Genomic DNA, 115,343 nt, shown 5'->3' on the forward strand with positions numbered 1-115,343 from the left:
TAAGAAATCAGATCTAATTTTCTAAACTCGACATCAAAGTGTCCACATTCTTCGAAGAGACTATTGATAACTTAAGTAAAACTGCCAGTTTTGTTTACGACATCAAGTGTCTAAGAGAACTTTGACATATAGTTTTACTACTACTTAAATTCTACAAGAGAATAAAAATAGTGAATTAATTATCCCGTCGGATAACTAATTCACTATTTAGCTTAGAATGTTTTGTTAGTGAAAAATGATTATTTTTCTTTATTAACTAAAATGTCATCAATTAAACCATAATCTTTTGCTTCTTCAGCAGTAAGGTAATTATCACGTTCAGTATCCTTAAGAATTTTATCTAAAGGTTGACCAGTGGTTTCATGCAAGATTTGGTTTAATTTCTTACGACTCTTTAAAATTTCTTCGGCAGCAATTTGAATATCAGTTTGTTGACCTTGAGCACCACCTAAAGGTTGGTGAATTAAAACGGTTGAATTAGGTAAAGCAAAACGTTTACCCTTAGTACCACTAGTTAAAAGAATAGAAGCCATGGATGCGGCCATACCAATTGCAATAGTAGAAACGTCTGACTTAATGAAGTTCATGGTATCCATAATTGCTAAACCAGAGGTAATAACACCACCTGGTGAATTGATGTATAAAGAAATATCTTTTGTATTATCTTGTGCATCTAAGAATAAAAGTTGAGCAATAATTGAATTTGCCATTTGGTCATTAATTTCACCACTCAACATAATAATTCTATCTTTTAAAAGTCTTGAATAAATGTCGTATGCACGTTCACCACGTGCGGTTTGTTCGACAACTGTAGGTACAAGCATTAATAAATACCTCCTAATTATATAAAAATTAGCACTCTAATATGTACTGTGCTAATTAAAGCACATAATTACTATAAGGTCAACTATTGAAACAAGAAAATAAAAATTCTTTTACTTGTTTAATCGTCTGCAACAGTAAAAGAAAAGGACCAAATTAGATATTTGGTCCTAACTAGAAATACGTTTAAACTTTATGATATTTATTTTTGCTCTTGTCTTTTTTTAATAATAGGAAGAATTAAGCCTAAAGCAAGTAAGATGATTGGGGTTAAAATATTTAAGAATAAAGTAAAGGGATCGGGAGAATAGATACCCACTAAACAACATGCTGCTGTTAAAGCAAAGCACCAATAACCACTTAATTTTGCTAACCATTGGTGTTTTGTCATTTGATATACAGAATTAAATTGCTTGTGATGATTACGTAAAGCAATATAAGCTGCAAAAACCCATAGATATCTTAGTGGCATGGTGGTTGAGTTCAATTTAACTAATTGTTCCATTACTTGCGTAGCATTTGGCACAACGGCTTGAATCAATGTTAATCCGCCTGAAAGAACAACTACCATCCAAATACCATTAATATAAGCACCATGACGATTTTGTTTTAACAATCCTGCGGGAATAAAATCATGTGCTTCTTTACTACCTAAAAGCATTCGTAAAGGTGCATCAATAGAAATAACTAGAGTGGCAAATTGACCAATTACATTACACCAAGCATAAAGGTAAAGAAAAAGGTTGCCAGCATGGTAATAGTTACCTAAATTTTGAAAGGCCCAGTAAGGTCCATTTGAAATATAATTTGCTAAGGCTTGACTATTACCGGATACTTTTTGGGGATCAAACATCATGGCTAAGGCAAAAGTTCCCAAAATTGCGGAAATTATAACCATAACAGCTAATAAAATCATTGATTTAGGAAAATTTTTGGCAGGATTTTTGACTTTAAATACATAAGGAGAAATTTTTTCACAGCCACCAACAGAAAATATCAAAATAGATAGTGAAGTGAAATAACTAACATTGAAGTTAGGTAAAAAATTTTTCCAATTCCAAGAAATTGTTTGAAAATTACTGTGAGGATTTATCGCAGGTGCTGCAAACATCATGAGAATAAATAAAATGGACATAATGAACATTGAGGTACCAGCAACTGTAGCTAAGGTCTTTAAAAAGGAAATACCTCGGCTAGCAAACCAACAAAAGAAAAGAAAAATTAGTAAAGTGGCTAATTGAATCCAAAGAGTAGGTGTAGAGTCAAATTTCTCAATTGACCCCCAGATGCCCCACGCCATAGCTCTTAAACCACCAGTACCTTTACTGGAAATATAAACAACGTGAACGGCCCAATAAGTCCAACCAGCATAATAAGCCCAGCGAGGTCCCATAGTTGCGTTTACCCATGAAGAAACACCACCTTCGGCATTTTTAAATGTCGACCCTAGTTCACCAACCATTAACGCGTAAGGTACAAAATAAAGAGCAAACATGATGATCCAGCTAAATATGACATGAGTACCATCAAAGTAGCCATAACCATTAATAATATTTCCAAAACCCCAGACAGTCGAAAATGCCATCATAGCTAATGTCGGCCATAGCATCTTTTTAGTCTGGTTTTGCTTTAATTCATTTTCCATTAAAATTACCTCTCTAAAATAGAATGACTTACCCAGCTAATTATACTCAACTTAAGCTTATAATTGGAGAAGAAAAAAAGAATAAGTATATGGTTAGTAAAAAGGCCTTATACTTATTCTTTCTAGAAATATGAATATGGTGTTCCCCCTCAGAATCGAACTGAGATCTTAAGAACCGGAATCTTACGTGCGATCCATTACACTAAGGGAACAAATGAAACTATCAGTATTGTATCAGAAAAAATAATTTTAGAACATAAAAGAATAAATTTGAAATCGTTTTATTTTTGCTTGAAATATAATTTTTATATTGCTATACTATTGGTGTCGAAAGAGAAATGAGAAAACTAAGTATTTTCGAGTTTCTCTAATATTTTTAAAGTTGGTGGGTCATGAATCGTCACATGTTGGGAACGATTATGACCCGGAAGGAGCAAAAATGGACACGGATTTAACCTTGTTACAAGATTTAGCTCCAGATATTTTTAAAATAGTTCGACAGCGATTCTTAGTTTTAGAGCAAATTTCTTTGCTTGCACCAGTTGGTCGAAGAGTAGTTGCAAAAAAATTGGGCTTAAGTGAACGTAATATTCGAACAGAAACTGATTATTTACGAACTTTAGGCTTAATTGAAATTAAAAACTATGGGATGACTCTAACTGAAAAGGGTAATCATGTTTTGAAAGAGGCAGCCCCTCTTATTGACAGGATCTTTAATGCAAGTAATTTTGAAAAGGATCTTGCTAAAAAGTTGGGAATTGAGCGTGCAATAATAGTTCCAGGAAATAGTGATCGTCAAGAGCGTGTGTTTGAGCATGTTAGTGAACAACTTGAGTCAGCTCTCGATTTATTACTTCCGTTAGGAAAAAATATTATTACAGTTTTGGGAGGATCAACGGTTGCTAAGGCAGCTGAACATTTTTCTCCAAAATTGAATCGTTATCGTGAGTTGCTCTTTGTTGCAGGACGAGGAGCCTTGGGTGAAAGTGTTGAAATACAGAGTAATACAATTGCGCAGGTCATGGCCGCCAAAACTGGTGGCAAGCACCAGGGATTGTATTTACCAGAAAATGTTTCTTCAGAAGCATTGGATATTTTAATTAAGGATCCTAACATTGCGAATGCGATTTCAAACATATATAATAGTGATGCAGTCGTTCATGGAATTGGCTTAGCTGATGAAATGGCTAAGCGGCGTGATTTAGACGTAATTACGCGTTCTAAGCTTCGTGAAAAGGGAGCGGTGGCCGAAAGTTTTGGGTATTTCTTCGATCACCAAGGACGATTGATTGACCGAGTTCCTAGAATAGGGTTACAGCTTGAGGACTTAGGTAAAATACCTCATGTATTTGCCATTGCAACAGGTGCTGAAAAAGCACCGGCAATTGAAGCATACATGCATCATGCTCCTAAACAAACGTGGCTTATCACGGATGAAGGAGCCTCAAATATGGTTTTAAAGGGGAAGTAATTCCTGTTTAAAATAAATTGTTACATAGATTCCTAAGGAGGAATATTGGATATGACAGTTAAAATTGGTATTAACGGTTTCGGCCGTATCGGACGTTTAGCATTCCGTCGTATTATGGATTTAGGCGAAAAGTCTAAGGATATCGAAGTTGTTGCAATTAACGACTTAACTACTCCTTCACTTTTAGCACACTTACTTAAGTACGACTCAACTCATGGTACTTTTGACCACGAAGTTTCATCAACTGATGATTCAATCGTTGTTGATGGTAAGAAATACCGTGTTTACGCAGAACCACAAGCAGAAAACATTCCATGGGTTAAGAACGATGGTGTTGACTTCGTTCTTGAATGTACTGGTTTCTACACTAGCAAGGCTAAGTCAGAAGCTCACCTTAAAGCTGGTGCAAAGAGAGTTTTAATTTCTGCTCCTGCAGGTAACGATCTTAAGACTATTGTTTACGGTGTTAACCAAGACACTTTAACTCCAGATGACAAGATCGTTTCAGCTGGTTCATGTACTACTAACTCATTAGCTCCAATGGTTAATGCTTTACAAAACGAATTTGGTATTGAAGTTGGTACTATGACTACTATCCATGCATACACTTCAACTCAAATGCTTTTGGATGGTCCTGTACGTGGTGGTAACTTACGTTCTGCACGTGCTGCTGCAATCAACATTATTCCTCACTCAACTGGTGCTGCTAAGGCCATTGGTCTTGTTATCCCAGAATTGAACGGTAAGTTGAATGGTCACGCACAACGTGTTCCAGTTCCAGATGGCTCAGTTACTGAATTAGTTACTATTTTAGGCAAGAGCGTAACTGCTGACGAAGTTAACGAAGCTATGAAGAAGTACGAAAGTCCTTCATTTGCATACAATGACCACAACATCGTTTCAACTGATGTTTTAGGTATGACTGCTGGTTCAATCTTTGACCCAACTCAAACTATGGTTACTACTGCAGGTGACAAGCAATTAGTTAAGACTGTTGCTTGGTACGACAACGAATACTCATTCACTTGCCAAATGGTTCGTACTTTATTGAAGTTTGCTACTCTTTAATCTGTAATATTTAATTATTATTTAACGATTAGATAAGCAAAGAGAAGGCGGAGGGAGAGTTCTTCCTCCGCCTTTTTTAGAAAATGAAAACATGGAGGCTAATTAAATGGCTAAATTAATTGTTTCAGATCTTAAAAATGAACTTAAAGGCAAAAAAGTTCTTGTTCGTGTAGACTTTAATGTTCCAATTAAAGATGGTGTAATTGGTGATGATAATCGTATCGTTGCTGCTTTACCAACTATTAAGTACATCATTGACAACGGTGGTAAAGCTATCTTATTAAGTCACCTAGGTCGTGTTAAGAGTGATGCAGATAAGAAAGAATTATCATTAAAGCCAGTTGCAGAACGTTTAAGTGAATTATTAAAGAAACCTGTAACTTTTGTTCCTGAAAATGAAGGTAAAGAAGTAGAAGAAACTATCGATAACATGAAAGATGGAGATGTAGTTGTTCTTGAAAACACTAGATTCCAAGATATCGATAATGACTTTGGTAAACGTGAATCTAAGAATGATCCAAAACTTGGTGAATACTGGGCAAGTTTAGGTGACATCTTTGTCAACGATGCCTTTGGTACTGCACACAGAAGTCACGCATCTAACGTTGGTATTGCTGAAGCTATGAAGAAAGCTGGTAAACCAGCAGCAGCAGGTTACTTACTTGAAAAGGAAATCCAATTCTTAGGTGATGCGGTTGAAAATCCTGTACACCCATTTGTAACTATTTTAGGTGGTGCAAAAGTTTCAGATAAGATTGGTGTTATCGAAAACTTGATTCCTAAGTCAGATCACATCTTAATTGGTGGTGGTATGGCTTACACTTTCTTGGCAGCTCAAGGACACAAGATCGGTAAATCATTATTTGAAGAAGATAAACTTGATCTTGCAAAAGAATTACTTGAAAAGGCTGGCGACAAGATTGTCTTACCTGTCGATAACGTTGCAGCTACTGAATTCTCAAATGATGCACCTCATGAAGTAGTTGGCGATGATATTCCTGATAACATGATGGGCTTAGATATTGGTCCTAAGACTGTTGCAAAATTTAAGGATATTCTTAAAGATGCGAAGACTGTTGTTTGGAATGGACCTATGGGTGCATTTGAAATGCCTAACTATGCTGAAGGTACTTTAGAAGTTGGTCGTGCTTTAGCTGAATTAAAGGATGCTGTAACTATTATTGGTGGTGGTGACTCAACTGCAGCTGCTAAGCAATTGGGTATTGCTCCTAAGATTAGCCACATTTCTACTGGTGGTGGTGCTTCACTTAACTATCTTGAAGGTAAGGAATTACCTGGTATCGCTTGCGTTTCAGATAAGTAATTCATAGGAGGAATATTTTAATTATGCGTACACCAATTATTGCTGGTAACTGGAAATTACATATGAATCCAGAACAAACTGCTGAATTTGTTAAGGCAGTTAAGGGTAAATTGCCAGATCCATCTAAAGTTGAATCTGTTATTGCTGCACCTGCAGTAGACCTTTATGTTCTAGCAGAAAATGCTAAAGGTACTAATTTACATACTGGTGCTGAAAATGCATACTTTGAAGTTGAAGGTGCATTTACTGGAGAAACTTCACCTAAAGTTTTAAACGAAATGGGTATTGACTATTGTATTATTGGTCACTCAGAAAGAAGAGGTTATTTCCACGAAACTGATGAAGACATTAACAAGAAAGCTAAGGCTTTATTTGCTAATGGCGTAACCCCAATTATTTGTTGTGGTGAATCTCTTGAAACTCGTGAAGCTAATAAGCAAGAAGAATGGGTAGTTGGCCAAATTAAGGCTGCTCTTGATGGTTTAACTGCAGAACAAGTATCTAAGGTTGTTATTGCATATGAACCAATTTGGGCAATTGGAACTGGTAAAACTGCTTCAGCAGATCAAGCTGAAGAAATGTGTAAGACTATTCGTGAAACTGTTAAGGATCTTTACAATGAAGAAACTGCTGAAAATGTTCGTATCCAATATGGTGGTTCTGTAAAACCTGCTAACATTAAAGAATTAATGGCTAAGCCAGATATTGATGGTGGTTTAGTTGGTGGAGCTTCATTAGATCCAGAATCTTACCTTGCATTAGTTAACTACCAAGATTAATTTATAAACAATTTATTTAAACAGAAATAAAAGGAGAATTTTAATGTCTGTAATTACTGATATTCACGCACGTGAAGTTCTTGACTCACGTGGTAACCCAACTGTTGAAGCTGAAGTTTACACTGAATTAGGTGGCTTTGGTCGTGCTATTGTTCCATCTGGTGCTTCTACTGGTGAACACGAAGCTGTTGAATTACGTGATGGGGACAAATCACGTTTTAATGGTAATGGTGTTTTAACTGCGGTTGAAAATGTTAATGGTGAAATTGCAAAAGCTGTTATTGGTTTAGACGTTACTGATCAACGTCTTATTGACCAAACTATGATTGACTTAGATGGTACTCCAAACAAGGGACGTCTTGGTGCTAATGCAATTTTATCTGTTTCTTTAGCTGCTGCACGTGCTGCTTCAGATGAATTAGGTCTTCCTTTATATGAATACTTAGGTGGACCAAATGGTCACGTTTTACCAACACCTATGATGAATGTTCTTAATGGTGGTAAACACGCTGATAACAATGTTGATATTCAAGAATTTATGATTATGCCAGTTGGTGCTAAATCACTTCATGAAGCAGTTCGTATGGGTTCAGAAACTTTCCATACTTTAAAGAGTATTCTTAAAGAACGTGGCGAATCAACTGCTGTTGGTGATGAAGGTGGATTTGCACCTAACCTTGAAAACAACGAAGAACCATTTGAATTATTAGTAGAAGCCATCCAACGTGCTGGTTACAAGCCTGGTGAAGATATTGCCATTGCATTTGACTGTGCTGCTTCAGAATTCTACAACAAGGATACTAAGAAGTATGTAACTATTGCTGATGGCCGTGATTACTCAGCTGAAGAATGGACTTCATTAATTGAAGACTGGGTTGATAAATACCCAATTATTTCTGTGGAAGATCCATTGGATGAAAATGATTGGGAAGGTTGGAAGACCTTTACTGATCGTTTAGGCAAGAAGATTCAAATTGTTGGTGATGACCTCTTTGTAACTAACACTAACTACTTGAAGAAGGGTATTCAAATGGGCGTTGCTAACGCTATCTTAATTAAAGTTAACCAAATTGGTACTTTAACTGAAACATTTGATGCTATCGAAATGGCCAAGCAAGCTAGTTACACTGCAATTGTTTCTCACCGTTCTGGTGAAAGTGAAGATACTTCAATTGCTGACTTAGTTGTTGGTACTAATGCTGGTCAAATTAAGACTGGTTCAATGTCAAGAACTGATAGAATGGCTAAGTACAACCAATTAATGCGTATTGAAGAAGCTTTAGGTTCAACTGGTCAATACCTTGGTATTCACAGTTTCTACAACTTACATAAACAATTCTAATAAAGATTAGAAATTTACAAAAAGAGAGACTATTTTTAGTCTCTCTTTTTGTTTCGCAATTATGAGTGATTTATGGTAAACTTCTAATAGTAGTTAATTTAGGCAATGGAGGCAGCGCTTTGTATAACGTAACCATGACGTTAATAATTATCGTTAGTATTTTAATAATTATTGCAACGTTAATGCAACCACAAAAACAGCAAGATGCCTTGAATGCTTTATCTGGTGGTGCCGTATTTAGTGGCCAATCCAAAAAGCGAGGTTTTGAGGCTTTAATGGAAAGAATTACTGGTGTTTTACTAGTTATTTTCTTTGTATTAGCGATTATTTTAGCGACATTATCATCTAAGTAAAAGAATCGGCCTCCACCCTTGGTGGAGGTCTTTTTATTAGGCCTAGAAATATAATATTATGAGGTGTTTATATGGCACAAAATGAAAGATTATTAGCGGAAGTTTTTGAAACATTTCGTCATAATCCACAAGAACAATTTGATGTAGATCACTTAGAAAAAGACTTAAGTAAACATAATAAATTTGAATTTTCCGACCTTGTAAAGACTTTGACATTTTTGGAACATGAAAAGAAGATTATAACTAATGGTCAAGGAAAGTATCAATTGAATCAAGAAAACATCATCGTCGAAGGTTTATTCAAAGCTAATGATAAAGGATTTGGTTTTGTAAGATTAGATGATGAAAAGGCTGAAGATGTATTTGTGGATAAGCACAATACAATGTTTGCAATTGATGGCGATAGAGTTCAAGTAACTATTATTGCAGGATCAAATCCATGGAATGGTAAGGGACCAGAGGGTAAGGTTAATGAAATTTTAGCTCACGGGGTTGAAAACCTGGTAGGAGAATTTCATCCGTATAGTGATGATTTAGTTAAAAAATATGGTTACATCGGATATGTAACTAGTGAAAACCGTAAATTAAAACGTTTTAAAATCAATCTCGAAGACACTGGTTTAAAGCCTCAAATGGGGGATATGGTACAAGTTTCATTAAAGGAGTATCCTACTGAAGATCATCCTGATGAAATGACAGCAGTAGCTATTAAAACGCTTGGAAATAAAAATGATCCCGGTGTGGATATTATGTCAATTGTTGTTGATAATGAAATTCGGACTGAATGGCCAACCGACGCAATGGAACAGGCTAATAGCATTCCGGATCATGTTACACCTGAGGATAAAAAAGGTCGTATAGATATAACTGAACAACCAGCGGTAACGATTGATGGCGATGATTCAAAAGACTTTGATGATGCAGTTGTTTTATGGAAACTACCAAATGGAAACTATCATTTAGGTGTACATATTGCTGATGTTTCGCATTATGTAACAGAAAATTCACCACTGGATCAAGAGGCATTTAAACGTGGGAATAGTACTTATTTGGTGGATCGAGTTATCCCGATGTTACCGTTTAGATTATCAAACGGTATTTGCTCTTTAAATGAAGGTGTAGAACGTCTTGTCTTGTCATGTGATATGGAAATTACACCTGATGGACAACGTGTAAAATATGATATTCACCCTTCTGTAATGAAATCTCATGGCCGTTTAACTTATAACAAGGTAAATCAGACTTTAGATCCAAAACAAGAGGATCCAAAAGAAGAAAAATACCGCAAGTTAAAACCAATGCTTGAAGAAATGGCTAAATTACATGAAGCGCTATATAAGCAACGTCATCTACGTGGGGCCATTGATTTTGAAGAACCAGAGGCAAAAATTAAAGTAGATAAAGATGGTAAACCCGTCGATATTATTTTACGTGAACGTGGTACAGCGGAAAAAATGATCGAATCATTTATGCTGATTGCTAATGAGACAGTTGCCCAAGATTATTATAAAAAGAACGTGCCTTTCTTGTATCGTGTCCACGAAACACCCGATGAAGAAAAGATGAAGAGTTTCTTTGAATTTATTAGTGCATTTGGTTTACATATCACGGCGGATCCAGCTCATGTTAATCCAAAGGAATTACAAAAGGTTGTTGCTAAAACTGAAGGTACTCCCGAAGAGATGGTTGTACAAATGATGATGTTGCGTAGTCTAAAGCAAGCGCACTATTCTCCTGATCCTTTGGGTCACTTTGGTTTGGCTGCAAAAGATTATACTCACTTTACTTCACCAATTAGACGTTATTCAGATTTAATGGTTCATCGCATGATTCATACATACGCTGATCAAGGAAAGGGAGAAAAGGTTCAAGATCACTTTAAGTCTCAATTACCAGAAGTTGCTGAACAAACTTCTAGTCAAGAACGTCGCTCAATTGATGCAGAACGTGGTGTTAATGATCTAAAGATGACAGAATACATGGCTGATAAAGTTGGTCAAGTCTTTGATGCAATAGTATCATCAGTTACAAGTTTTGGAATGTTTATTCAGTTGCCTAATACCGTAGAAGGCCTAATTCATATTTCTAACTTAAATGATGATTATTATAACTTTAACGAAAAATCAATGACTCTAACTGGACGTAATTCTCATAAGGAATTTAAAGTTGGAATGCCGATTAAAGTAAAACTAATTCGAGCTGATGTTGAACAACATCAATTGGATTTTGAAATTTATGATCCGAATGCACCAAAAAATAATAATCGTGATCGTAATCAGCACGGACGTAATTTTGAACGAAGTTATTCAAGAAATAGAAATAACCGCAATTCCCGTGGTAAAAATAATAGATTTACCATTCGTAAGCGAAATCAAGCTCAAAAATCTTCAAAGAATAGATAATTAAATAGGATTCATAATGAAGCAAAAAAAAGAAGAAAATTTAATTGCTCAAAATAAAAAGGCTGGTCATGATTATTTTATTAAGGAAACGTTAGAAGCTGGAATTGCATTAACAGGTACAGAAATAAAGTCGGTTCGTGCCCGTAGAATTAACTTACGCGATGGATATGTTCAAATTATTAATGGTTCTGCCTATTTAGAAAATGTACATATAAGTGAGTACAAACAAGGTAACATTTATAATCATGATCCATTACGTCAAAGAAGGCTCTTACTTCACAAAAAACAAATTGCACGTTTAGCTGGGATTCAAAGTCAGCAAGGGATGGCCATTATTCCTTTAAAAGTTTATCTTAAGCATGGCTTTGCTAAAGTATTAATTGGTGTTGGCCAAGGTAAAAAACAGTTTGATAAGCGTGAAACCATCAAAAAGCGTGATCAAGAGCGCGAATTAAGAAGAAAGTATCGTGTATAATAATTTCTATGATTAGACAAGCCACCAAAAATGATTTTCCGTATATTTTTCCAATTCTAAACCAAATTTTTGATGAAATGGAACTTGAGCCCATAAAGAAAATGGCAGCAACTACTTTTTATCAATTAATGGCCTTGGGATTTGAAGACCCAAAGTTTACTTTTAGTTATACTCATATGTGGGTAGCAACTGATGAGAAAGATCATCCTATTGGAGTTTTAGATATGTATAGTTATGATGATCAACAACAAGGGAGTCATAATGTAATTAAGAAGTATCAACCAAAGGTGGGCTTACCTACTACATTAACTATATTTGCTGATGATGAGGCTTTACCACATGAATGGTATATTGATTCTTTAGCAGTTGCTCCGAAATACTGGGGAAATGGAATTGGACAAGCACTTTTAAAAATTGTTCCAGAGATAGCTCATAAAAATGGTTATGAGTTAATTAGTTTAAATGTAGATAAAGATAATCCTAGAGCAAAAAGATTATATGATTACATGGGATTTAAAGTGATTTCCGAAATGAAAATTGGTGATCGATCTTATTATCATATGATATTAAATTAAAAAACTAGAGAGTGATTATTACTCTCTAGTTTTTTTATTATAAAAAAATTTTTTGTTATTTTATGATACCTTAACTTCATGGGCTATTTAAAGTCGATAAAATATAGAAATGTTCTGCTTTCATAAAGTGCTTGTTTCTAACTAAGAGCTTTGGTAAGCTGAATTTTAAATGAATCGCATTAGCGAAAAAATATAGAAAGGCCCAAGTGTTATGCAAATTAAATTTACATATGCACAAAAGACTGTTTATGAAATGTTAGCTACTAGAGAGGTAAATGATATCTCAGTTGTTCATCTGTGTAGAACTTTAAAATGTAGTAGACATGCTTTTTACAAGCGATTTGATAATAAAAATAATTTTTTAACTTTATGTTTAATTCAGAACATTCACGATGAAATGAAAAAACATAAAAAACGTGGAGTAAATGAATCAGTTTATTATTTACTCCGACATTTGCAAAATGACAGAATGTACTATGAAAATATGGGACGTCTTTTAAAAAGAACTTGTATATGCACATTACTTAAGGATAAACTTCATGAAATGATCTGGAATAAGATGAAACTTGATGATGAAGTAGCGCGAGTTTTAGTTAAAGAAATGACAGATATAATATATGTCCATTTATTTTTCTGGTTAAAGCATCATTGTGATAAAGATATGCGAAAAGTTTATCATCAAGTAGAGTCTGTCTTGAATCGTCTTAATCATATGAGCACAAATGCAGCTTTTATCGAAAAGTTAAGATTAGAAAATTATCATTATTTATGGGGCCATAAGGAGTTTGAAGATTAATTATACTTCATTAGTCTAAATTTTTGAGGAAAAATAGGAAAAACAGGTAGGTGCAAGGGGGTTGAATGCCATTGCGTAAAAAGAATGCTGCTAAGTAAAATAAATGGAATATCTTCTGGTTTTTTGATTTTACAACTTAAAGTATATCCGTTTTCAGTAATTATGGTCTTAATAGCAGCCATTTCATGAATGTTCTTATAAAATGCATAATTTCCCTTTTTTATACTTCCTTTGACCCAATAATTTAATTGGGTAATATAAAATACATTAGTAAAAGAGCTATTTAGTTTTTTAACTTTTACGAGTGAATGACCGATAACGTCAATTGTATAAGAATTAATAAGTTTAGAACTATCTAAATATAATCGCCCAATTTCTTTGCGAAATTTATTAGTCAAGATAATAGTATGATTAACATTATCAAGATTACCTGAAATAAAAAATATTATTTCTCCTTTTTCATCTATAACAGGAATCTGTCCTAAAATAGGACTTTTATTAAGTAAAACAGAGTACTTCATTTTTCCCTCCTTTACCTCATAGTAACTAAATATTTATGTCTATGATATCATGAAGCAAGATAGAGATTGAAGGTAGGTAAATTTTTGATGAAAAATTTAATTGGAAATGATTGGGACGAAATTTTAGCACCAGTATTTCAAAGTGAAAATTATCAAGAGTTACATAATTTTTTAAAGGAAGAATATCAAACTAAAACTATTTATCCAGATATGTATCATATATTTACGGCCTTTAAACTAACTCCATTTGCAAAAACAAAAGTAGTAATTTTAGGACAGGATCCTTATCATAATCCTGGTCAGGCAACCGGAATGAGTTTTAGTGTAAATCCAGGTATTGCTCTTCCACCCTCACTAAAAAATATATATAAAGAACTATATGATGATGTAGGTGCGGTACCAGTGGACCATGGCTACTTAAAAAAATGGGCTGATCAAGGAGTATTACTTTTAAATGCTGTTTTAACTGTCCCTTATGGTAAAGCTAATGGCCATCAGGGAAAAGGATGGGAATTCGTAACTGATCAAGCTATCAAGCGTCTTAGTGAAAGAGGAAACGTAGTTTTTATTCTTTGGGGCAGATTTGCACAAAATAAAATTCCTTTAATTGATCAGAATAAAAATTTTATTATAAAATCTTCTCATCCAAGCCCTTTTTCGGCTGATCGTGGTTTTTTTGGCTCTCGACCTTTTTCACGCTGTAATGATGCTTTAAAGCAATTCAATGAAGCACCAATTGATTGGCAATTACCTGCCAAAGTGAATCGAACCGAAATTGTTTAACACTAAGGACTTTGATTTAATATCGTAAGTAGGTAAAATAGAAAAAAGAAATTTTATTTATGAGGCTTAAATATGAAAGTATTTGAAAAATTAAAAGAAGTTGCTTTAGAAAAGAAAAGAACAATAATTTTGCCAGAAGGTAAAGATAAAAGAGTTTTACAAGCTGCGGCCCGACTGCAAGCCGATGGTTATGCTAATGTCCAAATTGCAGGTAAAACTAAGGAAATTCTTACTTCGGCTCAAGAAAATGAAATTGATTTAGGAAAGGTGACTATCATTGATATGGAAACTTTTCCTCAACTTGATCAAATGGCAAATGATTTAGTGAAATTAAGACATGGAAAAGTCAATATAGATGAAGCTTATGAGCTTTTAAAAACACCTCCATACTTTGGAACCATGATGGTATATGAAGGTTGGTCAGACGGTATGGTATCAGGCGCAACTCATTCTACTGCTGATACAGTACGTCCAGCCTTACAAATAATTAAAACAAAGCCAGGCATGACCAGAGTTTCTGGCGCCATGATTATGGAACGGGATGAAGAAAAATATATTTTTGCTGATTGTGCCATAAATATAGATCCTGATAGTGAAACTTTGGCAGAAATTGCGTTTCAAAGTGCTCAAACTGCCAGAATGGTAAATCTAGATCCTAAAATTGCAATGTTAAGCTTTTCTACTAAGGGATCAGCCAAAGGCCCCATGGTTGAAAAAGTACAAAAGGCAGTAAAAATTATGCATGCTGAACATCCTGAAATTATGTGTGATGGGGAGTTACAATTTGATGCAGCTTTTGTTCCAAAAATAGGTAAAGCAAAAGCTCCTGATTCTAAAGTAGCGGGTCAAGCTAACGTATTTATTTTTCCTGAATTACAGTCCGGTAATATTGGATATAAAATAGCAGAAAGATTAGGTAATTTTCAGGCAATTGGTCCGGTATTACAAGGCTTGGCCGCTCCAATAAATGATTTATCAAGAGGATGTAGTACAGAAGATATTTATTTATTAAGTATCTTAACAGCAGCACAAGCTAATATGGAATAACTATGGAAAGTTTAAAAATTAATTCAGATGCAGAAATGCAACAATTAGGAAATACTTTAGGTAAATTTGCTCAAGCTCATGATCTTTTGTTATTAACTGGAGATTTAGGAGCAGGTAAAACCACTTTAACAAAGGGAATTGCTAAGACTTTGGAAATTCGTCGTCCAGTTAAAAGTCCGACTTTTACAATTGTGAGAGAATATCAAGAGGGTCTGATGCCTTTGTTCCATATGGATATGTATCGCTTAGAAGATGGCGATCTTTCCAGTATTGATTTACCGGCTTATCTAGCTAGTCCAGGATTGGTAGTAATTGAATGGCCAGAATTCATTATGAATGATTTACCTACTGAATATCTGAAACTAAAAATAAAGAGGCTCGATAATTCTTGGGATTCAACTGAACGCGAAATTGAAATTGAAGCTCAAGGACAACGTAACCAGGAATGGTGGCAAGAAGTTAGTCAGAATCTAAAATAAAAAAATCTCGTTAGGCATTAAATTTGCTTAACGAGATTTTTTATTTGTTCATCACCAAATTCCTTGTTTTGATGAATTAAAATTTCTGCACAGGCTTCACTGTCACTTAATGCATTATGATGATGCCATAAGTTAATATTTAAAGCTTCAGAAACTGTATCAAGCTTGTGGTTTTTTAGATCTGGCTCAAAGCGCCTGCTGGTAGCCAGAGTATCTACCACTAGATAGTGAGGTGTAGGAATATCATAACGGGCTAATGATTTTGCCATAACGTTACAATCAAAACGTGCGTTGTGTGCTGTTACTAACATTCCTGGTTGATATAATTCTTTTATTTTTGGCCAAACTTCTGCCATTGTCGGTGCATTTTTGACATCTGCGGCTGTTATACCATGAATTTTAATATTTTGAGCATCAAAAGGCATTTGAGGGTTGATAACAGTGTAAAAGCGATCAATTATTTTATTATTTCTTACTAAAACTAATGCTAAAGAACATGCACTTTCTGGAAAATGATTAGCTGTTTCAAAATCCATTGCAGTAAAATTCATTTTAACCTCTTCATTATAATTAATTTTAGATAAAGTATATCATATCAGATGCTAATTGAGGTACAATACCATAAGACCATAAAGAAAAGGGAGGGAAAGTTATGCAGTTAATGGATCTAAAAAATGAAGGAATTGATATTAAAAAGAATATTCCGTTAAGTCGATTTACTTTTACTGAAACGGGTGGTCCAGCTGAGTTTTTGGCTTTTCCTAAAAATATTAATGAATTAAAAAAATTGGTAGAAGTTACGACTGACCAAACTATTCCCTTAACAGTAATTGGAAATGCTTCTAATCTTATAATTCGAGATGGTGGAATTGAAGGTTTAGTAGTAATTTTAACTCAAATGAAGGAAATAACTGCCGATATTAAAAATCATTATATTATTGCTGATGCAGGTGCTAGAATTATTGATACTTCAGAAGCAGCCTGTCAAGCCGGACTTACTGGACTCGAATTTGCTGCCGGAATCCCTGGAAGTGTGGGAGGCGCTGTTTTTATGAATGCAGGTGCTTATGGTGGTGAAACACAAACGACAGTGCATTCAGTTGATGTTATTACTCGCAATGGAGATATTAAGACATATACTCACGATGAAATGAAATTCAGTTATCGCCATTCTTTAGTTCAAGAAAATGGGGATATTGTTATAAGAGCTACTTTTGCTTTAAAACCGGGAGATAAACTAGCCATCAAAAATAAGATGGAATATTTTAATGGTCTTCGTCGCGCAAAACAGCCTTTAGAATATCCTTCTTGTGGAAGTGTCTTCAAAAGACCACAAGGCCATTATGTTGGACCAATGATCATAAAAGCAGGTCTTCAAGGTAAGAGAATTGGTGGAGCAGAAGATTCTAAAAAACATGCTGGCTTTATTGTAAATGTAGGTGGAGCAACAGCGACCGATTATCTCAATTTGATTCATTTGATTCAAAACGAAATTAAAGCACAATTTGATGTTGATCTTGAAACAGAAGTAAGAATCATTGGAAAAGAAAAAGATTAAAGTCATGGCGTGAGTTCCATGACCTTTTTATTTATCAATTATTAAATTAAATAGTCAGTATATGAGTGATTCGATATAATTAAATTATTAAGAAAAGGAGAATTTATGAATTTGAATATTGCGAGTCTATTTACTTGGCAAAATTTAATGAATTTGATAGATATTCTAATTGTCTGGTATATCATCTATCGTCTAATTTTATTAGCACGTGGAACAAAGGCTGTTCAATTACTTAAAGGAATTTCTTTAATTATAATTATTCGAATTATAGCAGGCTTTTTGAATTTACATACCTTAACTTATTTTGTCGATCAAATTTTATCTTGGTCCGTTATCGGAATTATTGTGATTTTTCAACCAGAGATTCGGAGAGGTCTTGAACACCTTGGACGTTCATCAATTTTTGGTGGCAATACCATGAGTGCACATGACAGTTCTGAAAAAATGGTTGAAGAATTAGATAAAGCAATTCAATATATGTCTAAAAGACGAATCGGAGCTCTGATTACGATTCAACAAAATACCGGATTAGAGGATTATATTGAAACTGGAATCCCATTAGATGCAGATATATCAGGAGCTTTATTGATTAATATCTTTATTCCTAATACTCCACTTCATGATGGAGCAGTAATTATTAGAGATAATAAAATTGCTGTAGCTGCGGCGTACTTACCGTTATCAGATAACCGCGCTATTCCCAAAAATTTGGGAACTAGACACCGGGCTGCTGTTGGTATTTCAGAAGTTACAGATGCAATAACCATTGTTGTTTCTGAAGAAACTGGTGGTGTTACCATTACGCGTAATAGTCAATTTATGGTGGATTTAACTAGAGAAGAATACTTGAAGTATTTACGGGCTCAATTAGTACCAGTTGAAGATAAAGGTCCAAACTGGTTTCAAAAAATTATTAATAAAGTATGGAATTGGGGGTCAAATAAAAAATGAAAAAATTTTTTGATCGCCTCTGGTTTTATAAAATTGTAGCCTTATTTTTAGCAATTTTATTGGCAATATATGTTAATTATAATCAGCAAGGTTTTGTACCTGAAGGACAACGTAATGCGACTGTCAAGACTGCTACCAAGAAAGAAAATTTAAAAGTACCGCTTCAAGTTTCGGTTGATACCGATAAATACTACGTTACTGGATATCCAGATAAAGTATCTTTAAGCTTATCCGGTTCTACCGCATTAGTAACATCTACTGTAAATACTCAGAATTTTAGGGCATTTATTGATTTAAGCAGATTAAAACCAGGAAAACATACTGTTCCAGTTAAAATTAATGGTCTAAGCAATCAATTATCATATTCATTAAATCCTAAAAAAATTACTGTTAATATTCAGAAGCGAAAATCTAAATCATTTCCAGTTCAAATAGAGTATAATAAAGATGCTGTGCCATCTCCTTATAAGATAGGTACTGCTAAAAGTGATCCGTCAGTGGTTACTGTTACGGGTGCAAAAAGTGAAGTAAATCAAATTGATAAGATTGTTGCTCGTGTGGTTATACCTAAAGATGAAATTAAAACTTATATGCGAGAGGTAATTCTTGTCGCTGAAGACAAGGCAGGTAGGCAATTAAACGTTGTCATTGATCCTGCCACCACTAATGTAACAATTCCAATTAGTTTGCCGAAGAAGACAGTTAAACTTAATTTAACTTCACATGGTGGCAGCCAAAATAAGGTCTTTTCAGTATCAAGTGATATCGAAAGTGTTAAGATCTATGGTAAAAGTGATATATTGAAGAAGCTAGATGAACTATCAGTGGATGTAGATCTTTCACATGTAACTTCTGATACCGAAAAAAATGTAACGTTAAAATTGCCAAAGGGAATTTATCAGGCTAATCCCGCAGAAATTCCAGTAAAAATTAAAGTTTCAGACAGTAATAGTAAAAAGAATTAAGAGAGGTTATTAATATGCTTAAGTACTTTGGTACCGACGGTGTTCGGGGTGTTGCGAATGCAGGTTTAACACCTGAAATGGCATTTAAATTAGGACGTGATGGTGGTTATGTTTTAACTAAAGATAAAAAAGATGGAGAAAAGGCTAAGGTATTAGTTTCTCGTGATACGCGTATTTCAGGACAAATGCTGGAATATGCTTTAATTGCTGGTCTTTTATCTGTTGGTATTGAAGTCTTAGAATTGGGAGTAATTACAACTCCTGGACTTTCATACTTAGTACGTGCACAAGGTGCCGATGCAGGTGTACAAATTTCTGCATCGCATAATCCAGTTCAAGATAATGGAATTAAGTTTTTTGGTAGTGATGGTTTAAAACTTTCAGATGCTAAAGAAGAAGAAATTGAAGCATTGATTGATGCTCCTGAAGACAAGTTACCACGTCCTTCTGCAGAAGGATTAGGAACTGTTACAAACTATCATGAAGGTTCAGCCAAGTATTTACAATTTATTGAAAATACTTTGCCTGAAGATTTAAGTGGGATCAAGGTTGTTGTTGATGGTGCCAATGGTGCTTCAAGCGCTTTAATTTCACGTTTATTTGCTGATTTAGGTGTTGATTTCACTACTATCGCAACTCATCCTGATGGTTTGAATATTAATGATAATGTTGGTGCAACTCATACTGAAAAATTACAAGAAGAAGTTGTTAAGCAAGGTGCTCAACTTGGTTTAGCATTTGATGGGGATGCTGATCGTTGTATTGCTGTAGATGAAAACGGTAATGAAGTAGACGGTGACCATATTATGTACGTGATTGGTAGTTATTTGGCTGATCATGGACGCTTAAAAAAAGATACGATTGTTACTACTGTTATGAGTAATCTGGGTTTCACTAAAGCGCTAGAAAAGAAGGGTCTCAAAAATGTTCGTACTCAAGTTGGAGACCGTTATGTATCTGAAGAAATGCGTGCTAATGGTTATAACTTGGGTGGTGAACAGTCTGGCCACGTAATTATTAGTGATTACCATAATACCGGTGACGGAATGCTTACTGGTTTGCATTTACTTAACGTAATGAAAGAAACAGGAAAATCATTAAGCGAATTACTTGTTGATTTTAAAGAATATCCTCAAACATTGATCAATGTGCCTGTTAAGGATAAAAAGACGTGGAAAGATCACCAAGCAATTTTAGATGCAATTGATACTGTAGAAAAAGAACTTGGAGATGACGGACGAATTTTTGTAAGACCATCTGGAACCCAAGATCTTTTACGTGTAATGACAGAAGCACCTACACAAGAATTAGCCGATAAATATAGTAAACAAGTTGCTAATATTGTTAAGCAAGAAATGGGTAGTGAAAATTAATTTGATCTTATAGAAGAGCTTGTAGTCATGATTCTACAAGCTTTTTTTATTTGTCTATTTTATTTTTATACCAATTTTCTAATAAATCACTTGACCAATTCTAAAAATACTAATATTATAGCTGTTATAGAGCTATAGCAAAAGAATTTAATAGTATAGACCAATTTTAAAAATTGAATATACCAAAGGAGAAAAATTATGTGTGGAATTGTTGGTGTAGTTGGTAAACCAGCTCGCGAAGTAGTGTTAAATGGTTTGAAGAACCTGGAATATCGTGGTTATGATTCTGCTGGTATCTACTTAAATGATTTACAAGGAAATGAATACTTAACTAAAGCAGTTGGTAGAATAAGTAATTTAGAAGAAAAGTTAACTCCAGATGAAGAGGGATTAGTTGGTATTGGACATACACGTTGGGCTACTCATGGAAAGCCAACTGTTGATAATGCTCACCCACATGTTTCAGAAGATGGACGTTTCTATTTAGTACATAATGGGGTAATTGAAAATTACGCTGAATTAAAAGAAAAATATCTTCAAGATGTTGATTTTAAGTCCACTACTGATACAGAAGTTGTAGTGCAATTAGTAGATAAAATTGCTAGAGAAAAGAACTTAGATGCTTTTTCAGCATTTAAAGAAGCGCTTAAGTTAGTTCGTGGTTCATACGCTTTCTTGTTAGTTGATAATACACAACCTGACCACATTTTTATTGCTAAGAATAAGAGTCCAATGATGTTAGGAATCGGTGATGGTTTTAACATTATTGCTTCAGATGCAATTTCTGTTTTAGATCAAACTAAGACTTTTATTGATTTGCAAGATGGTGATGTAGCAGACGTTACTAAGGATAATGTAGTTATTGAAACTATTGATGGAGAAAAAGTAGAACGTAAACCTCATACTTTAGATATTGATCCAAACGCTGCTTCAAAGGGTACTTATGAATTTTACATGTTAAAGGAAATCGATGAACAACCTGCAGTAATGAGACGTTTATCACAAGATTACTTTGATGGTGATGATGTAAAAGTAGATCCTGCAATTGTTGATGCAATGGCCCAAAGTGATCGAATTTATATCTTAGCAGCCGGAACTAGTTATCATGCTGGCTTAGTTGGTAAAAATATCATTGAAGAATACGCTGATATTCCAGTTGAAGTCGGACTTGCTTCTGAATTTGGTTACCACTTCCCTAAACTTTCTAAGAAGCCTTTCTTTATCTTCTTATCTCAATCTGGAGAAACAGCTGATTCACGAGTAGTGCTTAAACAAGTGAATGAAAGAAACTTACCAAGCTTAACGATGACCAATGTGGAAGGATCTACTCTTTCTCGTGAAGCTACTTATACAATGCTTCTTGAAGCTGGTCCAGAAATTGCCGTAGCATCTACAAAGGCATATACAGCTCAAATTGCAGTTCAAGCAATTTTAGCTAAAGCAGTTGGTGAAAAGAAGAATCTTGAAAAAGCAAAGAATTTTGACTTAAAGAATCAATTTGCTCTTGCTGCTGAAGGAATGCAAGAATTAGTTGATGGTAAAGAAAAGATCGATGAATTAGCTAAGAAATACTTATCAACTACTCGTAACGCCTTTTACTTAGGTCGTGGTGTTGATTATGCTGTTGCTTTAGAAGGTGCATTGAAGCTTAAAGAAGTTTCATATATTGAAACAGAAGGATTTGCTGCTGCTGAATTAAAACATGGTACGATTGCTCTAATTGAAAAGGGTACACCAGTGATTACCTTAATTAATGACCCTGCAACAGCAGACTTAACTCGTGGTAATATTCAAGAAGTAGAATCACGTGGTGCAAATGTTATGACATTTGTAGCAAAAGATTTTGCGCGTGAAGGAGACGATGTGGTTCTTCCCCAAATTGATTACTACTTATCCCCATTAGTAACTGCCATTCCTGCACAGTTAATTGCATATTACGCTTCTAAGAATAAGGGACTAGATGTTGATAAGCCACGTAACTTAGCAAAATCTGTTACAGTTGAATAAACAATTTAAAAATGAGCTTTTAAGTAAAGCTCATTTTTTGTATAATCATTGTGAAAGAATTATTTTACTAAAAGAAGAGTAGATCTAATGTCAGAAAAAGTAAAAAACTATTTTAGTATTGGAATTTTTGCCTTTTTAGGTGGCGCATTACGGTGCTATTTTAATTTACTTTGGTCGTTTTATGGTACATTTATTGCAAATATTTTAGGCTGCTTTTTATTAGCATTATTTACATATTTTTTTATTGAATATAAACTAGTCCCACAATGGTTAAAAACTGGGTTGACGACTGGATTAGTGGGTGCCTTTACAACCTTTTCAACTTTTCAATTAGATACGTTAAAATTACTACAAACAAAGTATTGGTATAATGGAATTTTATATTTTGGTTTATCTTTACTTTTAGGTTTGACTTTTGCCTGGTTAGGGATGAAAGTAGGGAAAAGTTTAGGAAAGAAAGTTGTTGAATAATAATGATTGTAATAATTGCTTGTGCAGGAATTGGTGCTATTTTTGGTGCCTTAATTAGATATATTATTACCGATTATGGTAAAAAGCATTGGGGAGATAATTTTCCTTGGGCAACCTTAATGATCAATTTAAGTGGTGCCTTTTTATTAGGAGTATTTTTTTCATTACACTTCTCATCACTTTCTTATACCCTTTTAGGAACAGGAGTAATGGGTGGCTATACTACATTTTCAACTTTAAACGTAGAATTATTAAATGAATTAAAGCAAAAGGCCAGAAAAAAATTTTGGATTTATGGGATATGTTCATATTTGGGCGGCTTTGGCTTAGTATTTTTAGGTTTCTTGATAGGAAGAAAATAAAACAGACTAGCTGATAAACTAGTCTGTTTTATTTTGTTCTGTTGTCTTTAATTCAATTGATCCCTGATTACTTTCTAAAAGTAAAAATGGTAATGCCTCTTCATCATTAAGATAGCCGTTAATTGATTTATAATCATCACTATCGTAAATAATTGCATCTAACGGCAGATTGATAGTCGACAGATTACCTTTAGCCTGAAATTTAATTGGTAAATGTTCATCAATTTTAATTTTAATAGAACTAAGTCGTGTTTTAGTTCTAAGTTCTTTATCAAATTTTTTATCAAGAGAAATTCTGATCTTTCCAGAAGAACTATTAATTCTTCCATTACTGTTATAGTTATTCAGTTTAATATTACCCGAAACAGTTGAAATATCTGCTTCATCCTCATTCAAATTCTTAGTTGTTATATTTCCACTTTTAGTATTAAGAATAAGACGATTGCTTAAACTAGAAATTAATTTGATATTGCCACTAGTTGAAGTGAAAAGAGTATCGGCATCAGGGTTCATGACTATTAAATAAGAGCCGGTAATATTTCCAGAGCGAGTATTAACATGTATATCTTCAGCTTGACAATGATTTAAAATAATATTTCCAGAATTCAAATCAGCTTGAAGACGTTTTACATGAAGATTGGTTAATAAAGTATTACCTGAAATTGAAGTTAAATCAACCATACAATCACTATTTAGATTGGTTAAGTAAACTCGTCCACTTTGATTTCTAATGGTAATAAAACCAGAATAATCCAGTGGGAGAAACAGAATAACTTTATTTTTGAAAAAACCTATATGTTTTCGCGGTCCTTGAGTAATTTTTATTACATTACCAACTTTTTCAATTGCCGAATGTAATTTTTGAATATCTCGTGACATCCAATCACTTAAGAAAGCAGTTTTAGCCTTGGTAGGAAGAATTAATAAATCTCCAATACGATAATTCAAATGAATTTCAGTAATCCCTTGAAGGTTAAGGTTTAAGGATTGAGTAAGTTTTAAATTTATAAGTTGGTGGATAATCTTTTTAAGTCTTTTTTGACTGATTTGAGCATATTTATCGGTATAGGGAGACGATAAAATCCGATCTACTTCTTCTAAGTTTTCTTTGATTGCAAGGGTAGTATCTGCTGAATCTAAACTATCACTAGTTCTTTTATTAATATTTTTTTCTATTTGTTGAACAAGCGACTTATTTGAAGTGGTTAAATCTTTCGTATCTGAAAGTTTATTTAAAATTGAAGTAATTTGTTTTTCGAACATGGTTACCTCCTTTAAATGTTTATTGTAGCATAATCAAAAAGATTAAATAAAAAAAGCGTTGTAACTAACCTCAAAGTTAGTCACAACGCTTTTAGGAATTCTTAATTAATCATTTGAACGGTAGCCGAAGTAAAATTGGATACATGCAACAACGATGTTAATCCAGTTCATTGCGATGAACCAACCAGCTATACCAGGGTTATGTGAAGCTCCGACACCGTAGTATACCCAGAAACCAATAATGATGGCTGCAACGTTAATCCATGCAAAGGTCTTTTGTAAAGTCTTGTTATTAAGTTGGAACCACATCCAAATAACATTAATAACAAACCAAATAGCTAAAATCCAAAAAATTGTAGTAAACATAAATATTATCTCCTTTTGTTAATAAATATATTTGGGAAACTAATTAGATTTCTCTTTTCACTTTCCATTATGGACTAAGATTTTATTAAATCAAAAATAAAGTCTTGAAAAATAAAAAATAATTTGTTTTATTATGCTGTAAGAATTAATGAGGAGAAATAATGAAAAAGCAACTACATTATATTTTTATCGTTTTAATGGTCTTAGTGTTAATTGGACTTTTTATTTCAAGTTCAATGACCTACCACCAACAAGAAATGAAACCAGGATTTATTCATAAATATTTTCCCTTGCTAGAAAATTGGGTAGGTCATTGGAACATCTACTATGGTGGTCGATGGCATAATGCTCATCTTGATCAGGGTGTAGCCGGAATGACTCAATTTGTAATGCGAAAAATGGCACACTTTGGAAGCTTTTTCTTATTAGGCTTATTTGGTTCTTTAGGTCTAAAAAAGATCTTTCAAAGTTGGGGAGGACCTTTGTTAATTTGGTTAGGAACAATCCTTGTTGCATTTTGTGATGAGTTTCATCAAATGCTAACTGGGGACCGAACTCCTAGCGTACATGATGTAATGTTGGATTCTTCAGGAGCCCTCTTGGCAATTTTAATCTGCATGATTGTGTATGGAATAAAGAATTTTAAAAATAGCAAAAATGACGCTTAAATCGAATTGAATTTGAGCGCTTACTGCGTTAAGATTAACAAGGTTATACAATATTTATGAAAAGAAAGAAGGATTATAATGTCAGGACATTCAAAATGGCACAATATTCAAGGCCGCAAGAATGCGCAAGACGCTAAGAGAGGTAAAGTATTCCAAAAATTATCTCGTGAAATTTATATGGCTGCAAAGAGTGGTGGTCCTGACCCTTCCGGAAACCCTGCTTTACGTTTGGTAATGGATAAGGCTCGTGCAGCTAACATGCCAAAGAGTAATATTGAACGTGCGATTAAGAAGGCCGAAGGTGGCTCAGACGAACACTACGACGAAATTACTTATGAAGGCTATGCACCAGGTGGTGTAGCAATTTTAGTTGAAGCATTAACTGATAACAAGAACCGTACTGCTTCTGATGTTCGTGTTGCTTTCACTCGTAATGGTGGTTCTCTTGGTGCTACCGGATCTGTTGCCTACATGTTTGATAGAAAAGGTTACATCGTAATTGATCGTTCAACTACTGATGCTGATGAAGATCAAATGTTACTTGATGTAATGGATGCAGGTGCCGATGATTTACAAACCAGTGATGATGCATACGAAATTTATACTGATGCTAAGCAATTTACAGATGTTAGAGATAGCTTAGAAAAGGCTGGTTACAAGCTTGCTAATGCAGAATTGACTATGATTCCTCAAAACACTACCCCAGTTCCTGAAGATAAGAAGGATCAATTCAATAATCTTATCGATGCTTTGGAAGATAGTGATGATGTTTCTAACGTTTATACTGCAGCTGCAGATGACGATGAATAATAGTAATTAAGAATTAAAAAAAGGATTCAAAGGTGATAAACTTTTGAATCCTTTTTTATTTTAAAAACAAATATTTAATTTTTGCGTAATTTAAAATGGATCCAAATTTATAGAAAGAAAAAGAAAAGAGATGGAAATAAAAGAATTAGCAAATAAAATATTGAAGACTGCTGTTAGCTGCCATAGTAGTGATATTTTTATTTTTCCTAAATCGGATAATTTTGAGTTAAAGATACGAACAGACAAAGGAATTAATAAGTTAGAAAACATTACTTTAAGCACAGGAACGGAATTAATTAACTATTTCAAATTTATTGGTGAGATGGATATTGCTGAACATCGTAGACCACAAGTAGGTTCGTTAGCTAGACAAATTCAAGATGAAAGAATTTATTTACGTTTTTCTAGTACGGGAGATTTTTTAAATCATGAAGCGCTAGTAATTCGTCTTATTTATGGCAACAGACATAATAATTATTTCTTTCCTGAACAATTTACTGAACTGGAAAAATTATGTCAAAAACGTGGCTTAGTAATTACTAGTGGGCCAACTGGATCTGGTAAAACATCAACAATGTATCAATTAGCTAAGAATATTGGTGAAGACAAGATAGTAATGACGATTGAAGATCCAGTAGAAATTCTTGAAAAAAGCTTCCTACAAACACAAATTAATCTACCGGCTAATATTACATATCTAGCATTATTAAAAGCAGCACTGCGTAATCGCCCCGATATATTGATTATAGGAGAAATTAGAGATCGTGAAACTGCCAAAGTCGCAATAAATGCTGCTTTAAGTGGTCATCTAGTTTTAGCTACGGTACATGCAAAAAGTTCCTTACAAACGATTAGTCGTTTAGAAGGCTTGGGAATATCTAAAAGTGAATTATTAAATAGTTTAACTGGTGTATCTTATCAGAGGTTAATTTGGAATCAAAAATTACAACAACCTGCTTGTTTATTTGATATTGCCAGTGGAGAAATTTTGAAAGATGAAATTCAAAATGAAAAAAGAAAAGAGTTTATAACTTGGAATAAGAATATTTCCACACTTAAAGAGAAGGAAATAATTAGCGATGAACAATATTCAATATTTTCACAGGGATAAGTGTAAATTAACAAATACTGAACAATTAATGTTTTTAGATTACTTAGGTCAATGTTTAAAAAATGGTTTTTCTTTAAATCTTAGTCTTAAACTAATTCCAACTTTGTGGAAAGAAAAAGAAAATATCCTTCAAAATTTAAACTTACAAATTGAAAATGGGGTGTCTTTGGGAGCAATTCTAGTTAAATTAGGCTTTTCTAAACAAGTTGCGGCCCAATTAAATATGTCTTTTATAGAAGGAAGTTTACCAGAGTGCTTGACCCAATTAACAGAACTTTTAAGGTTAAAAAATAAACAAATAAAAAAATTACAATCTGAATTAACTTATCCCATTTTATTAGTAGGGATGATGATCTTTTTACTAATTGGGATGCAAACGTTTTTGAAGACAGAGATAAATAATAGTGATTTAGGAGAAAATATAATTTTTATTGGACTTTTAACTATTATTTTTCTTGGGTGTGGTATTGGAAGTAGGATTATCTATTTACTACATCGACAAGATTATGCGTCGTTTAATAAATTAAAAAAATTACCCTTTTTAGGTTCGACTTTAGTCCTATATATTCAATATCTTTTAGTCTATGATATTGGAATTTTAATTGCCGATGGCTTTTCATTACAACAGATTTGTAAATTTACCCAAAAACAAGAAGAAGGTTCTGTACAAAAATGTATTGGCTTAAAGGTTCAAAATCAGTTAAGTCAAGGAAAAAGTTTAGAAAATATTATTAAAGAAGAAGCGTTCTTGCCCAATAGTCTTTTGATGTTAATTACTAGTGGAGGTAAACGTGATGAAATGAGTCGTAAGGCAGTTTTGTTAAGTAAAACCCTGTTTTATGAATTAAATCTCAAACTTACGAAATTAGTTGTTAATATACAACCAATCTGTTTTATTTTCATTGGGATTTGTATTTTGGGAATGTATCTAAAAATCTTAATGCCAATGTATTCAGTACTGCAAACAATTTAAGGAGAAAAAATGCGTCAAAAATTAACTAATACTTTAAAAAAATCACAAAAATTAAAAGGTTTTACCTTGATTGAAATGGTTATTGTAATTGCAATTATTGCTATTCTAATTCTTTTGGTTGTTCCTAATTTGACTAAACAAAAAGATCGTGCAGAAAGTAGAACTGATGAAGCCTTTAGATCAACATTACAAACTCAGGTCGAACTAGCCGATGATAAAAATATTAGTTTGGAAGAATTGAATAAAGAAGGATTTATCTCTGATAAACAATTAAAAAAGGCAAATGAAAAAGGAATTACAATTACAAATGGAAAGGTTACAGAAAGTAAAAAATAAGGGATTTACTTTAGTTGAAGCAATTATTATTTTATTTGTCTTTTGCTTAATTTTTACGATACCAACCTTGAAATTAACTCAATTTAAATCAGATTTAGAATTAAGTAATACAACGCGATTAGTCAAAAGTATTATCGAAAGTTCTACTAGAAAGTCTCTTTTAAAGAAAAATGCAATTTTTATTCATTATTCGGAAGAAAATAATAGAATTTCAGTAAAACAAGGTAAAAGTATGCAATACTTTCCAATTAATCATCAAATTAAAATTGATAATTTAAATCATGTTTTTGTAAATCCAAAAGGATCAATTTCACCACGTACCATTATGATAAAAAATAAAAACAAGAAAAGGATTATAAAAATTCAAATGAAATGGGGGCGTATGATTGAAAGTTAAAGGATTTTTACTTCTAGAAGCAACCATGGGATTAGTTATTGCATGTCTGAGTATAAGTTTATTAAGTTCAACAGTTGGTCAGGAAAAAAAGATAGAGCAAAAAATAGAATTAAAGGTAGATCATAAATTAGCAACTCAAATAAAAAAATCAACTGGAGTAAAAAGTATAAAAATACATGATAAATGTTATTAAAATGAAAACCATTTTTAAAGTTAGAGCTTTTTCAATTGCAGAAGCAATTTTAGCTTTATTTATTACAGCTTTATGTGTTGAAATGTTGATTGGAATTTTAGGAATTGTGAAAAAAGCCGATAAACAAGTAGCACCAATTAATGAAGTTGCATTTTCCTATATTCAACTTAAAGAATTTCTTCATGATGAAGGACATGTGGAAATTGATGCCATTCATTCTAATAGCCATCAGATTATTTTAAAGAAACAAATTGGTGAAAAAGACAAACATCCAATTTTTCGAAATTATTGTATTGAAGAATATCGAAATATGATACGGCTAACTGGTGCTGATGGTGGTCATATGCCATTGATTATGAATTTGAGAAAATCGAGCTTTAAATATGATAAAGAATATTTTGAAATTTATCTTCAAGAAAGTGATCGACGAAATAGTGTTTTAAGGTTTAAAACAGACAAGCCGATTGAGCTAAAGGATAAAACAAAAAATGATAAAGATACTTTACAACCAAATAAAAAAGGAAATGCAAAGACCAAAAGTTAGGGGAAGTGCAATGTTATCAGCAATTTTACTTTTATTTGCATGCATACTTTTCGTTACTTTTTATCAAGAAGTGTTTATGAAAAATTTGGAAAATAACTTATTATTATTGAAATACTTAAATAATTAAAACGATCTTCTTGCTCCTTTACTTATTAATTAATAAAATAAGAAGTGAAGAAAGGGGCAATTATAAATGGAAAAAATTACTGATTTATATCCAAAATTTCAAGAAGTAGTAGAACTACTACAAAAGGCTTTAAATGTCTCATTTGCTTCAGCTGTAACAGAGACATTTGATAATTTAGAAAATGAAAAAATCAAAGTTGAAGAAGGTGCTCCTGACAAGGAAACAGTGGCAGAATTAACTGACAAATATCGTGAATTAAAATATGAAAGTATTCCTAAAGATTTAAAAGTACAGATTTTTACTCTTTTGGCCTTAAAATCAGTTAATGAAGATGGAAGAAATTATACTCAGCTTCCTACCCCTTCAATTATTGCTACAATTATTGCTCTTTTATGGCAAAAATTGGTACCAAATGATAAAAAAATAGAAGTCGTTGATCCGGCTATTGGTACTGGAAATTTACTTTATTCAGTAATTCGTCAGTTAGTTCAAGATAATCATTCACAAAATAATTATCAATTAATTGGGATTGACAATGATGAAACCCTACTTGATTTGGCTGATGTAGGTGCACATTTAGATGGATTTAAGATTGACTTGTTTAATCAAGATGCTTTAGATCCCTGGATGATTCCACCAGCAAATGTAATTGTTAGTGATCTACCAGTAGGATATTATCCCTTAGATAATAATGCCAAAAATTTTGAAAATCAGGCAAAGGAAGGACACTCGTTAGCTCATCTTTTATTTATTGAACAAATTGTTAAAAATTTAGCTAAAAATGGTTTTGCCTTTTTAGTAGTACCAAAGGGATTATTTACTAATTTAATTCAAAGCGACTTTATTAGTTGGTTAGGCAAAAAAGTTAATATTCAGGCTATCATTGATTTACCAACTGATATGTTTGCAAGTGATACTCAACAAAAATCTATCTTAGTCTTTCAAAATCATGGGGACAAAGCAATTAAAAGAAATGTTTTAGTTGCCCAATTACCTTCATTAAAGGATAATAAAGCCCTAGTAGAATTTAACGTTAAGTTAAATGAATGGTACAAAAATAGTAGTAAATAAGGGAGGAACTTAAAATGAAGAAAGTCTTAGCAATCAATTCTGGTAGTTCATCATTTAAGTTTAAATTATTTTCACTTCCTAGTAATGAAGTTATTGCTGAAGGAATGGCAGATCGCGTTGGTTTGCCTGATTCTACTTTCACAATTAAATTATCAGATGGTGAAAAACATGAAATCAGAGAAGATATTCCTACTCAAGAAGATGCAGTGCAAAAGTTACTAGACTTGTTGCAAGAATATCATGTTGTAGAAAGTATCAATGAAATTGCTGGAGTAGGACACCGTATTGTTGCGGGTGGAGAATATTTTAAAGAATCTACTATTATTACAAAAGACAATCTACAGAAAATCTTTGATTTAAAAGACTATGCTCCTTTGCATAATCCAGCTGAAGGAAAAGGTATTGAAGCGTTTATGAAAATTTTACCTGGAGTTCCTCAGGTTGGTGTTTTTGATTCTGCATTTCACCAAAGTCTTGACCCAGTTCATTATCTCTATCCCGTTCCTTATAAATATTATGAAAAATATAAGGCACGTAAATATGGTGCTCATGGTACTTCTGTAAGATATGTTTCAAATGAAGCTGCAAAGATGCTTGGAAAAGATCTTAAAAACTTAAAATTGATTGTATGTCATTTAGGCTCAGGTGCTTCAATTACAGCTGTTAAAGATGGAAAATCATATGATACTTCTATGGGCTTTAGTCCACTTGATGGTATAGAAATGGCTACGCGATCCGGTAGTGTTGATCCATCATTATTGCAGTATGTAATGCACAAAGAAAATTTAGATATTGATCAAATGATTGACATTTTAAATAATAAATCAGGTCTTGATGGAGTTTCTGGAATTTCTCCAGACATGCGTGATTTAAGAAAATCAGATTCAGAACGTGCTAAAATTGCTCGTGATATTTATATAAATAGAGTAGTTCGTACTGTAGGGGCATATATGGCAGAAATGAAAGGAATGGATGCTCTTATTTTCACTGCAGGTGTTGGAGAACATGATAATGATCTACGTAAACGAGTAATGGAATATTTTGAATTTGTTGGTTTAAAACCTGACCTGCAGGCTAATGAAACTAATGGTCAGAAATTTATTTCTCAATCTGATTCTAAAATAAAGGCAATGATTATTCCTACTAATGAAGAATTAATGATTGAAGAAGATGTTGTTCGTTTAGCAGGTTTAGAATAACTCAATAATATTGAGGATAACCGTATTTCAAGGTATAATATGGTTGTCTTCATTACGGGGCTGTTTTGGGATTCGACAGGCGTAGATTTGCATTGACTGCGGTTCGTAGGTCACGTCTACGTAAAAACGTCACAGTTTAAATATAACTGCAAAAAATAATAATTCTTACGCAGTAGCTGCTTAGTCAGCCTGTGTGATCTAATGATGGTTTGCTTGTGATGATCATTAGGTTTTACCATTTAGCAAGCTACGTTTAACTACCTCACCTGAATAGTTAAAAATAAGATTGACTAGGTTAGCCATAACTTTTTTGCCCTGTTATATGGCGTGAAGTTACGGTGAACTCAAGTAATATAACTATAATCGTAGAGGTTAATGACAAAATGCGTTTGGACAGGGGTTCAATTCCCCTCAGCTCCACTATATTAATAAAAAATGTCGTTATATTTTTCGACAAAATTAAAACACCTTTTAATCAATAGAAGGTGTTTTTTTGTATCAAAATTTAATTGACTTGGAGTGAACTTCAAGGAGTATGCTTATTTACGTGTACAAGTGAGAAATAAAAAATTCTTACTATTAAGAACCTAATATTAGTAGATAGTATTAAATAGTTTTAAAATAATGATGTAAGAAAGAAGATCAGAAAAGAATGACAGAAGTAATTAAAGATAAATATTTTGAAGGTGAAAGAATATTGTATGGCTTAAAAGATGCTAAATTAATTGATGTTACTTTTGGTCACGGGGAATCACCTTTGAAGGAAGCAAAAAATATTGAAATTAAAGATTCAATTTTTAAGTGGAAATACCCCTTATGGTATGACGAGAACGTTAAAGTTGAAAAATCCACCTTTGAAACTATGTCGCGCAGTGGTATTTGGTATACAAATCATATTGCCATAAAAAATTCATCCTTACAAGCTCCAAAATTATTTAGAAGATGTGATGATATAGTGCTTGATCAGATTCACTTTTCTGATGCGCAAGAAACAATGTGGACTTGTAAGAATATTAAAATCACCAATACTGATATTAATGGGGACTATTTTGGAAAAGATTCTGAGAACATTTATTTAGAAAATGTAAATATTATTGGAAATTATGCCTTTGATGGTGCGAAGAATATTGAAGTTCATAATTGTCAGTTTGTTTCGAAAGATGCTTTTTGGAATTGTGAAAATGTAACTATTTATGATTCCGTAATTGATGGCGAATATTTAGCGTGGAATACTAAGCATATTAAATTTGTAAACTGTAAAATTGAAAGCAATCAAGGATTAAATTACATTGATGATTTGGTTCTAGATAACTGTAAATTAAATCATACTGATTTGGCCTTTGAAAATGTATCAAACATTGATGCACAACTAACTGCTCCGATTTTAAGTATTAAAAATCCGATTTCGGGCAAAATAATTGTTCCGGCAATCGGAAAATTAATTATGGATCCGAATAAAATTGATCCTGAAAAAACAGAAATAATTTGTGATGAGATTGGGGAAGAGATTGATCGTTCTGATACAAATCAATCTCCCAAGGAGATATAAAAATGACAAATTTTGATTTTACTAATGCACCTGACCGCAGAGCCAGTGATTCAATTAAATGGGATGTAGAACCTGGACAGCTTCCTATGTGGATCGCAGATATGGATTTTAAGACAGTTCCAGCAATTGTGAAGGCTATGAAAAAGAAAATTGATCTAGAAGCTTTTGGTTATGAATGGCCAGGTAAAGATTATTTTGATGCAGTAAAAAAATGGTATAAGGAAGAACATAATGCTGAAATTAAAAATGACTGGATGATTTTTTCAACCGGAGTAATTCCAGCTTTATCTTCTATTGTTAGACGAGTCTCTCATATCGGTGATAATGTAGTAGTCCAAGCACCTGTATATAATATTTTTTATAATTCTATTGAAAATAATGGACGTCACGTTTTATCTAATGATTTAATTGCAAAAACGGATCGTTATGAAATTAATTGGCCAGATTTAGAAGCAAAACTCGCAGATCCATTAACTACAATGATGATTTTTTGTAATCCCCATAATCCTATTGGCCAGGTATGGACAAAAGATGAAGTGCAACAAATTGCTGATCTTTGTCATAAGCATCATGTTACGTTAGTTTCTGATGAAATTCATGGTGATCTTGTTCGATATGGAGAAGATTATACTCCGGCTTTTTCAGTTAAAGGTCATGCAAAGGATAGTGTCATTTCCTTAGTATCACCAAGTAAAACATTTAATGTTGCTGCTTTACACGCAGCAACAGTGATCATTCCTGATAAAAACTTACGTCATATTGTAGAACGTGGTTTAAATTCAGATGAAGTCGCAGAACCTAATTTATTAGCAATTCCAGGAACAATTGCTGCTTATACACAAGGTCATGAATGGTTACAAGCATTAAAAGTTCAATTAAATGAGAACTTTAATTATGCGATTGATACGATAAGTGAAAAATTACCAAATTTAAAAGTAGTTAGTGGCCCAGCCACCTATTTGATGTGGATTAATATCAGCAATTTAACTACTGATAGTGAAGAATTTACTACATTCTTAAAAGAAAAAACTGGGTTAATTGTGTCTTCTGGTGCACTTTATCGTGGTAATGGACATAACTTTATTCGGATTAATTTAGCTTGCCCTCTAGCAATGGTTAAGGAGGGGCTAAAGCGCTTACAAAAAGGTGTTGCTTTATACTCTAAAAATAACTAGAATTGAGATATAGGTTAAGGAAGTTTTTTTGGAGGTATAGCTTAATGGAGCCATTATTTTTAACCCCATATTTTCGTCCTAAAATTTGGGGTGGACGTAAATTAAATACAGAATTACATTATCAGATTCCTGATGGAAAAGTAGGAGAAGCATGGGTCATTTCTGGATACAAGGATGATGCTTCAACTGTTACTGATGGTCCTTATAAAGGAAAAACATTACGTGAAGTTTATCTTGATCATCCAGAATTATTTGGCAATCCTAAAGCAAAAGAATTTCCTTTACTAGTTAAATTTTTAGATGCAAATGATAATTTATCGGTTCAAGTTCATCCTGATGATGAATATGCCCGCGTTCATGAAAATGATTCTGGTAAAACAGAAAGTTGGTATGTACTTCATGCCGAACCAGGTGCAAAATTAATCTATGGCCATAATGCAAAAACAAAAGAAGAACTTGAAGATTTAATCAAGCAAGGAAAATGGCAAGAGTTATTTCGCTATGTCCCTGTAAAGACAGGTGATTTCTTGTATGTTCCAGCAGGAACGGTTCATGCATTAACTAAAGGCATTATGGTAATCGAAACTCAACAATCTAGTGATGTAACTTACCGACTTTACGATTGGGATCGTGTTGATCAAAAAACAGGTAAAAAAAGAGACCTGCATATTAAACAATCTCTTGATACAATAAAAGTACCACATCGTGATCCTAAATTAGATATTAAGCGCGAAAAAGTTCCCGGTGCTGAAATTACTACTTTAGCGCAACCTCCTATGTCGCCACATTTTTACTTGTGGCAAATTGATGTCACGGGAAGGTTTGATTGGAAGTTTGGCAAGCATCCCTATTTATTGGTCTCCGTTATTAAGGGAGAAGGAGAATTTATTTGCCAGGGTAAAAGTTATTCGATCAAGTTAGGAACCAATTTTATTATTCCTAATGAATTGAAGGATTTTAGTTTTTCAGGAAAGAATTTACGCTTGATTATCTCAGCACCTGGTAGAGAAGATTAAGTAATTGAATAGAAAGAGGAAGTCAAATGATCTATCTAGCTTGTGGAGCCATTATGTTCGCGGTCGGGGTCACTTGGCTTTTTTTTCCAGCCAAAAGACCAAATCGTATGTATGGCTATCTTTCGTATCTAGCAGTTACTAATCAAGAAAGTTTTAAATTAGCACAAAAGTTAGCTACAAAATATTTTATAATATTTGGAGTAATTCAGATGATTTTGGGATATGGAATCTATCGGTTAGGTTGGGACAATTATTTTATAATTTGGTTATTAACCTTTTATTTCTTTATAATTTTTCCATTAATAATTGTCGAAACTAAACTGCAAAATTATCTCAAAGCAAAACATGAATTGCCACATGATTATGTTAAACTTGATAAAATTAAAAAAAAGAAAGTTAAAGGCTTTAAAGATAAATAATGAATATTTTAATGATTGAAGATGATAATTCTGTAGCAGAAATGATGAAGTTGTATTTTGCTAAAGAAAAATGGAATGTTGATGTAGCAACTGATGGTGAAGAAGCAGTTGAAAAGTTTATGACAAACAAAGATAAATATGACATCATTACTTTGGATTTAAATCTTCCCAAAAAAGATGGTATGGAAGTTGCTAGAGAAATTCGTGAAAGTTCACAACAAATTCCGATTATTATGCTCACAGCTCGAGATACTGAATCAGATGAGATTTTAGGTCTGGAAATTGGTGCAGATGAATATGTCACTAAACCATTTAGCCCATTGGCTTTAATTGCGCGAATTAAAGCTTTATACCGCCGAACAAATTTAGGTGCATCATCAGATAAACTAAATCCTAATGATAAAGATTTTGATGTTACTACCAAGCATTTAAGTATTTCAAAAGATCGTCGAGAAGTTTTATTTGATGGAAAAACAATTAATGATTTAACACCAAAAGAATTTGATCTTTTACTTACAATGGCGCAAAAACCAAAACAAGTATTTTCTCGAGAAAAATTATTAGAATTAGTCTGGGGTTACGAGTATTTTGGTGAAGAAAGAACTGTTGATGCCCACATTAAAAAGTTACGTCAGAAATTAGAAACCGCAGGACCTCAAGTGATTCAAACGGTTTGGGGTGTTGGTTATAAGTTTGATGATACTGAGGTATAATTTTGAAACTCTTTTATCAATTAATGCTAGGATTTTTGTTAATTATATTTTCTAGTATTACTATTATTGGTTATTCTTCAACAAGTTTTTACACTGAACAGGCTTATAATCAGAGTTATAACAGGTTAGAGGGCTATGCTGAATCACTAGAACAAATCGTTTTATCACACAAAAATAATGATGGTGAATTAGACGTCGGATTTTTAGATAAATTACAAATTGTCATGCAAGGGGAAGATACCACGCTAAGAATTTTTAATAAATCTAATCATTTAGTGTATCCTCATTCCCCAATGCAATGGAAATTGCCCAAAGAATATTTTAATAAATTAAAAAAGGGAAAAGTCATTCGAATTAAGAATGATCATCAGAATGCCCAATTGACTTTTTCTGATCATGAAGCTTACACGAGTGTATTAGTCCCTTGGTTCGAAAAAGGAAAAATGATTGGTGTAATTTGGATTGGTTCGCGGGTTCAAAATGTTGAAGATGTAATTGTACATGAAAGACATAATCTTCTTACAGCTTTAATAATTACAGCTGTAATTGCGATAATGCTAAGTTTTGGGATTTCCTACTTTATTTCGCAACGAATTAGAAAACTTTCTCGTGCAACGAAGAAAGTTGCCCAAGGTAACTATGATATTCAAATTTCTCATCATGAGCTTGATGAATTAGATGAGCTTGCCCGCAATTTTAATTTTATGGTGCGTTCGTTAAAAAGAACCGCCGAAGAAATTACGGCTCAAGAAAAACGCCGAGACCAGTTTATGGCTGATGCAGCTCATGAAATGAGAACGCCATTAACAACAATTAATGGTTTACTTGAAGGATTAAAGTATCGCGCTATTCCTCAAGAATCAGTGCCACAATCAATTGATCTGATGCAAAGTGAAACAAAAAGATTAATTCGTTTAGTAAATGAAAATCTAGACTATGAAAGAATTAGAAGTAATAAGGTAGCATTAGTAAAAACAGAGTTTAATGCTTATCCGGTTCTGCATAATCTCTTAACTCAAATGAGTCAAAAAGCAAAAGCTAAAAATGATAAACTTAAACTTATTGCTCCGAAAAAATTACCTACTTATGGTGATAAAGATCGGGTTACTCAAATTTTGGTGAACTTGGTTCAAAATGCGCTACAATTTACTCAAGATGGACAGATCACAATTACCGGTAAGAGAATTGAACATGCTACTCAAATTAGTATTAAAGATACTGGAATTGGTATGAGTAAAGAACAAAGTAAATTTATTTTTGAAAGATTTTACAAAGCTGATCCTTCGCGTGTGAAATTGGGTTCAGGAGAATCAGGCTTAGGTTTGGCAATTGTGATGTCTTTGATTAAGCAACATGGAGGAAATATTGAAGTTGAGAGTGAATTAGGAGAAGGATCTACCTTTACTGTTACTTTGTATGATAAAAACTATGAGAATAAAAAAGAATCCTAAAAAAGAAGCTCGGTTAGCCGAGCTTCTTTTTTAGTTCTTAGTGGTAGAAGATTTTGAATCAGTCTTAGTAGATTTATCATTAAAACCATTAGCCACATCTTTTGGAACAGTTGTAATTTCTTCTTTATTGCTTTCTACTGCATCTGTTGTATAAAGATTAGTAGTAGACCCCTTATGTAGTGAATATAGGGAAGTTGAATTGCTTCCTAATTGATTAGCTATTTGGAGCATCTGAGTGTAATTAGTTTTATAGTTAAATTGACTAGGATCGTCAGGAATAAAACCGTTAGGAGTGTAAAAACGTAAAAGGTTATGATTATTTAATAAGTCAGAGTTATGAAGTAGATTTTTAGCATAAGTGGCTAATTTATCGATTTCAGATTTTTGTTTTTTAGTTAATCTGGTAATTCTTTTACCGGTATGGTGATCGTAAATTACACTTTTACTTCCCTTATTACCAATAATAATATATTTTGGTGTAACGATCGTACCATTACGGAAAACAACAACTTGCTTATGTTGTGAAGATAATAAATCTGTTCCAAATTGGACATAATTCTTAGTATTCACACCTAGTAAGTGAAGAATCGTTGGTAAGGCATCAATTTCTCCACCAATTTCGGAATTAATACCACCCTTAATGCCGGGCATATGAATCATAAATGGTACTTTTTGAAGTTCAGTTTGATCATAATCGGTCCAATTTGAATTATTTTTGCCCAAGAGAGGAGCCAAAGCATTGGTTTCACTAGTTGAACTTCCTACTCCATAATGGTCACCATAAAGAATAACCATAGTATTCTTTTCTAGTCCGCTCTTTTTTAGATAATCAAAGAATTCTTGTAATGACTGATCAAGGTAATGAGCAGTTTCAAAATAATTATTAATGGTAGAATTTGTTGTATTTGTAGTGGTAAAAGTTTTATCACGATCCATTTGATCCATATCAAAAGGAATATGATTAGTAACAGTTAAATATTTAACATAAAATGGCTGTTGCATTTGTTCTAGATATTTAATACTTTGGGAGAAAAGTAGTTTATCTTTTAAACCATATCCAATTGAATCATTTTTATTGTGTGAAAAATATTGTGCATCGAAGAAATAATTATAGCCTAGATTGCGATAAACCTCGTTTCGATTCCAAAAAGTTCCTGTATTCCCGTGGAAAACTGCCGAAGTATATCCTTGTTGACGCAAGATTTGTGGAGCAGCTTGGAAAGTATTTTCTGATCCTAATGAGGTAAAGAGAGAACCGTCAGAAATACCATAGGTACTGGTTTCCATCAAATTTTCAGCATCACTAGTTCTACCTAATCCAACTTGGTGATAAAAATTATCAAAGGCTAAGGTGTCTTTACTATGATAAAGTGAATTTAAGAAAGGCGTCACCTCTTGCCCATTAACTTTCATACCAATTAGAAATTGTTGAAAACTTTCAAGGTGAAGAATAATCACATTTTTACCTTTGGCCTGTCCAAAAGTTACTGGATTTGGTTTGGCATAATTGTTTTGAGTAAAGGAAAGAATTTGGTTAATATCATCAGAATTAGCATTATGCTTGCTTTGCTCAGATTGGGTGCTTTTGGCGATATCGTAAACCGAATAAGTATCAATACCAAGGTATTTAACTACATATGAACGATCAAAAGTATTACGCAATAAGCGTGGTCTTGAAGTTTCAGCCAACATGATATTTAGTGTTAATAAAAAGACTCCAAAAGAGGTAACTGCAAAGGGGCGCGTAAAGCCGAATTTGCGAGGATCAATTTTAATTACCTTAAAAATTAATAATAAGACAATCACAATAATATCAAGCCAAATGATAATATCTGTTGGTTGAAGTAGGGCTATGGTACTCTTACCAAGTCCTTGAGAGACCTTGCTAGTATTTTCAATAGTTTTAAAAGTCAAAAAGTCATTAAACTGACGATAATAAATAATATTGGAAAATAGTAGCACAGTATTTAATATGTCTAAGATTAACATTGCCAGATATGAAAATAGGGGTCTAGAAAGATATAATCCTAAACTTATTAAAATAATGCCACTACCTAGTGGAGTGAGCCATACAATAAACTGTTGGTAGGGATCACCCAGATTTAATTTAAAATCAAAGTAAACTGCAAACATATACTTTAGCCAAAAACAAAGTATTAAAAGAGTAAAAAAACCAATTCTTGTTTGCAAAAAATTTCTTTTCTTCACAATATTTCTCCTTTAATAAGAAATATTTTACTGGTTTATTGGATATCCGACAAATTTTCTTGAAAGATTTTAATTTTTTTAATATTTATCCAAAAAAATAAAATATAGTTTTTAGTAGCATATAATAGAAATTAAGAAGAAAAGGAACGAGATTATGCTATTTTTACAGCCTTTATATAATATTTTAACTAACTCTCCTGCTAGTAGGATTAATCATTTTGCTTTGTTAAAATTGATCTTTTATAGTCTTGATAAAACTATTTTATATTTTTTGATTTTTGCATTTTTAAGATTATGTTGGTTAATATTTGTGCGACATCGAAGATCACTTTTTTCAGAAACATGTGTCTGGATTTTTGCATTTTATCTAATACTATTGATGATGTTAACTACTTTTAGAGATACTTATTTTCCTTGGCAATGGTCGTTAAATCTTCATCGATCTTTCAGTGATATAAATCTTGTATTTTTAAAGGAAACATGGAAATTAACTCGTGGAGCCAGTTTGTTAGATTTCTTTTATAATTCACTAGGAAATATTATTTGGTTTATTCCTTTTGGTGCATTATTACCTATCGTTTTACAAAAGAAAAAATGCTTTGCTTTAACCACTTTACTGGGATTTTTATTATCAGTAACAATTGAAAGCTTTCAGTTTGTTCTAATGACGGGGGTTAGCGATATTGATGATGTCTTTTTTAATGTTTGCGGTGCCATATTAGGATACGGCATTTATGTATTAGTAAAAAACTTTCATCACAGAATTAGTAATTAGTGTAATTTTTTGCTTAATATCTGCTAAAATAAAGGTGTAAAAGTTAATATAAATCTCAAGCAAAGGAAGTATGAAAAATGACAAAAGTTGTGCATTTTGACGCTAGTAAATTAAAGCCTTTTGTTCATGAAAATGAATTAAAGGAAATGCAACCAATGGTAACTGCTGCTGATAAGGAATTACGTGAAGGCAGTGGTGCTGGTTCAGATTTCTTAGGTTGGGTTAACTTACCAGTAGATTACAATAAAGAAGAATTTGATCGTATTAAAAAGGCTGCCAAGAAGATCCAAAATGATTCAGAAGTTTTAGTTGGTATTGGTATTGGTGGTTCATATCTTGGTGCTCAAGCATCAATTGAATTTTTAAATAGTGCCTTTTATGGTAGAGAAAAAGAAAAATACCCAACAGTAGTATTCTGTGGTAATTCAATTTCTGGTTCTTACCTTTATGACTTACTTGAATGGTTAGGTGACAAAGACTTTAGTATTAATATTATTTCTAAATCTGGTACTACCACTGAACCTTCAATTGCTTTCCGTGTCTTAAAAGAAAAATTAATTAAGAAGTATGGTAAAGAAGAAGCTAATAAGAGAATTTATGCTACTACTGACCGTGCTAAGGGTGCTTTGAAGACTGAAGCTGATGCTGAAGGTTACGAAGAATTTGTTGTTCCTGATGATATTGGTGGTCGTTTCTCAGTTCTTTCAGCTGTAGGTTTACTTCCAATTGCTGTAGCTGGCGGTGATATTGATGAAATGATGAAGGGTGCTGCAGATGCACGCGCTGCATATCAAGATCCAGATGTTTTAGGCGACAATCCATATAAGTATGCCGCTCTTAGAAATATTCTTTACCGTAAGGGCTACACTACTGAAATTCTTGAAAACTATGAACCAACTTTAAGAATGTTTGGTGAATGGTGGAAGCAATTGATGGGTGAATCTGAAGGTAAGGATCAAAAGGGAATTTACCCATCAAGTGCTAACTTCACTACTGATCTTCACTCATTAGGTCAATACATCCAAGAAGGTCGTCGTAACTTAATGGAAACTGTAATTCGTGTTGAAAATCCTAAACACGATGTAACTATTCCTGATGATAAAGAAAACTTGGATCAATTAAACTTCTTATCAGGTAAGACCATGAACTATGTAAATGATCGTGCTTACGAAGGTGTAGTTTTAGCTCACACTGATGGTGGTGTACCTGTAATGACTGTTGATATTGAAAATCAATCAGCTCATACTTTAGGTTACTTGATCTACTGGTTCGAATTAGCTGTAGGTATTTCAGGTTACTTGAATGGTATTAACCCATTTAACCAACCAGGTGTTGAAAGTTACAAGAGAAATATGTTTGGTCTTTTGAACAAACCAGGTTATGAAGACTTACATGATGATTTAACTAAGCGTCTTTAATTAAATCATTTAATAGATAATAGAATAAGAGTGGAAGTTTTTCTTCTACTCTTTTTTCTTGTGAAAAGGGGAAATTAATGAATAAATCGGTAAGTCGAAAAAATATTTTTGCGGTTTTAGCAGTAGCTTGCATTTCTTTTGTAGGAATATTAACTGAAACAAGTTTAAACGTAACCTTTCCAACTTTAATGAGACAATTTCATGTTTCAATGAATACGGTGCAATGGGTAACGACTGGATACCTACTAATGATTGCGGTAATTATGTTGAGTTCTTCTTATCAAAATCGTAGATTTACAGCCAAACAAATCTTTAGTTTTGCTTGTGTGAGTTTTATGGTAGGGAGTTTATTGTCAGCTTTTGCAACTAATTTTACCTTAATGCTATTAGGAAGATTAATTTCTGCCTTTGGAGCTGGATTATCAATTCCTTTAATGTTTAATTTAATTGTGGAAGTTATGCCTCAAGCAAAATGGGGACTTTATATGGGATTAGCTGGCATGATTTTAGCTTTAGCACCTACTCTTGGTCCTTCATTTGGTGGTGCTGTTACTTATTTCATGGGTTGGAACTGGATTTTTCTGATTGTTACATTATTTGCACTAATTGTTTTTATCGTAGGAATATTTGTAATTAGTAAATATCATGAACCCAAAAAAGAAAAATTAGATTGGGTTGGATACTTAATTCTTACAATTGCATTAGTAAGTATAGTTGTTGGCTTTAATCAACTTGGACAAGGATTCTCTAATTGGAAACTTTGGGTCCTCTTATTAATATCTGTGCTGGCCTTTTGGGGTTACGCAAAATATTCACAACATTCAACTAGAAAATTATTGAATTTGAGTGTATTCAAGAATAAGGCCTTTGGTTTTGCAGCTTTGGCATATTTTTTACTACAATTCGGTAATATCGGTGCAAGTTTTGTTTTACCTAACTATGCTCAAATCGTTGAGCATCAATCTTCTTTGATTGGGGGATTAATACTTTTACCCGGAAGTATTATTGCTAGTGTATTAACTCCATGGTTTGGAAGTCTTTATGATAAATTAGGAGGTAAAAAACTATTATACACAGGGGGAATTTTATTTACAGCCGGTGGATTACTTTTTGCCATCTGGGGCTTAAACCTAAGTATGATGATGATTATGATTTTTTATGGAATTTTCTCAGCAGGACATAGGATGTCATTTGGAAATACTATGGCTGAAGCTTCAAAAATTCAGCCAAGAGAATTACAAAGTGATGGAACCGCAGTTTTCCAAACCGCACAGCAATTAGCTGGTTCTATCGGAACAACTATCTTAGCAGCAATTTTAGCCATTTATCAAAATAGAGGCGGTGCTTCTTATGCGACCTTAACTGCTCAAGGTAGTCAGGTAACTTTTTATTTGATTTTCGTAATCGGACTTTTAATTTTATTAAGTGACTATCTCTTGTTTAAATTAGAGAAAAAGACTATGAATTAAGGTGTTTAAAATGACTGAAACTAATAATGATTTTCAACAAATGGAAAGTACAATTTATTCCTTTGCTAAAGATTTATACTTTAAAAATATAGCAATGGCAAACTTAGTTAGTCTAAATGCACAAAAAGATCTTTTAACCTTAAACGAAGAACAAGCACAAAAAATGCAGGAAATTAGGGCAACTTTAATTGATTTTTGTCAGCCACAAGTTAAAGCAATTATTGAAGTTAGTGGGGATGCTAAAGACGTTAAGCCAGACTTTGATTTAGTTAAGAATCAAGTAGATCAGTTACTCCAAAATTATGATAATTTATTAAAATTAGTAAACTATGTCAAAGAAATTCGTGAAAAAAAGGGTCATAGGTTAACTCATGAATGGAAAGATATGGCAGAACGTTTAGATCAAATGAATATTGCAGAAATAAAAAATATTCAAGCTAATTTAGATAAAAAAGATTAAAATAAAGGTGAAGAGTTTAGTTATTAAATCTAAATTCAATAAATACATATTGTAATCATTAATCAATACTTTATCTAAAGGAGTTATTGAAATGCAAGATGCAAAACAAGTATCAAATTGGCGAATATTTTGGAAAAGTGTTTGGGTTGGGATTATCGCTGGACTAATTTCCGGAATGGTTAAGATAGGATGGGAAAAGATTCTCCCACCAAGAACAATAGCGCGCGACGTTGTTAACCCACCACAGCATATGTTGCAACAAATGGGAGCAAGTTACCAATTTACTCATTCCTATGTTATTTATAATACTGACCAAAAAGTTTTCTGGGTTGCATTAATTTTACATTTTTCATTTTCAATCTTTTTTGCCTGGCTTTTAATTTATATGGTGCAATATAAAAAGACTGCTTGGGCTGGATTATGGCAAGGTACGTTTTATGGCTTTTTAATTTGGGTAATTTGGCATTTGATTTTGATGCCGTTATTTGGAACCACACCTGCTCCATGGCAGATGCCGTTTGCAGAACATTTATCCGAGTTTTTAGGCCACTTAGTATGGGGCTGGTCAATTGCAGCAGTTGGTTACTATATGATTGCTAAGCAAAAAATTAAGACTTTAACTAATCAATATTGGTAAAAATTGAGATATAAAAAGAGATAAGTTTAATAGCTTATCTCTTTTTTTGTTTAGAAAACAAAAAGTCACTACTCAAATTAAATATCTATAATCAACCATTTAATACGCCTTATGACTTTAAATAAAATTAGACCAATTTAGGTAATTATGTAAAGTATCTACCTAAATGATTAATTTTCACAATATGAAGTCTAATATTGCACCTAAAATAGTTAATTTTCACAAATTCCAGATAATTTCAAAAAACAAAAATCCCTTAATACCAAGGCTTACTCTCACTCAGAATTAAGGGACTTTCACAAAATTGAGATATCCGGGCTCGAACCGGAACATCCAGGAACCAGAAACCTGTGCCTTACCAATTTGGCTATATCTCAGTAATATCACCCGTACGAGAATTGAACTCGTAACTCCACCTTGAGAGGGTGGCGTCTTAACCATTTGACCAACGGGCAAAATCAACATAAGTTAATATAATGGAATTACTCACTAATTGTCAAGAGGAAAAGTTCTTTTTTAGGGATAAAGCTTAAGGTATGATAACTATAGGTGAACAAAATGATCGAATATTTTAATACTAAACATTTAATTGAAAATATGGTTCGGGATCGCATTGTACCTGGTGTTAACTATACTTTATTAAAAGAAGATCAGGTATTTACTTCTACAGTGGGATTTGAAAGTCTTCTTCCGGATGTAACTCAGCTTAATCCTTTTGACTTATATGATTTAGCTAGTCTTACTAAAGTACTGGGAACAACAAATGTATTTTTGAAATTATATGAAGCTGGAAAAATTAACTTTAGTGAGGAAGTTGCAAGCTTTTTACCTGATTTTAAGGATAAAAGGGTACGTATATCGCATTTATTGACCCATACTAGTGGTATAAAAGGATGGATACCGAATCGTGATCAGTTAAATGCAGAAGAATTAATTAAGGCATTAGTGAGACTTCCCGTAACAGAAGAATTTGATAAAAAAATGCGGTATGCGGATACTAATTATATTTTGTTAGGGTTAATTCTCGAAACTATTTACCATAAACCAGTTCAACAAATTATTGAACAAGAAATTATTGCACCAACTGGCTTACAAAATACTACATTTAACCCGCAGCCTGGTGTAAGCGTACCTACTGCCTTATTACCAAATGGTCAAGTTTTAAAAGGAATTGTCCATGATCCTAAGGCAAGAACTTTAGGAGAGCATTGTGGATCGGCAGGTTTGTTTTCTAATATGCATGATTTAATTAAATTGAGTCAAGCTTATCTGGGTATCAATAAAGACTTATTACCTTTATCGCAAGATACTATTGCTAATTTATATGAAGTTCAAACACCTAAAGGCATTCATCCAAGAAGTTGGGGGTGGGACTTATGTTTTGATCCCAAAGATAATCATCCGATTTTATACCACACAGGATTTACTGGAACATTTATGCTACTTGACCGTTTGAACAAAACCGGTTTGATTGTTTTAACAAATCGAATTCATCCTAGTGGACATAACCTTACGTTTCTATCAATGCGTGAACATATCGTCAAAACATTTTTAAAGGAGAATATAATAGAGTACTAAAAAAAGGTTTTCAATTTTGAAAACCTTTTTTACATTCCTGCTTTAATAATTTTCTTTTCTGCCATTGTCTTGCGTAACGCTAACATCGCGGTATAGGTAGACAATATATAAACCTTTTTGGTAGGAAGGCTTGAAAGTGAATCGATTACTTCATCATTATTAGCTACTGTTGTCATCAGTCCAGGATCAAATCCTGCTACTTCTAAACGAAATCCCATATCACGCCAACGTTCTCCACCAACTAGAACCTTTTTTATTTTACTCTTATCTAGGCCTTCGTAATCTGCATCCCAAATCCAAGAAGTATCAATTCCGTCAGCATGGTTAGCGTTTAAAAGAGTGATTAAGGAGTAATCATCTTTTTCAGTATTAAGCATATGAAGTACTTCGTCTAAACCAACCGGATTTTTAACAAGAATCAAATCTATTTCTTTATTGTGGTAATTAATTAGTTCTTGTCGGCCAAAAATACGTTTGTTTTCAGCAAAAGATTCAGCCACTTCTTCATCGCTTAATCCAAATTCACGGGCAACAGAATAAGCAGCCAAGGCATTATAGATATTATAGGTACCACCAATACCAATAGTATAATCTTTCTTACCCATTTTAAATTTTAAACTATTAGGAGTTTGCTCAATAATTTGATTTACGGTATAAGACAACTCGGGACGATGATAACCACAGTTAGGACAGAAGAAATCGCCTAAGTTAGCATAAATTCTTTCATGAAAATGAAGAATATGGTTACATTTAGGACAAAGAACCCCATCTGTATTAACCGGAGCAGTAAGATCATTGTCCGGCTTATCGTCAGGTAGTTTAAAGCCGTAAAAAATTTTTTTATTTGGTAAATCAACTGATGAAAAAATACTTGCATCTCCGTTAGCAATAATAGTTGCATCAGGTGCTAACTTAATTCCTTCAACGATTTTGTCATAAGTGGTATAAATTTCACCATAACGATCCATTTGATCGCGGAAGATGTTGGTCAAAACAAATGCAGTAGGATGAAGAAGCTTTGTAACATATTTAACATTGGCTTCATCAACTTCAAGCACAGCAAGTTTTTTACCGTTACGTTGAGGATGGTGGGCTAAGAACGCCGTTACAATACCTTGCTGCATATTTGAACCAGAAGGATTGGTTAAAATCTCGCCATATTTTTTTCTTAGTGCTTCAGTAATAAGAGCGGTAGTCATGGTTTTACCATTGGTTCCAGTTACAATAATAACTTCGTAATCTTTAGCCAAAGATTGTAAAACATCTGGGTCAATCTTCATGGCTAATTTTCCAGGAAAACTTGTACCGCCCTTTAAAATATTGTGTAAAAACCAATAAGAAGATTTGCCTGCTAATTTTGCAGTTCCTGTTTTGATACTCATTGTTAATTCCTCACTTTTTAACTAGCTCTTACTATATCATAGGAAAGACTTTTAAACGATATTTATTTCCTCTATACTATTAAAACAGAAGCTGGTTGAAAAGAGGAAAAAGATGGCACAATTATTTTTTAGATATGGAGCCATGAGTTCAGGCAAAACAATCGAAATTTTGAAAGTTGCTCATAATTATGAAGCTCAAGGGCGACAGATAGTTTTATTAACTAGTGAACTTGATAATCGAAAGGGTGTTGGGATTGTAGCCTCTCGAATTGGTCTTCATCGCCAAGCACTTCCGATAAAGGAAGAAATGAACCTTTTTGACTATGTTAATGATCTTAATAAAAAAGATATCGCCAATGGGGATGGAAAAATCGCCTGTGTTTTGATTGACGAAGCGCAATTTATGAAAAAGCATCATGTTCTTGAATGTACTAGAATTGTTGATGAACTCAAAATCCCAGTAATGGCTTTTGGACTAAAAAATGACTTTCAAAATCATTTATTTGAAGGCAGTGAGAATTTATTGACTTTTGCTGATAAAATAGAAGAGATGAAAACAATCTGTCATTATTGTGGACATAAAGCAATCATGAACTTGAGAATTAATAATGGAAAACCTATTTATGAAGGAGAGCAAGTACAAATTGGTGGCGATGAAAGCTATTATCCAGTTTGTCGTTTTCATTATTTTCATCCTGGAGAAAAAAGAGATTAAGTTTATTTAAGGAAGGATTATACACTAATGGATAAAGTTATGGCACGTCTAGAAGGATTAGTTGCCCATTATGAAGAACTTCAAGAAATGATGGCTGATCCGGAAGTAATTAATGATACAAAACGTTATATGGAAATTTCAAAAGAAGAAGCTGATATGAGAGAGGTTGTTCAAGCATATCGGAAGTATACTGCTGATCAAAAAGAAATTTCTGATAATAAAGATATTATTTCTAATGAATCTGATACTGATTTGGTAGAAATGGCAAAAGAAGAAAATTCAGAATTAGAAAAAGAAGTTGAAGAACTTGAAGAAAAGATCAAGATCTTAATGCTTCCTAAGGATCCTAATGATGATAAGGATATCATTATGGAAATTAGAGGAGCTGCTGGTGGTGATGAAGCCTCATTATTTGCCGGTGATTTACTTAGAATGTATGAAAAATACGCCGAAACTCAAGGCTGGAAAGTTTCAGTCATCGATTCAGAACCTACTGAAGTGGGTGGATACAAGCACGTTGCTATTATGATTACAGGGGACAAAGTTTACTCTAAATTAAAATATGAAAATGGTGCTCACCGGGTGCAACGTATTCCAGTAACTGAATCTCAAGGTCGAGTTCACACCTCAACTGCTACAGTAGCGGTTATGCCTGAATATGAACAAGTAGATATTGATTTAGACCCTAAAGATATTAGAGTAGATGTTTATCGTTCATCTGGTGCCGGTGGTCAGCACATTAACAAAACTTCTAGTGCCGTACGTATGACTCACTTACCAACAGGTATTGTAGTTGCTATGCAAGATCAACGTAGTCAACAACAAAACCGTGAAAAAGCCATGCAAATTTTGAAATCACGTGTCTATGATTATTATGAAAGTCAAAACCGTGATCAGTATGATGCTGAAAGAAAAAGTGCTGTAGGTACTGGTGATCGTTCTGAAAGAATTAGAACATATAATTATCCACAAAACAGAGTGACTGATCACCGTATTGGTTTAACTATTAATAAGCTTGATCGAGTAATGAATGGTGAACTTGATGAAGTAATTAATGCGCTTGTTTTGTATTATCAAACTCAAGAATTGGAGAAGATGGCGGAAGAAAATGCCTAATACTTTAAATGCAATAAAAGAAACTACCTTAAAAGATAATCCAGATATTCGTGAAGCAGATCTTGATTTTGTTTTGGGCGAACGCCTTGGATATACTCCTTCTGAATATCAATTACATTTTGATGATGAATTAAATGAAGAACAGATAAAGCAAGCTAAAAAAGATATCAAAAAATTGCGTCGTGGGGTATCTCCCCAATATATTCTCGGATTTAGCTGGTTTTATGGTTATAAGATTTTGGTTCAACGTGGAGTATTAATACCAAGATTTGAAACCGAAGAATTAGTTAAGTGGGCTCTTGATAACATTAAGGATCAGGCTAAAATTTTGGACCTAGGAACAGGATCTGGAGCAATTATGGTGGCCTTAGCTCAAGAATTAGCCAAAAAAGATATCACTAATCTTCAACTATATGCGAGTGACATCACTGACAATGCTTTAAGAGAAAGCGAAGAAAACTTTTTAAAGTATGATATTGATGTGATTACGAGAAAAGCGAATGTCTTAATTGGATTAGAAAAATTTGATGTGATTATTTCTAATCCACCTTATATCAAACTGTCTGAAAAAGATCTGATGGATGAAAACGTAAAGAAGAATGAGCCAGAAGAGGCACTTTACGGTGGTGAAGATGGCTTGGATTTTTATCGTAAATTTGTTAAACAAGTCCGTGATCATTTAAATAGCCATGGTCAGTTTTTCATGGAGTTTGGTTTTAGTGAAAAGGAACAATTAGCAAAACTTTTTGCTGAAGAACTACCAGATTTTGAGATTGAATTTAAAGATGATTTAGCTGGAAAGCCAAGAATGGTTCATGGAAGGTGGCAAAAGTAATTGGAAACTAAGATTTTCAAGAAAGATGAGATTCCGGAGGCAGTAGAATTACTAAAGAATGGAGAGTTAGTTGCCTTTCCGACAGAAACTGTCTATGGTTTAGGCGCTTTAGCTACTAATGAAAAAGCTGTTAAAGGGGTTTATGCAGCTAAAGGGCGACCAAGTGATAATCCGTTGATCGTAACAGTAGCTGATGAAAAAATGATGGCGCAATATGTTGAAAATGTTCCAGAACGTGCCCAAAAATTAATTGATAAATTTTGGCCAGGGCCTTTAACCATGATCTTGCCAGCAAAAGAGGGAAGTTTATCAACTGCAGTAACTGGTGGGTTGCCAACTGCGGCTTTTAGATGCCCAAACGATGAATTAACTCATGAATTAATTAGTCAATTAGGTGCTCCGATTGTTGGTCCATCTGCTAATACTTCAACTAAACCTAGTCCTACAACTGCTGAACATGTTTATCATGATTTAAAGGGGAAAATAGCAGGAATTATTGATAATGGGCCTACAGAAATTGGGTTGGAGTCAACAATTATTGATTTATCAGTGGAAGAACCAATTGTTTTGCGTCCGGGAGAAATCACTCCTGAGGACCTGGCAAAAGTCTTAGGGGAAAAAGTTTTAATGAATAAAGGAACAACGAAAACAGCAGGTGTTCCTAAGGCTCCAGGAATGAAGTATCGTCATTATGCCCCGAGTGCCCCAGTGTATATCGTTGATAATGAAAAAGATTTTAATGACATTCCACAAAGAGATGATATTGGTGTAGTCGCTTTAGATTCTGTTTTAGACAAAATTGAAGCAGAGAATAAATTTAGTTTGGGGAAAACGATTGATGATGCTGCTCATAATTTGTTTAATGCGTTGCGTTTCTTTGATAATCAACCAGATATTAAAGAAATTTATGTTCAAGGATTTAGTACAGGAAATATTAGTGCAGCTTATATGAATCGTTTAAATAAGTCGGCAGCAGGTCATCATTTTCATAATTAATATTTTTTTATAAAGACAGAGTATTACTAATGCTTTGTCTTTTTTTATTTAGCTCAATCATTTGGTTAATTGTCTGCTAAAATGGAGGTGGGAATTATTTAATATTAGGAGGTTATTATGGGGAAGTTTACTGTTTTAAATCACCCTTTGATTCAACACAAATTAACTATTATTCGTAAGAAAGATACAGGTACCAATGAATTTCGTCAGATTGTTGGTGAAATTGGTGGTCTAATGGTTTATGAAATGACACGTGATTTACCATTAAAGGATGTTGAAATAGAAACTCCTGTGGGCAAATCAACTCAAAAAGAATTAGCAGGTAAAAAATTAGCTATTGTACCTATTTTACGCGCTGGTCTAGGAATGGTAGATGGAGTTTTGCAAATGATTCCTTCTGCAAAAGTAGGTCACATTGGCATGTATCGTGATGAAGAAACTTTGAAACCACATGAATATTTCTTTAAGATGCCACCTGATATTGAAGAACGTGAATGTATTATTGTTGATCCTATGCTTGCCACTGGTGGATCAGCTAATATGGCCATTGAGGCACTCAAGAAGCGTGGAGCAAGAAATATTCGCCTAGCTGTTTTAGTTGCAGCCCCTGAAGGAGTAAAAGCAATTCAAGATGCTAATCCAGATGTTGATATTTATGCTGCTGCTCTTGATGAAAAATTAATGGATAACGGTTATATTTACCCAGGATTAGGGGATGCAGGTGATCGTTTATTCGGTACAAAATAACACCAAAAATAACATCTAAAGTATTCAAAAGATTTGAAAAACAGGTTTTTAATTATTTTGCTTGGTGTTAAAATCAGTATTGTGTTTGAGGTATTCAGCACAAGAAGGGAGGTTACGAAGTGGGTGAGAAATCAGTCGTCGTTAATTTATTCGGCTTGAACTTTAACTTAACTAACTGTTTAGGTGGTACATTAGTTGCTGTTTGTACTTTTATACTCCTTTACTGGTTAGGGCATAGAGCAACAATAAAGCCTAGCAAAAAGCAAAATTTTATTGAGTATTTCATAGATTTTACTAACAATATTGTTAAGGATAATGTTGAAGATAAAGATGCTCAAAAGCATTTATCACTTTATGCATTTACTTTGTTCATGTTTATTTTCTTCATGAACCAATTAGGGTTATTTTTCGAGTTCTCAATTAATGACCATATCCTTGTTAAATCACCAACAGCCAACCCCATGATTACAATGACAATGGCTTTAATGACATTGCTATTGTCATATAACTATGGAGTTGCTAAGTATGGATTAAAAGGCTATTTAGGATCATATGCAAAACCTGTTGGTTTTATGTTGCCAATAAATCTTATCGAGGAATTTACTAATTTCTTGACATTATCACTACGTCTTTACGGTAATATTTATGCTGGTGAAGTTTTGTTAACTTTGATCGGTGACAGATTTGCTAAGAGTGCAGGGTGGATTACCACTATTGCTTCAATTCCATTAACCTTAGTTTGGCAAGGCTTCTCTGTCTTTATTGGCTCTATCCAGGCATATGTTTTCGTAACTTTATCAATGGTTTATATTGGTAAGAAGGTTACAAAAGAATAATTTTACGGAGGTTTTATTATGAAATATATTGGTGCCGCAATCGCTGCTGGTTTTGCTGCTTTAGCTGCTGCCTACGGTAACGGTAAGGTTATTTCAAAGACTATTGAAAGTATGGCAAGACAACCTGAATCTGCTGGCTCATTGAGATCAATGATGTTCATCGGTGTAGGTTTAATCGAAGCTGTTCCTATTTTGTCATTAGTTATTGGTTTCTTAATCCTCTTTATGTAATTTCGTTAAGGAGATCGTGATTACAGGAAAGAAGGGGAAACTATGCAATTAATGTATGCAGCCTTAAAGCTTGAGTTAGGGGATACACTATATTATCTTTTGATTTTTGCGCTTTTACTAATTCTTGTAGGACATTTTGCCTGGGGACCTGTTTCAGATATGATGGAGAAACGTCGTCAAAAAGTCATTGACGACTTGGATCATGCTGAAAGTGATCGCAAGAAGGCAGAGTTACTTGCAAATGAACGTGAAGCTGCTTTAAAAGACTCTAAGCAAGAGGCTACTCAAATCCTTTCTACTGCAAAAAGCAATGCGGAAAAGACTAAAACTCAAATTATTAGTCAAGCTGATGATGAAGCTTCCGCTATTAGAAAAAAGGCAGCTGAAGATGCAAAACAAGCAAAGGCAGATGCCTTAAACGAGGCTCGTGATCAAGTGGCAGATCTTTCCATTTCAATTGCTGAAAAATTAATTAGCAAGAATTTAGATGAAAAAGATCAAAAAGACTTGGTTGATAGTTTTATCAAGGGGCTCGATGACTAATGGCTTTAAGTAGAGAAGAAATTGCCGCTAGATACAGTAAGGCTTTATTTGAATATAGTGAAGATGCCAAGGTACTTGACGAAGTTCATGATGAAATGAATGTTCTTTTACAAGTGACTAAGGCCAATCCCAAAGTTATTCAACTTTTGGCTGATCCAATTTTGAATAAAGTAGAAAAGAAGGAATTTCTTGATACTTTGACTCAAGGGGCATCAGTTGAAACAAAAGGATTTTTAAAATTCTTAGTTGAATATGGCCGTTTTAATGACTTTATTGATATCATCGAGGCCTTCGATGTCCGCTACAATGAATCAAAGAATATAGCTGATGGGACTGCTATCACTGCTATTGCTCTTAAAGATGAAGAGTTGGACAAAATTGCTAAAGCTTATGCAAAGAAATACGGCTTAACAACTTTGAAGATAACAAATAAAGTTGATCCTAGTATCTTAGGCGGTGTCGTTCTCCAAGTTGGAGATATTAGAATAGATGGTTCAATTAAAACAAAATTGCAAGAAATTCGTGAGCAATTAATTGAAAATAAATAAAAGAGGTGAAACCATTGAGCATTAAAGCTGAAGAAATTAGTTCTTTAATTAAAAAACAGCTTGAAAACTATGATGATAAGCTCAACATAGACGAAGTAGGAACTGTAACCTATGTCGGTGACGGAATCGCCCGTGCTCACGGCCTTAATAATGCATTATCAAGTGAATTACTTGAATTTTCAAATGGTTCTTATGGTATTGCACAAAACCTTGAAGCTAATGATGTTGGTATTATCATTTTAGGTAGATTTGATGATATTCGTGAAGGGGATCAAGTTAAGAGAACCGGACGAGTTATGCAAGTACCTGTAGGTGACGCGTTAATTGGCCGTGTTGTAAATCCTCTAGGTCAAGCTGTAGATGGTTTGGGTGAAATTAAAACAGATAAAAGTCGTCCAATTGAAAGCCAGGCTCCTGGTGTTATGGACCGTCAATCTGTTGATCAACCACTACAAACTGGTATTAAATCTATCGATGCTTTAGTTCCAATTGGTCGTGGACAGCGTGAGTTAATTATCGGTGACCGTAAAACAGGTAAAACTGCATTAGCACTTGATACTATTATCAATCAAAAAGGTCAAGACGTTATCTGTATTTACGTTGCTATCGGACAAAAAGAATCTACAGTTAAAAATTCTGTAGAAACATTAAAACGCTATGGTGCTATGGACTACACTATTGTTGTAGAAGCTGGACCAAGTGAACCTGCACCAATGCTTTATATCGCTCCATATGCAGGAACTGCTATGGGTGAAGAATTTATGTACAATGGTAAGGATGTGTTAATCGTATTCGATGACTTGAGTAAACAAGCCGTTGCTTACCGTGAAATTTCCTTACTTCTTCGTCGTCCGCCTGGTCGTGAAGCTTACCCAGGTGATGTTTTCTACTTACACTCACGTTTATTGGAACGAAGTGCTAAATTGAGTGACAAACTTGGTGGTGGTTCAATGACCGCTATTCCATTTATTGAAACTCAAGCGGGTGACATTTCTGCATATATTCCAACTAACGTTATTTCCATTACTGATGGTCAAATTTTCTTGGAAGCAGATTTGTTTAATTCGGGAACACGTCCTGCTATTAACGCTGGTGAATCTGTTTCTCGTGTTGGTGGTAGTGCACAAATTAAGGCAATGAAGAAAGTTGCTGGTACCTTGCGTGTAGATTTAGCTTCCTATAGAGAACTTGAAAGTTTTGCTCAATTTGGTAGTGACTTAGATCAAGCTACTCAAGCTAAGTTAAATCGTGGTCGTCGGACCGTTGAAGTCTTAAAACAACCATTACATAAGACTTTGCCAGTAGAAGATGAAGTTCTGATTCTTTATGCATTAACACATGGATTCTTAGATAAAATTCCTGTTGATGACATTCAACGTTATGAATTAGACTTATATGATTACTTCGCAAGTAATTATGATGATTTACTTGATGTAATTCGCAAAACTAGTGATTTACCTGATGAAGAAAAGCTTAATGCTGCTTTAAAGAACTTCAATGAAGGTTTTTCAATCAGTAAAGATTAGAGGAGGTTTTTTCATTGGCAGAATCTCTCCTTGAATTAAAGAAGAAAATTTCTTCTACTCAGAAAACTGGTCAAATTACTGAAGCTATGAGAATGGTTTCAGGGGTACACTTAAATCAGACTGAAAAGCTAGATGAACATTATTCTGTTTACCATGATAAAGTGAGAGCTACAGTTTCGCATTTAATGAGTGGTAGAATATCTGAGTTTTTAGATGTTGGAAATGGTGATACTAGTAATCTGTCTAGCTTAAACTACGGAGATATTTTTGATCTTGGTAGTATGACTGATCTTATTCAACCGCGTAAAGAAATAAAATCCACTGGTTATCTTGTAATTGCTGGAGATAGAGGTTTAGTAGGATCTTATAACAGTCAAGTAATTAAAAATATGATGAATATTTTTAAAAACAATGAGGCTCAGAAAAAAGATAGCAAAATTCTTGCTGTGGGTAGCGTAGCTGCTCAATTCTTTAAAAAACAAAACTTGAATGTTGTATATGAAGATAGTGGAATAGCAAATGTACCTACTTATGCAGATGTACAAGATGTTATTCAAACAGCAATTAAAATGTATTTAAATGGTGTATATGATGAATTATATGTTTGTTACACTCACCATGTGAATAGTTTGACATCTGCTTTTAGAGTGGAAAAGATGTTACCACTTTCTGATATTGATATTAATGAAGAGGCACAAAAAACATCTACTGATTATTTAATTGAGCCAAATGTAGATGAAGTTTTGCAAACTATTTTACCTCAATATGCCCGATCAATGATATTTGGTGCTATTTTAGATGCTAAAACTGCTGAACATGCTAGTTCAATGACTGCAATGCAGAGTGCTTCTGATAATGCAAAAGATATCGTTTCTGATTTAGAGAAGAAATTAAACAGAGCTAGACAAGGACAAATCACTACCGAACTTACTGAAATTATTGGTGGTGCAAATGCTCTTGAATAAAATAGAAAGAAAAGGAGGTAGATGTTTTGAGTAAAGGCGAAATTAACCAAGTTATTGGTCCTGTGGTTGACGTTGAATTTCCAATCAATGATTCCTTACCAGATATTAATAATGCCTTGAAGGTAAAAAATAAAGATGGTAAGACCATCGTTCTTGAAGTAACGCTTGAACTTGGTGATGGTGTATTAAGAACTATCGCAATGGAGTCTACCGACGGTTTACAACGTGGAATGGAAGTAGAAGATACAGGTGCTCCAATTTCCGTTCCTGTAGGTGAAGAAACTTTAGGTCGTGTGTTTAATGTTTTGGGACAACCAATTGATGGTGGTCCTGCTATTGGTAAAGATGTTAAGCGCGAAGGCATTCACAAGGGTGCTCCTAATTATGAAGAATTAAGTACTAGTGAAGAAATCCTAGAAACCGGTATTAAAGTTATAGACTTGCTTGAACCATATATTCGTGGTGGTAAAGTTGGTTTGTTTGGTGGTGCCGGTGTTGGTAAAACAACTATCATTCAAGAATTAATTCACAATATTGCCCAAGAACATGGTGGTATTTCAGTATTTACCGGTGTTGGGGAAAGAACTCGTGAAGGTAACGATCTTTACTTTGAAATGAAAGCATCTGGCGTTTTGGCTAAGACAGCCATGGTATTTGGTCAGATGAATGAGCCACCTGGTGCGAGAATGCGTGTAGCATTAACTGGATTAACGATTGCTGAATACTTCCGTGATGTTCAAGGCCTAGATGTATTGCTCTTTATCGATAACATCTTTAGATTTACCCAGGCCGGATCAGAAATTTCAGCCTTGTTAGGACGTATGCCAAGTGCCGTTGGTTATCAACCAACTTTGGCTACTGAAATGGGACAATTGCAAGAAAGAATTACTTCTACTAAGAAGGGTTCAATTACTTCAATTCAAGCCGTATACGTTCCTGCCGATGACTATACTGATCCAGCTCCAGCAACTACATTTGCACACTTAGATGCAACTACTAACTTGGAACGTCGTTTAGTAGAACAAGGTATTTATCCAGCAGTTGATCCACTTGAATCAACTTCTAGTGCTTTAGACCCAGAAGTTGTTGGAGAAGAGCACTATCACGTTGCAGTTGAAGTTCAACATATTTTACAACGCTACCAAGAACTACAAGATATTATCTCAGTTTTAGGTATGGATGAATTATCTGATGAAGAAAAGCTTATTGTTCAACGCGCAAGAAAGATTCAATTTTTCTTGTCACAAAACTTCTTTGTTGCTGAACAATTTACTGGACTTCCAGGTTCATATGTTCCAATCAAAGAAACTATTAAAGGTTTCAAGATGATTATTGATGGTAAACTGGATGATCTTCCTGAAGATGCCTTCCGTAACGTCGGCCCAATTGAAGATGTAATCAAGAAGGCTAAAGAAATGGGTGTTACTCCTGAAGATCCAGATGCTAAAGCTATGTTGGAAGAAAAGTAGGGTGATGCAAAATGGCAGAACCAGAACATCTTTTGACAGTTAACATCGTAACTCCTGATGGTCAAATATATTCCCATCGTGCTGTTTATGTAGAAATGCGTGCTACCGATGGTGATATGACAATCATGCACGATCACATGCCAATTGTTGCTCCACTAGAAATTAGTGAAGTAAAAATACAACGTAGTCAAGAAATGAATCATAAACTTGATGAAATTGCAGTAAGTGGTGGGTATGTAGAATTTTCTAATAACGAGGCAACCATTATTGCCGGTAGTGCTGAACGTGCTGGTAATATTGATGCTGAACGAGCTTTAGCAGCTAAGGAACGTGCAGAAAAGCATATTGCTGAAGCTAAAGCAAAACATAACGATCGTGAAAGATTGGAAAATGAAATTGCTCTTCGTCGAGCTATTAACCGGCTCAACGTTCGTAAGCATTTTGGTCAATAGGATTTTTAAAGGCGGATTTAATCCGTCTTTTTTTATGGAGAAATTATGCAACAAATTGGAATTCATGCAATTGTCAGTATTTTGACATATTTAATAATGATTGGTTTAGCATTTAGAGCAGTTCAATCATTGAGATTAGATAAAATATTTAAAAAGGGACATAATTTTGAAATTCAACTTTTTCTTATTTTTATTGCAATCGCACTAGGATTTTTAGTAGGACAATTTTTTGTCACTCTTATCGATCAATCACTGTATCTTAAAGTTCTCTTTTAAAATCTAATAATTTAGTTAAAAATTGAGAAGTTATGAGTATTTCTTAAAGAAAGACACTTTTTGTGTTACAATTTTTAATGATTAAATACTGGAGGCACTATCGTGGCAAGAGATATAGGAATTGACTTAGGAACAGCAAACGTTCTTATCAACGTTTCTGGAAAAGGAATTGTATTAAATGAACCTTCTGTCGTAGCTGTAGACACAACTAATGATAAGGTTGTAGCCGTAGGAACAGAAGCATATAAAATGGTCGGTCGTACCCCTGGCAATATTAGAGTAATTAGACCGCTAAAGAATGGTGTAATAGCAGATTTCGATATTACAGGTGAAATGTTAAATTATTTCATTGAAAAACTCAATGTTAAAGGATTCATGTCTAAACCTAATATTCTTATCTGTGCACCAACAGGTGTAACTTCGATTGAACAAAAAGCGATCATCCAAGCAGCAGAAAGATCAGGCGGAGGTAATGTTTACCTTGATTTTGAGCCTAAAGTTGCTGCTGTTGGTGCAGGTCTTGATATCTTTAAACCTCAAGGTAACATGGTAATTGATATTGGAGGTGGAACAACAGATATTGCTGTTCTTTCAATGGGTGAAATTGTCACCTCACAATCAGTTCGATGGGCTGGAGATAAAATGGATCAGGCCATTATTAATTACATTAAAAATGAAAAGAATCTTTTGGTTGGTCAAAGAACAGCTGAACAAATTAAAAAACAAATTGGTACTGCCTTTGAACCTGATCCTGATACATCAATTACTGTTCGAGGAAGAGATATTGTTGATGGACTTCCAAAACAAATAACTGTTACGGCTCCTGAGATTCAGGGTGCGCTAAACGATGGCTTAATGTCAATTGTGGCAGCAACTAAAGAAGTCCTAGAAGAAACACCTCCAGAACTATCAGCAGATATAATTGATCGTGGTATCATGTTAACAGGTGGGGGAGCAATGTTATCAAATATTGATAAACTTATCACCTACTACTTACAAGTACCAGTTTTAAAAGCTGAAAATCCATTAGAGGCAGTTGCATTAGGAACTGGAACCTTACTAAAAAATATTGAAAATCAGTCAAAACGAAAGCATTAAAATGAATAATTGGTTTAATGGAGCAGCAATTCTTGCTCAACTAAAAAATATTGGAAAATATTTACTGCTACTTTTTATTGTAATGTTAATTGGAGCTTTTGTTGGATGTGGAGTTGCAAGTGGTAATCCTTTTAACCTCTTTTTCCCATCTACATGGATTCATTTCTTTCAATTTTTGAATTAGCTGATTTTATGATAAAAAAAATATTTATTAAATTAATAGTTCTCTATCAAAAAGTTATTTCACCAATTTTGCCACCATCATGTCGGTATTATCCAACATGTTCAACCTATATGATTGATGCGGTAAAAAAACATGGATTTCTTGCAGGATTTATCATGGGAAGTGCAAGAATTTTGAGATGTAATCCTTTTGTTAGAGGTGGGGTAGATCCAGTCCCGGATTTCTTTACTCTTAAAAGAAATCCTCATCCCGAAAATTATGAGGATGAAATTATTGTTCAAGCATTTCATAAAAAATAGGAGAAAGTATGTCAAGAAAATTAGAAAGTATTGATATTGAAGTTAATGAACGTAAAGGAGCCAACAATCCTACTTGGGAAGTTGTGATTCCTGGAAAACGTTCAATTGGTATTATCGAACAAGTAGAAGAAAAATATCATGCTGTTTCAAGTAAGAATAACTATAGTTTATATTCAAAAACTTTAGAGAGTGCAATTAACGAATTGCTCTCTTACTTTACATTGCATGAAAAGTAAATTTTAGTGGGTTTAATTTATGGCAAAAGTTGAAAATAGAATGAATTGGTATGACCGAATAGCATGGGGAATTGTAATTCCAGTAGTGCTACTTGCTCTTATCAGTTTGTATTCAATTTGGATTGCCGCAGCCAATGACCCAAAAATGGGAAGTCCCAAGCAAACAGTTCTTATTCAGGCTATCTGGTATTTGGTATCAATTGGCTTGATAGTGCTAGTGATGCAATTTGATGCAGAGCAGTTATACAGGTTGGCACCAATTGCATATGGTGTCGGAATAGTGCTTTTGATAGCTGTTTTGTTTCTTTACAACCGACAGGTAGCTGCTGATACGGGAGCAAAAAGTTGGTTCAAATTAGGACCATTAACTTTTCAACCTTCAGAACTGATGAAGCCGGCTTTTATTTTAATGTTAGCGCGAGTAGTGCAAAAACATAATACTGAATACAGTCATACCATAAAAAATGATTGGTTATTAATTGGTAAAATATTTGCCTGGTTGATCCCAGTAGCAGTTTTGTTAAAATTACAAAATGACTTTGGTACAATGTTAGTTTTCTTTGCAATAGTTGGAGGCGTAATTTTAGTTTCCGGTATTTCTTGGAAAATTATTATTCCTGTATATGGAACTGTATTTGTCCTTGGAGCCACGGCTATCATATTGGTTGTAACTCCTGGTGGCCAAGCAATATTAGGACATTTCTTCCGAGCTTACCAGTTTGAAAGAATTAATTCTTGGTTGGATCCGTCTGGTGATACATCCAAAGGGGCATATCAATTGTGGCAAAGTATGAAAGCAATTGGTTCAGGACAATTATTTGGACAAGGGGTTGGAAAAATCAATGTTTATGTTCCTGTAAGAACATCTGATATGATCTTTTCCGTAATTGGTGAAACATTTGGTTTTATTGGCTCTTGTGTGGTTATCTTTATTTATTTTTATTTAATTTTTCAAATGGTACAAATTACCTTTGAAACTAAAAATGCTTTTTATTCCTATATTTCAACAGGAATTATTATGATGATTTTATTTCACGTCTTTGAAAATATTGGTATGGGAATTGATTTACTTCCTTTAACTGGTATCCCATTACCTTTCGTATCTCAAGGTGGGTCAGCCCTGATCGGAAATATGATTGGCGTTGGATTAATATTATCGATGAAATGGCATCACAAAGATTACATGTTTTCTACAGCAGGTGATTTTTAAACAAAAAAAGCTTTGGATTTTTATCCAAAGTGAAGTTAACCCCCAAAGTTGGACAAAATGTTCAATTTTGGAGGTTTTTATTTTGACTAAATTTACTTATGAACAAAAACTAGCAGCCGTTAAATTATATCTTGAAGGTCAAAGTTCAGGAGAAATAATAAAAAAATTTAATATCGGAGAGCATGCTCAACTTCTTTTTTGGGTAAAACAATATAAAAGACATGGACCTAATATCCTCAATCCTAAGAAAAAGCATGAAGAATATAGTGGTGAATTTAAACTTAATGTTTTAAACTGGAAAAAACAATATCATGAAACTTATGAAGCAACTGCAGTTAAGTTTGGTATTTCAAATCCAGGCACTATCTATCAATGGCAAAAAGCTAAAGATAAAGGAGATCTTGTTGCTTCAAATAAAAAACGAGGTCGACCTCCATTGGTTAAAAATCAAAAGAAAATAAGTCCGCTGTCTAAATCAGAGCGTGAAGAATTAGAAAGATTAAGAAAAGAAAATCGTAGTCTCTTCATTGAAAATGAATACTTAAAAAAATTAGACGCCTTAATTCAAAACAGAGAACAAAACAAGAAGAACGGCAAATAATTAAAGAATTAAGGCAAGAATTTGGATTTAAGTTAACAGAGTTATTGCCATTAACCTCTTTATCTAAGAGCACATATTATTATCAGCCTCATGAACGTAAACAAAAGATTAGTGACAAAAAATTATTAACATTAATCTTAAAAATTAAGAAGCATAATCTGGGCTATGGCTATCTTAGAGTAACTGATCAGCTTCATCGTCTGGGACATAAAGTAAATCATAAACGTGTTCAACGGATTATGCATCAAAATCATATTTCGGGAAGAATTTATAATCTTAGGGCTGGTAAGTATGATTCTTCTAAGGGACCACAAGGTAAAAAGGCTAAGAATAGATTTCATCGAAAATTCAAAACAGATAGACCTTACCAAAAGATTGTCACTGACGTAAGTGAGTTCAGATATGGAAATATGAGTATGAATGAAAGAATCTATATCTCACCTTATAAGGATCTATGTGGTGGTGCAATAATTGGTTTTAGTATTAGTGATCATCCAAATACTGAATTTGTAATGGAAGGACTTAAGCAAGTAATTGATAAACGACCAAATCTAAATTATCGGATGACTATCCATAGTGATCAGGGAATTCAATATCAATCAAATAAATATAGAAATAAACTAAAACAAACAAAGATATTCCAGAGTATGTCTAGAAGAGGAAATTGTCATGACAATGCGGCTATGGAAAGCTTCTTCCATACTATGAAAGTTGAAATGTACTTTAATCAACATTATCAAACTAAAGAGAAATTGATCAAAGCAATAAAGAAATATTTAAGATATTACAACTTTGAGAGAATTCGCCATACATTAAAAGGCAAGACTCCAATGGAATATTGGAATCTTGCCTTAGAAAAATATATTTAAAACTAACGTCCAGTTTTAGGGGTTAGCTTCAAAGCTTTTTTTAATTTGTTATTAGTTATTTATTATTTTCTTTATTATTTTTGATATCTTCAGTTTGAGCAGCTGGTTCACGAATTACTAAGACGTCACAATCTGCTGTTCTAGTAACATATTCCGTAATACTCCCAATGAGGATTCTTTCTACCGCATTGAGTCCCGTAGCACCAATAATAATTAAATCAATATTATGTTCTTCAGGAAATTTATGCGCAAGGATGTTTTTTGGTGAACCATATTCAATATTATAGTTCACATTTTCAATACCAGCGTCTTTAGCTTCCTGATAATATCCTTTAATTCGTTCTTTAACATCTTTGGTAACTTGTTCAACCATTTCGGAATCAAAGCTAGAAATATCTTGGAAGGCTCTTGTATCTATTACATGAACAATCTCAAGTTCAGCTTTATTTCGTTTTGCTACTTCCACAGCCTTGGCAAAAGCTATTTTGGCTTCCTTTGAACCGTCAACAGCAACTTGAATGTGCTTATATTGTTTTAACATCATAAATCACCTCTCAAGTTCTATTTTACCAAAAGATAGAAAAAGCAATTAATAAAATGTCTATTTATTATATTTACTAAAACTAATAGAAAAAATTGAAATAGTTAGGGTAGCTAAAATAAGAGTAATAAAATTAAAATTTTTATTTAAAGTAAAAAGAATAATAATTCCAATGATACTTATAATTAAAAGGGCAATACTTGTTACTGTAAAAAGTCTATTTAATTTAGGATCATGATTAAAATTAAAAACTAAAAATTGCCCATGACGAACGCTCCAACGAAGATAGGCAGCAGTTAAAAGTAAAACCAAAATAAAAAGTATCATTACGATATAAAGAATCATGACAGTTTTAATCCTCACTAATAAAAAAAGCGGCAAGTTAAGTTGCCGCTTGGTAGATTTCAAAGAAAATCTGAGTTGCCGTTCTTGTTAATGACGCCTGTTGAACCCGTATAATGGTTAAAATCTGAGTTCACGTCGCAGTGAATATGGATCCTAGGACATAGCTAGTATTCCGATTCAGTAGTTATTCGCAAACTCTAACGTCAATTGTTTGATCGGTCAACTGTACTATTAATTTCACGATCAACTCAGACATTCATATTTTATCAGATAAACTATTTAAGTCAATCTAAACGTTTTTTACACTATTTGTTTTTTAATCCATCTTTTTGAAGTTTTGACAATGTTTCATATTGTTTTTTTAGTACCTTTTCATATTTTGAATTCCCTTTAGGTTTAAAATATGATCTCCCAACTAAATTATCTGGGAGGTATTGTTGCGCAGTCCAATCTCCTGGATAATCATGAGGATAAAGATAATTGATACCATGCCCTAACTTTTCGGCCCCTTTATAATGACTGTCTTTTAAGTGATCGGGAATAGGATCATTCTTGTTTTCACGAACATCAGCAAGAGCCGTATCAATGGCATTGATTGCACTGTTGCTCTTAGGAGAAAGACATAATTCAATTACTGCATTGGCTAAAATAATTCGTGCCTCAGGTAAACCTACCATGTTAGCAGCTTGAACTGCACTAGTCGTATGTTGACAAGCAGCAGGGTTAGCTAAACCGATATCTTCATAAGCAATGACAAGTAGTCTTCTGAAGATCGCCGGCAGGTCCCCTGATTCGCATAGTTGTGCCAAATAATACAAGGCAGCATCAGTATCAGAACCTCTAATGGATTTTTGAAAGGCAGAAACTAGGTCATAGTGTCCATCACCATTTTGATCATAGTTTTGAGATTTCATTTGAATGGAGTTTCCCATTTCTGCAGCATCAATTTTTATGTGGGAAGGCTCTTTTTTTTCTTGTTTTAACTCTTGATAAGTAGAGGTGACAGCAAGTTCTAAACCATTTAGCGTGGCGCGAAGATCACCATTCCCTTTATCAATTAACATCTGTAGAGCCGCATCAGTTAATTCTGCATGATATTTTCCCAAACCCTTTTCCTTGTCTACTAAGGATCGTTTGATTGCCTTTTCAACGTCATGGGCAGAGAGGGGATTCAATTCAAAAATTTGACACCGCGATCTGATTGCTGGCGAAATAGAGATATAAGGATTTTCGGTTGTAGCTCCAATTAGAATGATTTTCCCTGATTCTAACAGTGGTAATAAAAAATCTTGTTTAGTTTTATCAAGGCGATGAATTTCGTCAAGTAAAAGAATTACTGTTCCTGACATTTTACTTTCTTCAGCAACAATTTGAAGATCTTTTTTGGTATCAGTTGCAGCATTTAATTTGCGAAAAGCATATTTAGTTGAGCCAGCAATTGCACTGGCGATCGAGGTTTTTCCAATTCCGGGAGGTCCATATAAAATCATTGAGGACAGTAACCGTGCTTCAACCATACGACGAATAATTTTTCCTGGGCCAATTAAATGTTCTTGACCCACTACATCATCTAAAGTAGTGGGTCTCATACGATATGCGAGAGGTTGCATCTTTATTTTCCTTTTCTAAAAAGATTGCTAAAGAAACTATGCTTTTTTTGAGGTGGAGTAGGAAGCTGATCTGCGGATTTAATGGTTGGGGCATAAACTTGATTAATTGCGATTCTATATCGATTTATAGCCGTTTTTGCTACTACTAAAATTCCCGTTGCATCCGGTTCATCGATTGCAGTTTGATCATTGACTAGGGTGAATTTAATATTTCTTTTTGAGCATTCTTTCATTACGGTACTTACAAATTTTGATTGCGATATTTTACCATTAATTAAAATATTATAGGGTTGATAGTCATTTAAATGGTCTAAAAAAATCTTTTGTAAGATTGGATTTTGAGTTTGCGCTACAGTCATTCGTAAATAAGTACGTTCCCTTAATGAACCCAAAAATTTCCGCCGTTCATCAGGTTTAGTTTGGGGAGAAACTCCAGCCGCTGATTTTTCCAACCGATCATTTAAAGAGTCAGTCATTTAATAGCCTCCATTTAATATCTAATAACTACTAGTTTAACAGGGAAGATAAAATAAACAAAATAAGTAAATAAAAAAGGCCTTTTCAAAATTGAAAAGACCTTTTTGAAATGTAGACTTTGAATTAAAGTCTTTGGTTGTACCATTCAACAACAAGAGCTTCGTCGATTTCTGGGTTCATTTCGTCACGTTCTGGAAGACGAACTAAAGTACCAGTCATCTTGTTATCATCAAATGAAACATAAGATGGGCGAGATGAAGTTGCTTCAAGAGCATCCTTAACTTGTTGTAAGTTCTTTGATTTTTCTCTTAAACTAATTTCATCTCCGACGTTAACTTCGTATGAAGGGATATCAACACGTTGGCCATTAACTAAAATGTGACCATGGTTAACAAGTTGTCTAGCTTGTTCTCTAGTAGTAGCAAGACCTAAACGGAAAACAACGTTATCCAAACGTCTTTCAAGTAAAATCATGAAGTTAACACCGTGTTTACCTTCACGAATCTTACCAGCACGAACGAATAAGTTTCTAAATTGACGTTCGTTTAATCCGTACATCCAACGTAACTTTTGCTTTTCGTGTAATTGTTGACCATATTCTGAGATCTTAGCACGATTGTTAGGACCATGGTCACCAGGTGCGTAGTTACGACGGCCAATTTCTTTACCTGAACCAGAAAGTGAAATACCTAAACGTCTTGAACGTTTCCAACTTGGACCAGTATATCTTGACATAAATAATATCCTCCATTTAATTAATAAAAAATTCTGGAGTAAAATATGAGAATAAGTTCAACATTCGTGCATCTTAAGTTGTAAGTTTCACCCAGTGCAGCGGCGGGTTACTCGTTCACTCAACGTCTTAAGATGTTGACGTTCTTGTCACTTATTGCTGCAAATATTTTACACGAAGACTATTATACGAATTTTTACTATATTAATCAAGGAAAACCAGATGATTACTATGTGTATCTGTTTTATTTTGCTATAATTAAAATAATAGTAATTGGAGGAAATTATGTCATCAGCACAATCATTATTTATTATTTTGCTAATTGTAATAATTATTGCGGTGGTTGCAAGTGTAGTAATTATTAATAAGTATTTTGGCCGCCAGATTTCATTGTTAGATGAACAATGTGATCAATTAAATGATGTTGAAATTAAAGAGGACATTAAACGTCTAGAAAAAATGGGCTTGGCTGGTAAAAGTTTAGAGACTTTCCAGCAAAATCGTGAAGCTTATCAGAAAGTGATCACTGAAAAAGTTGGTGTTTTGCAACATTTACTAGAACAAGCTAATGAAGCAAATGAAAAATACTCTTTATTTAAGGCTTACAAGTATATCAAAGAAATTCAGACTGTGTATGAGGAAGCCAAAGCAACTTTAGCTAAGAGCAAAAAAACTTTAAAAGATTTATTAGAATCAAACAAAGATAATCAAAAGAAATATGCTTCATTATTAAAGGATTATCAAGAACAAAGAAAGAGCATCTTGGCAAATTCCTTTGAATTTGGAAGTGCTTTTGATGAGTTAGAAAAAGAATTGACGATTTTGGAAGAAAATTTTGAAGCAGTTAAAAATCTAACTAATCAAGGTGACCATGTTGAGGCTAAGACTGTTCTTGATCAAATTGATAATAGGCTAACTGAATTAAAAGATGAACTTCCACAAATTAAAGATTATGATGACGAATTGAAGACTGTCTTTCCGCCTCAATTAGATGAACTTACTTCTACTTATAAACAAATGCGCAAAGATAAGTTCATGATCAATGAAGTTGATGTTTTAACAACAATAAAAAATTTACGTGATCAAATTGAAACAAGCCAGAATGAGCTAGCAAAATTAGAGTTATCTAATGTAAAAAAGACTAATGATGAAATTTCTAATGAGATTGATAATCTATATGATATTTTGACTAAAGAATTTAAAGCTAAGCCTTTTGTAGTTAAAAATCAAGATAAACTTTTCCAGGTCTTAAGTCATATTAGTACTAGTTCAAATAAATTAGTTGCTAAGTTAGAACACATTGATGAAAGTTATGAATTAAATCATGGCGAATTAAAAGAGGCTAAAGAATTAGAGAGTCGGGTTAAACACTTAAATGGGGAATTCGAAGCAGATTGTCAAAAACTAGCTGATGGTGAGGGAGTTTACTCAGAGATTGAAGGTAAATGGCTAGGAATGCTGCAAGAATTAGACCAAATTGAAAGTCGAGAAAAACAAATTTCAGATGATGTTGATGGTCTATTTGATGCAGAAAAAATTGCTAATGACTCAATCAATCAATTTAAACAAAGAGTATCCTTAATTTATCGTAAAGTTGAACGCCGTCGTCTTCCTGGTAAACCTGAAGGTTTTGTTCAACTTTATACTTTGGTTATCAAGGAGATTACTCAAACTAGTGATGAACTTGATCAGGTTAGAATTAATTTAGAGAAAATTTCTCAAGAATTAATTCAAATTCAAGAAGATATTGATCGCTTACAAAAAGAAGCAGATGAAATTATTAATTCAGCTGATTTGTTTGAACTAACAATGCAATATTCAAATAAATATGCAGGGCAAAAAGAAATTGCGCGTGCACGTAAAGAAGCATATGATCTATATAAAAATAAATATGCTTATAAGGAAGCTTTGGATACTATTGCGACTGCACTTGAGAAAGCAGAACCAGGTGCATATCAAAGAATTGAAAAAGAATATTACGCTGAATTAAATGAAAATAAAGATAATGATGAAGATTAATTGATTTTTTACTAATTTTTAGTTAGTATCTTATTAGTTATATAACGGCCGCAGTTGTGGCCGTTTTTTATAGGGAGTAATAAAAGTGATATATTTTGATAATAGTGCGACAACACAAGTTAATCCTGCAGCTTTAGATACCTATAATAAAGTAAGTAAAGAAATTTGGGGAAATCCCTCTAGTCTTCATAAATTAGGTGACCGTTCTCATCAATTATTAGAAGCCTCTCGTAAACAAATTGCTGATTTACTAGGAGTAAAACCATATGAGATCTTTTTTACTTCAAGTGGAAGTGAATCAGATAATTGGGCCCTAAAAGGTACAGCATTGGCCAAGAAAGAATTTGGTAATCATATAATTACGAGTAGTGTTGAACATGCAGCTGTTTCAAATTCTGTAAGAGCATTGGAAGATCTGGGCTTTCGTGTAACAGTCTTGCCAGTAGATAAAGATGGTAGAGTAAATCCTGCTGATTTGAAAGCTGCTCTTGATCATGAAACAATCTTGGTTTCAATTATGGGCGTAAATAATGAGGTAGGTAGTATTCAACCAATTAAGGAAATAAGTGAGATTCTTGAAGATTATCCTAATGTAACTTTCCATGTCGATAATGTTCAAGCATTAGGTAAAAATATTTGGTCTGAAGTTTTTACTCCAAGAGTAGACTTCATGAGTCTTTCTTCGCATAAATTCCATGCACCACGAGGAGTTGGAATTCTTTATAAAAAGGCCGGCAAGATGATCAAGCCCTTAATTGATGGGGGAGGGCAAGAAAAGGCACTTAGATCAAGTACTGAAAACTTGCCAGCAATTGCTGCTACAGCTAAGGCAATGCGTTTATATCTTGAGGATGAAAAACAAAATGCCAAGCAAGAATCCCAAGTAAGAGAAAAGATTATGACTTATCTAAAAGATAAACCAGGTATTCATATCTTTTCTCAAGATAATGATAAGTTTGCGCCAAGTATTCTTTGTTTTGCCTTAGAAGGTATTAGAGGTGAAACTTTAGTTCATACTCTTGAAGATAAAGGAATTTTTACTTCAACTACAAGTGCCTGTTCTTCAAGAAGTGGGGTAGAAGGTTCTACCTTGAGCGCAATGAAGGTTGATGATAGTATTGCCACAGGAGCAATTCGTTTAAGTTTTGATCCAAGTAATACTGTGGAAGAAGCAGATAAATTTATAGAAATTTTTGACGATATTTATCAGCATTTTGCTGAAATTAATCATTTAAAGTAGGTGAAATTTATGCAATATACTGAAGTGATGGTTCGTTATGGTGAACTTTCTACTAAAGGAAAAAACCGAAAGGACTTTATCGGTAGATTAGCCGGTAATATAACCAAGTTATTGAATGATTTTCCACAAGTAGAAATTCATCCTAAGCATGACCGTATGCACATTGTCTTAAATGGGGCGCCATTTGAGGAAATTGATCAACGTTTAAAACGTGTTTTTGGAATTCAAACATATTCTCCAACTATAAAAGTAGAAAAGAATCTGGATGCGATTAAAAAGGCTTCGCTTGAATTAATGCAAGCAACCTTTGAAGATGGTATGACTTTTAAAGTTAATACGAGACGTAGTGATCATGACTTTGAATATGATACTAACCAATTAAATAGTATTATTGGAGATTATCTTTTTGCTAATATGGATAATCTTAAAGTACAAATGAAGAAACCTGATTTAGTTTTAAGAATTGAAGTTAGAAATGATGCTATTTACATTTCTAATCAATTACTTAAAGGCGCAGGTGGAATGCCAGTTGGAACTGCTGGTAAAGCAATAATGATGCTATCTGGTGGTATTGATTCACCAGTAGCGTCTTACCTAGCTTTAAAGCGTGGGGTAGATATTGAAATGGTCCACTTCTTTAGTCCACCATATACTACTGATAAAGCATTGGCTAAGGCAAAAGAATTAACTGGAATTTTGGCAAACTATAGTGGAAAGATTAATTTTATTGCTGTTCCTTTTGCTGAAATTCAAGAGCAAATTAAGGAAAAGTTGCCAGAAGGCTACTTAATGACTATTCAAAGAAGATTCATGTTGCAATTGGCTGATCGTATTCGTGAAATGCGTGGCGGTCTAGCAATTTTTAATGGTGAATCTGTAGGTCAAGTTGCATCACAGACTTTAGAATCAATGGTCGCAATCAATGACGTGACTTCAACGCCAGTTTTACGTCCAGTTGCTACAATGGATAAAACAGAAATTATCAAATTGGCTGAAGATATTGGTACTTTTGATCTTTCAATTGAACCATTTGAAGATTGCTGTACAATTTTTGCACCACCTCGTCCTAAGACAAAACCAAAATTGGATGAAGCAAGAAAATTAGAAGATAGACTAGATGTTGAAGGGTTAATTCAAAGAGCTATTGATGGAATTGAAATTACACCAATTTATCCAAATCAAAAGTTTATGGATGACCAAGCTCAAATAGATATGGATTTACTTTAATAATATGATTTTGGGAGAAGTATTAGGCTGTTTAATAATGGCTTGATGCTTTTTCTTTTAGTAGGATATTTTTTCTTCCAGTACGATTAGAACAATGAAAATGGTGATTTTTTCTGTGAGAGTAGTTTGACATAAAAAAATGGTCATTGTACTATTATTCACATGTGTATATGTTAAACGTTTATCAGAATTTTAATATATGGAGAGTAATTTAAACTATGAATAATAAGAATTCACTGGTTACTAAACTAGCTTTCTTATCAGTTTCCTTCATGATTACTAGTGCATATGCCATTCAAGGCTCATTGCCTCAATTAAAGGCTGCATTAGGAATTAGTCAAACGCAATCGGAGTATTTAGTTACGATTCCTTCATTTGCGGTTATGATCTTTGTCATTCTTTCACCATTACTTCAACAATGGTTTAATATTTCTGACAAAAAGATCATTATGACTGGTGTTACCATCGTCGGAATTGCTGGTTTGGTTCCAATGTTTATTAGTAACTACACCATCATCTTGATTTCCCGTCTACTTTTAGGTGCCGGATCCGGATTGTATAACTCCCAAGCTATTTCCTTAATCTCAGTTTGGTACCAGGGTGATACCCGTGCTCAAATGCTTGGCTGGCGGGCAGCTGCTGAACAAATTGGTCAAGCATGTACTCTTGCTGTAGCTGGTTTATTTCTTAACTATGCTGGCTGGCACGCATCATTTCTTGTTTATGCCTTTGCGTTCGTTATTCTGTTCTTCTTTGCAATGCGGGTTCCTGACGATAGCAAAGCTCAAGATGATAGTGTTGCTGAAGATAACCTAGCTGAAGAGTTAACCGACGAAAAAACCAAAAAAATCACAAAGATTAGTCCCGTTGTTTATCTTCTTGTCTTATTCGCTTTCCTTTTGGTTGTTGACTATGTAGGAATGGAAAACCGTTTTCCTGGTTTGTCTGTTGCTATTAATGGTAACCACTATACAGGTTCATCAATGTTTCTTTCATTAATGTTGATTGGAGCAACTCTTGGTGGAATTTTCTATGGTCCAATTAATAAACGACTTGGTTTTGGAACGGTTTACCTTGGTCTTGGTTTAATGGCTATTTCAAACTTTCTCTTTGGTTTTGCCGGCCATAATTTCGTATTGATGGTTATTGGATTACTCTTAATTGGGTTCCCACTTCAATTGGTTTCACCATTAATCTTCAACTTACTTCCTGACTTGGCTCCAGCCAAGAGGCAACCACTAGTTACCTCATTGTGTTTAATTGGGTTTAACTTTGGTTCATTCTTCTCACCAACTATTGGTCAATGGACAAACAATCTGCTTGGTCAACCATTAAATGGTCTTGGTCTTGCGGCTCCATTCCCAGTTTATGGTGTTGTCTTGATTCTAATTGGAATCATCATTTTCTTTGCAAGTCGTCACGCACAAAAGGCTTAATTAAAATTAATTAGGAGGATTTTTACTATGCCTATTCAAAACAAAGCAATGTTAATTACTTATTCTGATTCAATGGGTAAGAACATTAAAGAAACTCATGAAGTTCTGAAAAACTATATCGGAGATGCTATTGGTGGTGTTCACTTACTTCCATTTTTCCCATCAACTGGTGACCGTGGTTTTGCTCCATACCGTTACGATGTTGTTGATTCAGCATTTGGTAACTGGGATGATGTTGAAGCCTTAGGTGAAGAATACTACTTAATGTTTGACTTCATGATCAACCACATTTCCAAAAAGTCAGAAATGTACCAAGACTTCAAGAAGAATCATGATGATTCTAAATACAACGATTTCTTCATTCGTTGGGAAAAGTTCTGGGAAGCTGCTGGTAAAGATCGTCCTACTCAAAAGGATATTGATATGATTTACAAGCGCAAAGACAAGGCTCCTGAACAAGAAATTGATTTCGATGATGGTACTAAGGAACATCTTTGGAACACATTTGGTGAAGAACAGATTGATATCAATGTTAAGAGTAAGGTTGCTCAAGAATTCTTCAAGCAAACTTTAATTGACATGGTTAAGCACGGTGCTGACTTAATTCGTTTGGATGCCTTTGCTTACGCTGTAAAGAAGGTTGATACTAATGACTTCTTTGTTGAACCAGAAATCTGGGATCTCTTAAATGAAGTTCGTGATATCCTTGCTCCTTACAAGGCTGAAATTTTGCCAGAAATCCACGAACACTACACTATTCCAGAAAAGATTTCTGATCATGGTTACTTTGTTTACGACTTTGCATTACCAATGACTACCCTTTACACTCTTTACTCTGGTAAGACTAACCGTCTTGCTAAGTGGTTAAAGATGTCTCCAATGAAGCAATTTACTACTCTTGATACTCATGATGGTATCGGAGTAGTTGATGCTAAAGATATCTTAACTGACGATGAAATTGAGTATGCCTCTAACGAACTTTACAAGGTTGGGGCTAATGTTAAACGTAAGTACTCAAGTGCTGAATACCACAACCTTGATATTTACCAAATCAATTCAACTTACTACTCAGCATTGGGTGACAATGATGATGCTTACTTACTTTCACGTGCTATTCAAGTTTTTGCACCTGGTATTCCAATGATCTACTATGTTGGTTTATTGGCTGGTTCAAATGACCTTGACTTACTTGAAAAGACTAAGGAAGGAAGAAACATTAACCGTCATTACTACACTAAGGAAGAAGTTGCCAAGGAAGTTCAACGTCCAGTTGTTGCTAACCTCTTGAAGCTTCTTTCATGGAGAAATGAGTTTACCGCTTTTGACCTTGATGGTTCAATTGATGTTGAAACTCCAACTGAAACTACTATCAAGATTACTCGTAAAGATAAGGATGGTAAGAATGTTGCTGTCCTAGATGCAGACGCTGCTAACAAGACCTTTACTATCACTGCTAATGGTAAAGAAGTAATGAGTCAAAAATAATAAACTGAATAAGCTATTTATAAAATAAAAAGCTAGAAATCGCATTAGTGGTTTCTAGCTTTTTTAGTATGGTTAAAAATCAAAAGGAAAAGCTAATAAAGTTGATACATAGAGCTTATTTTTATGAAGAAAGAGGCTTTGATAAAATTAGGATAATTAAATTCAAGGAGGAGAAGAAAGGTGAAAATTTCATCTGATTCGGAGATTGTTAATAGTGTTGTTAAGAATTTTCAAGATATCGAAGTAAAGGGAAAGCAAGTTGAACTAGGAAAATCAAATTGTAGCGGAATGATTGAATGTCAGTTAGTTGATAAAGATGTAATTAAGTATACGAAACAGCTAGTTAAAGGTGTGCAAGAATTTACTGAACAATTTAAAAAGGTTGATGCTAAAAAGCATAGTGAAGATAGTCAAGATAAGGGAAAGTTTGGGATTTAATGCAACAAGAAGAACGAAGAAGGCTGGAGGAAGAGTTAATAAACCTCTATCATCAAAAAAATAAGGTCATTGAAATAATTGATAGTGCAGCTGCAGAATTGCAAAGAGATGATCGCCAGTTATTAGAGGAATTAGGTCTAATGGCACAAGCAGGTAATAAGACCATGGAATTAATTTATGAACAAATCCAAGATGACCAAAGAAAATTAAAACAAAAATGTATGGAAGAAATTGACCGGCTTGAGGAAGATTATCGTAAACAAAAACTTAAGCTGCAAGATAGGATAGATGAAAGGTAAAGTTGGAATAAGGTTATGGGATTAATTTATGTAAGTAGTGAGTCTGAACATTTAATTGAGACCACTCGTCATAATATTGGAGAAGTAAAAGAAGTAGTAAAAAAATTAAAAGTGGCTAAGGATAACTTAGTTAATAAAATTGGCACCTTGGGGATGGAGGGACTGGCCTATGAAGCCGGAGAGTTTGCCCTAGAAAATGAAGTTGTACCCCTAATCAATCAATTAGAACATGTAGCTGAACAAATGAAAAGCCAGTTAACTATCTATATTCACGCAAATAGTTTAGTTAATCATTGGGGTTATTTAGATGAGGATCGACTTGAATCTTTAATTACTAGTACCAGGTCAAAAATAAATAGAATGCATGAACTGCAATCAACATTAGATAAGGTAGGAGTAGGCGGAATTTTAAATCCTCTTTTGCAAAGTGCCGAAGCGCAGTTACATGAATATCACAAAATGTTAAGAGATTTGCGAGAATTTAATCAAAATACAGCAAATTTATTTACCAGGGTAACCAGCGACCTACGTATGCTTACTGGTAAACTAACAGGTATTTTGTTTGATAAAGTAAACTTTGAGCAAATTTTAGACCACAAAATAAAGGGGAAAGAGACTGACGAAATATATCAATTTGAAGTTGATATTGTAGTTGCCTTAATTGCAAAGGGAAGACCTAAGCAGGAAATAGAACTATTAAAACAGCAGTTGACACAGCAAGTAAAAGAAATGGCTGGTATAGGTGAATGGTGGGATCCAGCCGCAGTGAATGCGTATTTAAAACATATTATCAAGTATACAGTGAATGATGCAAAAAATTCTTATCTTTCATTGACTCAGACTATCAGTGATTACTGGAATGAACTTCATCTAGTTGGTTCTGATCTTTATACAGATGTTTTTGAAGCTTCAAAGTTAGATAAAATGCATAAACTAAAATTAATGCAGGATCAATTGGGAAGTGAAGTTGTTGAAGATGAGAATTTCTTACAATTAAATGCTAATGGGAATGCAAAATATCATTTGCAAGGATCAATTAATCCATTAAGTAAGTTTTTCCCTGTTTTTCGGCAAACAGTAATTGATGCTTATGGTGAAAAAACAAATGGCCTTGATTGTAAAGACGATTTAAAAGTAGGAGCTACGCCATTAGGCGAAGTCCTACACTTGTTCAGATCCTATCTTGATCATACTTATATTCAGTTCATTAAGGAATATGATGGTAAGCATCACAATTTACCAAAGAATGCGACCGATTATCAGAGATTCTTGCAATTCTTAAAAGATAATAACCTTGAGGCAGATTACCAAACAGGAGCAAATTACCATAACCGTACTTTGAAAGGGCAATTTAAGTATCCAGAAAATATGAAAGTGCAACTCAAAAAAGACAGTAAAAAAGAAAAAAATAATGCTGCGCGCATGATTGAGTACATTTTCAATATCAAGACTGGACAACTTGTAAGTGAGTGGAATGCTTATGATAAACACATGCATAATGGAAAGATAGACTTAAATCCAGCGGATTATAGTGAAGAAGACTTGTACCAGATAGCGAATACTGAATCATTTAATTATGGGATACCAAAAGGAAGTCATAAGAAGTTGTCGAGACAGTATAAAGAAACACATAATAAACTTGATATTAATCACCCTAAAGATCCAAAGCTGAGACAGTTAGCGACAAGTGAGAAAAAACATCAATATGTTGCCGAAGAAGATCTACAAGATGGTGGTAATTATGTAAATATTGTTGGAGCAGGCGGAGAGAAAGATGTGAAAGCCTGGAATAAGATACCTGCTAGTCAGAAACAAAAGGCATATAAGAGATATGTTAAATGGGTAAAAGGAGCAAGAGAAAAAAGACAATTCCTTGGATTTAATGATTTTATGAAAGAAAAAAGTAAATAATAAAATGAAGAAAGTAAGAATTATTTATACAATATTTTTTTGTGCTTTATTTGGAACTTTTATGGGATGTTCTAACAATCATACAACAATTAAAGAGAAAATTGATAAGGCTAGTTGTGTAACAGTAGAATTACCTCCAACATTACATATGAATTTAACTAGTAAACGCTGGTATGGTAATGGTCATGCCGTTAAAAAAAATGTGGAATATAGTTACGATGGCACATATGAGTCGAAGATTAGTGGATTTTATTATTATAGAAATATTTTTTTACTTTACCCCATACTTGCAGACCAAACAAGAGTTGATGAAGTAAAAAAGTCTAATTATGTAATAGTAAAAGATGTTAAAAACAATTCTGAACAAAGAAAAATAATTAATGTATGGCATGATGATGGCTTTAAAGGATATAAAGTAAAAGTATTTTATAATCAAGAGTGTTTGCCAGTAAAGGTTCAGTTAATAGATAGAGAAACAAATAAATGGAAAACAGGTGTGAAGTATACGTATCCTGGTATAAGTTCCCAACAGTATGAGAAGAATTGGAAAGAATATTTGAAGGAGATAAAAGCAGGGGACTTTTTAGATGAATAGATGCGGTTAAATATTTGAATTAATCTTGAAGGTGACCTATTTAGATCGCACTTATATTCAGTTCATTAGGGAATATGATGGGAAGAATCATAATCTACCAAAGGATGCGACCGATTATCAAAGACTCTTGCAATTCCTAAAAGATAACCATCTTGAGGCAGATTACCAAACAGGAGTAAATTATCATAACCGTACTTTGAAAGGGCAATTTAAGTATCCAGAAAATATGAAAGTGCAACTCAAAAAAGACAGTAAAAAAGAAAAAAATAATGATGCGCGCATGATTGAGTACATTTTCAATATCAAAACTGGACAATTGGTGAGTGAATGGAATACCTATGATAAACATATGATAAATGGAAAAATAGATTCAAATCCAGCGGATTATAGTGAAGATGACCTGTACCAGATAGCGAATACCGAATCATTTAATTATGGAGTACCAAAAGGAAACCATAAGAAGCTGTCGAGACAGTATAAAGAAACACATAATAAACTTGATATATCTCACCCTGAGGATCCAGCTCTTAGAGATGCGGCAACTGATAAGTATGTTTCTGAAAGAGATAGGAGTAAAGGAGGAGAGTATATAGATATTGTGAGTGCCGGTGGAGAAAAAGACATAAAAGCATGGAATAAGATACCGGATAGTCAAAAGGCCAAGAAGTACAAGGAATACAGTCAATGGGCATTAGTAAGAATGAATAATAATCAATCATTTGGATTTAGTGAATATATGAAAGCAGATAAAAAGTAAATGAAAAAGATTAAAATCATTTTATTATTATTTATATTAATGGAGCTCTTGAGTAGTTGTAGCAATAGTCAGACTACAGTTAAAGAAAAGATTGATCAAGCGAATTATGTGAGAGTAGAATTTCCACAATCGGGAGTTATACAATATGTAGATCTCGCTGCTAAGAGACGATATGGAAATGAGACTGGTGCGATTAGGGATACTATATATGCTTATCAAATTGTTTTTCATAATAAATTTATGGGATTTAACTACTTTAAAAGAAAAGATATGTTATATCCAATTATTACTGATAACATAAGAATTACTGAAGTAAGAAAGTCTAAATATATAATAGTTAAAGATGTAAAAAATAAAGCTAATCAAAAAAATCTAATTGATATATGGCACGGTGATGGGTTTAAGGGATATAAAGTAAGAATATTTTATAATCATGATTATTTACCAATAAAGGTTCAACTAATAAGTAAAGAAACAAGTAAGTGGACTACAATTATAAAATATTCTTATCTTCATATAAATCATACAGAGTATAAAGATAATTGGAATAAGTATGTAAAACGGGTGAAATCCGGTGAATTTGAAGATTAAAAAGTAACCTTAATAAACTTCCCCCAAAAGAAACAATAAATTATCGAAGCTTTTGAAAATTCTTGAGGCAGATTACCAAACAGGAGCAAATTACCATAATCGAACTTTGGAAGGGCAATTTAAGTATCCAGAAAATATGAAAGTGCAACTCAAAAAAGACAGTAAAAAAGAAAAAAATAATGATGCGCGCATGATTGAGTACATTTTTAATATCAAAACTGGACAATTGGTGAGTGAATGGAATGCCTATGATAAACATATGATAAATGGAAAAATAGATTCAAATCCAGCGGATTATAGTGAAGATGACCTGTACCAGATAGCGAATACTGAATCGTTTAATTATGGGATACCAAAGGGAAGTCATAAGCTATTGAAAGAGTATGAAAAAACACATAATAAACTTGATATATCTCACCCTGAGGATCCAGCTCTTAGAGATGCAGCAACTGATAAGTATGTTTCTGAAAGAGATATAGGAAATAGTAAAGATAGTGGAAACTATGTGAATATTGTTGGAGCAGGCGGAGAGAAAGATGTAAAAGCCTGGAATAAGATACCAGATAGAGAGAAGCCAAAGAAATATAAGGGATTTGTTAAATGGGTGAAAGAAAAAAATGATAAAAGACAATTTATTGGATTTAATGAATATATGAAAGAGAACAAATAATAAGATGAAAAAAAATAAGTTAATTTATGCATTACTTTTATATATTTTAATGGCTATTGTCGCAGGATGTAGTAATAATCACACAACAATTAAAGAGAAAATTGATAAGGCCAGTTATGTAACAATAGAATTACCGCCTACATTACATATGGACTTGAGTAGTAAACGCTGGTATGGTAATGGTCATGCAATAAGAGAAGATATGGACTATACATACGAAGGTACGTATTCAACAACGAACAGTGGATTTGATTATGATAAAGATATCTATTTACTATATCCAATAATTGCAGACAAAACTATGGTTGGGGAAGTAAAGAAATCAAATTATGTGATAGTGAAGGATGTCAAAAACAATTCTAAACAAAGAAAAATAATTAATATCTTACATGGTGATGGATTTAAAGGATATAAAGTGAAAATATTTTATAATCATGATTGTTTACCCATAAAAGTTCAACTAATAGATAAACAGACAAATAAGTGGAAAACGAGTGTGAAATATTCCTATCCTCGTATAACGGCTAAGCAGTATGAAAAGAATTGGAAAAATTATGTGAAAGAAGTAAAAGAAGGAAACTTTTTGGATTAGTAAAGAATAAATGAAAAAAGTAAGAATTATTCATATATTATTTTTATGCGTTTTTGTAGGAACTTTAATTGGTTGTTCGAATGAACACACGACAGTTAAACAAAAGATTGATCAAGCTAGTTATGTTCGAATATATTTACCCTCATCTGGAATAAGTCTAAATATGAATTTATCCACAAAGCAGTGGTATGGGTATAAATGGGCTGTTAAAGATAGGCTACTTTATACTTATGACGGCAAGTTAGAGATAATAAGTTGAGTTTTAACTATTTTAGAAACTTATATTTTTTATATCCGATAATGGAAGATCGAATCACAACTAGTGAAGTAAAAAAATCTAACTATGTAATAATAAAAAATGTAAAAAATAGGCCTGAACAAAGAAAAATAATTGATATTTGGCATGATGATGGATTTAAAGGATATAAAGTAAAAATATTTTACAATCATGATTGTTTACCAGTAAAGGTTCAACTAATAGATAGAGAAACAAATAAATGGAAAACAATAGCCAAATATTCCTATCCTCATATAACGGCCAAAGAATATGAAAAGAATTGGAAAGAATATGTGAAGGAGATAAGAGAGGGAGATTTTGTAGATTAGGAAAAGATATTAATGAAAAAAATTAAGCTTATTTATACATTATTTTTATGTATTTTAATGGGAATGATAACAGGTTGCACAAATAATTACACAACGATAAAAGAAAAAATTGATAAGGCTAATTTTGTAAGAGTTGAACTTTCAAGTTCTAGGGATCCTTTAGACATGGATCTAGCTACTAAACGTTTGTATGGTGGAATTTGTGTTGGTGTAGATGGTGATACCATCTATGACTACCCTGATACTTATCAAGATAAATTGCTGGGTTTTAATTATACGAAAAAAGTATATGCCTTGTATCCTTTTATTGCAGATCAAACTACAGTCGGTGAAGTAAAAAAGGCTAATTATGTCATAGTAAAAAATGTAAAAAATAACTCTAATCAAAGAAAATTAATTGAGTTTTTACATGATTATGGATTTAAAGGATATAGAGTAAAAATATTTTATAATCATGACTGCTTGCCAGTAAAAGTTCAACTAATAGATAGAGATACAAATAAATGGAAAACAATTACAAAGTATTCTTACCCTCGTATAACGGAAAAGGAGTATGAAAAGAATTGGAAGAAGTATGTGAAGGAAGTAAAAGCAGGATATTATTTAGATTAAAAAATGATATTAATAAAAAAATTTAAAATTATTTATGTATTATTTTTGTGTATTTTGGTAGGAATGTTGTCTAGTTGCAGCAATAATCACACAACAGTAAAAGAAAAGATTGATCAAGCTAGTGACGTTCAAGTATATATACCAATAGACAAGGATTCTGGAACAACACTAGATATGAATTTATTTTACAAGAAGTATTATGGAGATTAAGATGCGGTTAAAGGTGATACTGTATACGGTTATGGAGATACTTTTCCCTCTAAATGGTTGGGGTTTAATTATACAAAAAAATAGCTTTATTATATCCAATTATTGCTGATGAAACTACAGAATATGAAATAAAACGGTCTAATTATGTGATAGTAAAAAATGTAAAGGATTATCTTGAACAAAAAAGGTAGTTGATATTTTGCATGATGACGGCTTTAAAGGTTATAGAGTAAAAATATTTTACAACCATGATTGCTTGCCAATAAAAGTTCAGTTAATAGATAGAGAAACAAATAAATGGAAAACAGTCGTTACGTATTCTTATCCTCATATAACTGCTAAACAATATGAAAAGAATTGGGAAAAATATCGGAAGGAAGTAAAAAAGGGATATTATGAAGATTAATTGTATTCATTAAGTTTGATTTGTAGGTTTAGTCAATATAAAAGAAAATAAGATCGCAAAGAAAAAGTCTCATTAATAATGGGGCTTTTTCTTTGTAACTATTTTTATAAATATATGCTATAGTTTAAAATAAACTTAGAAAAATAATGCAAAATTTAATAATAGATGGTGATAATGATGAAGAATAATTTTACAATTCGGGGTGGAGCCGGAGATTTAACTCAACCCAATACTGCTACTCGTCCTCAGGATAATCTTTACTTGGCAGTTAATTCTGCTTGGCAAAAAGATGCCGTAATTCCAGCTGATCGAACTGAAATTGGTGTAAATACTGAAATTGATATACGCATTGAAAAAAGAATGATGGCTGATCTTGACAATTTAGCTGCCGGAAAAGAAGCATTACCAAAGATTCCAGATTTAGAAAAGGGAGTAAATTTATATAAGCTTGCACTTGATTTTGAGCGACGTAATCATGAGGGAGCTGAGCCAATTAAAGCAGATCTTAAGCAGCTTACTGAACTAACTGATTTTACTCAATTTAATCAAACTGCATCTGCTTTAAATGTTATTACTAGTTTGCCATTTTCATTCGATGTAGAAGCAGATATGAAAAATACTGCAGAACATGTTTTTGAATTTGGTGGACCAAGTACCTTTTTACCTGATACTACTAGTTATCAACAAGAAGATGCTGAAAAACTACTTGGTATTTTAGAAAAGCAATCAATTAACTTGTTAAAAATGGCGGGTATTGATGAACAAGAAGCAGGAGAGTATGTAAAAAATGCTTTAGCATTTGATCAAAAAATAGCTAAAGTAGTTAAATCAACCGAAGAATGGGCTGATTATCCAGCAGCTTATAATCCATATTCTTTAGAAGATTTTTTAGCTAAATTTAAATCATTTAATATGAAGGAATTTTTGTCCCAGATTCTCCCAGTCTTACCAGCTAAGGTAATTGTTTTAGAACCTAGATTTTTAGACCATGCTGAAGAATTAATTAATCCTACTAATTTTGAAGAAATTAAAGGTTGGATGATTACCAAATTCATTAATAATGTGGCTAGCTCACTTTCACAAAATTTTCGTGAGGCTGCTTTCCCATATCATCAAGCAATTAGTGGGCAAGCAGAATTAACTCCTCAAAAACGTCATGCTTACTATGTAGCTAATAATTCTTTTAGTGAAGTATTTGGTGTTTATTATGGTAAGAAATATTTTGGTGAAGAAGCTAAGGCTGACGTAACTGATATGATTCAGCGCATGATCAACGTTTATGAAGAAAGAATTCGTACCAACACTTGGCTCTCTGAAGCAACTAAAGAAAAGGCAATTGTTAAATTGCGTGCCTTAGTCCTCAAAATCGGTTATCCCGAAAAAATTGAAGCAATTTATGACCTAATTCAAGTTAATCCTAGCCAAAGTCTTTATGAGAATGAAAAAAATATTGCTCAAGTAGCTGAAAAGTATAATTTGAATCAATTAACTAAGCCAGTTGATCGTTCAGTTTGGGTAATGCCAGGAAATATGAATAATGCTTGCTATGATCCACAAAGAAATGACATTACTTTTCCAGCTGGAATTCTGCAAGCTCCATTTTACGATTTAAATCAATCTCGTGGGACTAATTATGGTGGGATCGGCGCAACTATTGCTCATGAAATTTCTCATGCATTTGATAATAATGGTGCTAAGTTTGATGAACATGGAAACATGACGAACTGGTGGACTGATGAAGACTTCAAAGAATTCAATCAGCGTACGCAAGCGGCTATTGATATTTATGATGGTTTAAATTATGGTCCTGCAAAACTTAATGGTAAGCAAGTTGTCGCTGAAAATATTGCTGACCTTGGTGGTCTTTCTTGTGCAATTCAAGCTAATAAGTCAGAAGATGGCAGTATGACTGAATTGTTTGAAAATTATGCTCGTTCTTGGGCGCAAAAGCAACGTCCCGAAGCAATTAAAACCGAAATTGCGGTTGATGTGCATGCGCCACAGCCTACACGGGTAAATATTCCATCTCAATGTCAAGATGAGTTCTTCGAAACCTTTGATGTAAAGGAAACTGACGGCATGTGGCTTGATCCTGAGCAAAGGGTGAAAATTTGGTAAATAATGCGAATTGATAAATATTTGGCCAACATGAATGTTGGCTCCAGAAAAGAAGTTCATAAGTTAATAAAAGCTGGGCTAGTATCGGTTAATGGTAAAATCGTAAAAACACCCAAAGAAAAAGTAAAAGAAAGTGACGTAGTTGAAGTAAATGGGCAAAAAATAATTTATCAGCAGTATCACTACTTTTTACTTAATAAACCTAAAGGAGTTCTGTCCGCAACTGAAGATCTTCACCAAAAGACAGTAATTGATCTACTTGAAGTTAAAGATCAATATAAAGATTTAGCGCCAGTAGGAAGATTAGATAAAGATACTACTGGTTTACTATTAATCACTAATGATGGACAGTTGAATCATGAACTACTTGCTCCCAATAAACATGTGGATAAAGTTTATCAAGCCTTGATTGCAGGCAAAGTTACTGTCGAAACTGTTACTACTTTTGCATCAGGCATGGAATTAAAAGATGGTACAGTTTTGAAACCGGCAAAATTAGAAGTTCTTGATGTTGATGAAAGTAAAGATCTAAGTAAGGTAAGAATTACGATCAAAGAAGGTAAGTATCATCAAATTAAGCGTATGTTTGGGGCGGTAGGGATGAAAGTACTTGAACTTGATCGGCTGCAAATGGATAACTTACAGTTAGATCCGCAATTAAAACGAGGACACTATCGTGAGTTAACTGAGGAAGAATTAGATAGATTGAAAAATAATAAAGGCCTAGGGATAGTTCCTTAGGCTTTTTAGTTATACCAAGCCATAGTAGTCTCGTTGACATAATCAAAAATGAAAAGGTAAACTAATTGCTAGATTGTTAATTATTACTAATGAGGAGAAAGATAGTGAAAAAATTTTGCCCAAATTGTGGGAAACCAGTTAAAGATACAGATAATGTATGTGGAAATTGTGGCTATGAGTTAAAGAAAAAAGAAACTAATAATTCACCAGTAAATAGATCAGTAGCAAAAGGAAATATAGCTCATTCAAACAAGAAGACATTATCAAATACACGTGCTAGTTATATGGAAAAGAATCATAATCCCAAGCATAATAAAACGATTATGTGGATTTGTGGTGGGGTTTTAGCTGCTGTGATTATTGGTGGTGGAATTTTTGCAGGACATCAGTATGTAAGTAATAAAAATGCAGAAGTAAAAACTACTCAAAGCAGTAAGCCTACAACAAAGAAAGCAACTCCAGCTACTAAGAAGAATCAAGAATCTAATCATCAAAATTCATCTGAATATAGTAATGATGAATGGATGATGATGGGATATATTGCCTACAAGGCAAAAGATTCAGGTACTACGCAAGCGATTGATGATGTAAAGAATTACTTTAGTGATGGCGAATTAACTGCACATAAGAATTCTTCTACGTCTTATACATTGTCTAATGAGTATGGAAGCGTTGATGTTGACGTCAAAGATGATGAAGTAGTTGTATCAAATGATGGCACTTCAACCTTTTCCAAAGATACTTTGAAAAAGAGCTTTAGTAACGATTTGAGTACGATTAAGTCATTAGTTAGCCACATTTCTTCGTCATCAGATGAGGAAGCTACTTCTAATAATGAATCTGGTAACTGGAAATCTGGGGTAGCCAGAGATATTGTGGGTGAATATGCTTCATATAAGGATGAATCAGAGGAGTCTAAGCTAGCAACTTTTTATGTTTATGATTTAAGATCAGATGGTATTAGTTGTTTTCATTCAAATATGTCTCAATCTTTTGGGAAAAATGTAAAATATCAAAAGATAGGTAAAGATAAATATAATCTAAAATTTGATGAAAAAGTACATCGTTTTGGTACTGGTTCATCTGATAGCGAAAATATAGCCAACTTAACTTTTGAAAAAAATGGTGACAAGTACTTTATTAATGGTAATCAAGTTTATAAACAATCTTCAACTAAATTCACTTTACCTAGTTCACCTGAAGATGATTAGAAAAAATGACTTCTTTTATATTTAGATTAAACATGCTATAATCTTTAACAAAGCCAGAACTAAGAGGTATGAATTTCATTAACAGAGAAAGGCCATCTTGCTGAAAGGCTGGAGATTTGTTTGTAGCTTAGTTAGCTGAGTAACTGAATAAGTTAGTAAGTTATTCCGTTTATTGTGCAACGTTACCGCATTCAAGAGAGATATTTTAATATATCTAACTTAGGTGGTACCGCGGTTATTTAGAATTCAATCGTCCTAGACTTTTAGTCTAGGACTTTTTTTATGGAGGAAATATCATGGCAGATTTAGCCCCAAAATATGATCCTTCTGCTGTTGAAAAAGGCAGATATCAAAAATGGCTTGATGAAGATTTATTTAAACCTTCTGGTGATAAAAAAGCTCATCCCTATTCAATTGTTATCCCACCACCAAATGTAACTGGAAAATTACACTTGGGCCATGCATGGGATACTGCAATTCAAGATACATTGATTCGTTTAAAGAGAATGCAAGGTTATGATACATTGTACTTACCAGGAATGGATCATGCTGGAATTGCGACTCAAGCTAAAGTTGAAGCACGTTTACGTGAAGAAGGTAAGGATCGTCATGAATTAGGACGTGAAAAATTCTTAGAACAAGTTTGGGCTTGGAAAGATGAATATGCAAATATTATCAAGAGTCAATGGTCAAAACTTGGTTTATCACTTGATTATTCTCGTGAAAGATTTACCTTAGACGATGGTTTATCAAAGGCGGTTAAAAAGGTCTTTGTTCAACTTTATAATGAAGGATTAATTTATCGTGGCCAATATATCATCAACTGGGATCCAAAATTGGAAACTGCTTTAAGTGATATCGAAGTTATTCACAAAGATGACAATGGTGCTTTCTATCATATTAATTATCCTTTAGCTGATGGTTCAGGTAGCGTCGAAATTGCTACTACTCGTCCAGAAACTATGTTTGGAGATACTGCTGTTGCTGTTGCTCCCGGGGATGAAAGATATAAGGATTTAATTGGAAAAGAATTAATCGTGCCAATCGTTGGCCGTCGTATTCCAATTATTGAAGATCAACATGTTGATCCAGAATTTGGTACTGGACTTGTAAAAATTACCCCAGCACATGATCCTAATGACTTTGCTGTTGGTAACCGTCATAACTTAGAACGTATTAATGTTATGAATGATAACGGTACAATGAACCAAGAAGCAGGTAAATACGAAGGTATGGATCGCTTTGAGGCACGTAAGGCATTAGTAGCTGATCTAAAAGAAGAAGGTTACTTAGTTAAAGAAGAACCCATCGTTCACTCCGTTGGTCACTCAGAACGTTCTGGTGTTCAAGTTGAACCAAGATTATCTACCCAATGGTTCGTGAAGATGAAACCATTAGCAGATAAAGTTTTAGAAAACCAAGATAGCGAAGGAAAAGTAAACTTTGTTCCAGAAAGATTTGCTCATACTTTAGAACAATGGATGGAAAATGTTCACGACTGGGTAATTTCACGTCAATTATGGTGGGGACACCGGATTCCAGCTTGGTACAACAAGAAGACTGGCGAAATGGTTGTGCAAGAAGAAGCTCCCGAAGATATTGAAAACTGGGAACAAGATCCTGATGTTTTAGATACTTGGTTCTCAAGTGCTTTATGGCCATTTTCAACGATGGGTTGGCCAGACACTGATAGCGAAGACTTCAAGCGTTACTTCCCAACTAATGCCTTAGTAACTGGTTATGACATCATCTTCTTCTGGGTATCAAGAATGATTTTCCAAAGTTTACACTTTACTAAGGAAAAACCATTTGATGATGTTGTTTTACACGGTTTAATTCGTGATGAACAAGGACGTAAGATGTCTAAGTCATTAGGTAACGGAATTGACCCAATGGATGTCATTGATAAATATGGTGCTGATGCACTACGTTGGTTCTTACTTAACGGTACAGCTCCTGGTCAAGATACTCGTTTCAGCTACACCAAGATGGATGCTGCATGGAACTTCATTAACAAGATTTGGAATGCAAGTCGCTTCGTAATTATGAACTTACCAGATGATGCCAAACCAGCACACATGCCGGATACCTCAAAATTTGACTTAGCTGATAGTTGGATCTTTGATCGTTTGAATCATACTGTATCTGAGGTAACTCGTTTATTTGATGAATACCAATTTGGTGAAGCAGGTAGAGAGTTGTATAACTTTATCTGGAATGATTTCTGTGACTGGTATATTGAAATTTCTAAAGTTGCTTTAAATGGTGATGATGAAGAATTAAAAGCACGTAAACAAGAAAACTTGATTTGGATTTTAGACCAAATTTTACGTTTAATGCATCCAATTATGCCATTTGTAACTGAAAAACTTTGGTTATCAATGCCTCATGAAGGTGAAAGCATCATGGTAGCCGACTATCCTGTTACTCATCAAGAATTCGAAAATAAACAAGCTGATGAAGATATGGCTTTCTTAATTGAAATTATTAAATCTGTACGTAATATCCGCATGGAAGTTAATGCACCAATGTCTTCTTCAATTGATATCATGATTCAATTGGATAATGCGGAAAACAAGCATATCTTGGATGATAATATGGATTATGTAAATAATTTCTTACATCCTAAGTCATTAGAAGTAGTTACTAAGATTGATGCACCAAAACTTGCTAAAAATGCGGTTGTTCCAGGAGCTCAAATCTTTGTGCCATTAACTGAATTAGTTAATGTAGATGAAGAAATTGCTAAAATGGAAAAAGAAGAAAAGCACTTAGAAGATGAAGTAGCACGTGCTGAGAAGAAATTAGCTAATAAAGGCTTTGTGGACCATGCACCAGCAGCTGTAGTTGAAAAAGAACAAGCTAAGAAGGCTGATTATGAAAGTCAATTGGCTGGTGTTCGTCAACGTATTCAAGATTTGAAAGAAAGTAATTAATGAAAGTTGAAGAAGTAATTAGTAAAATTGAACATTTACCCAAATTGCATGAAAAGAATGATCTTTCTTATATCAAAAAAGTTTTAGCTTATTTAGGAAACCCCCAAGATAAGGTAAAAACAATTCATGTAACTGGGACAAATGGAAAGGGCTCTACTTCTTATTACATTGCTAATCTTTTAAAAAAGGCCGGTAAGAGAACCGGCCTTTTTGTATCACCATATATTTCTAAGTTTAATGAACGCATTCAAATCAATTTAGATTTAATTAGTGATAAAGATTTAATAAAAGCTTATCAAGTTGTTACACGAGTAATTAATAAGATTAAAGAAACAGATGATACATTTTCATTAGTAACATTTGAATTTGAAACTGTGATGGCGTTTTGGCTTTTTGCTGAAAAGCACTGTGATTATGCGGTAATTGAAGTTGGAATTGGTGGACAACATGATAAAACAAATGTTATTACGCCAGAAGTAAGTGTTATAACTTCTATTGGCTTAGATCATGAAGATATTATTGGTCCAACAATTGAAGATATAGCCAAAGAAAAAAGTGGCATTATCAAGAAAGGCCGCCCAGTAGTATTTGGGGAAATAGCTGCTAAGCCACTAAATATTTTAATTAATCAAGCTAAGCAGATGAGAGTAAGATATTTTGAATATGAAAAAGATTATCAGATTATAATAGATAAAAAGATTAAGTTTACTAATTCTCAATATCAACTTAGTTTTAATCTGCGATCTCCGGTAGAGGCAATTGATATGGGGATAGCAGTAGAAGTAATAACAATTTTAGGTTTACAGTTAAAACCTCAAGCTGTTGAACAAGCAATTAATGAAACTGTTATTCCAGGTCGCTATCAAATTATTAGTCGTCATCCTGAAATAATTTTAGATGGCGCGCATAATATTCAAGCAATTTCTAATTTAGTAGGCTTTGTTCGTGAACAACCTCATCATAAACTCTATTACTTAATGGGAATGATGAAAGATAAAGATTTAGATCAAGTATTTACTCAATTTAGATTTGATGAAGAGATTGTTTTAACCCGTATTGATTATCCACGGGCTGCTGAGTTTGAAGATTTTCCTGAATTTATTAGAAATAGATCACAATTTATTGAAAATTATCAAGCAGCTTTTGATCGGGTAAAAGAGCAGCTAGGAGAAAATGATATTTTGATAGTAACTGGTTCATTTTATTTAGTGGGAGCAATTTTGAATTATTGGGAGAAAAAAGATGAGAGTTAAGGGAGTTCCAAATGAAATCAAAGGCTTAATTTTTGATATGGATGGTTTGCTTGTTAATTCTGAAAAACAATATTGGCAGGCAAATATTCAGGCAGCCCATGAATATGGACTAAAAATTCCAGAAGATTCATACCTCAAATTAATTGGGGCTAGTAATCAACAAATGGAGGATTTTTATCAAAAATATTTTCCTAATGAACGTGTAAGAGACGAATTTATTAAAAGAACTGATGATTTAGTTTGGCACTGGGCTGATGAAGGTAGAATCAAACTTCAACCTGGAGTTCAAGAAGCTTTAACTCTCTTTGATAAAGAGAAGTTAAAAATGGGGATTGCTTCTAGTAATTATCAGCAGGTGGTAGATAAATTTGTTTGGCTAACCGGTATTCGCCAATATTTTCGCTTTCGACTCAGTTATAAAGATGTTTTAGAAAATAAGTTAAAACCAAAGCCAGCACCTGATATTTATTTATTGGCACAGAAAAAATTGGATTTACCAAAAGAAAATTTATTAGTTTTTGAAGATTCTAGCACAGGAGTAGCAGCGGCCAAAAACGCTGGCATTTCCTGTATCATGATTCCTGACCTTAAGCGACCAACCTCTAAAGATAGAGAATCTGCTTTAATTTGTAAAAATTTTAATGAATTTATAGAGCGAATTGAGTAATTTTGTCGTAATAAGGGATGGAGGTGTTTATAATCGAAAAACATAATCGTCCTTATCCCTTACAAAGTGATAAAGAACTATTACTTAATTTAATTAAATATTTGCAGCAAGTTAAAATAATGAATTTTGCCCAATTACAAACTTGGTTAAGTAAATTGGAAATTTCTGATTTTAAGACATTATGGGAATTTGCAAGAAGTCAAAAGTGTTCTCCCCAGCTAGCACTTTATTTAGAATTAATTTTTAAACGTATTAAACAAGTAGAAACGGGTAAAATAGAAACTTTTTGTTCAAGTTCGCAACTTGGTTATTATCTATGTGATAAGTTATGTGGACAAGAACAGGAACAATTATTTGTAATTTTTTTAAATACAAAAAATAAAATTATTGCTGAAAAATTAATCTTTCAAGGAACTTTAAATAAGGCAATTGTACATCCACGTGATATTTTTAGGTGGGCTGTTTTATATAATTGTGCAGGTTTTATTTTGGTACATAACCATCCTAGTGGTGATCCCACTCCTTCACAGCAAGATCTTGAAATTTCTAAGAAAATAAAGAATAGTAGTAAAATGATGGGATTAGAATTTATTGATCATTTTATTGTCACTGATAAGAATTATTTAAGTATGCGTGAAACAAATTTATTATAGATTCTCTAAAGGTTTTTAAAAAATTTAAGCTAAGAGGTAAGTTTTACTATTGTATGCTATAATTACAAAGACTAAATACCGATAATTTAGCAATTAAATAAGAAAACAAAAATTAACTAATTAAGGAGAGATCTAACGTGTTTGGATTTGGAAGTAAGAATATTGGGATCGATTTAGGTACCGCCAATACTCTGGTTTACACTGAAGGAAAAGGAATTGTATTAAGAGAACCTTCTGTAGTAGCAAAAAATACTCAATCTGGAGAAGTTATTTCCGTTGGTTCTGAAGCAAAGGAAATGATCGGAAGAACTCCTGGTTCAATCAAAGCTATTCGTCCTATGAAGGATGGAGTAATTGCTGATTATGATACTACTGCAGCAATGCTTAAGTATTTTATCGAAAAAACTGTAGGTAATTCAAAACCAGCAGCTATGATTTGTGTTCCTTCTGGTGTTACTGAAGTAGAAAAACGTGCGGTAATTGATGCGGCTCGTGTCGCTGGTGCTCGTGAAGCTTATGTAATTGAAGAACCTTTTGCAGCTGCTATTGGTGCTGGCCTTCCAGTTATGGATCCAACAGGTTCAATGGTTGTTGATATTGGTGGAGGAACTACTGATGTGGCTACAATTTCTCTAGGTGGAATTGTTTCATCTCGCTCTACACGCATGGCTGGTGATAAATTTAATAGTGCGATTGCAGCTTATATTCACCAAAACTTTAATTTATTAATTGGTGAACGTACTGCAGAAGCGATCAAAATGCAAATTGGCTCTGCATCTGTTGAAAAAGCAGCAGAAATCGAATCAATGAATATTCGTGGCCGTGATCTTGTTACTGGATTACCAAAATCAATCGATATCAATGCAGTTGATGTAGCGAAGGCAATTCAAGAGGTTGTTCAAAGTATTATTGTTGCAATTAAAGAAACTCTTGAAGAAACTTCTCCAGAAATTGCAGCCGATGTCATTGACCATGGTATTGTCTTAACCGGTGGTGGTGCCTTATTAAAGAATCTTCCAGAAGTTATTTCAGATGCTACTAAAGTTCCTGTCTTTATTGCTCAAGACCCGCTTGATTGTGTTGCTATTGGTACAGGTGAATCATTAAAAAACATTGAAGTAATGCGCAAAGTTAAGTAATTAGGGGCCGGCGATTGCCGGCTTTTATTATTAGGATAATTAAACAAATGAAAAAATTTTTTGGAAATCGTAAAGTTCTTACAATTCTTCTTATTATTCTAGCCGTACTATGTATGCTTTCGGTTTCAGTCAGAATGAGAAATAATCGTAAATCTCCTTTATTTGTACAACGACTTGGTAATGATACGATGGCTATTGTGAGTCAAGTAGTTGATTGGCCAATTCGCTTGGTCTCGGGAGGAGCCGATAGTGTAAGTCAATTAGTAGAGGCTGAAAATGAAAATGATCATTTAAAGCAAGAAATTACTAATCTTGCTCAAACAAAGGCTCGTAATAGTGCGCTAGAAGCGGAAAATCAACAATTAAAATCTGCTTTAAAACTTAAAGATACTCTTACTAACTATGACATTGTAGATGCCAGTGTAATTTCTCGAAGTCCGGATACTTGGTCAGATCTATTAATCATTAATCGTGGTTCTCGATCAGGAATAAAGAAAAATATGCCTGTTATGTCTGGTGAAGGGGTGATAGGTCGAATAATTGAAGTTGATGCAACTAGTTCAAAAGTTGAGTTAATTACCTCAACAGATAAATCAGCTAACCGATTTTCAGTTGAGGCTGATTCGACAAAGGGTAAAAAAGTTCATGGAATTATAACCGTTTTAAGTAAAAATCAACTTGCCTTTACTCAAGTAGTCGACTCAAGTAAGCTGAAGAAAGGTACTAAAGTTTATACTAGTGGTATGGGTGGTAATTCTCCTAAAGGGTTACTCATCGGTTCTGTAACTAAAACAACGCGAGATAGTTTTGGCTTATCAGATGTCATTCAAGTTAAACCAGCCGGTAACTTAAATGATCCTTCAGTGGTTAGTGTAATTAAGAGAAAGGGGGAAGAATAGTGGCTACATTACGCAAATGGTATGTTGGGATTGCACTATTTTTCGCTATGATTCTTGATGGTTCGTTGGCTTTAGCTTTTCAAAAAATATTTTATCATCCGACTTGGGGAACAGCTTGTTGGTTTACAGTTGTAGGAATTTGTTTAATAGCATTATTTGATGACTTAAACAAAAATAATATTTGGTTAATTCTTGCAATTGGTGTACTTGCTGATGGTTATTATTTTGGATATTTTGGTATCTATACTGTAGCTTTTCCTTTGTTGTATTATATTTTGCAAAAATTGACCCGCTTTTTACCAGAGACTTTTTGGTTTCGGTTAATCGTATGTTTGCTTTCTTACTTATTTGTTTCAGTTTATGTTTTCTTTATTTATGCAATTATAGGAACTCAGCAAATCGGAATAAAGTCATTATTATTAAGTATCTTTCCCAGTTGGGTTGTTTGTGCAATTATCTTTTTTATTACTTATGCCTTTTGGCAAAATTTGATTGGAAAATATCCATTTTTAGAAAATCAAAAAAATTATTTATAAAAAAAGAGAAGGTCTTAAGACCTTCTCTTTTTTAATTCATAATATATGGAAGTGCAGCTGTAACAACACCAACTAAAGTAATGATAGCCATAATCCATGCCATCACGATTGTTAATTTTTGAAAACCTGATTTTTTCTTTTTCTTTCTTCTGCTCATTAATGAACCTCCTGAATAGTTTTTATTCTAGCCCAGCAATTAAACTTTTGCAATTTTATATTTTTAATTTTTAAAAGTAGGGTAAAATAATAGCTGGAGGAAATCATGCAAATTATATGGATTTTTTTATTACCTGCTTTAGGTTTATTATTAAATGCTCTAATTGTAAGAGTGTTTCCAAAAGCTAAATTTAAAGGTTATGATGTATTACCTTTCTTTTTCATTCCAGCGTGTCAATTAATTACATCAATAAAACATAAGCCGTCTTTTTTACCTTATGGTTTTTTATTTTATTTTGTCCTTGTTCTAATAGTAACTATTAGAATTGCGGTCCAAAATAAAAATATTTCTATGAAAAAAACATTACGTAGACTATGGAATTATTTAATTGCATGTTCGGTATTTTGGTATATTGGATTATTAATTGTGGTATTACTTTAATATTCCCCCACAAGTTAATTAAATTATGTGAGACTCTCTAGATAAGGATCTAGAGAGTCTTTTTTTGTTTTTTATAAATTAAAATTACTAATTAAATAACTATTTTTTAAAAAAATCGGAAACTGTGTGGTAGAAAGTGGGGATTTGTGGTAAATTAGAATTTGGAAAGGGGGCTAGACCATGTTCATGGGTGAATACCATCACAATCTTGACAGTAAAGGCCGATTAATTATACCGGCCAAATTTCGTGACGAGATTGGTGAAAAAGTTGTATTTACTCGTGGAATGGAAGGCTGTATTTTTGGTTATCCTTTACCAGAATGGCAAAAAATTGAAGCTAAGTTAGCCAAACTTCCTCTGACAAAGAGAAGTGCGCGTAAGTTTACACGGCTTTTCTACTCAGGAGCGATGGAAACTGAATTCGATAAGCAAGGACGTGTCAATCTGACCACGACACTTAAAGACCATGCTGACTTGATGAAAGAATGTGTGATTGTTGGTGTATCTGATCGAATCGAAATTTGGTCAGCAGATCGGTGGGAAGATTTCGCCGATGATGCCAATGAGAACTATGACGACATCGCTGAAGACTTGGATGACATCGAGATTTAATTATGGAATTCAAGCATTATAGTGTGCTTTTGCACGAAACAATTAGAAATTTAAATCTTAAAGAGAATGGTCTTTATGTAGATGCCACCTTTGGAGGTGGGGGTCATGCTCGATATCTCTTAAGTCAACTCAATAAGGGAACTTTAGTTGGATTTGATCAAGATGACTACGCGATAGAAGCAGCAAAGTTAAACTTTGCGGATTATATGGCAGAAGGCAGTGAGCCGAGATTAAAACTTGTTCATGATAATTTCAGTCATTTGAAAGATGATCTAGTAAAGCTAGGTTTTTCAGATGGAATTGATGGAATTTATTATGATTTAGGGGTTTCATCTCCGCAATTTGATCAACCTGAACGAGGGTTTTCATATCGTTTTGATGCAAGATTAGATATGAGGATGAACCGAGATCAAGAATTAGATGCATATACTATTGTTAATACCTGGAGTCAAAAAGAATTAGCCGATATTCTTTTTAAGTATGGTGATGAAAAGTATTCTCGACAAATAGCACGTAAGATTGTGGAAAAAAGACGGGAAAAACCTATTGTTACTACTTTTGACTTGGTAGAAATTATTAAAGAAGCAATTCCTGCATTTGCGAGAAGAAGTGGAGGTCATCCAGCAAAGAAAACTTTTCAAGCTATTAGAGTAGCAGTAAATAACGAGCTGGATGTCTTGAAAGAATCACTTGAAGAGGCAATTCAATTGCTAAAACCAGGTGGTAGAATATGTGTCATTACTTTTCAATCTCATGAAGATAAAATCGTTAAGAATATATTTAAAAAATATTCCGAAGTGGAAATTCCGCGAGGAATGCCAATGGCACCTGCGGATGCCAAACCAACATTGCGACTTATAAGTCGTAAACCTATTGTGGCAGGTAGTGAAGAATTGAACGAAAATAATCGCTCACACAGTGCCAAGTTGAGGGTTGCAGAAAAGTTATAGAGTATTTATTCTAAGGAGAAAAGTATGGCTGATAGCTCAGCAAAAACATATAATTATCAAGAACCAGTTAGCCGAGAGGCTGGGCAGCCACAGAAAAAAATAATTCTTAATCCTAAAAATGTTCCACTCAATCGATTGGAAAAATCATTAATAGTATTGGGAAGCATGATCACTTTAATAATGATGACATTATTAGTATCTGCAAGTATTTCTTCTACTAATGCTCAACATAAGTTGACTGATTCAGAACAAAGCGTAATATCTACACAAAATAGAAATACAGATTTACGTCAAGAAATTGGTGAATTAACATCATCATCAAGAATGAACAAAATTGCAAAAAAAGAAGGCTTACGCCTAATTGAAAGTAACATTAGGAATGTCCGTTAATGAAAAAATTCAATAATTTGAACAAGAATAGATCCAAAGCCCACGGCTACCGCTTTACGGTGGGGAGAATCCTCCAAGTAGCCCTGGCTTTGGTTTTTCTTGTATTTATAGGTAGATTTTTATATTTGGGTATCTCTAAAGACGTTGCGGGTCAAGATATTAATAAACGAACTAACGATTTATATAAGCGCAATGAAGTTTTAAAAGCAACTCGAGGTACTATTTATGATAGTAATGGTTTAACAATTGCAGAAGATTCACATGCTTATACTGTTTATGCAATCTTAGATAAAAGCTCGGTTGATTATAAAAATCGACCAATGTATGTAAGTGATAAAGAAAAAACTGCAAGTAAATTAGCCGAAGTTTTACCCCTAAGTAAAGAGAAAATTTTAAAGTATTTAAATCCTAAACATAAAGCTTATCAAGTTGAGTTTGGTAGTGCTGGTTCCGGATTAACAATGGAACAAAAGAAAAAAATTCAGGCCATGAAATTGCCGGGAATTAAGTTTGAAGAAACTAATTCACGACTTTATCCAAATGGTGCATTTGCTTCTCATATTATTGGCTTAGCGCAATTGCAAAATACTGACAAAACAAGTTCTAGTCAATCATTAGTGGGAACAATGGGAATAGAAGAGTACTTTAATAAGCAGTTAGCCGGAAAAAATGGTTATCGCGAAACTTTTGTTGACGCTTCGCAATATCAAACTTCTTCAAACGATCATGTATATAAGCCTAAACAAGATGGAGATAGTATTTATTTAACTCTTGATTCACAATTACAAACATACATGGAAAACTTATTGGACAATGTTCAAAGTAAATATGATCCCAAAAGTTTAACTGCTGTTGTTGAAGATGTAAAAACAGGTAAAATACTTGCAGCTTCACAACGTCCTACTTTTGACCCTCAAACTAAAAAGGGACTTGATTCAAATTGGCGTAATATTTTAGTTCAGGACTCTTATGAACCAGGCTCAGTATTTAAGATCTTATCAATGACCGCCGCAATTCAGACGGGTCATTATAATCCAAATCAATTATATCGTTCCGGTTCTATTACATTAAATGGCTCAACCATTCATGACTGGAATACCAGTGGTTGGGGATCAATTCCGATGTCTCAAGCATTCCCTCGTTCAAGTAATGTGGGGATGGCAACCTTAGAACAAGAAATGGGTAACAAGACCTGGAAAGAATATCTTAAAAAGTTTCATATTGGAGAAAAAACCAATGTAACTTTGCCTGGAGAAAATCCTGGTTTAGTTAATGTTAAAAACAATCTCGATGGAGCAGTTACCTCCTTTGGACAAGGTGTCAATGTAAATGTAATGCAAATGATGCAAGTTTACAGTGCCTTGGCAAACAATGGACAAATGATTAAACCACAGTTAGTCGAAAAGATTGTTTCTCCAAATGGTAAAACCGTTTCATCCTTCCATCGTGAAAAAGTTGGCAAACCAGTCTTTTCAAAAGAAACTGCACAAAAAACATTAGATTTAATGCAAGATGTAGTAAATAAAGAATATGGTACGGGTAGAGCTTACAAAATTGATGGTACTAGTTTGGCAGTAAAAACTGGTACTGCCCAAATTGCTGGCTCTCATGGAGCCTATTTAACTGGTGATAATAATTATATTTTCTCTGTTGTAGGATTAACCCCAGCTAGTGATCCACGTTATTGTGTTTATATTACAATGCGTCAGCCACAAAAAATGACGGATGATCCAGAGTTGATTTTGGCTCAAATCTTTAAACCATTGGTTAATCGCTTAAATGTATCTTCAGCTACAACGGCCCTTACAAAAGTTGAAGTACCAGATGTTACCAATAAGACAGTTAATAAGGCTAAAGCAAGTTTAGAAGATAAAGGCTTAAGCGCTGAAATAATTGGTAATGGTAAAAATGTTGTGCAACAGGCACCTGCTGCAGGAGTAAAGGTAAACAATGGGGCTAAAGTGCTCTTATATACTGGTGGGACAGTAAAATGTCCAGACATGAAGGGCTGGACTAAAGAAGAAGTTATGAGTTTTAGCTCAATAACTGGAATTTCTATTACGATTTCTGGTGCAGGAGATAAGGTAACTTCTCAAAATACTCCGAAGGATCAAGTAATTAATCAAAGTAGTAAATTAACCGTTACATGTAAATAAGATAGTAAATTAAAGGAGTTTAAGAATGCATTTGCAGGATAGTTTAATTCCATTTATATCCAGCTTTGTGCTTGCAGTAATCACACTACCACTATTCATTGGATATATGATTATGCACAAGGAAGGCCAACAAATTAGAGATGAAGGTCCTAAATGGCATGAAAAAAAGTCAGGAACACCAACAATGGGAGGAGTAGTATTTGTACTCTCAAGTATTATTTCTTCAATTTGGGTTGCTACGTGGCAACACAATTTAAATAAAAGCATCTGGATTTTAATTATTGCCTTTTTAGGCTATGGCATCATTGGTTTTTTAGATGATGGTCTAAAATTATACTTCAAACGTAATTTGGGCTTAAGAGCATGGCAAAAACTACTTGGTCAAATAATTATTGCTGCAATTATTATTTTGATCGCTGCAGCAGATCATTTTCCATTTGCTCTATATCTTCCATTTATTGGAGTTGTTCAGAGTGTAATTCTTTTTGTGGTTTTTGTTTTATTCTGGTTAGTTGGTTTTTCTAATGCAGTTAACCTTTCTGATGGGTTAGATGGTTTAGCGACTGGATTATCAATTATTGCTTATGGTACATATGCATATATGGCCTTTCAACAACAAGCTTGGGCAATTTTAATCTTTTGTTCTAGTGTAATTGGTGGGTTGGTAGCCTTTATAATTTATAATCATAAACCTGCAAAAATCTTTATGGGAGATGCTGGTTCTTTGGCTTTAGGTGGTGGATTGGCTGCAGTTTCGATTTATCTTCAGCACCCTTGGTCACTCTTATTAATTGGTATTGTTTTTGTAGGTGAAACCTTAAGTGTAATCATGCAAGTTATTTCTTTCCAAACTACAGGTAAAAGAATTTTCAAAATGACTCCTATTCATCACCATTTTGAAATGTTAGGCTGGTCAGAATGGAAAGTAGATATTGTATTTTGGCTTATTGGTTTACTGGCTAGTGCAATTTATTTAATTTTTATTTATTAATTAGTATGGAGTATTGGGTAAATGAAACAAATTAAAACCTATGATGGTAAAAATATCTTAATTTTAGGTTTAGGAAAAAGTGGATTTGCAGTTGCTAAATTATTATTAAAATTAGGAGCTAAAATAACTTTAAATGATAAAAAGGATCTATCGTCTGACCAAAAAGCACAAGAGTTAGAAAAAATGGGCGTACGTGTAATTTCAGGTTATCATCCCATTGATCTCTTTGATCAAGAAACTTTTGATTATTTAGTAAAAAATCCTGGAATTCCATATGAAAATCCGATGGTGGAACAAGCTCAAGCTAAAGAAATTCCAGTTATTACTGAGCCAGAAGTGGCCTTAAGTGTTAGCGAAGCTCCTTATGTTTGTGTGACAGGTTCTAATGGAAAAACAACAACTGTCATGTTGACACAAGAAATCATGGACCACTATTTAAGTAAAAAAGGTGGGCATGCCTATGCAGTTGGTAATATTGGTGTTCCCATCTCAGAAGTAGTGCCTAAGGTAACATCGAAAGATTTATTAGTTGTAGAAATGTCTAGTTTTCAGTTATTAGGTGTTACTGATATTAAACCTAAGATTGCTGCAATTGTTGATATCTACAATAATGTTCACTTAGATTATCACAAGACATTTGAAAATTATGTCGATGCAAAATTAAGAATTACCCAAGCTCAAGATAAAAATGATTATTTTATTATCAATTATGATCAAAAAGAAATTTTAGCTAAGGAAAAAAAGGTTACTAAAGCTAAAACCTTAACTTTTTCTGAAAAGGATACAGAAGCAGATTATTATATTGGAAAAGAATATTTAGCAAGTCAAACCGATCCTAAGATTATGAAAAAAGCGGATATAAAAATTCCAGGTATTCATAATCAACAAAATAGTTTGGTGGCAATTGCCATTTCTAAGATTTTAGGGGCTACAAATGAAGATATTCAGGCTGTCTTGAGTACATTTTCAGGTGCAAAACATCGTCTCCAATATGTGACAACTTATCAAGATAGACGATTCTATAATGATTCAAAATCAACTAATATTGAAGCTGCAAGTGTAGCAATTCCATCATTTACAGATCCTGAGGTTTGGATTGCGGGTGGATTAGATCGTGGATTTACATTTGATGATTTAGTACCATTGATTAAAGAACATATTAAAGTAGCTGTTCTTTATGGAGAAACAAAGTATCTTTTAGCGGATGCCGCAAGAAAGGCCGGCTTAAAAGATAAAAATATAATTATTGTTAATACACTTCAAGAAGCTGTACCACGTGCCTATGAGGCAAGTGAAAAGGGAGATGTAATTCTCTTTTCACCTGCTTGTGCCTCATGGGACCAATTCAATACTTTTGAAGAACGTGGAGACTATTTTGTTAAATTTATAAAGGATTTAAATACTAAATAAAATGAAAATTATTTTTTCTGGTGGCGGTACTGGTGGCCACATTTATCCAATTATGGCATTAATTGAAAGATTAAAAGAACGCAATATTGTAACTAATGAAGATATTTTATTTGTGGGAACAGAAAAAGGTTTAGAATCAAAAATTGTTCCTGCAGCAGGCGTTCCTTTTAAAACTCTAAAAATTCAGGGCTTTGATCGGAGACATTTACTTAAAAACTTTGAAACAATTAAATTGTTTTTGGATGCTAATAAACAGGCTAAAAGAATCTTAAAATCTTTTAAACCTGATATTGTTTTAGGGACAGGTGGTTATGTTTCAGGAGCAATTGTTTATACTGCTGCTAAAATGCACATACCAACCATGATTCATGAGTCTAATTCAGTAGTGGGATTGGCTAATAAATTTTTGGCACACTATGTTGATAAAATCTGTTATACCTTTGATGATGCAGCTAAACAATTTCCTGAAAAGAAAAAATTGGTTAAGACAGGTAACCCACGCTCACAACAAGTTTTAGGCTTGAATGAAAGTAAAGTGGATATTAAGCAAAAGTGGGGATTGAATCCCAATGTTCCAACCGTATTAATTTTTGGTGGTTCACGAGGTGCACTTGCTATTAACCAAATAGTAAAAAAATCATTACCTGAGCTAGAACAAAAACCATATCAAATAATATGGGCAACAGGCCAATTGTATTATGGTAATATCAAAAAAGAATTAGCTGATCATAAATTAAGTGAAAATATCAAAATTGTGCCCTATATTGATAATATGCCAGGATTATTACCCCAAATGACATGTGTAGTGGCTCGCTCAGGAGCAACCAGTTTGGCAGAATTCACTGCTTTAGGAGTACCAGTAATTTTAATTCCTAGTCCAAATGTAACGCATAATCATCAAATGAAAAATGCGTTAGATCTTGAAAAAGCTGGAGCTGCACTAGTAATTAGTGAAAATGATCTAAATCCTAATAATTTTGTTTCATCAATTGATCATATTTTGTTAGATCAAAATTATGCTAAAAAAATGAGTCAAGCTTCAAAGCAACTTGGAGTTCCAGATGCTTCTGATCAAGTAATCAAAGTCATGGAAGAGTTAGTGAAGAAAAATAATTAAGAGAGGTGAGGTAGATGCCAAAGAAAAAAATTACTAAAAAAGACCCGAAAGCTGAAATTTCAGGTTGGGTACAATACAAGAAGAATGATCAAAATTCAGGTAGTAATCGAAAAGTATCTGCCTCATTAAACAAATTACAAGCTGAGCGAAGAAAATCCTTAACCAAAAGATTGGGAATAATAATTGGTGTCTCAGTAGTGGGTATCGTAGGACTATCTTACTATGTTTCCGCAAAGGCAAATGTAACTAGTGTTCAAATAAAAGGGGCGGATGAATTAAACAGCCATGAAGTTGTCAAGGCAAGTGGCATTACCGCTCAAGATAAAGTAATTCCTACATTGCTCAAAAAGAATGATTATAGAGCGCGCTTAGAAAAACGATTCCCTGAAGTAAAAGGCGTGAAGCTTCACGTTAATAATTTAAATCATTTAGTTTTAGATATTGAAGAAAAACCGGTTATTGGCTATATCAAAGAAGATGGCGGATATCGGAAAATATTAAGTAATGGTAAAGTTGGTAGTCAAGTTATTTCTGATAAACAAATTGACCATGAAAAGCCCTTATTTATCGGCTACAATAAAAGTGTTTCCTTGATAGATGATTTAGATATTTATGCAAAATTACCACGATCAATTCAGAAGCAAGTGAAAATAATGAGTGGTCAAACAAAAAGACCTACTCAAATAATTCTAGTTATGAAGGATAATAATGTGATTATTGGTAATACAACCACAATCACTAAAAAAATTAAATATTATCCTGAAATAAAAAAACAATTATCCGAACCATCAATAGTTGATTTGGAAATTGGTGCATTTTCACGACCGTTATCGTCAAATGAAAAGTCACAACTAGGAATAAAATGATTACTATACTATCAAGCTGAGGTTATGGTAAAATTTTTAATAACAGTGAACATGTGGGGGCATAATCATGGATAAGACAGGTTTATTAGTTGGTTTAGATATTGGAACAACTAGTGTAAAAACAGTTGTTGCTGATACTTCATCAAATGAATTAAGAGTAATTGGGGCTGCAAGTAGTCCTACAAAAGGAATGCGACACGGAAAAATTGTCGATATTGATCAAACTGCAAGTAGTATTTCTTCTGCTCTAAAAAAGGTAGCAGAAAAAACAAATTCTAAAATTTATCGAGTAGTAACTGGTATTCCAGTTGGTATGTTGAGACTAGATAGTGCTAGTGGCCTGATCAATATCGGTGAAAAAGGACAAGAAGTTGGAGATAGCGATGTTAAACGTGTCTTAGCTTCAGCAATTAGTTCTGCCACTAAAGAGGGCCAAGAACCAATTGCATTTTTACCTAATAAATTTTTAATTGATGGTAAAACTGATGTTGATGATCCACGTAAAATGATTGCACATTCTTTAGAAGTTCATGGGATTTTATTAACAGCTCCAGCTGCTGATTTACATAATATTCGCAAGGCTATTGAACGAGCTGGATATCAAAATAATTTCTTTGTCCCAACTCCATTGGCAATAGCTAGTGTAGCTCTTGATGAAGGTGAAAGAACATTTGGCTCCATTATTCTTGATTTGGGTGGTGGTACCACGACAGCTACAGTGATTCATGAAAACAAAATTAAGTATGCCACTATTGATTTAGAAGGTGGAAATGATATAACTAAGGATATATCTGTAGTACTTAACACTTCTAAGAAGGAAGCCGAAAAAATTAAACAAGAATTTGGTTATGCTGATCCTGAGTTGACATCTCCAGATAATCAATTCCCAGTTAATGTTGTGGGTGAAAATGCTCCACAAATGGTTGATGAAGAATATTTAAGCGAAATCATTAACGCACGTTTAGAACAAATCCTTGCAAGAATAGGTAAGGGACTCGATGCACATGATGCCTTTCGTCTTCCTGGAGGAGTAACAATAACTGGCGGAACCAGTGTATTACAAGGCACTGATGATATTGTAAAAGATGTTTATGATGTAAAAGCAAGAATTTTCCAGCCAAATCAAATCGGCTTAAGAAATCCCCTTTACGCAGCTAGTTTTGGTGTGGTTAAATATGCCTATGATTTGGCAGATATTGATTATTTAGTAAATAGTGTAATTTATAATACACCAGTTACTGTTTCTTCTTCAGTGGAAGAAAAGACACCAGAAAAAATGAAATTTTTCAAAAGAGTTCAGTCTAATAGTGAAATAGCTGGAAAAGAAGATTATAATAAAGATACTGTGGCATCTAAGCAAAAAAATAATAATGCCAGAGATAATAAGAAGAATAAAAAAGGACTCGGAGATTTCTTTAAGAAATTTTTCGATTAATTTAAGGGTGGTTAATTAGATGGATTTTACTTTCGATTCGGATGACAACAAAAATGCAGTCATTAAAGTAATCGGTGTTGGTGGTGCCGGTGGTAATGCCGTTAACCGGATGATAGATGAAGGCGTTCAAGGCGTATCATTTATTGCCGCAAACACTGATGTTCAAGCATTAAATAGCAATAAAGCTGAAAACAAGATTCAACTTGGGCCAAAGTTAACTAGAGGTTTAGGCGCAGGTTCACATCCTGAAGTAGGTGAAAAAGCTGCTGAAGAAAGTCAACAAACGATTGAAGATTCACTTAAAGGCGCAGATATGATCTTTATCACTGCCGGAATGGGTGGTGGTACTGGTACAGGTGCTGCACCAGTAATTGCAAAAATTGCAAGAGAAACAGGTGCTCTTACGGTCGGTGTTGTAACACGTCCTTTTACTTTTGAAGGACCAAAGCGTTCTAAGAATGCTACTGAAGGAATTGCACAATTAAAGCAATATGTTGATACTTTAGTTATTATTGCTAACAACCGTTTATTAGAAATGGTTGATAAGAAGACACCAATGATGGATGCTTTCAAAGAAGCAGATAATGTCTTAAGACAAGGTGTGCAAGGTATTTCAGATTTGATTACTTCCACAGACTACGTTAACCTCGATTTTGCCGATGTTAAAACCGTTATGGAAAATCAAGGAGCAGCCTTGATGGGAATCGGTCGCGCAAGTGGTGAAAATAGAACCGTTGAAGCAACTAAATTAGCTATTTCTTCACCATTACTTGAAGTTTCAATTGATGGTGCAAAACAAGTTCTTCTTAACATAACTGGTGGACCTGACTTAACTTTATTTGAAGCACAAGATGCATCAGATATTGTTTCTAAGGCAGCAGGAGATGGAGTAAATATTATTTTTGGTACTTCAATCAATGCAAACCTTGGTGATGAAGTGGTCGTAACAGTTATTGCCACAGGAATTGACGCAGCTGCGGAAGAAGAAGCTTCAAAAGAACCTACACGTTTAAATCGTCGTTCTAGAATGCAACAAACTTCTTCCGAAAAGCCTGCTTCTGTTGCTTCAAATTCTGCTAATACTCAGACTGAGAAAGTAGCAACTGAAACTGATAACCAAACCGAAGAAGATCAAGATTCATTATTAGATCCTACAAGTGTTTGGAAACAAGATAAAAAAGAAGTTAACCGTCCAGAGATGAATCAAGAAAAAATCGAAGAAGATAAAAATGAGTTTGATTCGTTCAGTGCGGATACACAAAATAGTATTTCACAAATTGAAACTAGTGCAGATGATGACGATGATGATATTCCATTTTTCAAACATCGTCGTAAGCGTTAGTTAGGAGGAGAAAATTATGGCATTTGACAAGTTAGGTAGATTTTTTGGCATTGCTGAAGATGATGAAATGGACGAAAGTTCATATGTCGAAGAACCAGAAATGGGTGAAGATGATCAACCAATGAAAAATGAAAGACGTACTAATGTTGTCTCAATTAATTCAGTAAATACCCCAACCAGCAAAATTGTATTATATGAACCACGTGTTTATTCAGATGCAAAAGAAGTTGCTCAAAATCTTTTAAGTAATAAGGCTGTTATTATTAATTTCGCACGGATGGATGATTCACAATCTCGTCGTATTGTTGATTTTATTACAGGTACTGTTTATGCATTGAATGGGGAAATTCAACGTGTAGGTGATAAAATCTTTTTAGCAACTCCACCTAAGTTTGAAACTGATGGTAAAATTGCCGAATTAGTTGAAAAGAAAGATAATATTGATTAATGTTAACTATTTTTATGTGGATAATAAGAATCTTAATGCAGATTCTCTATATCTATAGTATTTTAATAGTTATTTATACATTACTTACATGGATACCAAGAACCTTACAGACAAAACTAGGACAAATATTGGCAAGAATTGTTGAACCTTATTTAAATTTGTTTCAACGATTCATTCCACCAATTGCAGGTATCTCTTTTGCACCCATTATAGCCTTATTAGTAATTTATTTTGTTAATAATTATGTGTTAGTTTGGATTGCAAATATTGTATTACATTTTTTTGGATAATTTAATTAAGAGACTAAATGATGGAAAAACGACAAGCAAGTAGTTTTTATCAACATTTTGATTCTCAAGAAAGACCGGTAATAGATTACTATACCGGTCTTTTTAATCGATTTATTTTCACTTCACAATCCATCTTGACAGATTTTTTGAATCCACGAGAACGTTATATTTTTAAAAAGATAGTTGGAAATGAAGCGCAAATAATGGAATTCGGCGGATATCAGAATGCTGAGAAGAAAAGAATTTATTTATGTGAATGGGGAGAACAGATTACTCCTGCAGTATTTAATATTGTTGCATTAAATGTTGATTATAACCAAAAATGGAATGAGCTTACTCACAGTCAAATTCTTGGAGTATTAACCAATTTAGGGGTAGAAATTTCTACTTTTGGAGATATTATTTCAGATGATAAAGGCACATGGCAATTTTTTGTTAAGGAAGATTTGGCAAGCTTTTTTATCGATAATATTGATCGTATTGGTCATGCTAAAGTTAAATTAGAAAAAATTAACTTCAAACAAGTTATTGACGTAAACGATGATAGCCAAGAAAAAAATGCTATTAGCATTTCTTTGCGTGTTGATGCAGTTGTCTCGGCCATAACTAATCTATCTCGAAGCCAAGTTAAAAAGCAACTTTTGGAAAAGATGATTAAATTAAATTGGCATGAACTAACGGAATCGAATATAATTGTAAATGAAGACGATATTTTGAGTATTCGTCATTTTGGACGAGTAAAGATTATGAAAATTGATACTACGAAAAAAGGAAAATATCGCTTAACTTTAAAAATATGGCAATCAAAGAAAAGGTGAAAATATGTCTTTAACACCAATGGATATCCACAATAAAGAATTTAATACTAAAATGCGTGGATATGATGAAAATGAAGTAGATAGTTTTTTAGATAGAATTGTTGATGCTTATGGTGACGCATTAGATAAAAATATTGATCTAACCAATGAAAATCATCAATTAAAGAAAGAAATTGGTGATTTAAAGCAGCAATTAGCAGAGTATGATCGAATTAAAGATTCGTTAAATAAGTCATTAATTACTGCTCAAGCTAATGCAGAGAAAATTAAGCAAGATGCTCATGAAGAAGCACGTAAAATTTTAGCACAGGCTAAAGATAGTGCAGCGGATAAAACTAAAGATTTACAAGCTCAATATGATACTTTAAATAATGATTATGAATTATTAAAGGGAAAAGTAGCAAACTTTAGAGATGAAACGCAAAAGCTTTTAAAGGATCAACTAAAACAATTAGATGATGATAGTTGGCAGTATTATCTTGATCAATATTATGGTCGTACACGTTTATATCCAGCTGATGGCGGTCAACCAGTTTTCCCTGATCAAACACCAGGAAGTAGCGAAGATAGCCCAACTACTGAAGATTCAGAAAAGGAAACACCAACTGTTGAAGCAAGTCCAGTAAATATTTCTGTTCAACCAGTTGACAATCCTACTAGTAATGAAGTAAACTCTGAACAAGGTTTAGCAGAGCATCAACCAAAGATTTTGAGTGGTGACTCTCCTAGTCATGAAGAAAACGTTAATCAGCCGGCACCTTCTCCTAATCAGGATAAGGGACCAACAATTGTTTTTCCAGATGATTACAAGAAACACTAATTATTAATTAAGATGACAGTAAAACAAGTAAACCCTTTAGCGAGTTAGTGATGGTGAAAGACTAACAAAGTTGAAAGTTGATCAGCTGCCAATAATCTTAATCGGTCTCCTTCCGTTATAAGGAATTAAGTGGAACAATTTTTATTGTTCAATTTAGGTGGTACCACGAAGAAACTTCGCCCTATTTAGGGTGAAGTTTTTTCTTTTTAGAAAGGAAATATAATGAGAGTTAAAGATACTTTGAATTTGGGTAAGACTAAATTTAAAATGCGTGGAAATCTTCCTGTCAGAGAAGCACAATGGCAAAAGGAATGGGAAGATAATGATATTTACCAGAAACGTTTAAAGCTAAATGAAGGCCATCCACGTTTTGATTTACATGATGGCCCTCCATTTGCAAATGGTAATATCCATATGGGACATGCTTTAAATAAAATCTCAAAAGATATTATCGTACGTTATAAAGGCATGAAGGGATTTTATGCACCTTATATTCCTGGATGGGATACTCACGGCTTACCCGTTGAGCAACAATTAGCTAAAAAGGGTGTCGATCGAAAAACTATGGATCGTGCCAAATATCGCGAATTATGTCGTCAATTTGCTGAAGAACAAGTTCAAAAACAAATGGCTGATTTTAAGCGATTAGGTGTAATGGCGGATTGGGCTCATCCTTATATTACCCTTCAACCAGAATTTGAAGCACAAGAAATTCGTGTCTTTGGTAAGATGTTTGAAAAAGGCTTGATTTACAAGGGTAAAAAACCAGTTTACTGGTCATGGTCAAGTGAATCAACATTGGCGGAAGCTGAAGTTGAATACCACGATGTAAAATCACCATCAATCTATATTGCTTTTCCAGTTAAAGATGGTAAAGGAATTTTAGATGAAAAGGATACTTACTTTGTAATTTGGACTACTACGCCTTGGACTATTCCTTCAAACCAAGGGATTACTGTAAACCCACAATTTGATTACTCAGTTGTTGAAGTAGGTGACAAACGCTATGTGGTTGGTACTGATCGCTTAGATGCAGTTGCTGAGGACCTTGGTTGGGAAGATTATAAGGTTGTACAACATTTGAAGGGAACTGACATGGATCGCATGGTTGCTAAGCATCCATTATATGATCAAGACAGTTTAGTAATGAACGCAATGCACGTTACCTCCGGTGATGGTACTGGTTTAGTTCATACCGCATCTGGCTTTGGTGAAGACGACTACAATGTTGCTCAAAGATATAACTTACCAGTCTTTAGTCCAATGGACGCACAAGGCCGTTTTACTGATGAAATCCCAGATCCTGATCTTGTTGGTATGTTCTACGATGATGCTAATAAAGTAGTTAGTGAAAAACTAGAAAAAGCTGGTGCCTTACTTAAACTTTCATTCTTTACTCACTCCTATCCACATGATTGGCGTACTAAGAAACCAGTAATTTATCGTGCAACTACACAATGGTTTGCTTCCATTGATAAAATTCGTGATCAAATTCTCAAGCAAATTGATGAAACTAAATTTACTCCATCTTGGGGTAAAACACGCCTTCACAATATGATTGAAGATCGTGGTGATTGGGTAATTTCACGTCAACGTGCTTGGGGTGTACCACTTCCAATTTTCTATGCTGAAGATGGAACACCAATTGTTACCCCAGAAACTATCGAACATATTGCTGAAATTTTTGCTAAAGAAGGATCTAATGCTTGGTATACTCACTCAGCAGAAGAACTACTTCCAGCAGGATTTAAGTCAGAACACTCACCAAATGGAAAATTCACTAAAGAAACCGATATTTTGGATGTTTGGTTCGATTCCGGTTCTTCATGGGCTGGCGTTTTAGAAGCACGTAATCTTGGTTATCCTGCAGATCTTTATTTAGAAGGTAGTGACCAATACCGTGGTTGGTTTAACTCAAGTTTGATTACTTCAACTGCGGTAAATGGTATTTCTCCATATAAAGCAACCCTATCTCAAGGATTTGTTCTTGATGATAAAGGACACAAGATGTCTAAATCATTAGGAAATGTAATTGCTCCAAATGATGTAATTAAGCAAATGGGTGCTGAGATTATCCGTTTATGGGTGGCAAGTTCAGATACTACTTCTGATGTTGCAGTGTCACAAGATATCTTGCGTCAAAGTGCTGAAAGCTACCGTAAGATTAGAAATACTTTCCGTTTCATGTTAGCTAATACATCTGATTTTGATCCTAAGGCTAATGCAATTGCCTATCCGGAAATGGATGGTGTTGATCAATATATGGAAGTAAAACTTAATAAACTTTTGCAAGAAGTTTATGCAGCTTATGACGAATACGACTTTTTAACTGTTTATAAGAAGGTCTTAAGTTTTATTTCTAATGATTTATCGGCCTTTTATCTCGATTTGGCTAAAGATATTCTTTATATCGATCCTGAAAATAGTGAAACTCGTCGCTCAATGCAAACAGTTATTTACGATATTATCGTTAAATTAGCTAAGGTCCTCACACCGATTTTGCCACATACAATGGAAGAAATTTGGGGCTTCTTAAAAGAGCCAGAAGACTTTATTCAACTAAGTGATATGCCTGAAGTAGAACATTTTGCAAATGAAGCAGAAATTTTTGCCCGTTGGACCGAATTTATGAAATTCCGTTCAGATGTCTTAAAGGCATTGGAAGTAGCACGCAATGATAAGGTAATTGGTAAATCATTTGAAGCTGCCGTGACAGTTTATCCAACACAAGCTACTGCAGAACTTTTAAAAGAACTTAATGCTAATATTCGCCAAGTCTTAATTGTTTCTGACTTAGATATTAAGAGTCCGGAAGATGAAGCTCCAGCTGATGCACAAGATTTCCCTTCAGGCAAAATTGTGGTTAAACACGCTGAAGGTGAAGTTTGTCCAAGATGTCGTCGTATTACAACTGATATTGGTTCGGATCCTCGATTCCCTAACTTATGTGCCCGTTGTGCTAAAATTGTTAGTGAAAACTATCCAGAAGCAATTGAAGAAGGACTTGATGATTAATGCGTACTGGAACTGTAACTCAATTTAATGAAAATGCACCATATGGATTTATTGAAGATGATTTAACTCATTCAACTTACTTTGCTTTTTATAAATCTATTAAAGAAGATGGTTATAAGCGACTTGAGGTTGGTCAACGTGTTCGTTACCAATTAGCTCAAGGTAAAAAGGGCTTACAATGTATTAATATTTACGTTGATAAGCACCGTAAAGAGGAGAATTAAATGGATCTGACTGAGACCGAAATATCAAATAATCCTGTTTTTGAAGGGAAATTAATAGATCTCAAGGTTGAAACTGTAAGTTTACCAAACGGTAAAACTGCAACACGTGAAATAGTAAAACATCCAGATGCTAGTGCGGCAATTGCAATTAATAGTGAAAAAAAGATGTTGCTTGTAAAACAATGGCGTGAGCCAATTAAGCAGGTAACATTAGAAATACCAGCCGGGCTAATTGATCCTACTGATAATTCACCATTAGATGCAATGAAACGTGAACTTAATGAAGAGGGCGGCTACAAGGCTGAATACTGGGAAAAAGTAACTGAATTTTATCCTTCTCCAGGTTTTAGTGATGAAAAGTTATACTTATTTTATTGTGATACTTTAACTAAGTTGGAAGAAGAAGATAAACGTCCTTTAGATGAAGATGAGTTTTTAACTCAGGAATGGTATAGTCTAGATGAATTAAAGCAATTAATAGCACAAGGCAAGATTGTTGATGGCAAAACTGTTACAGCAATTATGTTTTGGGAAAATATGTTATTAACTGGACAGCAAAATAATGACTGAAAAGAGAGCACAATACCGAAAACAGCAGCGCCAGGATAGCGTTAAGCGATTATTAAAGCGAGCTCAAACTAATAAAGATAGTTTGAGTAATGAAAAAGATGATTTAAATGTAAATCCTGACTTTACGCGAGATAGGAATAAAAGCGACAGTCGGTTAGGTGAGGAAAAAATACTATCTTCTCGACCAACAACTCGTGTAAAGCAGAAACAATTAAATAATAGCGAAATTCGGGAAAATAAAATAAAACGTTTAAAAAATCGCTTAAATCTTGCTATTATTATTGTCCTTTTATTAATAGTTTTAGTATTTGTAGCTTTGTTTAATTTGTAAAAGAAAAGAGAATAGAAATGAAAGTAGCAATTATTGTACCAATGGCTGAAGAGGCTGAATACTACGGTCAACATTTCCATTCTGATAACAAAAAAATGTTCGGATCAACTGCATTCGAACATTTTTCTGTTAATGGGAATGATGTTTATATAGGATTAAGTGGAATTGGAAAAGTTAATGCTGCCATGAACTTGACCGCTTTACTTGCAAATGAAGATATTGATTTGATCTTTATGACTGGTTCTGCTGGTTCTATGCAAGAAGATGTACATCAAAAAGATTTGATTTTACCAAATGCCTTTACTTATCATGATGCGCATAATACACGTGCAGGAAATTACGTCGAGGGACAAATTCCACAAGAACCTGCGCAATTTGAGTTAAATAGCTCGGCTAGACAAGCGTTTTTAAACTATTTAAAAGAAAATAATATTGATTTTAAAGAAGGTCTAATTGTTACTGGGGATAGCTTTATTGCATCTAATGAGCAAAAAGATGAAATCAAAAAGAATTTTCCTAATGCATTAGGGGTGGAAATGGAAGGGGCTGCATTTGCCCAAGTGGCTCACAAATTTAATGTACCTCTTGTCGCTCTACGTGCGATCTCGGATAATGGAGATGAAGGAGCTGATGAGGACTTTGATACTTTTGTTAAAGAAGTAGGACAAAAGGCAGCAACAATTATTTCTTCCTATTTAGAAAAAGAAGTGTTAAATTAATACTAAACACTTACTTACAAAAAGAAAGAAAGAGTTATTTTGACTGAACATATTTATTTAGATAATGCGGCAACAACTCCGATGGATGGAAAAGTTGTTGAAGTGATTAGTAAAGAAATGGCTAATGATTTTGGTAATGCATCAAGTCAACACGCATTTGGTCGTAAAGCTAGGGAAGCTGTAGATCATGCCCGTGATACTTTAGCACAATCTATTAATGCAAAGCCTGATGATATTATTTTTACTTCTGGTGGGTCTGAGAGTAATAATACTGCGATTTTTGGTACTGTAAGAACAAGAAGTGATGTGGGTAAAAAAATTATTACTACCAAAATAGAACATCCTTCTGTTTTAAATCCGATGAAACGGCTGGAAGAAGAGGGATATGAGGTTATCTATCTAGATGTAGATGAAAGTGGTCATATTTCTTTAGACCAGTTAAAAGAAGAACTTACTCCTGATACAATTTTAGTGTCAATTATGGCCGTTAATAATGAAGTAGGCTCAATTATGCCTTTAGAAGAAATAGGTAGGTTAGTTGCGCCAACAAATGCCTATTTTCATGTAGATAATGTCCAAGGATATGGCAATATTGAGGTCGATGTTGAAAAAATGCATATTGATCTTTTATCGACTTCAGCTCATAAAATTAATGGCCC

General features: G+C 33.6%; 123 protein-coding genes, 2 tRNA genes and 1 other RNA gene (1 of these 126 running past the window's edge). 110 read left to right on the forward strand and 16 right to left on the reverse strand.

The annotated features are described in order from the left end of the window. Positions 1-239: 239 nt before the first annotated feature. Both clpP and LrDSM24759_RS02410 read right to left on the reverse strand, forming a co-directional pair. Positions 240-824, reverse strand: a complete 585-nt coding sequence (gene clpP, locus LrDSM24759_RS02405; RefSeq protein ID WP_117117905.1) for an ATP-dependent Clp endopeptidase proteolytic subunit ClpP — start codon at positions 822-824, stop codon at positions 240-242. 200 nt (positions 825-1,024) lie between these two features. After that, complete coding sequence (locus LrDSM24759_RS02410; RefSeq protein WP_117117906.1) at positions 1,025-2,467, reverse strand: APC family permease; 1,443 nt, start codon at positions 2,465-2,467, stop codon at positions 1,025-1,027. Between the two features lie 439 nt (positions 2,468-2,906). Here LrDSM24759_RS02410 and LrDSM24759_RS02415 point away from each other — a divergent pair, with 439 nt between their 5' ends. The 10 genes from LrDSM24759_RS02415 to LrDSM24759_RS02460 all read left to right on the forward strand — a co-directional run bounded on the left by LrDSM24759_RS02415 (position 2,907) and on the right by LrDSM24759_RS02460 (position 13,052). Beyond that, positions 2,907-3,938, forward strand: a complete 1,032-nt coding sequence (locus tag LrDSM24759_RS02415) for a sugar-binding transcriptional regulator (protein ID WP_117117907.1) — start codon at positions 2,907-2,909, stop codon at positions 3,936-3,938. Between the two features lie 51 nt (positions 3,939-3,989). Then, the gene (gap, locus tag LrDSM24759_RS02420; protein WP_117117908.1) at positions 3,990-5,006 is read left to right on the forward strand and encodes a type I glyceraldehyde-3-phosphate dehydrogenase; all 1,017 of its coding nucleotides are present in this window, start codon (positions 3,990-3,992) and stop codon (positions 5,004-5,006) included. 106 nt (positions 5,007-5,112) lie between these two features. After that, complete coding sequence (locus LrDSM24759_RS02425; protein ID WP_117117909.1) at positions 5,113-6,330, forward strand: phosphoglycerate kinase; 1,218 nt, start codon at positions 5,113-5,115, stop codon at positions 6,328-6,330. Between the two features lie 23 nt (positions 6,331-6,353). Next, positions 6,354-7,109, forward strand: coding sequence for a triose-phosphate isomerase (gene tpiA / locus LrDSM24759_RS02430; RefSeq protein ID WP_117117910.1), 756 nt, complete (start codon positions 6,354-6,356; stop codon positions 7,107-7,109). A 43-nt stretch (positions 7,110-7,152) separates the two neighbouring features. Beyond that, on the forward strand, positions 7,153-8,451 hold the full coding sequence (gene eno / locus LrDSM24759_RS02435; protein WP_117117911.1) for a phosphopyruvate hydratase: 1,299 nt from the start codon (positions 7,153-7,155) through the stop codon (positions 8,449-8,451). Between the two features lie 119 nt (positions 8,452-8,570). Next, the gene (gene secG / locus LrDSM24759_RS02440) at positions 8,571-8,804 is read left to right on the forward strand and encodes a preprotein translocase subunit SecG (protein WP_117117912.1); all 234 of its coding nucleotides are present in this window, start codon (positions 8,571-8,573) and stop codon (positions 8,802-8,804) included. A gap of 71 nt (positions 8,805-8,875) precedes the next feature. Then, a complete protein-coding gene (gene rnr / locus LrDSM24759_RS02445) occupies positions 8,876-11,206 on the forward strand; it encodes a ribonuclease R (RefSeq protein ID WP_117117913.1) in 2,331 nt (776 codons plus the stop codon). A 16-nt stretch (positions 11,207-11,222) separates the two neighbouring features. Then, positions 11,223-11,681: an SsrA-binding protein SmpB gene (gene smpB / locus LrDSM24759_RS02450; protein ID WP_117117914.1), complete on the forward strand. Its 459-nt coding sequence runs from the start codon at positions 11,223-11,225 to the stop codon at positions 11,679-11,681. Between the two features lie 8 nt (positions 11,682-11,689). Beyond that, positions 11,690-12,256 carry a GNAT family N-acetyltransferase gene (locus LrDSM24759_RS02455; protein WP_117117915.1) on the forward strand — a complete coding sequence of 189 codons (567 nt, stop codon included), beginning with the start codon at positions 11,690-11,692 and terminating at the stop codon, positions 12,254-12,256. Between the two features lie 211 nt (positions 12,257-12,467). Beyond that, positions 12,468-13,052: a hypothetical protein gene (locus tag LrDSM24759_RS02460; protein WP_117117916.1), complete on the forward strand. Its 585-nt coding sequence runs from the start codon at positions 12,468-12,470 to the stop codon at positions 13,050-13,052. On the opposite strand, the gene LrDSM24759_RS02465 is transcribed toward LrDSM24759_RS02460, so the two are convergent. Beyond that, positions 13,049-13,573 (reverse strand): LURP-one-related/scramblase family protein, encoded by a 525-nt coding sequence (locus LrDSM24759_RS02465; protein WP_117117917.1) that lies wholly within the window; start codon positions 13,571-13,573, stop codon positions 13,049-13,051. The two genes, LrDSM24759_RS02460 and LrDSM24759_RS02465, sit on opposite strands and share 4 nt — an antisense overlap. An 87-nt stretch (positions 13,574-13,660) precedes the next feature. On the opposite strand from LrDSM24759_RS02465, the gene LrDSM24759_RS02470 reads away from it, so the two are divergent. The 3 genes from LrDSM24759_RS02470 (at position 13,661) to tsaE (ending at position 15,882) form a co-directional block, all read left to right on the forward strand. Next, positions 13,661-14,356, forward strand: a complete 696-nt coding sequence (locus tag LrDSM24759_RS02470; RefSeq protein ID WP_194007992.1) for a uracil-DNA glycosylase — start codon at positions 13,661-13,663, stop codon at positions 14,354-14,356. 72 nt (positions 14,357-14,428) lie between these two features. Further along, entirely contained in the window at positions 14,429-15,403 is a 975-nt protein-coding gene (gene pta / locus LrDSM24759_RS02475) for a phosphate acetyltransferase (RefSeq protein ID WP_117117918.1), read from the forward strand. A 2-nt stretch (positions 15,404-15,405) separates the two neighbouring features. Continuing rightward, positions 15,406-15,882 carry a tRNA (adenosine(37)-N6)-threonylcarbamoyltransferase complex ATPase subunit type 1 TsaE gene (gene tsaE, locus LrDSM24759_RS02480; RefSeq protein WP_117117919.1) on the forward strand — a complete coding sequence of 159 codons (477 nt, stop codon included), beginning with the start codon at positions 15,406-15,408 and terminating at the stop codon, positions 15,880-15,882. 17 nt (positions 15,883-15,899) lie between these two features. Here tsaE and LrDSM24759_RS02485 read toward each other — a convergent pair whose 3' ends face one another. Next, positions 15,900-16,433 (reverse strand): 3'-5' exonuclease, encoded by a 534-nt coding sequence (locus tag LrDSM24759_RS02485; protein ID WP_117117920.1) that lies wholly within the window; start codon positions 16,431-16,433, stop codon positions 15,900-15,902. Between the two features lie 101 nt (positions 16,434-16,534). Between LrDSM24759_RS02485 and murB the strand changes: the two genes are divergently transcribed. The 7 genes from murB (at position 16,535) to crcB (ending at position 23,569) form a co-directional block, all read left to right on the forward strand. Next, positions 16,535-17,440: a UDP-N-acetylmuramate dehydrogenase gene (gene murB, locus LrDSM24759_RS02490; RefSeq protein WP_117117921.1), complete on the forward strand. Its 906-nt coding sequence runs from the start codon at positions 16,535-16,537 to the stop codon at positions 17,438-17,440. 105 nt (positions 17,441-17,545) lie between these two features. Further along, positions 17,546-18,391 carry a diadenylate cyclase CdaA gene (cdaA, locus tag LrDSM24759_RS02495; protein WP_117117922.1) on the forward strand — a complete coding sequence of 282 codons (846 nt, stop codon included), beginning with the start codon at positions 17,546-17,548 and terminating at the stop codon, positions 18,389-18,391. Beyond that, positions 18,388-19,356 carry a CdaR family protein gene (locus LrDSM24759_RS02500; protein ID WP_117117923.1) on the forward strand — a complete coding sequence of 323 codons (969 nt, stop codon included), beginning with the start codon at positions 18,388-18,390 and terminating at the stop codon, positions 19,354-19,356. Before cdaA ends, LrDSM24759_RS02500 begins: the two co-directional genes overlap by 4 nt. Before the next feature lie 14 nt (positions 19,357-19,370). Further along, on the forward strand, positions 19,371-20,729 hold the full coding sequence (glmM, locus tag LrDSM24759_RS02505) for a phosphoglucosamine mutase (protein WP_117117924.1): 1,359 nt from the start codon (positions 19,371-19,373) through the stop codon (positions 20,727-20,729). Between the two features lie 198 nt (positions 20,730-20,927). Further along, on the forward strand, positions 20,928-22,736 hold the full coding sequence (glmS, locus tag LrDSM24759_RS02510) for a glutamine--fructose-6-phosphate transaminase (isomerizing) (protein WP_117117925.1): 1,809 nt from the start codon (positions 20,928-20,930) through the stop codon (positions 22,734-22,736). 87 nt (positions 22,737-22,823) lie between these two features. Next, complete coding sequence (locus LrDSM24759_RS02515; protein ID WP_117117926.1) at positions 22,824-23,207, forward strand: fluoride efflux transporter FluC; 384 nt, start codon at positions 22,824-22,826, stop codon at positions 23,205-23,207. A gap of 2 nt (positions 23,208-23,209) precedes the next feature. After that, positions 23,210-23,569, forward strand: a complete 360-nt coding sequence (gene crcB, locus LrDSM24759_RS02520) for a fluoride efflux transporter CrcB (RefSeq protein ID WP_117117927.1) — start codon at positions 23,210-23,212, stop codon at positions 23,567-23,569. Between the two features lie 18 nt (positions 23,570-23,587). Here the strand turns inward: crcB and LrDSM24759_RS02525 are convergent, their stop codons facing one another. Further along, on the reverse strand, positions 23,588-24,832 hold the full coding sequence (locus tag LrDSM24759_RS02525) for a DUF4097 family beta strand repeat-containing protein (RefSeq protein WP_117117928.1): 1,245 nt from the start codon (positions 24,830-24,832) through the stop codon (positions 23,588-23,590). Between the two features lie 105 nt (positions 24,833-24,937). Further along, a complete protein-coding gene (locus tag LrDSM24759_RS02530; protein ID WP_117117929.1) occupies positions 24,938-25,198 on the reverse strand; it encodes a hypothetical protein in 261 nt (86 codons plus the stop codon). Positions 25,199-25,359: 161 nt separating this feature from the next. Between LrDSM24759_RS02530 and LrDSM24759_RS02535 the strand changes: the two genes are divergently transcribed. The 17 genes from LrDSM24759_RS02535 to LrDSM24759_RS02615 all read left to right on the forward strand — a co-directional run bounded on the left by LrDSM24759_RS02535 (position 25,360) and on the right by LrDSM24759_RS02615 (position 38,950). Next, positions 25,360-25,866 carry a VanZ family protein gene (locus tag LrDSM24759_RS02535; RefSeq protein ID WP_117117930.1) on the forward strand — a complete coding sequence of 169 codons (507 nt, stop codon included), beginning with the start codon at positions 25,360-25,362 and terminating at the stop codon, positions 25,864-25,866. A 78-nt stretch (positions 25,867-25,944) separates the two neighbouring features. Then, positions 25,945-26,676, forward strand: a complete 732-nt coding sequence (locus tag LrDSM24759_RS02540; protein WP_117117931.1) for a YebC/PmpR family DNA-binding transcriptional regulator — start codon at positions 25,945-25,947, stop codon at positions 26,674-26,676. Between the two features lie 130 nt (positions 26,677-26,806). Next, a complete protein-coding gene (comGA, locus tag LrDSM24759_RS02545; protein ID WP_117117932.1) occupies positions 26,807-27,787 on the forward strand; it encodes a competence type IV pilus ATPase ComGA in 981 nt (326 codons plus the stop codon). Next, positions 27,756-28,760, forward strand: coding sequence for a type II secretion system F family protein (locus tag LrDSM24759_RS02550; protein ID WP_117117933.1), 1,005 nt, complete (start codon positions 27,756-27,758; stop codon positions 28,758-28,760). Before comGA ends, LrDSM24759_RS02550 begins: the two co-directional genes overlap by 32 nt. Before the next feature lie 9 nt (positions 28,761-28,769). Further along, a complete protein-coding gene (gene comGC / locus LrDSM24759_RS02555) occupies positions 28,770-29,096 on the forward strand; it encodes a competence type IV pilus major pilin ComGC (protein WP_117117934.1) in 327 nt (108 codons plus the stop codon). Further along, positions 29,068-29,493: a hypothetical protein gene (locus tag LrDSM24759_RS02560; RefSeq protein ID WP_117117935.1), complete on the forward strand. Its 426-nt coding sequence runs from the start codon at positions 29,068-29,070 to the stop codon at positions 29,491-29,493. The genes comGC and LrDSM24759_RS02560 overlap by 29 nt, the downstream gene beginning before the upstream one ends. Beyond that, the gene (locus tag LrDSM24759_RS02565; RefSeq protein WP_245953324.1) at positions 29,483-29,686 is read left to right on the forward strand and encodes a type II secretion system protein; all 204 of its coding nucleotides are present in this window, start codon (positions 29,483-29,485) and stop codon (positions 29,684-29,686) included. The genes LrDSM24759_RS02560 and LrDSM24759_RS02565 overlap by 11 nt, the downstream gene beginning before the upstream one ends. 1 nt (position 29,687) lies before the next feature. Then, the gene (locus tag LrDSM24759_RS02570; RefSeq protein ID WP_157964230.1) at positions 29,688-30,230 is read left to right on the forward strand and encodes a ComGF family competence protein; all 543 of its coding nucleotides are present in this window, start codon (positions 29,688-29,690) and stop codon (positions 30,228-30,230) included. A 193-nt stretch (positions 30,231-30,423) separates the two neighbouring features. Next, positions 30,424-31,428: a class I SAM-dependent methyltransferase gene (locus tag LrDSM24759_RS02575; protein ID WP_117117937.1), complete on the forward strand. Its 1,005-nt coding sequence runs from the start codon at positions 30,424-30,426 to the stop codon at positions 31,426-31,428. A 14-nt stretch (positions 31,429-31,442) separates the two neighbouring features. Next, on the forward strand, positions 31,443-32,627 hold the full coding sequence (locus LrDSM24759_RS02580) for an acetate/propionate family kinase (protein WP_117117938.1): 1,185 nt from the start codon (positions 31,443-31,445) through the stop codon (positions 32,625-32,627). 56 nt (positions 32,628-32,683) lie between these two features. Continuing rightward, positions 32,684-33,050: a transfer-messenger RNA gene (gene ssrA / locus LrDSM24759_RS02585) on the forward strand. A gap of 229 nt (positions 33,051-33,279) precedes the next feature. Then, a complete protein-coding gene (locus LrDSM24759_RS02590) occupies positions 33,280-34,176 on the forward strand; it encodes a DUF3737 family protein (RefSeq protein WP_117117939.1) in 897 nt (298 codons plus the stop codon). 2 nt (positions 34,177-34,178) lie between these two features. Further along, positions 34,179-35,351 carry a MalY/PatB family protein gene (locus tag LrDSM24759_RS02595; protein WP_117117940.1) on the forward strand — a complete coding sequence of 391 codons (1,173 nt, stop codon included), beginning with the start codon at positions 34,179-34,181 and terminating at the stop codon, positions 35,349-35,351. A 44-nt stretch (positions 35,352-35,395) separates the two neighbouring features. Next, positions 35,396-36,367: a type I phosphomannose isomerase catalytic subunit gene (locus tag LrDSM24759_RS02600; protein WP_117117941.1), complete on the forward strand. Its 972-nt coding sequence runs from the start codon at positions 35,396-35,398 to the stop codon at positions 36,365-36,367. 26 nt (positions 36,368-36,393) lie between these two features. Continuing rightward, positions 36,394-36,786, forward strand: a complete 393-nt coding sequence (locus LrDSM24759_RS02605) for an SdpI family protein (protein ID WP_117117942.1) — start codon at positions 36,394-36,396, stop codon at positions 36,784-36,786. Continuing rightward, the gene (locus tag LrDSM24759_RS02610; RefSeq protein WP_170133352.1) at positions 36,786-37,499 is read left to right on the forward strand and encodes a response regulator transcription factor; all 714 of its coding nucleotides are present in this window, start codon (positions 36,786-36,788) and stop codon (positions 37,497-37,499) included. The genes LrDSM24759_RS02605 and LrDSM24759_RS02610 overlap by 1 nt, the downstream gene beginning before the upstream one ends. A gap of 2 nt (positions 37,500-37,501) precedes the next feature. Then, on the forward strand, positions 37,502-38,950 hold the full coding sequence (locus tag LrDSM24759_RS02615; protein WP_117117944.1) for a sensor histidine kinase: 1,449 nt from the start codon (positions 37,502-37,504) through the stop codon (positions 38,948-38,950). A 30-nt stretch (positions 38,951-38,980) separates the two neighbouring features. Here LrDSM24759_RS02615 and LrDSM24759_RS02620 read toward each other — a convergent pair whose 3' ends face one another. Further along, positions 38,981-41,158, reverse strand: coding sequence for an LTA synthase family protein (locus LrDSM24759_RS02620; RefSeq protein ID WP_245953325.1), 2,178 nt, complete (start codon positions 41,156-41,158; stop codon positions 38,981-38,983). A 154-nt stretch (positions 41,159-41,312) separates the two neighbouring features. On the opposite strand from LrDSM24759_RS02620, the gene LrDSM24759_RS02625 reads away from it, so the two are divergent. From LrDSM24759_RS02625 to LrDSM24759_RS02645, 5 genes are all read left to right on the forward strand, one after another. Further along, entirely contained in the window at positions 41,313-41,933 is a 621-nt protein-coding gene (locus tag LrDSM24759_RS02625; RefSeq protein ID WP_117117945.1) for a VanZ family protein, read from the forward strand. Positions 41,934-42,010: 77 nt separating this feature from the next. Beyond that, positions 42,011-43,351 (forward strand): glucose-6-phosphate isomerase, encoded by a 1,341-nt coding sequence (locus LrDSM24759_RS02630; RefSeq protein WP_117117946.1) that lies wholly within the window; start codon positions 42,011-42,013, stop codon positions 43,349-43,351. A gap of 77 nt (positions 43,352-43,428) precedes the next feature. Then, complete coding sequence (locus LrDSM24759_RS02635) at positions 43,429-44,820, forward strand: MFS transporter (RefSeq protein WP_117117947.1); 1,392 nt, start codon at positions 43,429-43,431, stop codon at positions 44,818-44,820. Positions 44,821-44,830: 10 nt separating this feature from the next. Further along, entirely contained in the window at positions 44,831-45,280 is a 450-nt protein-coding gene (locus LrDSM24759_RS02640; protein ID WP_117117948.1) for a hypothetical protein, read from the forward strand. A gap of 91 nt (positions 45,281-45,371) precedes the next feature. Further along, on the forward strand, positions 45,372-45,917 hold the full coding sequence (locus LrDSM24759_RS02645) for a YagU family protein (protein ID WP_117117949.1): 546 nt from the start codon (positions 45,372-45,374) through the stop codon (positions 45,915-45,917). 304 nt (positions 45,918-46,221) lie between these two features. On the opposite strand, the gene LrDSM24759_RS02650 is transcribed toward LrDSM24759_RS02645, so the two are convergent. Then, positions 46,222-46,294, reverse strand: a tRNA-Gln gene (locus LrDSM24759_RS02650). Positions 46,295-46,300: 6 nt separating this feature from the next. After that, positions 46,301-46,372 (reverse strand) — tRNA-Glu (locus LrDSM24759_RS02655). Positions 46,373-46,475: 103 nt separating this feature from the next. On the opposite strand from LrDSM24759_RS02655, the gene LrDSM24759_RS02660 reads away from it, so the two are divergent. Continuing rightward, positions 46,476-47,495, forward strand: a complete 1,020-nt coding sequence (locus LrDSM24759_RS02660; protein WP_117117950.1) for a serine hydrolase domain-containing protein — start codon at positions 46,476-46,478, stop codon at positions 47,493-47,495. Between the two features lie 29 nt (positions 47,496-47,524). Here the strand turns inward: LrDSM24759_RS02660 and LrDSM24759_RS02665 are convergent, their stop codons facing one another. Continuing rightward, positions 47,525-48,877, reverse strand: a complete 1,353-nt coding sequence (locus LrDSM24759_RS02665) for a Mur ligase family protein (protein ID WP_117117951.1) — start codon at positions 48,875-48,877, stop codon at positions 47,525-47,527. 112 nt (positions 48,878-48,989) lie between these two features. Between LrDSM24759_RS02665 and LrDSM24759_RS02670 the strand changes: the two genes are divergently transcribed. From LrDSM24759_RS02670 to LrDSM24759_RS02770, 21 genes are all read left to right on the forward strand, one after another. Then, positions 48,990-49,592 (forward strand): thymidine kinase, encoded by a 603-nt coding sequence (locus LrDSM24759_RS02670; RefSeq protein WP_117117952.1) that lies wholly within the window; start codon positions 48,990-48,992, stop codon positions 49,590-49,592. A 27-nt stretch (positions 49,593-49,619) separates the two neighbouring features. Further along, positions 49,620-50,708 carry a peptide chain release factor 1 gene (gene prfA / locus LrDSM24759_RS02675; protein ID WP_117117953.1) on the forward strand — a complete coding sequence of 363 codons (1,089 nt, stop codon included), beginning with the start codon at positions 49,620-49,622 and terminating at the stop codon, positions 50,706-50,708. Next, positions 50,701-51,543 (forward strand): peptide chain release factor N(5)-glutamine methyltransferase, encoded by an 843-nt coding sequence (gene prmC, locus LrDSM24759_RS02680; protein WP_117117954.1) that lies wholly within the window; start codon positions 50,701-50,703, stop codon positions 51,541-51,543. The genes prfA and prmC overlap by 8 nt, the downstream gene beginning before the upstream one ends. Then, positions 51,544-52,539 (forward strand): L-threonylcarbamoyladenylate synthase, encoded by a 996-nt coding sequence (locus LrDSM24759_RS02685; RefSeq protein WP_117117955.1) that lies wholly within the window; start codon positions 51,544-51,546, stop codon positions 52,537-52,539. Positions 52,540-52,656: 117 nt separating this feature from the next. Continuing rightward, complete coding sequence (upp, locus tag LrDSM24759_RS02690; RefSeq protein WP_117117956.1) at positions 52,657-53,286, forward strand: uracil phosphoribosyltransferase; 630 nt, start codon at positions 52,657-52,659, stop codon at positions 53,284-53,286. Between the two features lie 119 nt (positions 53,287-53,405). Continuing rightward, entirely contained in the window at positions 53,406-54,122 is a 717-nt protein-coding gene (gene atpB, locus LrDSM24759_RS02695) for a F0F1 ATP synthase subunit A (protein WP_117117957.1), read from the forward strand. An 18-nt stretch (positions 54,123-54,140) separates the two neighbouring features. Continuing rightward, on the forward strand, positions 54,141-54,353 hold the full coding sequence (atpE, locus tag LrDSM24759_RS02700; RefSeq protein ID WP_117117958.1) for a F0F1 ATP synthase subunit C: 213 nt from the start codon (positions 54,141-54,143) through the stop codon (positions 54,351-54,353). A 42-nt stretch (positions 54,354-54,395) separates the two neighbouring features. Next, positions 54,396-54,896 (forward strand): F0F1 ATP synthase subunit B, encoded by a 501-nt coding sequence (gene atpF, locus LrDSM24759_RS02705; RefSeq protein WP_117117959.1) that lies wholly within the window; start codon positions 54,396-54,398, stop codon positions 54,894-54,896. Next, positions 54,896-55,444 (forward strand): ATP synthase F1 subunit delta, encoded by a 549-nt coding sequence (atpH, locus tag LrDSM24759_RS02710; RefSeq protein WP_117117960.1) that lies wholly within the window; start codon positions 54,896-54,898, stop codon positions 55,442-55,444. Before atpF ends, atpH begins: the two co-directional genes overlap by 1 nt. Before the next feature lie 14 nt (positions 55,445-55,458). After that, positions 55,459-56,970, forward strand: coding sequence for a F0F1 ATP synthase subunit alpha (gene atpA, locus LrDSM24759_RS02715; protein WP_281271447.1), 1,512 nt, complete (start codon positions 55,459-55,461; stop codon positions 56,968-56,970). Between the two features lie 14 nt (positions 56,971-56,984). Then, positions 56,985-57,935, forward strand: coding sequence for a F0F1 ATP synthase subunit gamma (locus LrDSM24759_RS02720; RefSeq protein WP_117117962.1), 951 nt, complete (start codon positions 56,985-56,987; stop codon positions 57,933-57,935). A 26-nt stretch (positions 57,936-57,961) separates the two neighbouring features. Next, on the forward strand, positions 57,962-59,404 hold the full coding sequence (atpD, locus tag LrDSM24759_RS02725) for a F0F1 ATP synthase subunit beta (protein ID WP_117117963.1): 1,443 nt from the start codon (positions 57,962-57,964) through the stop codon (positions 59,402-59,404). An 11-nt stretch (positions 59,405-59,415) separates the two neighbouring features. Then, positions 59,416-59,856 (forward strand): F0F1 ATP synthase subunit epsilon, encoded by a 441-nt coding sequence (locus LrDSM24759_RS02730; RefSeq protein WP_117117964.1) that lies wholly within the window; start codon positions 59,416-59,418, stop codon positions 59,854-59,856. A 45-nt stretch (positions 59,857-59,901) separates the two neighbouring features. Further along, complete coding sequence (locus LrDSM24759_RS02735; protein WP_117117965.1) at positions 59,902-60,132, forward strand: DUF1146 family protein; 231 nt, start codon at positions 59,902-59,904, stop codon at positions 60,130-60,132. 102 nt (positions 60,133-60,234) lie between these two features. Further along, positions 60,235-61,230 carry a rod shape-determining protein gene (locus tag LrDSM24759_RS02740; protein WP_117117966.1) on the forward strand — a complete coding sequence of 332 codons (996 nt, stop codon included), beginning with the start codon at positions 60,235-60,237 and terminating at the stop codon, positions 61,228-61,230. A gap of 1 nt (position 61,231) precedes the next feature. Then, positions 61,232-61,414 carry a DNA-directed RNA polymerase subunit beta gene (locus LrDSM24759_RS02745; protein ID WP_117117967.1) on the forward strand — a complete coding sequence of 61 codons (183 nt, stop codon included), beginning with the start codon at positions 61,232-61,234 and terminating at the stop codon, positions 61,412-61,414. A gap of 8 nt (positions 61,415-61,422) precedes the next feature. After that, on the forward strand, positions 61,423-61,713 hold the full coding sequence (gene yidD, locus LrDSM24759_RS02750) for a membrane protein insertion efficiency factor YidD (RefSeq protein WP_306808391.1): 291 nt from the start codon (positions 61,423-61,425) through the stop codon (positions 61,711-61,713). An 8-nt stretch (positions 61,714-61,721) separates the two neighbouring features. Continuing rightward, the gene (locus tag LrDSM24759_RS02755; protein ID WP_117117968.1) at positions 61,722-61,949 is read left to right on the forward strand and encodes a DUF2969 domain-containing protein; all 228 of its coding nucleotides are present in this window, start codon (positions 61,722-61,724) and stop codon (positions 61,947-61,949) included. Between the two features lie 19 nt (positions 61,950-61,968). Next, positions 61,969-63,159 (forward strand): FtsW/RodA/SpoVE family cell cycle protein, encoded by a 1,191-nt coding sequence (locus LrDSM24759_RS02760; protein ID WP_117117969.1) that lies wholly within the window; start codon positions 61,969-61,971, stop codon positions 63,157-63,159. A gap of 82 nt (positions 63,160-63,241) precedes the next feature. Continuing rightward, complete coding sequence (locus tag LrDSM24759_RS02765) at positions 63,242-63,760, forward strand: helix-turn-helix domain-containing protein (RefSeq protein WP_133297781.1); 519 nt, start codon at positions 63,242-63,244, stop codon at positions 63,758-63,760. Then, the gene (locus tag LrDSM24759_RS02770) at positions 63,757-64,629 is read left to right on the forward strand and encodes an IS3 family transposase (RefSeq protein ID WP_305775318.1); all 873 of its coding nucleotides are present in this window, start codon (positions 63,757-63,759) and stop codon (positions 64,627-64,629) included. The genes LrDSM24759_RS02765 and LrDSM24759_RS02770 overlap by 4 nt, the downstream gene beginning before the upstream one ends. Positions 64,630-64,684: 55 nt before the next feature. Here LrDSM24759_RS02770 and LrDSM24759_RS02775 read toward each other — a convergent pair whose 3' ends face one another. From LrDSM24759_RS02775 to rpsD, 5 genes are all read right to left on the reverse strand, one after another. Continuing rightward, complete coding sequence (locus tag LrDSM24759_RS02775) at positions 64,685-65,170, reverse strand: universal stress protein (RefSeq protein ID WP_117118071.1); 486 nt, start codon at positions 65,168-65,170, stop codon at positions 64,685-64,687. 60 nt (positions 65,171-65,230) lie between these two features. Then, positions 65,231-65,515 carry a hypothetical protein gene (locus LrDSM24759_RS02780; protein WP_117117972.1) on the reverse strand — a complete coding sequence of 95 codons (285 nt, stop codon included), beginning with the start codon at positions 65,513-65,515 and terminating at the stop codon, positions 65,231-65,233. Between the two features lie 305 nt (positions 65,516-65,820). Further along, positions 65,821-67,125, reverse strand: coding sequence for a replication-associated recombination protein A (locus tag LrDSM24759_RS02785; protein ID WP_117117973.1), 1,305 nt, complete (start codon positions 67,123-67,125; stop codon positions 65,821-65,823). Positions 67,126-67,127: 2 nt separating this feature from the next. After that, positions 67,128-67,601: a YueI family protein gene (locus LrDSM24759_RS02790; RefSeq protein ID WP_117117974.1), complete on the reverse strand. Its 474-nt coding sequence runs from the start codon at positions 67,599-67,601 to the stop codon at positions 67,128-67,130. Positions 67,602-67,725: 124 nt separating this feature from the next. Next, positions 67,726-68,337, reverse strand: coding sequence for a 30S ribosomal protein S4 (rpsD, locus tag LrDSM24759_RS02795; protein ID WP_117117975.1), 612 nt, complete (start codon positions 68,335-68,337; stop codon positions 67,726-67,728). Between the two features lie 283 nt (positions 68,338-68,620). Here rpsD and ezrA point away from each other — a divergent pair, with 283 nt between their 5' ends. The 25 genes from ezrA (at position 68,621) to mreD (ending at position 95,582) form a co-directional block, all read left to right on the forward strand. Beyond that, positions 68,621-70,354, forward strand: a complete 1,734-nt coding sequence (gene ezrA, locus LrDSM24759_RS02800; protein ID WP_117117976.1) for a septation ring formation regulator EzrA — start codon at positions 68,621-68,623, stop codon at positions 70,352-70,354. An 85-nt stretch (positions 70,355-70,439) separates the two neighbouring features. Next, positions 70,440-71,594, forward strand: a complete 1,155-nt coding sequence (locus LrDSM24759_RS02805) for a cysteine desulfurase family protein (protein ID WP_117117977.1) — start codon at positions 70,440-70,442, stop codon at positions 71,592-71,594. 9 nt (positions 71,595-71,603) lie between these two features. Continuing rightward, the gene (thiI, locus tag LrDSM24759_RS02810; protein ID WP_117117978.1) at positions 71,604-72,821 is read left to right on the forward strand and encodes a tRNA uracil 4-sulfurtransferase ThiI; all 1,218 of its coding nucleotides are present in this window, start codon (positions 71,604-71,606) and stop codon (positions 72,819-72,821) included. Positions 72,822-73,039: 218 nt separating this feature from the next. Continuing rightward, a complete protein-coding gene (locus tag LrDSM24759_RS02815) occupies positions 73,040-74,257 on the forward strand; it encodes an MFS transporter (RefSeq protein WP_117117979.1) in 1,218 nt (405 codons plus the stop codon). Positions 74,258-74,284: 27 nt separating this feature from the next. Then, on the forward strand, positions 74,285-75,742 hold the full coding sequence (gtfA, locus tag LrDSM24759_RS02820) for a sucrose phosphorylase (protein ID WP_117117980.1): 1,458 nt from the start codon (positions 74,285-74,287) through the stop codon (positions 75,740-75,742). A 180-nt stretch (positions 75,743-75,922) separates the two neighbouring features. Then, positions 75,923-76,180, forward strand: coding sequence for a hypothetical protein (locus LrDSM24759_RS02825; protein WP_117117981.1), 258 nt, complete (start codon positions 75,923-75,925; stop codon positions 76,178-76,180). Further along, positions 76,180-76,479 (forward strand): hypothetical protein, encoded by a 300-nt coding sequence (locus LrDSM24759_RS02830; protein WP_117117982.1) that lies wholly within the window; start codon positions 76,180-76,182, stop codon positions 76,477-76,479. Before LrDSM24759_RS02825 ends, LrDSM24759_RS02830 begins: the two co-directional genes overlap by 1 nt. A 15-nt stretch (positions 76,480-76,494) precedes the next feature. Then, positions 76,495-78,390 carry a hypothetical protein gene (locus tag LrDSM24759_RS02835; RefSeq protein WP_117117983.1) on the forward strand — a complete coding sequence of 632 codons (1,896 nt, stop codon included), beginning with the start codon at positions 76,495-76,497 and terminating at the stop codon, positions 78,388-78,390. 4 nt (positions 78,391-78,394) lie between these two features. Further along, complete coding sequence (locus LrDSM24759_RS02840; RefSeq protein WP_117117984.1) at positions 78,395-78,985, forward strand: hypothetical protein; 591 nt, start codon at positions 78,395-78,397, stop codon at positions 78,983-78,985. A gap of 31 nt (positions 78,986-79,016) precedes the next feature. Beyond that, positions 79,017-79,742: a hypothetical protein gene (locus LrDSM24759_RS02845; protein WP_170133353.1), complete on the forward strand. Its 726-nt coding sequence runs from the start codon at positions 79,017-79,019 to the stop codon at positions 79,740-79,742. After that, on the forward strand, positions 79,743-80,333 hold the full coding sequence (locus LrDSM24759_RS02850) for a hypothetical protein (RefSeq protein ID WP_117117986.1): 591 nt from the start codon (positions 79,743-79,745) through the stop codon (positions 80,331-80,333). It begins immediately after the preceding gene. Positions 80,334-80,385: 52 nt separating this feature from the next. Further along, complete coding sequence (locus tag LrDSM24759_RS02855) at positions 80,386-81,003, forward strand: hypothetical protein (protein ID WP_133297782.1); 618 nt, start codon at positions 80,386-80,388, stop codon at positions 81,001-81,003. Between the two features lie 4 nt (positions 81,004-81,007). Continuing rightward, positions 81,008-81,595, forward strand: coding sequence for a hypothetical protein (locus tag LrDSM24759_RS02860; RefSeq protein WP_117117988.1), 588 nt, complete (start codon positions 81,008-81,010; stop codon positions 81,593-81,595). A gap of 255 nt (positions 81,596-81,850) precedes the next feature. Further along, a complete protein-coding gene (locus tag LrDSM24759_RS02870) occupies positions 81,851-82,201 on the forward strand; it encodes a hypothetical protein (protein ID WP_117117990.1) in 351 nt (116 codons plus the stop codon). A gap of 12 nt (positions 82,202-82,213) precedes the next feature. After that, positions 82,214-82,813: a hypothetical protein gene (locus tag LrDSM24759_RS02875; protein WP_117117991.1), complete on the forward strand. Its 600-nt coding sequence runs from the start codon at positions 82,214-82,216 to the stop codon at positions 82,811-82,813. Between the two features lie 793 nt (positions 82,814-83,606). Beyond that, the gene (locus tag LrDSM24759_RS02890) at positions 83,607-85,547 is read left to right on the forward strand and encodes a M13 family metallopeptidase (protein ID WP_117117994.1); all 1,941 of its coding nucleotides are present in this window, start codon (positions 83,607-83,609) and stop codon (positions 85,545-85,547) included. A 3-nt stretch (positions 85,548-85,550) separates the two neighbouring features. Continuing rightward, positions 85,551-86,288 (forward strand): pseudouridine synthase, encoded by a 738-nt coding sequence (locus tag LrDSM24759_RS02895; protein WP_117117995.1) that lies wholly within the window; start codon positions 85,551-85,553, stop codon positions 86,286-86,288. Positions 86,289-86,392: 104 nt separating this feature from the next. Next, positions 86,393-87,499, forward strand: a complete 1,107-nt coding sequence (locus LrDSM24759_RS02900) for a zinc ribbon domain-containing protein (protein WP_157964231.1) — start codon at positions 86,393-86,395, stop codon at positions 87,497-87,499. Between the two features lie 296 nt (positions 87,500-87,795). Continuing rightward, positions 87,796-90,435: a valine--tRNA ligase gene (locus LrDSM24759_RS02905; RefSeq protein WP_117117997.1), complete on the forward strand. Its 2,640-nt coding sequence runs from the start codon at positions 87,796-87,798 to the stop codon at positions 90,433-90,435. Beyond that, positions 90,435-91,688 (forward strand): bifunctional folylpolyglutamate synthase/dihydrofolate synthase, encoded by a 1,254-nt coding sequence (locus LrDSM24759_RS02910; protein WP_117117998.1) that lies wholly within the window; start codon positions 90,435-90,437, stop codon positions 91,686-91,688. Before LrDSM24759_RS02905 ends, LrDSM24759_RS02910 begins: the two co-directional genes overlap by 1 nt. Beyond that, complete coding sequence (locus tag LrDSM24759_RS02915) at positions 91,678-92,355, forward strand: HAD family hydrolase (protein ID WP_117117999.1); 678 nt, start codon at positions 91,678-91,680, stop codon at positions 92,353-92,355. The genes LrDSM24759_RS02910 and LrDSM24759_RS02915 overlap by 11 nt, the downstream gene beginning before the upstream one ends. Before the next feature lie 23 nt (positions 92,356-92,378). After that, positions 92,379-93,008, forward strand: a complete 630-nt coding sequence (locus LrDSM24759_RS02920) for a JAB domain-containing protein (RefSeq protein ID WP_245953326.1) — start codon at positions 92,379-92,381, stop codon at positions 93,006-93,008. Between the two features lie 137 nt (positions 93,009-93,145). Next, positions 93,146-94,147: a rod shape-determining protein gene (locus LrDSM24759_RS02925; RefSeq protein WP_117118001.1), complete on the forward strand. Its 1,002-nt coding sequence runs from the start codon at positions 93,146-93,148 to the stop codon at positions 94,145-94,147. A gap of 47 nt (positions 94,148-94,194) precedes the next feature. Next, on the forward strand, positions 94,195-95,046 hold the full coding sequence (gene mreC / locus LrDSM24759_RS02930) for a rod shape-determining protein MreC (protein ID WP_117118002.1): 852 nt from the start codon (positions 94,195-94,197) through the stop codon (positions 95,044-95,046). Further along, entirely contained in the window at positions 95,046-95,582 is a 537-nt protein-coding gene (gene mreD / locus LrDSM24759_RS02935; protein ID WP_117118003.1) for a rod shape-determining protein MreD, read from the forward strand. The genes mreC and mreD overlap by 1 nt, the downstream gene beginning before the upstream one ends. Positions 95,583-95,613: 31 nt before the next feature. Here mreD and LrDSM24759_RS02940 read toward each other — a convergent pair whose 3' ends face one another. Next, complete coding sequence (locus LrDSM24759_RS02940; RefSeq protein ID WP_117118004.1) at positions 95,614-95,739, reverse strand: DUF4044 domain-containing protein; 126 nt, start codon at positions 95,737-95,739, stop codon at positions 95,614-95,616. A 105-nt stretch (positions 95,740-95,844) separates the two neighbouring features. On the opposite strand from LrDSM24759_RS02940, the gene LrDSM24759_RS02945 reads away from it, so the two are divergent. From LrDSM24759_RS02945 to LrDSM24759_RS03045, 21 genes are all read left to right on the forward strand, one after another. Next, positions 95,845-96,180: a DUF3397 family protein gene (locus LrDSM24759_RS02945; protein ID WP_117118005.1), complete on the forward strand. Its 336-nt coding sequence runs from the start codon at positions 95,845-95,847 to the stop codon at positions 96,178-96,180. 180 nt (positions 96,181-96,360) lie between these two features. Continuing rightward, the gene (mraZ, locus tag LrDSM24759_RS02950; protein ID WP_117118006.1) at positions 96,361-96,792 is read left to right on the forward strand and encodes a division/cell wall cluster transcriptional repressor MraZ; all 432 of its coding nucleotides are present in this window, start codon (positions 96,361-96,363) and stop codon (positions 96,790-96,792) included. Positions 96,793-96,794: 2 nt separating this feature from the next. Next, a complete protein-coding gene (gene rsmH, locus LrDSM24759_RS02955) occupies positions 96,795-97,742 on the forward strand; it encodes a 16S rRNA (cytosine(1402)-N(4))-methyltransferase RsmH (RefSeq protein WP_117118007.1) in 948 nt (315 codons plus the stop codon). Between the two features lie 24 nt (positions 97,743-97,766). Continuing rightward, the gene (ftsL, locus tag LrDSM24759_RS02960; protein WP_117118008.1) at positions 97,767-98,132 is read left to right on the forward strand and encodes a cell division protein FtsL; all 366 of its coding nucleotides are present in this window, start codon (positions 97,767-97,769) and stop codon (positions 98,130-98,132) included. Continuing rightward, positions 98,132-100,288, forward strand: coding sequence for a penicillin-binding transpeptidase domain-containing protein (locus LrDSM24759_RS02965; protein WP_117118009.1), 2,157 nt, complete (start codon positions 98,132-98,134; stop codon positions 100,286-100,288). The genes ftsL and LrDSM24759_RS02965 overlap by 1 nt, the downstream gene beginning before the upstream one ends. A 25-nt stretch (positions 100,289-100,313) precedes the next feature. Further along, positions 100,314-101,279: a phospho-N-acetylmuramoyl-pentapeptide-transferase gene (mraY, locus tag LrDSM24759_RS02970; RefSeq protein ID WP_117118010.1), complete on the forward strand. Its 966-nt coding sequence runs from the start codon at positions 100,314-100,316 to the stop codon at positions 101,277-101,279. Between the two features lie 21 nt (positions 101,280-101,300). Beyond that, a complete protein-coding gene (gene murD, locus LrDSM24759_RS02975; protein ID WP_117118011.1) occupies positions 101,301-102,689 on the forward strand; it encodes a UDP-N-acetylmuramoyl-L-alanine--D-glutamate ligase in 1,389 nt (462 codons plus the stop codon). Between the two features lies 1 nt (position 102,690). Next, entirely contained in the window at positions 102,691-103,806 is a 1,116-nt protein-coding gene (gene murG / locus LrDSM24759_RS02980) for an undecaprenyldiphospho-muramoylpentapeptide beta-N-acetylglucosaminyltransferase (RefSeq protein WP_117118012.1), read from the forward strand. Positions 103,807-103,820: 14 nt separating this feature from the next. Further along, positions 103,821-104,672 carry a cell division protein FtsQ/DivIB gene (locus LrDSM24759_RS02985; RefSeq protein WP_117118013.1) on the forward strand — a complete coding sequence of 284 codons (852 nt, stop codon included), beginning with the start codon at positions 103,821-103,823 and terminating at the stop codon, positions 104,670-104,672. Positions 104,673-104,739: 67 nt separating this feature from the next. Further along, positions 104,740-106,107, forward strand: a complete 1,368-nt coding sequence (gene ftsA / locus LrDSM24759_RS02990; RefSeq protein WP_117118014.1) for a cell division protein FtsA — start codon at positions 104,740-104,742, stop codon at positions 106,105-106,107. 19 nt (positions 106,108-106,126) lie between these two features. Then, positions 106,127-107,449 (forward strand): cell division protein FtsZ, encoded by a 1,323-nt coding sequence (gene ftsZ / locus LrDSM24759_RS02995; RefSeq protein ID WP_117118015.1) that lies wholly within the window; start codon positions 106,127-106,129, stop codon positions 107,447-107,449. 16 nt (positions 107,450-107,465) lie between these two features. Then, a complete protein-coding gene (locus LrDSM24759_RS03000; RefSeq protein ID WP_117118016.1) occupies positions 107,466-107,897 on the forward strand; it encodes a cell division protein SepF in 432 nt (143 codons plus the stop codon). Between the two features lie 14 nt (positions 107,898-107,911). Further along, entirely contained in the window at positions 107,912-108,187 is a 276-nt protein-coding gene (locus tag LrDSM24759_RS03005) for a YggT family protein (RefSeq protein WP_503591084.1), read from the forward strand. Between the two features lie 20 nt (positions 108,188-108,207). Then, complete coding sequence (locus LrDSM24759_RS03010) at positions 108,208-109,005, forward strand: YlmH family RNA-binding protein (RefSeq protein WP_117118018.1); 798 nt, start codon at positions 108,208-108,210, stop codon at positions 109,003-109,005. Positions 109,006-109,009: 4 nt separating this feature from the next. Next, positions 109,010-109,825 (forward strand): DivIVA domain-containing protein, encoded by an 816-nt coding sequence (locus LrDSM24759_RS03015; RefSeq protein ID WP_117118019.1) that lies wholly within the window; start codon positions 109,010-109,012, stop codon positions 109,823-109,825. Between the two features lie 222 nt (positions 109,826-110,047). Then, positions 110,048-112,840: an isoleucine--tRNA ligase gene (gene ileS, locus LrDSM24759_RS03020; RefSeq protein ID WP_117118020.1), complete on the forward strand. Its 2,793-nt coding sequence runs from the start codon at positions 110,048-110,050 to the stop codon at positions 112,838-112,840. Further along, on the forward strand, positions 112,840-113,064 hold the full coding sequence (locus LrDSM24759_RS03025; protein ID WP_117118021.1) for a cold-shock protein: 225 nt from the start codon (positions 112,840-112,842) through the stop codon (positions 113,062-113,064). The genes ileS and LrDSM24759_RS03025 overlap by 1 nt, the downstream gene beginning before the upstream one ends. Next, positions 113,065-113,634 (forward strand): NUDIX hydrolase, encoded by a 570-nt coding sequence (locus LrDSM24759_RS03030; RefSeq protein WP_117118022.1) that lies wholly within the window; start codon positions 113,065-113,067, stop codon positions 113,632-113,634. Beyond that, a complete protein-coding gene (locus LrDSM24759_RS03035) occupies positions 113,627-113,965 on the forward strand; it encodes a hypothetical protein (RefSeq protein WP_117118023.1) in 339 nt (112 codons plus the stop codon). Before LrDSM24759_RS03030 ends, LrDSM24759_RS03035 begins: the two co-directional genes overlap by 8 nt. A 17-nt stretch (positions 113,966-113,982) precedes the next feature. Further along, positions 113,983-114,684: a 5'-methylthioadenosine/adenosylhomocysteine nucleosidase gene (locus LrDSM24759_RS03040; protein WP_117118024.1), complete on the forward strand. Its 702-nt coding sequence runs from the start codon at positions 113,983-113,985 to the stop codon at positions 114,682-114,684. 39 nt (positions 114,685-114,723) lie between these two features. After that, a protein-coding gene (locus LrDSM24759_RS03045; protein ID WP_170133354.1) for a cysteine desulfurase family protein crosses the window boundary here: on the forward strand, positions 114,724-115,343 show its 5' portion. 535 nt of this gene lie beyond the right edge of the window; only the first 620 of its 1,155 coding nucleotides appear in the window; the start codon lies at positions 114,724-114,726; its stop codon lies off the right edge, out of view.

The sequence above is a fragment of the Lactobacillus rodentium genome, from assembly GCF_003423665.1.
Classification (GTDB): Bacteria; Bacillota; Bacilli; order Lactobacillales; family Lactobacillaceae; genus Lactobacillus; species Lactobacillus rodentium.

Excerpts from the sequence above, each read along its gene's own strand:
- LrDSM24759_RS02945 (WP_117118005.1), top strand. The coding sequence starts at position 95,845 with ATGCAAATTATATGGATTTTTTTATTACCTGCTTTAGGTTTATTATTA.
- rsmH (WP_117118007.1), top strand. The coding sequence starts at position 96,795 with ATGGAATTCAAGCATTATAGTGTGCTTTTGCACGAAACAATTAGAAAT.
- smpB (WP_117117914.1), top strand. The coding sequence starts at position 11,223 with ATGAAGCAAAAAAAAGAAGAAAATTTAATTGCTCAAAATAAAAAGGCT.
- LrDSM24759_RS03025 (WP_117118021.1), top strand. The coding sequence starts at position 112,840 with ATGCGTACTGGAACTGTAACTCAATTTAATGAAAATGCACCATATGGA.
- LrDSM24759_RS02500 (WP_117117923.1), top strand. The coding sequence starts at position 18,388 with ATGAAAAAATTTTTTGATCGCCTCTGGTTTTATAAAATTGTAGCCTTA.
- prmC (WP_117117954.1), top strand. The coding sequence starts at position 50,701 with ATGCCTAATACTTTAAATGCAATAAAAGAAACTACCTTAAAAGATAAT.
- LrDSM24759_RS02840 (WP_117117984.1), top strand. The coding sequence starts at position 78,395 with ATGAAGAAAGTAAGAATTATTTATACAATATTTTTTTGTGCTTTATTT.
- LrDSM24759_RS02835 (WP_117117983.1), top strand. The coding sequence starts at position 76,495 with ATGGGATTAATTTATGTAAGTAGTGAGTCTGAACATTTAATTGAGACC.
- LrDSM24759_RS02985 (WP_117118013.1), top strand. The coding sequence starts at position 103,821 with ATGCCAAAGAAAAAAATTACTAAAAAAGACCCGAAAGCTGAAATTTCA.
- gap (WP_117117908.1), top strand. The coding sequence starts at position 3,990 with ATGACAGTTAAAATTGGTATTAACGGTTTCGGCCGTATCGGACGTTTA.
- LrDSM24759_RS02785 (WP_117117973.1), bottom strand. The coding sequence starts at position 67,125 with ATGCAACCTCTCGCATATCGTATGAGACCCACTACTTTAGATGATGTA.
- LrDSM24759_RS03010 (WP_117118018.1), top strand. The coding sequence starts at position 108,208 with ATGGAAAAACGACAAGCAAGTAGTTTTTATCAACATTTTGATTCTCAA.
- LrDSM24759_RS03000 (WP_117118016.1), top strand. The coding sequence starts at position 107,466 with ATGGCATTTGACAAGTTAGGTAGATTTTTTGGCATTGCTGAAGATGAT.
- murD (WP_117118011.1), top strand. The coding sequence starts at position 101,301 with ATGAAACAAATTAAAACCTATGATGGTAAAAATATCTTAATTTTAGGT.
- LrDSM24759_RS02470 (WP_194007992.1), top strand. The coding sequence starts at position 13,661 with ATGAAAAATTTAATTGGAAATGATTGGGACGAAATTTTAGCACCAGTA.
- tsaE (WP_117117919.1), top strand. The coding sequence starts at position 15,406 with ATGGAAAGTTTAAAAATTAATTCAGATGCAGAAATGCAACAATTAGGA.
- comGC (WP_117117934.1), top strand. The coding sequence starts at position 28,770 with ATGCGTCAAAAATTAACTAATACTTTAAAAAAATCACAAAAATTAAAA.
- mraZ (WP_117118006.1), top strand. The coding sequence starts at position 96,361 with ATGTTCATGGGTGAATACCATCACAATCTTGACAGTAAAGGCCGATTA.
- rnr (WP_117117913.1), top strand. The coding sequence starts at position 8,876 with ATGGCACAAAATGAAAGATTATTAGCGGAAGTTTTTGAAACATTTCGT.
- LrDSM24759_RS02830 (WP_117117982.1), top strand. The coding sequence starts at position 76,180 with ATGCAACAAGAAGAACGAAGAAGGCTGGAGGAAGAGTTAATAAACCTC.
- ftsZ (WP_117118015.1), top strand. The coding sequence starts at position 106,127 with ATGGATTTTACTTTCGATTCGGATGACAACAAAAATGCAGTCATTAAA.
- LrDSM24759_RS02910 (WP_117117998.1), top strand. The coding sequence starts at position 90,435 with ATGAAAGTTGAAGAAGTAATTAGTAAAATTGAACATTTACCCAAATTG.
- ileS (WP_117118020.1), top strand. The coding sequence starts at position 110,048 with ATGAGAGTTAAAGATACTTTGAATTTGGGTAAGACTAAATTTAAAATG.
- mraY (WP_117118010.1), top strand. The coding sequence starts at position 100,314 with ATGCATTTGCAGGATAGTTTAATTCCATTTATATCCAGCTTTGTGCTT.
- clpP (WP_117117905.1), bottom strand. The coding sequence starts at position 824 with ATGCTTGTACCTACAGTTGTCGAACAAACCGCACGTGGTGAACGTGCA.
- LrDSM24759_RS02635 (WP_117117947.1), top strand. The coding sequence starts at position 43,429 with ATGAATAAATCGGTAAGTCGAAAAAATATTTTTGCGGTTTTAGCAGTA.
- LrDSM24759_RS02745 (WP_117117967.1), top strand. The coding sequence starts at position 61,232 with ATGAATAATTGGTTTAATGGAGCAGCAATTCTTGCTCAACTAAAAAAT.
- murB (WP_117117921.1), top strand. The coding sequence starts at position 16,535 with ATGCAGTTAATGGATCTAAAAAATGAAGGAATTGATATTAAAAAGAAT.
- yidD (WP_306808391.1), top strand. The coding sequence starts at position 61,423 with ATGATAAAAAAAATATTTATTAAATTAATAGTTCTCTATCAAAAAGTT.
- atpF (WP_117117959.1), top strand. The coding sequence starts at position 54,396 with ATGCAATTAATGTATGCAGCCTTAAAGCTTGAGTTAGGGGATACACTA.
- pta (WP_117117918.1), top strand. The coding sequence starts at position 14,429 with ATGAAAGTATTTGAAAAATTAAAAGAAGTTGCTTTAGAAAAGAAAAGA.
- LrDSM24759_RS02940 (WP_117118004.1), bottom strand. The coding sequence starts at position 95,739 with ATGAGCAGAAGAAAGAAAAAGAAAAAATCAGGTTTTCAAAAATTAACA.
- LrDSM24759_RS02850 (WP_117117986.1), top strand. The coding sequence starts at position 79,743 with ATGAAAAAGATTAAAATCATTTTATTATTATTTATATTAATGGAGCTC.
- LrDSM24759_RS02575 (WP_117117937.1), top strand. The coding sequence starts at position 30,424 with ATGGAAAAAATTACTGATTTATATCCAAAATTTCAAGAAGTAGTAGAA.
- glmS (WP_117117925.1), top strand. The coding sequence starts at position 20,928 with ATGTGTGGAATTGTTGGTGTAGTTGGTAAACCAGCTCGCGAAGTAGTG.
- LrDSM24759_RS02730 (WP_117117964.1), top strand. The coding sequence starts at position 59,416 with ATGGCAGAACCAGAACATCTTTTGACAGTTAACATCGTAACTCCTGAT.
- mreC (WP_117118002.1), top strand. The coding sequence starts at position 94,195 with ATGAAAAAATTTTTTGGAAATCGTAAAGTTCTTACAATTCTTCTTATT.
- LrDSM24759_RS02760 (WP_117117969.1), top strand. The coding sequence starts at position 61,969 with ATGGCAAAAGTTGAAAATAGAATGAATTGGTATGACCGAATAGCATGG.
- LrDSM24759_RS03005 (WP_503591084.1), top strand. The coding sequence starts at position 107,912 with ATGTGGATAATAAGAATCTTAATGCAGATTCTCTATATCTATAGTATT.
- LrDSM24759_RS02630 (WP_117117946.1), top strand. The coding sequence starts at position 42,011 with ATGACAAAAGTTGTGCATTTTGACGCTAGTAAATTAAAGCCTTTTGTT.
- LrDSM24759_RS02670 (WP_117117952.1), top strand. The coding sequence starts at position 48,990 with ATGGCACAATTATTTTTTAGATATGGAGCCATGAGTTCAGGCAAAACA.
- LrDSM24759_RS02455 (WP_117117915.1), top strand. The coding sequence starts at position 11,690 with ATGATTAGACAAGCCACCAAAAATGATTTTCCGTATATTTTTCCAATT.
- LrDSM24759_RS02915 (WP_117117999.1), top strand. The coding sequence starts at position 91,678 with ATGAGAGTTAAGGGAGTTCCAAATGAAATCAAAGGCTTAATTTTTGAT.
- comGA (WP_117117932.1), top strand. The coding sequence starts at position 26,807 with ATGGAAATAAAAGAATTAGCAAATAAAATATTGAAGACTGCTGTTAGC.
- LrDSM24759_RS02640 (WP_117117948.1), top strand. The coding sequence starts at position 44,831 with ATGACTGAAACTAATAATGATTTTCAACAAATGGAAAGTACAATTTAT.
- LrDSM24759_RS02535 (WP_117117930.1), top strand. The coding sequence starts at position 25,360 with ATGAAAAAGCAACTACATTATATTTTTATCGTTTTAATGGTCTTAGTG.
- LrDSM24759_RS02570 (WP_157964230.1), top strand. The coding sequence starts at position 29,688 with ATGAAAACCATTTTTAAAGTTAGAGCTTTTTCAATTGCAGAAGCAATT.
- LrDSM24759_RS02415 (WP_117117907.1), top strand. The coding sequence starts at position 2,907 with ATGGACACGGATTTAACCTTGTTACAAGATTTAGCTCCAGATATTTTT.
- LrDSM24759_RS02605 (WP_117117942.1), top strand. The coding sequence starts at position 36,394 with ATGATCTATCTAGCTTGTGGAGCCATTATGTTCGCGGTCGGGGTCACT.
- ftsA (WP_117118014.1), top strand. The coding sequence starts at position 104,740 with ATGGATAAGACAGGTTTATTAGTTGGTTTAGATATTGGAACAACTAGT.
- LrDSM24759_RS02515 (WP_117117926.1), top strand. The coding sequence starts at position 22,824 with ATGTCAGAAAAAGTAAAAAACTATTTTAGTATTGGAATTTTTGCCTTT.
- LrDSM24759_RS02665 (WP_117117951.1), bottom strand. The coding sequence starts at position 48,877 with ATGAGTATCAAAACAGGAACTGCAAAATTAGCAGGCAAATCTTCTTAT.
- LrDSM24759_RS02410 (WP_117117906.1), bottom strand. The coding sequence starts at position 2,467 with ATGGAAAATGAATTAAAGCAAAACCAGACTAAAAAGATGCTATGGCCG.
- eno (WP_117117911.1), top strand. The coding sequence starts at position 7,153 with ATGTCTGTAATTACTGATATTCACGCACGTGAAGTTCTTGACTCACGT.
- LrDSM24759_RS02465 (WP_117117917.1), bottom strand. The coding sequence starts at position 13,573 with ATGAAGTACTCTGTTTTACTTAATAAAAGTCCTATTTTAGGACAGATT.
- LrDSM24759_RS02775 (WP_117118071.1), bottom strand. The coding sequence starts at position 65,170 with ATGTTAAAACAATATAAGCACATTCAAGTTGCTGTTGACGGTTCAAAG.
- LrDSM24759_RS02525 (WP_117117928.1), bottom strand. The coding sequence starts at position 24,832 with ATGTTCGAAAAACAAATTACTTCAATTTTAAATAAACTTTCAGATACG.
- LrDSM24759_RS02890 (WP_117117994.1), top strand. The coding sequence starts at position 83,607 with ATGAAGAATAATTTTACAATTCGGGGTGGAGCCGGAGATTTAACTCAA.
- LrDSM24759_RS02550 (WP_117117933.1), top strand. The coding sequence starts at position 27,756 with ATGAACAATATTCAATATTTTCACAGGGATAAGTGTAAATTAACAAAT.
- LrDSM24759_RS02425 (WP_117117909.1), top strand. The coding sequence starts at position 5,113 with ATGGCTAAATTAATTGTTTCAGATCTTAAAAATGAACTTAAAGGCAAA.
- LrDSM24759_RS02660 (WP_117117950.1), top strand. The coding sequence starts at position 46,476 with ATGATCGAATATTTTAATACTAAACATTTAATTGAAAATATGGTTCGG.
- LrDSM24759_RS03040 (WP_117118024.1), top strand. The coding sequence starts at position 113,983 with ATGAAAGTAGCAATTATTGTACCAATGGCTGAAGAGGCTGAATACTAC.
- LrDSM24759_RS02965 (WP_117118009.1), top strand. The coding sequence starts at position 98,132 with ATGAAAAAATTCAATAATTTGAACAAGAATAGATCCAAAGCCCACGGC.
- LrDSM24759_RS03015 (WP_117118019.1), top strand. The coding sequence starts at position 109,010 with ATGTCTTTAACACCAATGGATATCCACAATAAAGAATTTAATACTAAA.
- upp (WP_117117956.1), top strand. The coding sequence starts at position 52,657 with ATGGGGAAGTTTACTGTTTTAAATCACCCTTTGATTCAACACAAATTA.
- tpiA (WP_117117910.1), top strand. The coding sequence starts at position 6,354 with ATGCGTACACCAATTATTGCTGGTAACTGGAAATTACATATGAATCCA.
- LrDSM24759_RS02735 (WP_117117965.1), top strand. The coding sequence starts at position 59,902 with ATGCAACAAATTGGAATTCATGCAATTGTCAGTATTTTGACATATTTA.
- LrDSM24759_RS03030 (WP_117118022.1), top strand. The coding sequence starts at position 113,065 with ATGGATCTGACTGAGACCGAAATATCAAATAATCCTGTTTTTGAAGGG.
- LrDSM24759_RS02790 (WP_117117974.1), bottom strand. The coding sequence starts at position 67,601 with ATGACTGACTCTTTAAATGATCGGTTGGAAAAATCAGCGGCTGGAGTT.
- glmM (WP_117117924.1), top strand. The coding sequence starts at position 19,371 with ATGCTTAAGTACTTTGGTACCGACGGTGTTCGGGGTGTTGCGAATGCA.
- LrDSM24759_RS02590 (WP_117117939.1), top strand. The coding sequence starts at position 33,280 with ATGACAGAAGTAATTAAAGATAAATATTTTGAAGGTGAAAGAATATTG.
- LrDSM24759_RS02600 (WP_117117941.1), top strand. The coding sequence starts at position 35,396 with ATGGAGCCATTATTTTTAACCCCATATTTTCGTCCTAAAATTTGGGGT.
- cdaA (WP_117117922.1), top strand. The coding sequence starts at position 17,546 with ATGAATTTGAATATTGCGAGTCTATTTACTTGGCAAAATTTAATGAAT.
- atpH (WP_117117960.1), top strand. The coding sequence starts at position 54,896 with ATGGCTTTAAGTAGAGAAGAAATTGCCGCTAGATACAGTAAGGCTTTA.
- LrDSM24759_RS02595 (WP_117117940.1), top strand. The coding sequence starts at position 34,179 with ATGACAAATTTTGATTTTACTAATGCACCTGACCGCAGAGCCAGTGAT.
- LrDSM24759_RS02580 (WP_117117938.1), top strand. The coding sequence starts at position 31,443 with ATGAAGAAAGTCTTAGCAATCAATTCTGGTAGTTCATCATTTAAGTTT.
- thiI (WP_117117978.1), top strand. The coding sequence starts at position 71,604 with ATGCAATATACTGAAGTGATGGTTCGTTATGGTGAACTTTCTACTAAA.
- LrDSM24759_RS02860 (WP_117117988.1), top strand. The coding sequence starts at position 81,008 with ATGAAAAAAAATAAGTTAATTTATGCATTACTTTTATATATTTTAATG.
- LrDSM24759_RS02625 (WP_117117945.1), top strand. The coding sequence starts at position 41,313 with ATGCTATTTTTACAGCCTTTATATAATATTTTAACTAACTCTCCTGCT.
- gtfA (WP_117117980.1), top strand. The coding sequence starts at position 74,285 with ATGCCTATTCAAAACAAAGCAATGTTAATTACTTATTCTGATTCAATG.
- LrDSM24759_RS02895 (WP_117117995.1), top strand. The coding sequence starts at position 85,551 with ATGCGAATTGATAAATATTTGGCCAACATGAATGTTGGCTCCAGAAAA.
- LrDSM24759_RS02780 (WP_117117972.1), bottom strand. The coding sequence starts at position 65,515 with ATGATTCTTTATATCGTAATGATACTTTTTATTTTGGTTTTACTTTTA.
- LrDSM24759_RS03035 (WP_117118023.1), top strand. The coding sequence starts at position 113,627 with ATGACTGAAAAGAGAGCACAATACCGAAAACAGCAGCGCCAGGATAGC.
- ezrA (WP_117117976.1), top strand. The coding sequence starts at position 68,621 with ATGTCATCAGCACAATCATTATTTATTATTTTGCTAATTGTAATAATT.
- ftsL (WP_117118008.1), top strand. The coding sequence starts at position 97,767 with ATGGCTGATAGCTCAGCAAAAACATATAATTATCAAGAACCAGTTAGC.
- LrDSM24759_RS02560 (WP_117117935.1), top strand. The coding sequence starts at position 29,068 with ATGGAAAGGTTACAGAAAGTAAAAAATAAGGGATTTACTTTAGTTGAA.
- murG (WP_117118012.1), top strand. The coding sequence starts at position 102,691 with ATGAAAATTATTTTTTCTGGTGGCGGTACTGGTGGCCACATTTATCCA.
- LrDSM24759_RS02530 (WP_117117929.1), bottom strand. The coding sequence starts at position 25,198 with ATGTTTACTACAATTTTTTGGATTTTAGCTATTTGGTTTGTTATTAAT.
- LrDSM24759_RS02905 (WP_117117997.1), top strand. The coding sequence starts at position 87,796 with ATGGCAGATTTAGCCCCAAAATATGATCCTTCTGCTGTTGAAAAAGGC.
- crcB (WP_117117927.1), top strand. The coding sequence starts at position 23,210 with ATGATTGTAATAATTGCTTGTGCAGGAATTGGTGCTATTTTTGGTGCC.
- LrDSM24759_RS02815 (WP_117117979.1), top strand. The coding sequence starts at position 73,040 with ATGAATAATAAGAATTCACTGGTTACTAAACTAGCTTTCTTATCAGTT.
- atpE (WP_117117958.1), top strand. The coding sequence starts at position 54,141 with ATGAAATATATTGGTGCCGCAATCGCTGCTGGTTTTGCTGCTTTAGCT.
- LrDSM24759_RS02645 (WP_117117949.1), top strand. The coding sequence starts at position 45,372 with ATGCAAGATGCAAAACAAGTATCAAATTGGCGAATATTTTGGAAAAGT.
- LrDSM24759_RS02875 (WP_117117991.1), top strand. The coding sequence starts at position 82,214 with ATGAAAAAAATTAAGCTTATTTATACATTATTTTTATGTATTTTAATG.
- LrDSM24759_RS02610 (WP_170133352.1), top strand. The coding sequence starts at position 36,786 with ATGAATATTTTAATGATTGAAGATGATAATTCTGTAGCAGAAATGATG.
- LrDSM24759_RS02485 (WP_117117920.1), bottom strand. The coding sequence starts at position 16,433 with ATGAATTTTACTGCAATGGATTTTGAAACAGCTAATCATTTTCCAGAA.
- LrDSM24759_RS02755 (WP_117117968.1), top strand. The coding sequence starts at position 61,722 with ATGTCAAGAAAATTAGAAAGTATTGATATTGAAGTTAATGAACGTAAA.
- rpsD (WP_117117975.1), bottom strand. The coding sequence starts at position 68,337 with ATGTCAAGATATACTGGTCCAAGTTGGAAACGTTCAAGACGTTTAGGT.
- prfA (WP_117117953.1), top strand. The coding sequence starts at position 49,620 with ATGGATAAAGTTATGGCACGTCTAGAAGGATTAGTTGCCCATTATGAA.
- LrDSM24759_RS02540 (WP_117117931.1), top strand. The coding sequence starts at position 25,945 with ATGTCAGGACATTCAAAATGGCACAATATTCAAGGCCGCAAGAATGCG.
- LrDSM24759_RS02460 (WP_117117916.1), top strand. The coding sequence starts at position 12,468 with ATGCAAATTAAATTTACATATGCACAAAAGACTGTTTATGAAATGTTA.